Here is a 115343-nt window from a genome sequence, read left to right as displayed (position 1 = left end):
GGGGCATGTACAAAACCCAGCGCGCAACCAACGCATAGTTTAATGAAGGAATACCAAACACTCTCCTTTGTAACCATGCCCATAAATCCATTATCAAAGTGGCACCAATCCCTATTAGCACCGCTTGCAATCCCATTAAAAGCAGCATTTTTCTCTCCTCATGTTTTTGATTTGTTAAGGTCTTAGTTGCATGCTACAACTTAAAGCCAACTTGAAGTCAATGGGGAATAATATGGATATTGCAGAAGTGGTTAGAAAATCAGGATTGCCGACTTCAACGCTCAGGTACTACGAACAGCTGGGGTTAATTCGCTCGATAGGAAGGAATGGATTGAGACGCCAATATTCACCAGAGGTACTCAATACACTCAATTTAATTAGTTTGGGGCGTATCGCTGGAATATCGCTTAACGAAATGGCAGAAATGTTGAATCAATCAGAAGTTTCAAAGCCATATATCGATCGTGACTTACTAACGAAAAAGGCACTTGAGATTGATGAGCAAATAAAACGTTTGAAAGCGGTGCGAGACAACCTCAACCATGTCGCCACCTGCCCTCATGAGTCACATATGGACTGTTCTTCATTTCAGAAGCTTATGAAGGTCGTAAAGCGTTATGTCCCCCAAAAGCAGAGATAAACCGCTCTCCCTACCGTCCTATTCTTGATTTACACGGAAGTAACTCGCGGTTGTGAGTTACTTCCTTTCATATTACTTAGCTTGCGATTTTACGTACTTCTTCACTTTTTTCATCGCCATTTTTTGCTTTAACGGTGAAAGGTAATCAATGAACAAGTTACCAGATAGGTGATCAATTTCGTGCTGCATCACAATCGCCAAGAACTCATCGCTCTCGATTGTAATCGGGTTGCCATCACGGTCTAGTGCAGAAACAGCAACTGACGTGTAACGCTCTACATCTGCGTAGTACTCAGGAACAGATAGGCACCCTTCTTGACCAAGTGCTTTGTTTTCTCCGCTCACCACTTCTGGGTTAACCAAGATTAAAGGATCATTGCGTTCGTCAGAGATATCGATGACAACAACCGCCTCTTTTCTGCCCACTTGGGTTGAAGCTAAACCGATACCATTGCCCGTTGCGTAAAGTGTTTCTAGCATATCGTCTATCAGCGTTTGTATTGTCGATACATCAGTGACTTTTTCTGCTTTTACTTTAAGCCTTGGATCAGGAATTGAGAGAATTTCGAGGACTGCCATACTTACCTTTCATATCTATAAATCGTAATTCGTGGCGAATTATACACACGTTTCTCGATACATAAACCTGCTAAGCTATCTTGCGCACAAGGCATAAACCATTAACTCAAACGACAACACAATAAATGGGTTTGCCTTTTAGACAAAAAATCCTACAAACAGGAAACTAAAACGCCAGCACATTATGGCTGACGTCTTGTCATGATCCTAATTGAATCGTTTGTTGTATTTTATCTACTGACTTTCCTTGGCTTTGAGTAATACTCTAATCGCCATTTTCTCACCACTTTTTAAAATTAAGTAGGCGATGCCAATCGTTATTAGCATTATGATAGCAATAAAAATACTTACCCCACCGAGCTCAGATAATAAATAAAACGGAGAAATATCTAACGACATTAAGATAAGAGAGAACACTACCAAACTTGCTAAAGTCCACAGTAAAACAGCATACCATCTTGTTTTTGATGGCATTACATCTCCAGTCTTGTAGCCGAAGTAATAACCAACACTCATGGCTGGGATTAACGTGCTAAGAAAGCCTGTACCACTCATTTCTATCCCAACAATATATTCAATGGCCAACAGCAATGCTGCCCAACAAAGGGACGCCAGACACAACAGAGACGTAACAAGAAGTACCGATGGTGGCTGGTTTATTTCTGATTCTGAATAGTTATTTTTTAATTCCACTTTCATTTCCCTCCATTTATTTGAATAAAATAAGCGTTTTAGATCATGCTTCCGCTTGGACAACCTAGAGAAACAACACCGCCATAACTCGTTGTTGGCGTAACTACCATGACTAAATCAACAGGAAGAAACACAACGTCCGTTGCTAACGACAAAGGAATGTCAATCAATGAAAGTGGGTATAACGCGATAGAAGTAATATCAGATCTTAAATAGCAAGGTTGTCGCGCAACTGATAACGCGGTGCCTGAAAACGGCTTTCCGTATCCGCCACCAGCATGCGCATCTATAGACGAACACCCCACCATTAAAGATGCTGACACCACAAGAAATACAACTTGTAGCTTTTTAAATAGTTTTATTTTCATTTAACCTAGATTCCAACTAACTATTATTTTTACAACTAAACCCTCTCTCAAATTGTATGTTCAATGAATTTACTCATATGGGCCAAGTGCAACCATGTTAATACGCTCTATGTATTAGAAACAATTCATTTATTTCCAATGACACTAGTGAGACTATGCGACGTGATTGGAATCTCACTTAAGTTTTCATGGACCTATCGCGCTGAAAATTGAATCCTCTACCTGTCATAGAATAAAAAGCCGTCAAAACCAGTGGTTCTGACGGCTTTTTATAAGCGCCCAGGGGTCATTACCTACACAATTACTGCTTGAAGCTTATCTAGTGACAGACCTAGATAGCTAATAGTCATCCTTGCTATCGGAGGACTTTATTGGCTTTTACGCGGACTTTAACTAACACATCACCATCGACCAACCTAAGGTCGAATATTGGTGAATGTCGCGGTGGCGACTCCATCACTTTGTGACGACAACGATTTTACGTCTGCGCTAAAGTAATACGGATTAAGTGGCATTTTATTCTCTGCTGGTCGCGTGTAGTAAAGCTTGGCGGGCTGTTTTGCCATTTGTTGCGCGTACAAATACCCGACCAACGCATGTTCAAACTGGTGGTAACCATTTCCCCAATGGAACGCTTTGGTTGATTTAGGACTCAGACCGACTCCTCCATATTGATGATCCACCCATACGTCCATAAAAGTGGGTAACGTGTATTGAAGCGTTTCTTTCATCGAACCATCGACAAGAGAAACTGTCATCGCCGCTTGATCGAGTTCTGCCCATTCCCAAGACGAACTGTAATGCTTGTGCGGTCTTGATTGCCAAGCAGGAATGCTATCTTGTGTCCATTTACTCTGCCATTCTGGTGAGAAGAGCGCTTTGACTTGCTCAAAGTTTTGCTGGTATTGCGCTTGTTTAAGTGTATGTTTCATTCCTTTGAAGCCAAACTCTGTCCAATTGGAATTCTCCAACAACTGACCAGTGAGATACGTCATCCAATACGCTTTGATGGTGTGTCCAAAATCATTGTGTTTCACATCTGGCATCATTACCGCTTTGTGGTGTATCGCGCCATAAAAACGCTGCTCTTTGACGGAATGGTAGTTATCTAGCATCACTTGCGTCAGCCATTGCAGATCTTGCTTCCACTTGGCTTGCGTTGGCGCTGGTAAAAGTGGCGCCGTTAACAACAGATAGCCATTGATCTGGTCAAGTTGAGCGACTAGCTCTTGCTGCTTCGCACTTTCCCCATCACCGTCTTTCAAAACCCACGCCAGACCGCGATCATCGCTTCGTCGGTATTGTTTAAATATAAACGCTTGCTGGTCGATAAGCGCTTGTTCGACCTTTGGATCTTGCGTTAAGTAGTAGTACATCGCCAACCCCACCAAGGCGTAAGCTTGGTCTTGAGAAGTTCGTTGTTGCCACTCCATCCCCGGTTTTCCACTACGCGTAAAGCTCACGAAGCCGCCGTTTTTCTCATCTTGTAGGTGATCAATCAGGTAATAAGCACCTTTCTTTGCCAGCTCTAATGCTTGCTTGTCACCCGTAAGATGAAAAAGCACGCCATAAGCGTAAGTTTGGCGCGATTTCATGCGGGTGTATTCGCGATCGAAGTGCGGGCTAATCCACCCTTTGTTTAATTCATCACACGGCTTTTGTGGGTCGAGAATGACACCGTTATCACAACGAAATGTCGGAAAATTCCCCGCAGGTTGGGCATGCGCGCTTTCCATCATCCAATATGGGGCTAGGCCATTCGTCACATGGTTTAACCAATCATCCCCCGAAGGCAGGCCTACATCAGCAAAGCTGTTTATGCTCGTCGTTGCGAGGAATAAGGTAAGATATTTAAAAGACATAATGCTCAATTAAGTTATTGAATTTTATCCAGTATAAATAACTCCCTTTACGCATATTGTTGTCGTGCTCACAATCGCCTTACGCATTTGTTTGCATCAATCATCTTTCAGCCTTGTTCGATGACTGAGCCGAGAATAAACGCTACTCTGTCTTCGACTGACATTTTGGGCACTTCGATCAATTGATAACCAAATTTGTGATAAGCGCTGGCCATCTGTTGATACGTAGCCACCGCTTCAGAAAAATCTTGCTTTCGCTCTTCGTCGTTGCTGAATATCGATGCCCAAGGTGGAAAAATGAATACTTGAGATTGATAACGAAGCGTCTGGCAATGCGTGATGAGCTCATGCGAGATTGGCAGTTGTTCCAACTTACTGTAGCCATATACGTCCACAATACTGCGATCAAAAAACACGTCCCCTTGGTGAGCATTGAAAGCTCGGTAATTGCTCACTTCTGCCTTCATCATTTCGTCTCGAAAAGCTTGTTTGTCATTCCAAGGTAATGCTGAACCGTGATTGGCAACCTGCGTTTGTATTATTTGACGGCCGGTTTCTGGCGCGCAGATAAAGCCTTGTGTTTTTAGTTGTTCGATAACCGAGGTTTTTCCTGCACCGGGACCACCAGTGAATACGATGAGTTTGTTCAAAATCTTTTCCTTATTTTTTTGTTTGAGTGAAGTAATGAGTGTACAGCCAAGAAAATTGGCATCATTTGGCGTTTGAAATTGGCATGGCATTTGGCACGCCAGCGTTAAGCGAGATCGTTAGTGGAAAGTTTTGGGGTAGAAATGAGCAGTGGAAAATATTGATGAAATGAAAGCTTAAACGGCGTGTTCATCGGTTATGGAAAACGGAGGAATGCTGAGCGAAGCAAGCTCGCCCAAAATACTCGGTTGGGAAGTGGTGCGATTGGTTCTGATGGTTAACACGTCAATTGGCTTTCTATATCAAGAAAATGGCACCTAAGCCTAAGAACGCAAAGAAACCGACGACATCGGTAACGGTTGTTAATACTACCGAGCCAGCCACGGCGGGGTCAATGTTAAACTTCTTCAACGTGAATGGTATCAACGTACCCGATGCCGCGGCCGCCAAACTATTGAGGAAAATTGCACAACAGATAATAAGCGCCAATGGCCAAGAGTCAAACACCATGTAGACGACACCCGCGATGACTAATCCCATGATCAAGCCATTAATGGTGGCGATTTTTAATTCCTTATTCACCAATAGCTTCAAGTTACTTTGGTGCAAGTGGTTCAATGCGATACCCCGAATGGCCACCGCTAAGGTTTGGCTACCTGCGATGCCGCCCATACTCGCCACAACGGGCATTAAGATAGCAAGCGCAACGACTTGCTCGACCACATTATCAAAAAGCCCAATGATGGCGGAGGCTACGAAAGCGGTCAGCAAGTTAATCACCAACCAAAGTGCTCTTAGCCTTGTAGCCACGCTTAATGGTGTAAACAAATCTTCTTCGCTTCGTACGTTTTCTGCCACTACAGCTTGTAGGCTGAGTTCACGCAAGGTAATCGCGATGGTCGCCATCGACAAGACGCCCATAATTTTGCCACCAGCCATGATAGGAAACCAATGTGCTCCACCATCAATCGAGACTTGTTTGCTGACGCTTTGAATCGTTTGAATATCTTCTAGAATTGGCGTAACTACGGTCAAGTCGGTAAGTTTGATATGATTTTCGTGCAGCAACAGGGTTTGCGGCTCTATCGTACCAATCACACCACTTGCATCACGCACAATAATCAACCGCACTGGACTTTGCCCACGTTTTAGCAGCTCGGTTTTGATGCCTCCTACGCTGTTTTTAGGGTTTGCGACCAGAAAGTGAGGCTCGGCATAACGTCCAACTTTGTTGTCTTCATACGACAATGCTTGTTGGATATGCGCGACAGACTCTTCACTTTGATCAATAAGGTATTCATCTACAAATTCGGTCGGTAGAAAGTCCGCAAAGATGATCAGTTCTGAATCCGTTATGTACGTCAAGCGTTCATGTTGTAAGTCTTTATTGAGTGATTGATGAATGTGCTTGGCGGTGTCGTATCGGAGCAAATTTAATACCGTCCAATACTTCTCAGGCGGCACTGCTTCTATGACACGTTTACGGTAAGCAATGTTGACCGATTCCAAAATGTTCGCAATCTGTGCTTCTTGATAGTCTTTCAAAAAGCTCAAGTCTTCGGTCGATTCTATCGCTTTAATGATCTCAGCAAGCAAATGTGGCACTTTGCGGTTAATTTGCAATTGGTTGGAATCTATCATTACTTTTACCTATAGCTTTCACTACCACATTCGCCGCATTGACGATATGTGCTATCCGAAGGCATGAATTCTTGATGTTAAAATTCTAGGCGATAGTTGACTTAATTGCGGAATTTATATTTCGCTCGCAGAAACAAAACGCCTCTGCATCAGTTCATGGTATAGACTTGAATGTGTGTCAGGCTCATTCGCCTTGTTTGATAATGGAGTAATCAATGGCACCTGTATTTTTTCTGACTCAGCAGGCCGCCTTACCAAGTCGTAAGGTTCTTCGTAAAGTGATTCAATTTTCGACAGCGTTGGCTCAGCCTATTGTGGTTTTAGTGGAAGACCATCGCCGAAGTGAAGATCACGCATTCGCTCATTTTCTCAGTTTCAACTCTGACCATATAAAAAAAAGACAAGCTGAGTTTGAAGCTTGGACCTTAAAGTTCAACGCATTAGTTGTCGAACTTTGTGAAGAAGAAGAGCTTGAAACACCAACGCTCTCTTACGAGCATTTCAAAGGGAGCCATTGGGTTGAGCAAGTTGCGAAACGACTTGTTGACCACACTGACTTACTGCTCGTGGGACACTTTAACAAACACGAGATTCAAACGATGCTCACAGAACTAGCACAACAAGATTGCGACTTGTTGCTACTGAGTGAGCGTTCATGGCCTTCTCACGCCAACATGCTTTGTGCAATCGACCCACTTCATCGAGGGGATGAAAAGTCGATAGTAGATAAAGCCATCGTCTCGCGAGGCTCAAAATTAGAACAAACCTTAAGCGGGAAAATGACGCTCGTTTACTGCCGATACGTCGCGCCATACCTCTCTCGCTATCGTGCAGAGATATTAAGCAATCAAAAAGCAGGCATTACAGATTTTATTAGTGCGCAAAAGTTAACGCGAGTTCCATTACTATTACCGGAAGGAAACCCTGAAACGGCGTTACCAAAAGCAGTTAAGCAATCACAAGCAGCGATTTTGATTATGGGGGCATGTAAACGAAGCATGTCATCTCAATTTTGGTCTGGCAGCACTGTAGACACGTTACTTGACCAACCACCTTGTGACCTACTGTTGGTCAACAGCTCCAAGGGCTGACTAGGTATTCCCTATTAACCTATCCTTTCAATACCAAGCGCAGTTATTGGCTCTTTACATCTTCTAACTGCGCGGCTTCATGCTCTGCGTTCAAGGCTTGTTTCTGCTGCTGTTTTATCTCATCCCAACTGCGTCCCGACTCAATCGCAGATACACGCTGATCGTATTTGTTGCAGGCTCTTTCGAGTACTTTCTCAGGATCTATACCCTTTTCTCTTTCCAGCGCTTTTAATACGTTAAGATAGTTCCACAACACATCGCCTAACTCGTCTTCCAAATGACAAAGGCGATCCTCACGAATCTCTTCGCGGACTTCATCAACTTCTTTGCCAATGGCCTCCAGATAAGTCTCTACGCCTTTAAACCAAGTATTGGTTTGGTCATATTGAGATTTTCTCGTCGCAATTGCATACAGCTCATCAAATTTCTTCATTGCCTCTCCGTAGAACACGTTTTTATTTATGCCTTTTTAGGACGAATAAACTTCCCTTTAGCCGTCACTCTAACTTCGCTATTGACCCGTAATTGAGCCACCAGTTGATATATACCGCGTCGTTCACCTTCACAGTGTGCAGTAATCGTGACTCGATCATCTAACTGAATAGGTGCATGGTAGCGCACATCCAACTGCGCCGTAAGGGCTTGAATGTCTCTAGATAACAAACAATGCGTCATTGCACCATCGAGAAGCGAACTGGCAATACCACCATGTAACAGGTCTGTGTAACCTTGATGACGCGGTAAAACGTGAAACTCTCCGACAACAGAGTCATCGGCTAGGTATTGGTAGTTCACGGCCAAAGAGTTCGGATTCACATTAATTGAAGAACAAACCGCACATTGATGATGAGATTCGTGAGTGTAATGACAGTAGCTGTTTGTGGACATGATAGTTACTCGGTTTCTCAAAAGAGTAATTAGCATATGCCAACAATTAAAAAGAAACGGCGAGTAATCTTTGTTTGCATGTTGCAGGGCCAGCAACCTCGCTTTTCATAACACTAAATAATCATTTTAATAATTAACGATAATTTCCAGTTTATTTAGAGTGGCGATATGGTTTGCATAGTGATTACGCAACGTTATGAAAAGGCGACTTATGAAGTTTCTCCACACGATGATCCGTGTAGCTGACCTAGACAAATCTATCGAATTTTATACAAAAGTTCTGGGAATGAGTGTTTTGGATCGTTTTGAAAACCAAGAATACCGTTACTCACTGGTGTTTGTTGGTAACCCTGATCAACCAGATGGCGCGACCATCGAGCTAACTTATAACTGGGATACCGACAGTTACGACTTGGGTAACGCATTCGGACACATGGCACTGGGGTCTGAAGATATTTACGCCGCTTGCGAAAAAATTAAAGCGCTTGGTGGCAACGTTACTCGCGAGCCAGGTCCAATGAAAGGCGGAGAAACTCACATCGCGTTCATTAAAGATCCCGATGGTTACCAAATCGAACTCATCCAAACTCACAAATAACGAGGTTTCCTATGACAGACGCATTATTTCAACCCATTCAACTTGGCTCTCTCTCATTAAAAAACCGTATCGTTATGCCTTCGATGACGCGCTCTCGTGCTTCTCAACCAGGTAATATCGCTAACTACATTATGGCGACATACTATGCTCAACGTGCTGAAGCGGGCCTAATCGTTGCTGAAGGCACACAAATTTCGCCAATGGGTCAAGGCTATGCATGGACACCAGGCATTTACAGCCCAGAGCAAATAGCTGGCTGGAAAAAGGTAACTAATGCGGTGCACGAGAAAGGCGGCGTTATCTTCGCGCAATTGTGGCACGTTGGACGTGTGACTCACCCTGATAACATTGGCGGTGAGCAACCTATTTCTTCTTCTGCGCTAAAAGCAGAAAACGTGAAAGTATTTGTCGATAACGGCACAGACGAACCGGGTTTTGTCGACGTGGTTGTGCCACGTGAAATGACCAAACAAGACATCAAGAACGTTATTGAAGAGTACCGCCAAGCCGCACTAAACGCGATAGAAGCCGGATTCGATGGTATCGAGCTTCATGCAGCGAATGGCTACTTGGTTAACCAGTTTATCGATTCTGAAGCGAATAACCGCACCGATGAATACGGTGGCTCTATTGAAAACCGTCTGCGTTTTCTTGGTGAAGTGATAGAAGCGATGACGCAAGCTATTGGCGCTGAGCGTGTTGGTGTTCGTCTTGCACCATTCACTTCGTTAAATGGCACCGTTGATAGTACGCCAGTCGAAACCTACACCGCCGCTGCAGCGCTGCTTGATAAACTCAATGTGGTTTACATTCACATTGCTGAAGTGGATTGGGACGACGCGCCAGACACTCCGCACGACTTTAAAACCGCAGTTCGTGAGGCGTATAAAGGTACACTGATTTATGCCGGTCGTTATAACGATGAAAAGGCGCAACACGCGATCGAAAGTGGTTTAGCTGACATGATTGGCTTTGGCCGTCCGTTTGTTGCAAACCCAGACTTACCAAGCCGCATCAAGCATGGCTATCCACTGGCAGAACATGACCCTGCCACATTGTTCGGCGGCGGTGAAAAAGGCTTAGTGGACTACCCTGCGTACCACGCGGGTTAATTCATCTACGTAAAGCTGATTCGCAACTCGCGACAAACCAATAGCGAAACCAAAAGAACCTTGCTCTTCCCCCTGTAACGCCAAGATGCAGGGTTCTTTTTAGGCAAGCCACCAGAATTAACGTCTTTGACAAGATGTACAACCTCGACACGCAGAGCGCGTCTTTTTACTGAGCAAACTGCGTTGTACTTTACAGTAGGCGTTTTTCAGTGCGCGGCGGCCTGAAAACCAATCATCCGGTTTAGTGAGGATTAAGTAGCCGTTAAACCTCTTAACCAACTCGGTTCGATTGTTTTCGATAAATCTGCTATCAAACTCGATGTCGAAGTAATCCAAAGCCTCTTCGATACAAGTAAAGCTGGCAATTTTTTCCTGAATCGTATTCTCTGTCATCGTTTCTTTAGCGTAATCATTTTCAATGAAGTCTAAGTGCCTCGCGCTTTACGTTCTTTGATTTAGCGCTTCTTAAGATCATTCTTTATGGGGTTTCCATATTGAAATTCAATTTGGGAATTCGTTAACCCACCTAGCATTTTTATTTTGACAATCAATTTAAGGTACTGATTTAAAGCAATATTATTTCTGGTTCATATTTTGCTCTACTTCGTTAAACGGAATGTTGGAGGGACACAATATGACTTACAGAGCGGAAGTAGACGGATTAAGGGCGATTGCTGTCACGTTAGTGATTTTGTTTCATTCAGGAGTTGAGCAATTCGCTGGTGGCTTTATTGGCGTCGACGTGTTTTTTGTTATCAGCGGCTATTTGATCACCACCATCGTGATTAACGATTTGGAAAACCAGAAGTTCAGCCTCGGTGATTTTTATGAGCGACGCATTCGCCGCATACTTCCCCTGCTACTGGTGGTGATTGCCGTCAGCTATTTGATGTCTTGGTGGCTATTTTTGCCACAAGCACACAAAGACGTTGGTCAGTTCGCAGTGTCTTCTATTCTTTCTTCATCCAACATTCTTCTGTATTTAAAAGGCCACAATTACTTCGGTTTAGAAGATCAAGCCAATCCGCTATTTCACACCTGGAGCTTGGGCGTTGAAGAACAATACTACATTGTCATTCCTTTGCTACTCATGCTACTCGCTCGTGGCAAAAACGCGTTTTACCTGACTTTTTTCATCGCGGTATTTGCGCTGAGTTTGATGACTATTGTTTATTCGAGCAACGATCCTGATTTCGCCTTCTACATGATCTTCTCTCGTGCTTGGGAGCTGGCAACCGGTTCATTACTCGCATTGGTAATGAGAAAAGCCCAAGTTCAATCCAACGATACGCTGGCAACCATTGGCATCGTTTTGATATTGGCCTCTGCACTTTTGTTTGAAAAATCGCAAGATGGCGCGGGTATCACTTTGTTGGTGCCGGTCATCGGTAGCGCGTTAGTGATTTTGTTTGCCTCTAAAGACAATGTCTGCGGTAAATTGCTGAGCCTAAAATGGGTCGTGTTCGTCGGCTTAATCAGCTACAGCTTATACTTGTGGCACATTCCATTATTTGTCTTTTACCGCTACATGTTGGACACAACACAAGACGTCAATATCCCGCTTTACGTTATCGCTCTTTTTGTACTGTCTTACTTCACTTGGCGCTTTATTGAAAAGCCGTTCCGTAGCCGAAAAGCCATGAGCATGCGCACTGTGTCCGCGGTTATTGTGTTGTTGACGTTGCCCTTGCTAACGCTCGGCGTTATCGGTCATCAGAACGGTGGTTTTCCAGAAAGAAGCGCATTTTTCGAGGCCATGCGCGTTAACAACGGTTATGGTTTAGATTGCAACGGCAACACCAACGTTAACGATGTGTGCTCGTCTGCGCCGCAGCCCGCCATCGCTGTGTTAGGCAATAGTCACAGCATGGTTTACGTGAAGCGTCTATCCGAAGTAACACCAACTGGCGTGGTGCAACTTACTCAAGATTCCTGTGCGGTCGGTTATGTCGACACCATCAAAGGTGCTGGCTCAGTTCCTTGCCGACAGTTCTTTAATGAGGCTGTCGATACCATTCTAAGTACCCCTTCCATTCGTCGCGTTGTTATCTCTTCTAACTTCAATAAAGAGCTTTCACAAGCCGATTATGAAGCATCATTAACCAAATTATTGAATGAACTGAAAGGAAAGGAAGTGGTCGTTTTCGGTCCAACCCCTTCTGCACCGTTTGCGGTAGGAGAATGCCTTTGGAAAGCGCGTTTGTTTGGCGAGACAGAAGAGTCTGCCTGCGACTTTTCTCCCAAACAACATCACCCTCGAAACGTGGCGAAGTTAGTGAACTACTTTGAGCAATTTGAGCACGTTGAGTTTGTCGACTTGACCGATGCCATTTGCAGGAATGGCGTATGTCGAATGAAAGTTGGTACAAACAATGCGATGTATACGGATGACAGCCATTTATCTTACAAAGGTGCTGAGTTAGTGCTTGGGCATTACCACAACAGTACAAATGAAGCGCAACAGTTCACTTACGACCGACAATAACCAAGGAAATAAACTTTTATGCTTCAGCGCTTATCTCAGGTAAGCGCTGAATGCTTTAAAGCAAGACAAAGCTAGGCGTCTATTTGAAAATGCGCGGATCAAACGCGAAATCGAGCTTTTCGGCTTTCTTGATGATCTCTTTCATTTTGGGATGATTTGGATTCACCACGTAGTTTTTATCACGAGGTGAAATCGTTGAAGGCACTTGCAGCGCGGCAAACTCTGGATGAGGATCATTGAGAAACTGATCACCAATGTACTGCGTAGACTCGCTCGCCGGTATTGCTCGCCACGTCACAGGGAGATCTTCTTCATCTAAGGTGGCGATGAGGTATTCTGGCATTTCAATACGATATAAATCGTAAAGTTTGGTGATAGCAGGATCGTTGTTTACGTGCACAAACACTTCCAACGAGCAAAGGGATTCCGATTCAGAGAAGTAGAGGGCTTCGGTTCCTTTTGAGTTCCATCGCCCTCCAAATAACTTTGCGCCAACGGGGCTGAATGGCGTGTCAGCAAATTTCTTTTGTGTGAGACGATAGAGCTTCATATTACGAGAATACCCCGTGCTCTAAACGGCCGATCAAATCTTTTACGATTTCAAAATCCACCGTGGTCGAGACCATATCAAGTGGACGTTTTCCACCTAAGCCATACACATTCTCTCTCATCCATTTTAACGCGCGCTCTTCGTCGTCAAACAGTTCTGTCGCGAGTTTCAATAACATCGCTAATCGATAGATTGCATCACTTTCTTGCGTATTGAAGCGCTCATCGTTTTTTAGACGACGCTTGATCGTGCTAACAGGTATCAATGTGACGTTTTGAAACTCACTCTGAGAAAGCTTCACACGCTCAACAATATTGCGATACACCTTTGGCTCAAAGCCTTTGTGAACCGCATCAGTGCGACCTGTTTCAGCGTCTTCAATACCCAACATAAACCAGAAATTGGCTTTATGAGGTTGTTTCGGTTTGAAGCTTTTTAATGCTGCAGTTGCCATATCAAGCTCCTATGGTTCATATGGTCCAGTTATTATGGTTCAAATGAGCTTAACTTTCAATCAAAGTAACAATCAAAGTAAAAAGATAGGTAAAGAAAAAGGCGAGCTTTTCGCCCGCCTCTCTTACTTATTCATCAACCCATCTACCGACGGGCATCGTTTCACTTATTGCAAGTCAAAACGATCCGCGTTCATGACTTTCGTCCATGCGGCGATGAAGTCATGGATGAATTTTTCCTGATTATCATCTTGCGCATACACTTCCGCATACGAACGCAGGATCGAGTTTGAACCAAAGACAAGATCCACTCGAGTAGCCGTCCACTTCACAGCGTCGGTTTTACGATCACGGATTTCATATTGATTAGCACTCACTGGTTTCCACGTATATGCCATGTCAGTAAGGTTCACGAAGAAATCATTCGACAAAGTGCCGACTCGGTCAGTAAATACGCCCTCTTTTCCACCGCCGTAGTTACTGCCTAGAACGCGCATACCACCGATAAGTACCGTCATTTCTGGCGCCGTTAGTCCCATAAGCTGAGCACGATCTAATAAAAGCTCTTCTGGCTTAACCGCGTAGTCTTTCTTCAACCAATTCCGGAAACCGTCAGCAACAGGCTCAAGTACTTCGAATGATTCAACATCCGTCATCTCTTGGGTGGCATCACCTCGGCCTGGCGCGAATGGCACAGATACATCATGACCTGCGGCACGCGCAGCCAGTTCAATACCTACGTTACCAGCAAGCACGATAGCATCTGCAACACTACAGCCCTCTTCTGCTGCTATTTTTTCTAACACCGCAAGAACACGTCTTAGACGTTCAGGTTCGTTCCCTTGCCAATCTTTTTGCGGAGCCAAGCGAATTCTCGCGCCATTTGCACCGCCTCGGCGGTCAGAGCCACGGTAAGTACGCGCACTATCCCACGCCGTACTTACTAACTCACTAATGGATAGGCCACTTGCTTCGATTTTTGTTTTTACTAAATCAACATCGTAGTCTGTCTTACCTACGGGCGTTGGGTCTTGCCAAATAAGATCTTCGCTTGGCACATCAGGGCCGAAATAACATGATTTTGGTCCTAGATCGCGGTGTGTCAACTTAAACCAGGCACGAGCAAAAACGTCATCAAAGTACGCAGGGTCATTTTGGAACTTTTCTGCAATCTTACGATATTCAGGGTCCATTTTGAGCGCCATATCGGCGTCGGTCATGATTGGATTGTAGCGCTTAGAACCGTCTTCAACATCGACAGGCTTGTCTTGTTCTTCAATGTCGATTGGCTCCCATTGCCATGCACCTGCTGGGCTCTTTTTCAGTTCCCAGTCATACTTAAATAGTAGGTGGAAGTATCCGTAGTCCCATTGTGTAGGGTGTGTTGTCCAAGCACCTTCAATGCCACTCGTTACCGTGTCACGGCCAATACCACGTGTTTTGTGGTTAATCCAGCCAAGACCTTGCTCATGAACGTCTGCTGCTTCGGGCTCTGGGCCAAGGTTTGCGGCATCACCATTACCATGACACTTACCCACCGTGTGACCACCAGCTGTGAGCGCGACGGTTTCTTCATCGTTCATTGCCATTCGCGCAAAGGTCACTCGCATGTCATGTGCTGTTTTGAGAGGATCTGGGTTACCGTCTACCCCTTCAGGGTTCACATAGATAAGACCCATCATTACCGCAGCAAGCGGGTTTTCTAAATCTCGCTCACCAGAGTAGCGGCTGTTATCAGCGTCACTTGTGGCTAACCATTCTTGCTCAGAGCCCCAGTAAGTGTCTTTTTCTGGGTGCCAAATGTCCTCTCGTCCAAACGCAAAGCCAAAGGTCTTAAAACCCATGGATTCGTACGCCATGTTACCGGCAAGGACAATCAGGTCTGCCCAACTTAGTTTGTTGCCATATTTTTTCTTGATTGGCCATAAAAGGCGTCGAGCCTTATCCAGGTTGGCGTTATCTGGCCAAGAGTTGAGAGGAGCAAAGCGTTGGTTGCCTGTAGCAGCACCGCCACGGCCATCCGCAATACGATAACTGCCCGCTGCATGCCATGCCATTCGGATCATTAAACCACCGTAGTGTCCCCAGTCGGCAGGCCACCAGTCTTGGCTATCAGTCATTAAATCTTTTAAATCTTTTTTAAGTGCTTCGACATCTAGCTTTTTCAGTTCTTCTTTGTAATTAAAGTCCTGACCAAATGGGTTGGTTTTGGAGTCGTGTTGATGCAGGATGTCTAAGTTCAAGGCATTCGGCCACCAATCCATCACCGACTTATCTGTAGATGTTTGCCCACCATGCATAACTGGACATTTACCTACCGAACCGCCGTTTGCTTTGCTCATATAATGCTCCTTCGTGTCGTGGTTGTGGTAACCACTCTTTGTTATTCAATAAATCGAATATCCACCTCAAACAGCGTAGTTCATACACTGTTTTTTTAGTTAACGCCAAGTCAAAATTTCAAACATTTCAGCGAATAAATAATTGTTATCAAACATGTACCTATATGCAGAAAATATGGATAGAGATCAGTTTAAGTCCATACCTGAATACTTAATCCCAGACAGCCTCGCCATGTTGTGATCCCAGGTCGCTAAATCATGATGACTAAATTCATTCAGAGCGTGATGACCACACGCCCTCGCCATGACTTTCATGAGCTCGACCGAGGATTCGAAGAAATTTTTCAGTTGCTGGGATGACTTTTCAACGTCGAGACGCTGCCTCAAATCGGCATTTTGTGTCGCAATGCCTGCCGGGCAATTATTGGTGTTGCAGATGCGAGCCGCGACACAACCGACCGATTGCATCGCACTGTTTGCTATCGCTACTCCGTCTGCTCCAAGTGCCAACGCTTTGACAAAATCCGTAGGAACTCGCAACCCACCGGTGATGATTAATGTGACGCGGTCACTTACGCCTTTTTCATCTAAGTACTTACGTGCACGAGCTAATGCAGGGATGGTGGGAACACTAATATGATCACGGAACATAGTTGGCGCCGCACCCGTGCCACCACCGCGACCATCTAAGATGATATAATCAGCCCCAGCATCAAGCGCAAACTGAATGTCTTGCTCAATATGGTTGGCACTGAGTTTAAATCCAATTGGAATACCGCCTGTGATGCCACGAACTCTGTCAGCAAACTTTCTGAAATCGTGAGTAGTGTGAAGATCTTTGAACGTTGGTGGTGATATCGCTGGTTGTCCTTCGGGGATGCCTCTCACCTGAGAGATCTTACCTACATTTTTATTTGCAGGCAGATGACCACCCGTGCCCGTTTTTGCTCCTTGCCCACCTTTAAAGTGAAACGCCTGAACATTAAGAAGCTTAGATTCGTCGTAGCCAAATTGAGCACTAGCAAGCTCATAGAAATACCGTGAATTAGCGGCTTGTTCTTCCGGTAACATGCCACCCTCACCAGAGCAAATCCCAGTCCCTGCCAACTCTGCACCTTTTGCTAGTGCAATTTTCGCCTCTTCAGAAAGTGCGCCAAAACTCATGTCCGACACCAACAAAGGAATGGCGAGTCTGAGCGGCTTACGCGCGTTTGGTCCCACAATCAACTCGGTAGACACAGGAACGTCTTCCAACAACGGTTGTGTCGCCATTTGCGCCACCATAATTTGTATAGCATCCCAATGTGGTAGCAAATGCCTAGGAACCCCCATTGCAGCCATCGGACCATGATGACCGAGTTTAGAGAGTCCTTCTCTCGCTAATTGGTGGATAAACTCGAGGGTTGGTTCTTCTTGAGTAGCAGACGCCGTTGGTTTGTCTCTTTTCTCTCGCTTTTGTTCCGGTCCCTCTTTACCGACTTGCTCTGCGGTAAATCGCTTGTGTGTACCATCACAAAAAGGAGCATTGGCGGTATGCTTACATTGGCAGAGATAGGCATCTTCGTCTTTTTCCGCACTAAAGCTCATTGGCTTTAAGCCGGTTCCCGAATGAGACCCATCGCAGTAAGGTTGTTTTTTAGAACGCCCACATCGGCAGAAGTAATATTCTTGCCCTGCTTTCAACTCTACTTTGATCGGCTTGTTATCAGCGATGATTGGCTTGCTCATGTTGCCCCCTATTTATTATTGTTAACCATGCTTTCTCGCTGGCTTGCAATAAGCGTAGAACAGGAGCGTAAAGAGCGTCAGTGTCGCCGAGTAAAATGCGCGATTGTCGCCCGACTAACCTATACTTTTTATGGGTCTCATACACGTGGAGGCTATATGACGATTGCAACCCGATTAGATGAATATTTGACTGAGCATAACATTCACTTTCAAACCGTGAATCACAGCCACAGTCATAGCTCGCTACAAAGTGGTGTTGCAGCAGGTGTGCCTTTAATGAATATCGCAAAAGGTGTGATTCTAGAGGATCATGAAGGGCGTCATATGATGGCGGTCTTACCTGCCAACAACAAAATCAGTTTGTCGAGATTAAACGACGAATTTAATGCCACCTTCCACTTGGTGAAAGAGCGTATGGTTTACCGACTCTTCACCGATTGTGAACACGGCGCTATTCCACCGATTGGTAGCCCTTACCACATGTCGACAGTTTGCGATGAAAGGTTAGCAAATTTGGAACATGTCTATCTCGAAGCCGGCGATCATGAAACTCTGATTAAGCTGGATAGAAAGGCATTTAAAGATTTGATGAACGACTGCAAATACTTAAGATTCAGCAGTGAAGTTCTGCATTAAACTTGCCAAAGTATGTCGACATTTCGTGAAAAAGGCTCTTTCAACAAGAGCCTTTCTTTGTGCTTTATCTCAAACACTTAGCTTTCTGAGACTAACTTATTGCGATAAACCCGAGTCGGTCGCCCTACTTTCCCGTGTTCTAAAAATGCCACCAACTCACCGTGTCCAACGGCTTTATCCAAATAACGACGCGCCGTGCTCTTACTGATGGTTAAGCTTTCCGACACACTCAATGCGGTGTGCTCGACATGCACGTGCGTAAACAGATCCACCACCTGACGGAACATAAAAGGATCTAAACCAGCCAAATCCGTTGGCGTGCCTTTTCCAAGATGGAACAAATCATCAAGCTGCGACTGTCGAAAACTCTCTTGGCTACGCATATGGCTTTTAACCTTTGCGAAACGAAGCAAGCTTTCGGTTAGTCTTGAGTAATCAACGGGCTTGACTAAGTAATCAAATGCACCGAAACGATGGGCTTTTTGAACCGTAGATGCGTCATTGGCCGCCGTGACCAAAATGCATTCTGGTTTCTGGTCGCTCTCTAACCATTGATAAACCAGCTCGACACCTTGCCCGTCTGGCAAGTAGTTGTCGACGATGACCAAATCCGGCTTAGTATGCGTCACTAGCTGCTGGGCAATGTGAATACTACCAGCAATACCGACGACTTGATATTGTTCCACTTGCTCAATGAAATGGTGATGAAGCTCTGCAATGTTGGGATCATCTTCCACTATGACTACTTTTATCATCCTAACTCCTTGGGGAAATAGATCGTAAACGCGGTTTCTTGCTCGTCACTGTCCAACTCCATATGCCCATTGCCTTGCTCAACGATGGAACGTACAAGGTACATGCCTACTCCATGATCGGCTTTGTTTTGCTTAGTGGTAAAGCCCAATTCGCACAACGCATCAAATTCACTCTCGATCAGCGGGCCATTGTTCGAAACCTGAATGGTGTACTCGCAGGCCGATTCTGAAATACCGATGTGTACATGACCGTTCTCTTGTCCTTTCACCGCTTCCAAAGCGTTTTGAGCTAAATTGCCAATCAACCCACACAATTGTTCTTCTGACAAACGGCGAGACAGCGCGCTCAAATCACTTTGGCAGTCAATGCTCAGTGCCACACCCAGTTCGTTGGCTTTGCTCGCCTTTGCCAAAATCAAGGCTGACAAGGCCGGTCTGCTATTCAGCGCATGTAGCGAATCCAGTTGTGATTGACTGGCTTTCGCTTGCGACAAACAAACTGAAAGCGCTTTATCGTAAGCCCCCATTTGTAAGAGGCCCGAGATAGTCGAAAGCTTATTTTGATACTCGTGACGCGCAACGCGCATGTTCTCCATGTACTGCGTCACCTGACTGATTTTCTCCGAGAGTACGTGCATCTCATTTTGGTCACGCAAGCTAAACACTGCGCCATAAGGCTCACCTGTCGACGTACGAAGCGTAACTCGGTTCATCACCAAGTTTTTGCCATTCACGCGAATCAATCCATTAATGTAATCGTCACCTTTCAGCGAAAAACTTTCTGGGTTATCTATCCCATAGGTAAATACGTTACCAAGCTCTTGATGATAGTTGAGCATAGCGCGAGCGGAATCATTAATAAGATACAAACTTCCCTCGGAGTTTATCGCGACCAATCCTTCATACGTCGCTTGCAGCACGCCTTGATGCGTTTTTAATGCCTGCTTAAGCTGCCAAGGTTCTAACTCTTGCATTTGAGTTCGAACATAGCGAGAAAACTTCCAAGACAACCAAATACAAATACCGACGGCAATGATTCCGAACGATATCAAGGGCAATAACCGTTCGCTTGTCCAGAGATCCAAAGTATCAATCAAATAGCCAACTTTGATCATGCCAATCACATCGCCTTCATTGGAAAAAATGGGAGATATGTAACGAACCGATGGCCCTAAAGATCCCACGCCATAAGAAAGGTAGGACTCGCCGTTTTCCAGCGCTCTTTCAATGTCACCTCCCAGCACAGGCAAACCAACGCGTTCAGCGACAGGATGTGCCAGCCGAATTCCTGCGCGATCACTCACGGTGATAAAGTCCGCATCACTCACCGCCTGAACCGCATTGATGATTTCTGACGTTTTGCTTGCGCTACCAGCCCCAACAGCGGCGATAAGGCTGGACAATTGCGAGAGCTGCTGCGACTGAACTTGAGCACGCAGGCTGATTTGATGAGTGAGGATGTCGTCCAACTGATGAGCACTGTAACTCCACCAACTCAACATGCCCAATAGCATTACACCACTGAGCAATACCGCCAGTTGTTTAGTAAAAGAAAAGGAAGCAAACGGCACGATAGGATTCCAAGAAATGACTTGCCCTAAGCTTACCGCAATTCCTTATTCGACTTAGGGCCTCTCACCATGAATTTTGACGCGGATCTCAGTGGTAATTTTTATGACTTTTATTAATTTAATGCGTTTATTCTCAATTATTTTTCAAACAGATTTTGTCGTGACATGCAAATTGATAAAGAGCTCAAGTACGTCGTTGATGAAATTGATTTCTCTCAGTTTTTTGCCATTTCCAAACCCTATGATGAAGAAAAATAACTTGGAGATGGATGTATGAATAGTTCCCAAATAAAAATGCTCCTACTGGTCGCGATAGGCTGCATCTTATGGTTTATCCCAACCCCGGAAGGACTCACCGATCAAGCTTGGCAAATGATGGCGATTTTCGTCACCACCGTACTAAGCTTGATCCTCGCCCCACTTCCTCTTGGCGCGATGGCCTTGATGGGTTTGACGCTCGCGACACTGCTTGGCGTACTACCAATCAAAACCGCACTGACTGGCTTCGCTCACCCAACGATTTGGATGATTGCAGCTGCGTTCTTTATCTCTCGCGGTTTTATTACCACCGGCTTTGGTCGACGCGTCGGATACTGGTTTATCTCTAAACTTGGTCACAACTCATTAGGCCTTGCTTACGGCTTAGTGTTGACTGATTTGCTGTTTGCACCTGCAACCCCAAGTACCACAGCACGTTGTGGCGGTATTATTTCTCCGCTATTTCGCTCGGTTGCGAGTGCTTATGATTCCGACCCAGAAAAAGGTACTGAGAACCGAATCGGCGCATTTTTGGTGCAATGTATCTTCCAATGTAACGCGATTACTTGTGCGATGTTCCTAACCTCTATGGCAGGTAACCCACTCGCCGCTAACTTCGCAAAAGAACAAGGCGTTGAAATCACATGGGCTGGCTGGGCAACCGCGGCGATCGTCCCTGGTTTGTTGTGTTTGTTCCTCATCCCACTCGTGATGTACATGGTGTTTCCACCAGAGCTAAAAAAGACGCCAGAAATGCGTGAAATTGCGCGTCAAAAGCTGGCTGAAATGGGCCAAATGACGCGTGACGAGCTGATGGTTTGTATCACTTTTATCGGTATGGTTTCACTTTGGGTATTGGGCCCAACATTAGGCATTCATGCAACGGTTACGGCTTTACTTGGGTTAGTTTTCTTGCTTCTCACTCACACCATCACATGGGACGCCGTTCTTGGCGAAAAAGAAGCATGGCACACCATAACTTGGTTCGCTGTATTGGTAATGATGGCTGCGCAACTTAACAAACTCGGATTCATCAGCTGGTTCAGCGAGTCTATGGCCGAGTCACTGTCCGGCTTTGGCTGGGTGACAACCATCGTCGTGCTTCTTTTGGTTTACTACTACAGCCACTATTTGATGGCGAGTGCAATGGCACACATCAGTGCGATGTACTCCGCGTTCCTGGCAATTGCGATCTCTGCTGGCGCGCCTCCGATGCTTGCTGCGATTGTTCTTGGTATTTTCAGCAACTTGTATATGTCAACCACGCATTACTCGTCTGGCCCTGCGCCAATCTTGTTTGGTGCTGGTTTCCACACTCTGCAAAACTGGTGGAAAATCGGGTTTATCTTCTCACTCATCGTCATTCCAATCTTTGTTTTTGTTGGCGGTGCGTGGTGGAAGCTTCTCGGCCTTTGGTAATCCGCAATTTAGAACGCATAGAAACCAAAAAACCGCCCGTTTGGGCGGTTTTTTATCAATCCAATCACTATCGAACAAAAATCTTTTGAATCGCTTTTATCGCCATTGCTCTGCGACGCATTAAAGCCCCCGTCCTTGGCAGCCATTTCGGCGTGTGGAGTACGGTTTTCGCATGGCTAAAGGTTCTGAATCCTTCCACTCCGTGATAATGACCAATGCCCGATTGACCAATGCCACCGAAAGGCGCATCTTCAGCGCCAACGTGTAATACCGTGTCGTTAATGCCGACGCCGCCACTGTGTGTGTTGCGCACGATCTGTTTGATGGTCGATTTGTCGTCCGACATAACATACAGCGCAAGTGGTCTTTGGCGCTGATTAATGTAATCAATCGCTTCATCAACCGCATTGTAGGGCTTAACAGGTAGAAATGGCCCGAAGATCTCCTCTTGCATGATTCGCATATTCGGCGACACATCCGTGACCAAATGAGGATACAGAAGTCGTTCCTCTTGGGGCGACGCTTCAACAGTGTGAAGGTTAGCACCTTGCGCTTTTGCATCCTCAAGTAGCGCAGTCAAACGATCATATTGTCGTTGGTTGACAATATGGGTCAGCTTTTGATTCTTGTTGGATTTTAAATAGAGCTTTTCAAAACGTTTTAAGAATAGCGAAATGAACTCTTCGACACGTTCTTGCGGTACAAATGCGTAGTCAGGCGCGACACAAATCTGGCCTGCATTAATGCATTTACCAAACAAGATAGCATCAACGGCTTTCTTCATGTCTGCATCTTTTGCAATGATCACCGGGGACTTTCCACCCAACTCTAACGTCACCGGGGTAAGGTTTTCCGCTGCCGCTTTTGCCACTGCGCGACCAACACTCGTAGAACCCGTGAACAAAAGGTGATCGAATGGCAGTTGGCTGAATGCTTGTGCGACGTCTGCTTCACCCTCAAAAACTTCGACATACTCAGACAACCCACGGCAAACATCGACGATGACTTTATTGGTTTTTGGCGTAAATTCGCTGAGCTTCATCATCACGCGGTTGCCAGCAGCCAATGCTGTCACTAAAGGCGCAAGGCTCAAAATCACAGGAAAGTTCCACGGTGAAATGATCCCGACGACACCTAACGGTTGATACTGAACGGTGACTTTAGAAGGTGCGAGCAATAAGCCGGATTCGCGCTTGCTGGGTTTGCACCATTTTTTTAGTCGCTTGAGGGTATAATTAATATGCGAGACCGTTGGCAAAACGTCGGTCATAGCGGTATCAAATTCTGAGCGATAGCCAAAATCGTCACTTAACGCGTCAACCAGAGCTTGTTTGTTCTCAAGCAGCGATTTTTTTAACAAAACGAGGCGCTGTTTACGTTCATCCAAACTAGGATAAGGCTCGGCTGCATATGCCGCTTTTAAGCGTTCGAGGCTTTGCTGTAACAAGTTATCTACTTCAACCTCTGTGATTGCGTTCATGATGCTTCTCCTAGCCTAGTTTCTACCAATGACGCCCCAAGTTAACACGAGCGCAACAATGTTACTATTGTAGCGCTCGTGAAGTTAGAGTTCGAACTCTGATTAAAATATCTCTAGGGTGGATACTACGTCAAACGTAGTTCATAAATGCCTAGTCGTTGAGAGCGGTCAAGCATATCGAACTCATGATCAACGTATTCTTTTAATGTGGCGCCTGCACGCTCAGCAATATTGATGCTAGCGATGTTATCTTCCATACAATGGAACTGAATGAATTGTGCGTGCCCTTTCTTCTTCAAGAAAGGGATCAATACTGCGAGTACTTGATCAATCACACGATGGCCTCGCCCATTGTTAGCAAGCCAGTAGCCAATTTCAGTAACACGTGTATGTGAATCCACACCTTTAATGCCAATAACACCCGTAAGTTGCTCATCAAAATAAATTGCACACCAGTGGGAATCCAGCGCGTTACTGTTCACTCGCTGGGAAATGTAGTTAACGGCCTCTCTATGATTCGTGACAGAATCCGTCCAAGGTAGATAGCCCTCAAGGCTCTTTCGGTGAGTGTTCACAACCTCTAGTAAAGCGGACGCGTGTTTCGTGTTGAGCGGCTCAATTGAGACCCTTTGCGAGACGGAAAAACGCTTCTGTAAGTGATTTCCTTGATACGTCTCTTGGCATGTGACTTCATCCATAGATGTTATTCCTTTTTATTGTGAACGCTCAGCGCAAATCCTAACGCTTCATTTTATGAGAACAAACCTCTCTATAAAAACTAATCAAAGCCGTTGCCGTTCATTTAGCCCTTTTGATCGATCAGCGTAAATGGCGTTAGTGATGCCACATCTACATAATGTTTCCATACATGTTCATAGAGGTGATGCTGATTGGCAAACGGAGCCAGCTGCTTAGCTTCTTCAAGCGTACACCAGCGATACTCTGTATGCTCTTCGTTAAGAACAACTGATTGGTTAGGCGGACAAAATAGCACAAAACATGGGATAACCATGATACGGTTATTTTTTGCTTCGTAGAACTGCTCTAGAAAGTCTGCTGTATGTAACTCAACTTGGTCAATTAGTGTCTCTTCTTTTAACTCTCTTAAAATGGTTTGCCACCCGGCTTCACCCGCTTCGATACCACCTGCAACATGGCACCAATAGCCACCTTTTACGCGTTTGAGTAACAGCATTTTTTCTATGCCATCAATTTTTGAAATGACAACGCCTGAAACATGCGTTGCTTTTATCGGGATCATGTAAGCTCCTTAAATATCGGGTTTTTATTGTTACGCTGAAGAGAGGCAGATTAATTGCTACGTATTCTACTGTTTATTCATCTTGTCGACAGAAGTGTTTGAGTTGAGAGGATTTAATCGCTAACTAAGTATGATAAAGTGAGATCTGTCGCAACAAATGAGCAGTAAAATGTCCAATTCATTCAACACTATGATTCCCATCGGTGTGCGCTTTATGGTGCTTTCCGCGTTCGGCTTTGCTCTGATGTCGGCTACAGTAAAGCACGTCGGCAACTACGGTATCCCCGTTTTTGAAATCGTTGCAGCAAGAGCGCTCGTTTCACTTATCATTAGTTATTTCGATGTAAAGCGAAAACGAATTTCTGTATGGGGCAATAATAAGCCATTACTATTTGCACGCGGTGCTGTGGGCACGATGGCTCTGATGTGTGTATATTATTCAGTGACCACCTTACCTTTGGCAGAAGCGACGATATTCCAATATATTCATCCGGTATTTACTGCACTACTCGCCGTATTTTTCTTGAAAGAGCGCATCCAGCCGTCAACTTTCCTTTGTATTGCGTTGTGCTTACTCGGCATCTATATCATGGTAAGCCCAGAAACGGGGCAAGGCTCAGATAGCGCTTTACCAATGTTTAGCGTCATGATTGCGATCTTAGGCGCATTTGGTAGCTCAATTGCCTACGTCATTGTCAGAAAACTGAGTCAGACAGAAGACAGCTCAGTGATCATTTTCTATTTCCCGTTGGTTGCTCTCCCCGCTTCACTCTTACTGATTGGCGACGATTTTGTAATGCCCGATCTATATCTGACTTTCATGTTGGTTCTAGTTGGTGTCTTTACCCAAATTGGACAATTGGGGTTAACCAAAGCGATGCAAACTCAACAAGCGGGTAAAGCCTCCGCTTATTCGTATATCCAGATCGTATTTTCTGTGTTGTTAGGCATCATTTTCTTTGGCGAGGTTCCGATCATTTGGACGTACGTCGGTGGCGGTCTGATTGTTACAGGCGCATTAATTAATGCGTTTGGTCATCACTTACGGTTACCTTTTATTAAGCGCAACGCTTGATATACCTACCCAGAACCGTAAACACGACATTTAGAAAAACAGCCAGAGTGACTCTGGCTGTTTTGTGTTTAGCCTAACGTTAAGCTGATATTTTTAACCCTGCGATACCAGCGACAATCATTAGCAAGCTTAAGGCTTTGATAAGTGTTGCTGGCTCATTGAACAGATAAATACTCACGACTGCCGTGCCTATTGCGCCAATCCCTACCCATACGCCATAAGCAATGCCTAAAGGCAAGGTTCTTAACGCAATGCCAAGTAACCAAAAGCTCAATAACATAAAGACAATAGTGAATGCCGAAGCACCGAATTTGGTAAACCCTTGTGAATATTTAAGACCGACAGCCCATGCGATTTCACACAAGCCCGCAATGAAGAGAATTCCCCAAGCCATGTCACATTTCCCAACGAGATGGGGTCGTCCCCGAGAAAAGATAGAGCGGTGAGGTCGTCCTCACTTCTGATTGACTGCTTATTATATACAGAAATTTAAACATAAAAAATAAAACACGGCGATAAGCATACAACTCAAACATCTCATGCACGCTTAAATTCTACGCTTTTCTTTTTAACGGTGGCGGACTCTCTATTTCGCATCAATAACGACACCGTTTTTTAACAATTTACATATAACCTTCTGGTGTTGAAAGTGTTGCATTTATTGCACAAATCACACAAAAACTAATTGAAAATGTAAATATGAAAACGTTTGTGTGACTAATATCGCTTAAAACAATGACTGATGACTTTAATATTCAGCCGAATTAATTATAAGGTATGACGTACCCATGAAAGCAATCAAAACCTCTATCGCTGTCCTTGTTGGCGCCGCTCTACTATCTGGATGTAATGACGATACTGAATACGTCAATGTTCAGCCTAAAGAGGTAAAAATAGCGACTTACAACCTCTCTTTTGACCGCGCTACCTTCGAAACTTTGGTAGATGAAATGCAAATTGAACCAACGCAGCAAACTGCGTTGGTCACCTCTTATTTAGACGGTTCAATCGCAGCCGAAGACAAAACCACTGCGGAAAAAGTCATTCAAATTCGTAACGTTGCAGCAATCATTCAAAAGAATCGTCCTGATGTTCTTATGATGGCGGAATACAACAACGACGGAACAGGCGAAAACAAAGCAGCCATTGAAGGATTCCAGAAGAACTACTTGTCTGTCGCGCAAAGCATCAATGGCGCGGGCGGTGAAGCAAACCTTGAGCCTATTGAATACCCTTATGCTGAATCTTACTCAACTAATACAGGGTTGTTGAGTGAGTTTGATCTCGACAACAACGGAACCGCAGGTCAAATGCCAGGTGATGCATGGGGCTTTGGCATGTACCATGGTCAATATGCATTTGCCCTTATGTCTAAGTATAAAATTGACACGGCAAACACACGTACATTCCAAGCATTTAAATGGAAAGATATGGAAGGTGCGAAAATTCCAACCATTACTATCTGTGACGGTTCGCAAAAGATTCCAGACGGCATGAAGTGTGGTGATGAATGGTACTCAGCGGAAGAGTGGGATCAAGTGCGTCTATCTTCGAAAAATCACGTCGACGCGCCAATCATCATTCCAACACGCAATGGCGAGGAAGTTGTACACTTGTTGATGTCTCATCCTACTCCACCAGTATTCGACACCGGTAAAAACAAAGCGCAAAACGCAGCAGAAGTGGAGTTTTGGCATCATTACATTCAAGGCAAAGACTATTTTTACGACGATGCGGGTAAAACAGGTGGCTTAACGAACGGCGCTAAATTCGTAATGATGGGTGATCAAAACCTTGATCCAGTGGCTGGTGACGGTATTAGCTCTGTAATGCAAGAGCTGCACAACGATCCATTGGTTAACCAAACCGTGATGAATGGTGAGCTTTACCCAACAAGCTTTGGTGCAGCTGAACACGCTGTTGACCGCAGTTCAACTCACCCATATCCGAATCGCATCACTTCAACGTTTGGCTTAGGGGTAGACTATGCCTTGCCTTCAGCAAATTTGAATGTAATAGACTCTGGTGTGTACTGGTCAGCGTCTTATGAAGAGGGCCGTAAACTATTTAACGATGCACGTATCGGTAAGTATGGTGATGGTAAGGATGTATCTTCCGACCATCGCATGATCTGGATTAAAGCACAGTTCTAGACTGCATAAAAAAAGCCAACCACAAGGAGTCGTGATTGGCTGTATATATTTGTGAACAAGATGGTTCACTAACAACGTCAGTTGGCTAGGTGACCCTCGGCTTAGAAAGGGTCACTAATACTAAAGCATGAGGCGTGCCAACTTTTCAGCGCACAAAAACAGGTTGTTATTTAATCACTTTCATTAAAACTTAACCAATAGCTACTGTTTGCTCACAGAATAAATTGCAATTTGCAAACTACCATTGGCATTTCGCAATAAACCTGATCTTTAGCTCTTGCTTTTATTGCTTCCTAGCTAAGTCGCGTGCAAGGATTAACGCAAGTCCGAATACTTGCAAGAAGAGTCCGATATTCTTGTACCAAGCGATCTTTTCATCCTGCTTTGCCATTACCTCATTGAGCCCTACATTCTCAATGTAGTAATTATCGATGCGGTCTCTATACGAAGCTTGTGCCTGATTTATCTTTGACATTAGTTGCGGAAGTTGATCAATTTGTATTTCATCCGACTCGTTGTGAACCCAAGAAGATAAATGCCCTGCTAATACCTCTTCTAGCTCTAAAGGTATCGCTACGCTCTGACTTATGTGCACATGCAGCAGTAAAGCTTCTCTTTTCCTTTCTAGGGTTTCCACACTGTTCCATGCGAGTTGGATGGAATACAAGTTTTCTGCTGTTTGCTCTGCGAGCTGCGAGTGCTGTTTACCCAACTTATCAAGGACCAAGCTAGTAACGATGATCGCGCCAATATTCAGTACTAATCCAATCAGAACGAGTACCCAAGGTGGTGGAATGTAACGTCGCAGACTTACCATAACTTATCGTATGGCAGGTAAATCATATTTAACACAACCAATGAAAGTATCACCAGAAATGTCACCTGCATCCCTCTAATGCGCTTTTTCAAGTCTTTTTTCAATATGCCTTTAGCATGAATAACTCGACCAATTACAAAAATAATACCGGTGAGATGCATCCATGTTGGGTAAGCACTATTGAATTCTAAAAGTGCCATTAAAATCAGGGTGATGGGGATATATTCTGTCGCATTGCTCTGGGCACTACGAGCAACTTGTAGAGCCTCTACCCCACCATCGGCATAAGCAATTTGATTTAAGCGACGTTGCTTAATTACTTGAACAGCCAACCAAATAATGAGTATTGCGAGAATGTTGGCATACAGAGCTGTGATCATATGTCGTCCTTCTTGATCTGGTTTTCACTTATATAAGCGTGTCACTTGGCTATAACTATAGCGGTATCATTATGATAATGCGTCAAATAATCTCAAGTTATGATTTCTATTCGGGCAAAAAACGAAAGCCAATGCTTCATGACATTAAAAATGCCCTCGAATGGAGGGCATAAGAATAAAGAAGCTAATATGTGAGAATATTGAAACCACTACAAGGGGTGTTTGACCAGCTTTTTGCGCCGATGCCCTTTGATAATACTTTCAAAAATTGTGAACAACAGCCCTACCCAAATAAATGCAAAGGTCACCGCTTTCACTTCGTCAAACAACTCGCCAAAAAACATAACTGCCAACACAAACTGCAAGCTTGGCTCGATGTATTGCATTAGACCGACGGTTGATAAATTAGTTATACGTATTGCGATAGAATAAAATACGAGTGGTAAAAGTGTGATAGGTGCACTGCCAAAATACAAAAGCAATGTTGTGGTATCTTTGCCCGAAGCCAGTTCACCAGTTGCCCATTGTTTATAGAGCAAATATGCGAGTGCAACTGGAGTCAGTAACAACGCCTCAACAAACAAGGTTGTACTCCAGTCATAATTTATCTTCTTCTTGTACAGCCCATACAAAGCAAAGAACAACCCCATCGTTAGTGCGATAACGGGTAGCTGACCATAGTGAATCACTTGATACATAACACCAATTGTTGCCAGCACGATTGCAATAAGTTTGCCTTTTGAGAGCTTATCCCCAAGAATAAATACGCCCAGCGCAACAGATACTAATGGTCCAATAAAGAAGCCTAAGCTGGCATCGATGACCCGATGATGGGTCAAAGCCCAAGTGAACGCACTCCAAGAAATACACATCAAACTGCTCGCCACAAACGTGTACCACAAGGATTTTTTATCAAGCCAGATTTCTTTCCAATTCAGCCCTCGACGGGTTATCCCAAGTACAATTAGAAACCCGACAGGTACAGACCCAATGATTCGCCATGCTAGCAACTCATCCATAGAAGCATTTGGTAAATAACGATAATAAATTGGTAGCAATCCCCAGATCACAAAGGAGAATGCTGCCATAAAAGTGCCATAACGAGTGTTATTCATAAAACTATCGCCCATCTAAACGACCAATTTGGCGTAAGTAAACAAGTCCGCCTTACATAAAAAGGAATGCAATCCCGCAGTGACTTTATGATGCAGATGGCATTATTGGCTCAACGCTTGTACGACGGCAGTAAAGCCACTCACAAAACACAACACAAGTGCCCCAAACCGAATCTTTTCTTTTGGTAACGACTGGGTAGTTTTCATTGCTAGCCAGTAACCAAGCGCCGCAGCAGGTAATAGAGGAATAGTAATGACCAAATGATGCAATGTGAAGAAGCCCACTGGGATTTGTACTATTAGTGAAATAATCGAACTGAAAACAAAAAAAGCCGATAAATTACCGCGTAACTGATTCGCTTCTTGATGCTGCAACAATAACGCCATCGGAGGGCCTCCAATCGCAGAACTGGTACCAAACAACCCAGAAAAGAAACCAGCACATGTCATACGCGAAGGCGTAGGCTCAACCCGAAACGGTAAAACACTCACCAAGACTGCAAACAGCACCAACAAACCAATCCAAAGCGTGAGAGTTTGTGTAGATACAAAAAAGAGTAGCAAGCCACCAGCAATTGATCCCGGCACTCGCCCAATCAACGCCATCTTTAAGCCGCCGATTTCAACACTACTGCGGTGCTTCATCGCATTCATCAACGAAATAAATAACGCGACTAAACAGATTGGCGCAGGAACATATTCTGGCGCCCAAAGAATCAGTAAAGGTGCGGCAACAATAGCCAAGCCAAAACCGATTGCGGTCTGGACATAAGAGCCAAGAAATATCAAACCTATTGCAAGGAAGTTTATCGAATCGAATTCCATTTAGATTATTCTTATATTTGAAAAATAAACACAAAACCAAAGCACATTCACATGACGAATACCTCAGGCATACTGCGATATGAATTCCGCGTAGCATTCATCAAAGTGAATAAAAAGACAATCCATTTGTGCGGTTCGCCCTCATTTGCATTTTGTATTTCATTCCGCTGATGTACATGTTTGCTTACATCGAAGAGGATTCATGCTCGCCTGTTCACGCAGCATTTCTTCAGCGGAATTAATGACCTCTTAAAATCTAGCAGAATTAGACCCGTGAATTCTCCATTGCATTTAATGGATTCAGTCAATTAGTGCGGCGTCGGTATAGCACTTTACAACTCACCTCTTTATACTATTGATCGATTTATCATTACCGTGCTTATTTACACAATAAACAAGTGTACGGTCAGTGTTTTTCTACCTTTAACTTGCTGTGAAAATAATATGAAAAAACAAACGGGATTTACTCTAATAGAGTTAGTCGTAGTTATTGTCGTGCTCGGTATTCTTGCTGTCACTGCCGCGCCACGCTTTTTAAACCTTCAAAGTGATGCACGTGAAGCACGTTTGGAAGGAATGAAAGGCGCTATTGCGTCAGCATTAGGCGTGGGTTATGGGAAAATGGCGATTGCGGGATTGGAAAGCAAGCCTTACGTTTCAAACTTCGTAGACAGTGCTTTAATGGCAGATTTACCATTTGACGGCTGTAATATTGGTGGTTCAAAGCGCTGTGTTTTTTTATATGGATATCCTGATTCTGATAGCGAATCGATGAAGTTACTCGTGCAAGGACTGAACGAAGAAGACTCGGATTGGAAAACATTTCATCACCCGGCTGGTTCAACAACTCGCGAAATGGTCATTGCTGCAGCCGACGAAAAAAGAGCTAGCCTTACACAATGCGGAATTTTATATGGGCCACAGCAGACTCCAAACGAGAGTTACACCTTAGATATTCTTCCCTGCCCTCAATAAAAATAAGGCTGCCAATCGGCAGCCTTATTTGTTTCATCTGATCGGTTTTTTACGCAAAGTTAAACACGTATTTATCCATCATATTCACCATGCGGCCAATCTCTGGCTTGGTAATCGTATCATTTGCGCCAAGAGATAGTGCTTTCGCTCGGTTATCCTCACTCATCAATGACGAGAACATAATGATCGGCATTTCATGAAACGCTTCGGTATCGCGTAGTCTCTTCACTAAGTGCATACCATCCATTCGAGGCATTTCTACGTCCGTAACCACCGCATCTAATAGCTCTTTAACTGGCAAGTTTTCTTCTTTCGCGACCTCGATCAAGCTCATCAACTTCTCATGCGCCTCACCACCGTCTTTACATGTGATCACATTGTAACCTGAAGAAGCTAATGTATCTTGGATCAAAGAGCGAATAAATGCTGAGTCATCCACCACCATGATCGTTTTAGCATTACGCTTACCAACCATTCTCTGGTTGAGATCCACCGACTTGTCCCCTTTCACATCGTATTTTTCCATACTCAGTTCTGGGTTGATGTCTGCGATGATTTTTTCAAAGTCGAGAATCATGATCAGGTTGCCTTCTTTACGGACAACGGCTACTACACAATCTTGTTCGCCCGCTTCCAAAAACTGACTTGGTGATTCCACATCATTCCAAGAGATACGATGAATGCGAGAAATGCTGTCAATTAAGAAGCCATTGGTCATTCTGTTGAAATCCGTAACGATTACAAACTTGCGCTCCAGATCTTGTCGTGTTGGCACACCTAACCAACCAGCTAAATCCACTAAAGGCGTCAGTACATCTCTGGATGAGAACACACCAATCATATGAGGTTGTGCGTTTGGATAATCGGTTGTTTCTGGAACGCGAATCACTTCTCGTACTTTCGCAACGTTAATGCCGTAATAACAAGTTTTTGTGCTGCCATCTGGCAATGTTTTTTCTAAATGAAACTCGATGATTTCAAGCTCATTGGTACCACTTTCTGTCAAAATGGTGCTGGTTACGTTACTCATAAAGCCAATTATCCAACCAAAAATACGCATCAGAAAAAGTTTGATGCAAACGCCATGAGAAGCCATTCTCTGGCTAAAAATCCAAAAGTCCTTTTTAGTCGTTACAACAAAATTTGTAAACCATCAAAAGGACGGCTAACGCACATTTCCATACCAAACCATGTAAAATTGTCTCATTTTTGAACACGACATTATGAGTGGCCAAAGTGCGAATTAACACCTCCACTTTTAGCGGCCGAGTCAATGAAAAGTTTAGAAATAATTTGAAGTGATGTTCAGCGTCAATAGCCAAACCTATCCAACAGATATCAGTGCAAAGTTGGCTAGCGTGCTCATGCCTGGTGTAGAACAAGCTCTCTTCAAGTGGCATGGTATAAAACTGCGCTTGTGAACAAGGGTTTAAATCGAAGCGCTAGAGGCATCGCAAGAAAATCTGAAGGCATAGAACACTGAAAGAACACTTTCAGTTTGTTAGTTTTCTGTCAGCGTAAGTTTTAAGCAATCATCCTATCACTAGGTATTTCAATACCTGACATCGCTATTCCCATAATCAAGACACTGATTTTCACTTTTGGAAAGAGTCATTTTCCTTCCTCTTAGCAAGGTTTTTCCTACAATCCTATTCATCCAATTGCGCTGTCGCCTGACAGCACACTAGTTGATGTATTAGGTGAGGTTCACTTTGAATAATGTTCTTATTATCGACGCTCAACCATTGTATAGCGAAGCACTTGCTTCTCTAGTTGAATCTGTAATCAACGCAGCTGAAGTGATTCAAACCACTGACAGTGCGGAAGTGATGGATCTTGTCCGAGGCCAAAAGATTGATTTGATTATTTTAGACGTAGTGCTTGGCGACCGCGATGGTATGCGTTTAGCCAAAAACATTTTAGCGACGGGATATCGTGGCCGACTGTTATTTGTTTCTTCACGCGACTACTCGAGTCTTTCTAAAGCAGCGTACGAAATGGGCGCAAACGGCTTCTTAAGCAAGCATGAAACAAGAGAGACCATTATCGACGCAATTGTGAGTGTTTCACGCGGTTACTCAATGTTTAAGTCGACTCACACACCATCGTCGGGTAACGTAACACTTTCAAATCGCGAAGCCATGGTGTTCCATTATCTTGTACAAGGCTACTCTAATAAGAAGATTTCTGAACAACTTTCACTCAGCGCTAAAACAATCAGCACCTACAAAACGCGTATTCTGAAAAAGTACCATGCGGACACGTTGATTGAACTTCTGCATACTATTCCTCAGTCAGAAAACATTGAGTTTTACCGCTAAGCGCTCATGTATTTTGCAATAGCACCGATTAACAACTGGTGCATTGCATCATGTCTTAAGCTTTGCTTCACCTGTACAACCACTTTTGGCCAGCCATCTGGGTAAAAATGCTCTGGCACTCTTATAAATTTATATCCATCAATTGGCGCCTGATATTCAAGTAATACGGTTGCGGCGCTTTTTTGCTTAATTAGCTTCAATACGCTGCTTACGTTGTCTAGAGCCGCAATACGGTTGATGACCATACCGTGGCTTTCCATTGCACGCTTAACGAGCTGCTCTTTCTCTTTCCAACCGATAATCTCTAACATGATAAAGGGAAGTTTGGCTGCTTCTTCCAGGGTGGTAATTCCCAGCTCTTCAGGGACAACTACCACAGCAGGCGCATAGCCGATGAACTTCTGATAAACAGATTTCGGAACATCCTCGTTGAAGTAATGTAACTGCGCATCCACTTTGCCTAGGATTATCTCTTCTATCGTATACTCTGTAATCGTTGCTATCGAAATGTGCGCCTTGGGAAACAGCGCCATTAAATCCATTGCAAGTAAATGCCCAAATGAGTATTGAGCGGTTTGCGGCAAACAAATGGTGATGTCTTTTTCGTAATTTTCCGGTTCAAACTCATCTCTAATTAGACAAGTTTCAAGCTTCTCGAGTGCATCGGAAATTTTAGGTAATTGACGTTTTAAATAGTCCGTCGGTTCCATGTGGTGAGGATGCCGAATAAACAATTCATCGTTTAGCTGGAGTCGCAATCGGGCAAGGTATTTGCTAATTGACGCTTCGCTCTTCCCCATCGCTTTCGCAACGGGCTTGAGCTGACGGTGCTTATCCAGTAAGACAAGTATTTTAAGTAAGTTTAAGTCGAGATCTTTGTTCACGTGCGACACCAGATGTAAGGTCGAGAATAAATAGAGCAATCACTATTTGTTGACTGCTCTAATATAAAAGACCACTCATTCTGTTTGGTCAAATTAATCAAACAGTTATGTCATGGTTATGTTCCGTAACTTTGCATTTAGTCAATACCAGACCTGCTTAATGGGACTTTTGTCTGTGTTTTTTCATCTCATAGAGATCTTCATCTGCACGTACAATAACGTCCTGAAGCGTTTCGTGTAACTCATTCGCCGCGATACCAGTACTCACACTAACTTCGATATCCAAGGTCTTTAGTCGGTTATCTTTAACGACACTACGAAGCTTCTTCGCCAATATTGAAGATTGGCTGATACTGCAACCTGGCAGAATCGCAACAAACTCATCACCACCAGTTCGAACTAGATAATCACTATTTCGAAACACTTTAGACATAGCATCAGCAATAATCCCAATAACTTCGTCCCCTACATGGTGACCGTAATGGTCATTGATTCGCTTGATCCTATCGCCATCTATTGCAATGACGGAATATGGCGCGGTTTCCAAACGACGTTTGAATTCGCTATCTTGAAAGACTCTGCGGTTAAACAATCCCGTTAAATCATCTTTCGTCACGTTCGTCAGTGCTTTCGCGAGGCGAAGTTTGCTCTCTTTAGATTCATAAGCTTTGTTGTAATACGCTAAAGTTACGAAAAAGAAGATGATAAACAAGAACACGTAATCCAGTACAATTTTACTGAATGGGTACATGTAAACAATGAGATTGTTGTTGTCTGCGACATATGATTGGGTGTACGCGAATGATGGAAAGGGGTAGCCAGCGAAGTAAATCACCATTTGCTTGTTCCCATTCGCAATTTGAACATCCACCGCTTTCCCATCATTATAAAGCGGCGAGAGGTACAATTGTTCCGAAAACTCTCCCACTAACTCACCTTGAAAGTAAACCGGACTCATGATGCTTATCGCCATGTCATCGGAGTATGTCGTTTTAAATGGTAGGGAAAACAATACCCGGTCCGTTAGTTGCTCTTTCCACGCGGCTAACACACAAGAATAGTTACTTTTACACCAATCAACATCAAATGTGGCTTTCACTCCCTCTAGCGCTTCAATCGGTCTCTCTAAGATGAGTTTGTTTCCAGTATAAGAACGAAAATACATAACGGCATTTTGTCGATTGAACGCATTTGATAAATACGCTTCAGCCTGATGAAGCGATTTCCGTGCAACAGCTTCAACGTAATTAAGTTTTTCATAACGTGACAGGGAGTAAATCGCATCTTGAAAGCTCAGCTCTGTTTGCGCTTCTACTTCACTCACGCTCATGCCTTTGTATTGCTCGAGCTGCGCTTCCGTCAATAGCCCCATGAGAATTACTTTTTGTTTTATTTTGGCTAAATTATTCGCGTAAGTGTTGAACTGCTTTACTTCATAAGAAATTAACACCGCACCAATCATTGTGACAGAAGTGACGAATAGTAATGTTGCGATGAAAAGAGACAACGCGATACTTTTAAGTGTCATGATGCGGTCTTACGCCCCCGCCACTCTTGTTAGCTCAACAATGTTCTTTACGTTAAATTTATCCAATAGACGACGTTTGTATGTGCTGACTGTTTTGTCACTTATTGATAGCACTGAAGCGATTTCTCGATTGGACTTTCCTTGTAATAAATACTTCATTACTGCGCTTTCTCTGCTTGAAAGTTGTGGCATTTCTCGAACGCTATTAACAACTTGCTTAAATTTGAAGAAGGTATACCCCTTCTCTACCGCTTCTATCGCGTCTTTAAGAATGTCGTGATTTTCCGATTTACACACATAGCCATCAGCGCCAGAACGAAAAGCCATTTGGCTGTACATTTGGCTAGTTTCAGCGGAGAAGAAAATGACTTTGCCTTCATAACCATGGGATTTGATACGTTTGTAGAAATCAAACCCATCGCAATCTGCCAAGTTCACATCTAAGATCAACAGTTGAATTTCTTCCTTTTTCAATATTTGTAATGCCATCTTCGCTGATGTTGCAGTAAATACCCCATTTGTTTTACCTAACTCTTCCAGCAACGACTTGATTGCAACACAAACGAGAGGATGATCGTCAAAGATCAAGTAATTCAATTTATTCATATCTTTCATTTAGTATGGTTATGGCTTCTAGTGGCATGGGTTTATCAATGTAGAAGCCTTGGCAAAGATCAATGCCATACTCACGTATCGCTTGCAGTGTGACTTCGTCTTCAATACCTTCCGCGACCAGTCGTATATTCAAACTTTTCGCTAACGCGCAAATAGCAACAACGATGTTGCGTTTTTTGATGTCGCATTCGACACCTTGTACAAACGAACGATCGATTTTTAACTCGTTGAATGGCAGTTGAGCCAGTTTTTCAAACGTCGATGACCCCGTGCCAAAATCATCTATTGAGACAGTGACACCGTTCATCCTCAACTTGAGTAAATTCTTGTACAGGGACGCGCTAGTCTGAAATGTATCTCGCTCTGTAATTTCAATGGTGATTTGTGATGGGTCAATCTCGCTCTCTAAACATTGCTGTAAAAAGTAATGAGAGAACGCCGTATCTTCTAAGTTTTCATGGTCTACATTGATGGATACGTTTTGCGTCAATCCGCGGTGTTTCATGTCATAGATAACATTACTCAATACAGCTTGAAACAACTCTCCAGAAAGGCGGCAACGCTCTACAATTGGCAAAAAATAATGAGGGGGTAACACACCATAAATAGGATGATTCCAACGCGCGAGCGCTTCATACCCAAGCACTTCCCCACTTTGCACATCGACTAAAGGCTGGTAATAATTTTTCACTCGCCCTTCAGCCAGAGCAAACAGGAATTCTTGATCTTCCACTTCAATAGGTTGAGCAAAGCTGACTTGTTTCGCTTTTTCATCTTTTATTTTACCCAACAAATCAACGACTTCATTTTCATCGTATGGCTTAGGCAGCTTCCCTAATACTTCAAAGCTAAATCCCTCGCACATGGCTCTTACCGCAGAAATAATGGTCAATTCCATTGCACTGACCAGTACAACTTGCCCCTGGTACTGGACTTTATCGAGCATTTCCATCATATCGATGCCGTCTTTTCCGGGCATTTGGATATCACAAAAAATTACGTCAAAATGTTGTTCCTGCACACTCTGAATAGCGGCATCCACACAGTTAAAAGGGATGACTTGCGCGCAATAGCGATCCAATATTTGCGTAAGTATTGTGGTTTGTAGCGGATGGTCATCAATCACCATCACATTAAATTGTGTATTCATTTGTCTCTACCCAATAGTTTATGTTTTCGATCTCCTGCTCGATTCGTAAAATTAGCTCCGCTGTTCGCCTGTCAAACTCCGCAGCAGTAACTCGTTCTGCCTCAATACAAAGCTCAGTCAGCATGCTTACCCCTATCGCCCCAACCGCTCCTTTGATGCCATGAATGACCCGTTTTTTGTCTCGCTCAGTCGATGCGGCGTTTAAGTTTTTTATATCTGTAGACATTGATTGACTAAACACGCGCGCAATCTCTTTTGCGTCCTGTGCTTTGAACCGTTTAATCCAGCCGGGCAGCCTACCCCTCTCTTTTTCGCCAATAAATGGAATCAAAACGGTTTTTAATTGATTAAGGTCATAGGGCTTGTAGAGCACATCATCAATGCCGATATCCTGTGTGCGCTCAATGGCAAGACGAGCATCTTCTGCTGTCACACCGATGATTGGAATTGCTTTAAATTCGGAGTTTTTCACGTGCCTAACAAGCTCATAGCCATCCATTTCTGGCATATGAAAATCGGTCAGCAGCAACACAACGTTTTCATCTTGGTTGATGTATTCCCATGCTTCGCGGCCGTTATTCACAATGACAGGTTCGATTCCAAGTTCATGAAGCTGCATTGCTATCACACTTTGGTTAATGGGATTATCTTCTGCGACCAGTACCGTGCCGAGAACCCAAGAAACCACTTCTTGATTTACGTCACTAAGCTTGGTTTCTTGCTGCGTTTGGCTGAGCAAATTGAACAATGTATCTGGATATTGAATCTCTCTTAGCGTAAGACTGCCAAGTACCCTTTGTTCGTCACGCAGCATTAGGCCATTAAAACTGGCATCGCTGTCGTGTATAGGGTGAAGGTTCGCCACCATTGTTTTTAACGTCGCTGGACGCATTTTCCACGCGTCACACCACTGGCGAATATTAAGTGGTAAGCTCTCGCTATACGTCCAGTTCAAACAAACGTCTGGCTCAGAGTCGCAATGCTCAATTGGCAGTCTGACAGTAATCGTCGTGCCCAAGCCAAATTGTGAATCGATGTAGAGCACGCCGCCCATGCAGTCGATCAATCGGTCAACAATGCTTAGCCCCAATCCAGTACCGCCATATTTACGCGTAATAGTGTCATCCGCTTGAACAAAAGGATTGAGAATGCCTTCGAGTTGGTCATCCGTCATGCCGATACCTGAATCCGCCACTTTCAAAATAAGCTGCTTTTCATGAAGAATGACACTGATTCCAACTTCTCCTTCGGCAGTGAATTTCATCGCATTGGAGAGTAGATTGGTGGTAATTTGCACCAATCGCAGCGCGTCGATTTCAATGAAAGCATTCGAAAATGGTTTGATTGTCACTTTGTAATCCAAACCTTTCGCAAGCGCTCGTGGTTCAAAGCTTCGAAACACATCGCACAAGGTTTTAAGCAAGTCGGTCTTAACTGGGGCGACGGTTAAGTGCCCTGCCTCTAACTTTGAATAATCCAGTACTTCGTCTACTAGCGTATTCAAATGATTGAGCGAGCGTATGGCTTGGGCAATTAACTCGCGATTTGAATCTGCCGTCACTTGGCGATTTAGCAAATCGAGGATGCCGTGTGCTGCCGACAATGGCGTTCTTAATTCGTGACTCATGGTTGCCAAAAAGTTTTCGCGCGCACGTACCGCGGTTTGCGCTTCTTTTTGCGCATCGATTAACGCCTGCTCACGTTCTTTTTGCTGGGTAATATCTTGAATAACAGTCAGTACAAACTTGTTCTTACCGCTAGGAGAAGCGATGACTTTGCGTTCTCGATATACATGTTTAATATCAAGTTCACAGCCCGACGAGGCAACCTCTTCTGAAATACGCTTTCCAGCGATAACAGTGGTTAGTTCATCAAAATTATTCACCAGAGGAGCGTGCGCAGAATCACTTTTCAACTTACATTGTTGGCACTGTTTACTGTTGTAGTTGGCACAATTGCTCATCTCCATATGGTTATTTTCACTATGGATAAAAACCAAGCTATTGATCTCTTTGATGATGTCCATCAGCCATTGCTTTTCCGCTTCCTCATTGTCAGCATTAAATTCGGCTAACCTCACTTTAAGTCGCATGTGAGATAAGATGAAATACGCCGCAATTAACATGAGACAGAATATGAATGAACCAGCAACAACAAATGTAGCGATCTGCTCCGCGTCATAGCCATAAGTCAGTTTGAAGCTTCGGTGAGAACGCAGCAGTTTTTCGATCTCGTTAGAATCAATGGTTTCGATGATGCTGTTCAACATGTGTTGAAGTTGTGTATTGTGGTTTGCAACCGCAAATGCATTAGAGAACGTCAAAACGTCCTCCGCATTGATCACCAAGCCATCGACTTGATCTTGTGCAATCATGTTGTGAACGATGTCGTCAGGAATATAAGCCACATCCAAAACGCCCGATTTCAAATCGGTAAGCAGCTTTTTCAAATCATCATAATGATCAACTTGGCCTTGCTGCCAAGTGCCCAAATGAACTAACCCTTGCTTTTTCAAAGTGAGCAGAATACCCGCTTCTTTCAGTGCAGATTTATCGCGCTTACTCTGCTCCGCTTGGATAGCCACGTAATTACTGTGCATGAATGGTTTAGTGAACAACCAATCTGACTTAGGTAGCTCACCCACATAAGAGATGGGGACTATATCGGCATCAAATGCCGTTAATCCATTAGAAAGGCTCGACGTCGGCTTCACATACTTAAAGCTCAAGCCAGTACGAGACTGCAATAAGTCGACAAAATCTGGAAAGAAGCCATCTAACTCGCCCGTTTGCGAATCTCGGTAGAGAAACGGATAAGCTTCGTCACTGCTGCTGTAAGTTATCACTAGTTTGTTTTGATGATTACGTCGGTAATCTACCAATAACTTATCACTGATATGGTAAGGATTTTTCGAGGCGACGGAGCGAATATTTTTTCCATTTTGCTCCCACTGAAGGATTTTGTTGATGTCATCGATCAGACTCTGTTTGTCCAACGAAGCGATAAAACTCACCTCTTCGTTTTTCAACCAACTGGGAATATCGACAACCCCTTTTACAATGTCATTCAAATCCAAATATTGGGTAATACCAACATAAGTGTAAATAAGCGCGTTCGCTTTACCTCGCTTAACTTCATTAAACGCCTCTAAACGTGTTTTAACGTAATGTATCTTATCGATACCGCGTTCAGTGAGGTTGTCACAATATACACTGCCCTCAACACACACCCATTTAAGATCACGCGCATCACTATCTCGGTAAGTGGCATTCCGATACCAAACAGCGATAGTGCTCGAAAAAAAAGGCATCGAAAACAAGAAACGCTTTTCTCTTGCTGCTGTTTTACTAAATCCAACCGCACCATCAATCTTCTTGCTTTCGACATCCGCAAGTAAAGACGGAATATGCTTGTAAGTCCGAAGTTCTAACTCATAATCCAAAGCTTTAGTAATGTTAGACAAATACTCAAGACTAATTCCGTACGAAGGACCAACGCTACCGTCAAACGAGTCTTTAGCTTCGTCTTGCGCAATAACACCAACGATGACCTTCGGTTTAGGACTCTGTTTGGCAGTTGAGCAAAAAGAACTCGCTAAAAAAATTAAGGCGACGGACGATACCGTAATACTTCTAAGAATACTGAGCATGACTGCTTCCTCTGAATGGAAGCTCAGACTAGTTTTTGTCAGATAAAAGTCAAACTTCGCTCAATAGCGAAATAAAAATAAAGCTTTGATATAAAACCAAAAAACCAAAATTCGTCAGAACAATCTGACAACACAATCCACCTTTGACTACACAGTGTTTGCGTTCGGTCTCTCACCCAGACGGATATTCACTGCGAGTCGGTATACATAAGGGATGTGTGCTTTTAGGTTTGCACGCCATAGCTTTTTACTTTCATCTTGAATGATTCATCATCATTCCATGATAAACTGGCGTATTAACATGAAAGAAAGCTCAACTCCGCGGTTTCGAGCAGCTTGAAGTAAACACAGTTTTAGAAAATGCGTTCTAGTATTGTGTCACTCAAGATTCACATTGCTACTTTTACAACCGCTGGAGCATTAGAAAAATTAAGGTATTAAATTCAAATGGTTAATAACTCAATCCAGTGGTTTCCTGGACACCCGCATTAAAATCTCACAACTTACCAGAACATCTAATTTATCATTTAATATCAATAACTTAACCAGAACCTCAATTCCAGAACGTCCCACCAGATATCACTACAAATCATCATTTTGGTACCCCACCTGGTACCCCACCAAATCAATTTACTATACAATGGTCTTCAAATAATCACTTCAAAGATCATTCGCTATGGCAAAACGAATCACTGATACCACAATCAAAGCTCTCGTCATCAAAGACAAGGAATATACATATACTGTTGAAGAGGGTTTACAGCTTCGTATTCGACCTAAGCGCTCTGATAAGGGGACAGGCACTAAGGCTTGGCAATTCAAATACCGTCACCCTGTAACGCGAAAAATAACCAAAATTCCAATGGGCACCTACCCTTCACTGCGACTTGCAGCTGCAAAACTCGAAGCCGCCGAATATCGGAAACAAATCGCTGAAGGTATCGATCCAAAACGATTCAAAGAACATAAACGAATCGAAGAATTACGTAAGCACAATGATAGCTTTCTTGAAGTTTCAACTATGTGGTTTGATAGGAAGCGTAAGTCTGTCAGCTCATTTCATGCAGAGCGAATCTGGAGAACACTAGAAAAGTACGTATTTGATAGCTTAGGTGGGCTTCCAGTAAGTAACATTACTCGGCGTGATGCAATTGAAATGCTACGCCCTCTCGAAAAAGACGGAAAACTATCCACCATCAAAAGAATTTGTCAGAGCTTAAATCAAATTATGGAGTATGCGGTAGCAAGTGATGTGATTAACGCTAACCCATTAACCAAGATGATCAATTCATTTGAGAAACATAAAGTAGAAAACATGCCTACCATACGCCCTGAGTTGCTAGGTGAGTTTATGACTCGTTTGTCGCACAACGAAAACATTCAAGACAAGACTAAACTACTTTTGCTGTGGCAACTACACACGATTTCCCGCCCAAAAGAAGCTGCTAGAACACGCTGGAAAGACATTGATTTCAATAATCAATGCTGGACTATACCTGCCGAAGAAATGAAGCGAAGAAGAGAGCACAGAGTTCCTCTGACCAAACAAGCAATCAATATCCTTGAAAAGATCAAAGCCCAAAGCGGCGGCAAAGAGTTCGTGTTCCCCAGTGGACGGAATCCTGATAGCCATGTAAGCGTCTATACAGCTAATGCTGCTTTAAAACGTAGTTTAGGATTTAAAGATGAACTCGTTGCTCATGGTTTAAGAGCTATTGCATCGACCGCTCTGCACGAACAGGGCTTTGATACACTTCATATAGAAGCTTGTTTATCACATATGGATAAGAATGTGACAAGAGCGAGCTACAACCGCTCTGACTTCTTCGAGCAACGGAAAGAAATCATGCGCTGGTGGAGTGAGTTTATAACGAAAGCAAATAGCGGCGATTAAACAGCGCGAGTGAGGGCAATCCCTTGCTAAAATACATAGTCAAGAAGGGGACAACGTCTAGCCAAGTTTTAGCGACGGGACATGCCTCCTTTTACCTCTACTGATATAGCGAATCAACAATGGTGATGCAAAAAACCATAGTAGCCTGACGAGTAAGCCAATTGCTTTCGAAGTAATCAAATTAATCATCTCTTGTTATCACACTCATCAAATGCCTTACTACCCCTCCAGCTTCATTAAAACTGAGGGGTTTTACTCCCATTAGCTCAAAGCATCCATCGCCTCGTAGAACAATCTTTTGCTGTGTTTGCTCCTTATGCGGATAGCGCCAAACACTCAGCTCAAAGCCATCAGCGATATCCTCTCTACACACGGTGAACACTTGGCTATCCAACATTGCAACCAGTTGGTTGTATTCTTTAACCAATTGCTCTGGATAGCCCAAGCCCATTTGCCAAATCGACTCGATGGGACTAGGCTCACTTCCCTGACTCTGGATATCCTTAACCACTACCTGAATTAATGATGCGAGCTGAGCGCACTCCTGTTTTGATTTATTATTTCCTAAAGCGGTATTTTGAAATAGGTAAAGGTAAACATCTAAATCATGAGCCTTACGCGACTCGTAAGCGGTGCCTATTAGCAGGCGAGAGATGTCTTGAACCAATAATTCAAACAACTCCTGTTCACCTGGAGTAGAAGCATTTACCGATGAATCCCAAAAACCAGTCAGTCGACTTTTTATTTGCCTTACTATCTCAACGTTGATATTGCTTTCTGCAACGACTGATTTAGATATCGACAGCATTTGAAAAAGCTGATGGTTAAGATTGCTCTCCAATGCGTAATGTCTACTACGATCGCGAATAAAAGTTCCCGACGAATTAAAACCATAGCTATAATCACCTGTTTCAGCCTGAATCGTATCTAGTACAGTGAGATTTAGGTCAATCCAATCAATGGCGCGAGCATGCTCTATTCCCTCATACCACTGCTCAAACGATTCGACTAACTCTTGCTGACGCTGTCGCCCTTTACTGCCAATGATAGAACTGTGGCTAACAAGGTGCTGATAAACCGCTAAATGCACAAATATGGGACTGATACGATTAACGAACACCGGATACTTTTTGGTGTAGCTATCCCACAGCCCATCACAAAACTGGCTCGCAAGACACGCTGTTAAATTTTCGTTCGTCATCGTATTTTCCCCAAAACTATCGGATTGATTCATTTCACCTCGCCAATAAAAAACAATTTATAGGCTATCGCTAACCAACTTAAAGGCTTCTTCAGTTTTATAGCCCTCAAGGATAAGATTGATGATATCGTCTCTATGTTGGGAAATGGCTTTCGGAAGACTTGCTCTGTTGGCTTTAAAAAAGTCCAGCGTCATAGCCATTGCATCAGCACGTGAAAGCCTAACGGGAGGGGTAGCCTTCTGTTCCGCCGTTTCAATGTACATATCAAAATCGTCAGAGACCGAAGACCAATCATACGCAAACACTTCATCTCTTAATTTCACGGGGTCGAAGTACTCAGTAACGCCATTACCGCATTCGCCCGCAGTCTTATTGATAATAAGAGATGTCACATCAGGTAAGCCTCGTTCAGAGGTAAACAATCGGACAACGTCAAGCTTACGACCAGCCGATACGGGTATCGCACGTTGGACGTATTCAATATCAGGATGTGACTCTTTGGCTCGCTTAACCAACTCACCATAAGTCAGACAATGCTTATGACGAGCAAGTTCCACTAAGATCGGATAGTATACAGCCGCCAACTGAACATCGTTTAACGTGATATTGGCATACAAACTTTGAACCTGTTGTTCCATTTTAACCTCAAAAATTATCATTATTATTTGCGAATTGTGACATTCGCCCTAGCCAGACGTGTAGGGAACCATCTTCTACAAATTTTTGCCATAAGCCCTCATTAAATCTGTCGCCTCTAATGATGGCTGTGATCACCTGAAAGCCCTCTACATAACTCATACGCTCGAGAAACTGACGTTTTGGATGGTTTCCATCGTCAGCAGGAACCCTGAGATCGGTAGCGATCAACGCTCGATTGGGAAAATCCATCCAATGGTAATCAGCCAAGATACAGCCATGGTCATACAATAACAGATAGGTTGCCTCACTCCATGAGCTTTCAGGCATACTCGCTATTTGGCTTAACATCGAGCTAAGACGCTCAAGCGTAGGAATTATCATAAGCAGCGTAGCTTGCTCTTTGATATGGTTTTGCCACGCGAGCTTTTCGAGCCACGACCTTGGCAATTGACTGTATCCATAAAACGCGCCAGCAAGTTGTCCATAAATAACTGCGGTTGTCTCGGCATCCTCACCCAAGTTTGCAGCCAGCAAGACCCCATCTTTAAAATTATCACTATGAGCAAAAGACCATAACGCGGCTTCTAGGGACTGAACAACAAAGCCTGTTCCTCGTATGTTCTTTCTCGATTTGGTTAAGAACGACCCTTGAACGACCGCAGCCAAATCATCATGAATATCCGCTTTACCCCAGTAGTTTAACAACCGTTTAAACAGCGTAGCTTTAGTCAGGGTCGAATCAACATCATCGAGTATTTGATAGATTAGCCAAGCCATAATTTGACACGCTTCCACAGCCCTTTGCTCAGCATGGGTCGTTATTGAACTCAATCTAGCCGCTTTCACCACGTCCTCTTGCGATGCATACCGAAACGAAGAATAGAAAATGGGAATCGGAGCTAGTCGCATTAAACTGCCGTTTCCAGCACTTTGCTCATCGCTAGAACCTGCATTTGCCTCATTGATTGCTTTATAAAGTTCTAGTGCTGCCGAAACTGTATTACCTATATCAAAACAACGACCTGTTACCGAATTGTGCCCTTCTTGCCACCATGCAATATAACGGTTAATCTGATCTCGTGCTTCGTGTTTACCTAATGCCAACATGCTATCTGCTAAACACAACATCATTGAGGTGTCGTCCGTCCATTGACCAGGTTTCAAGTGAAATGGGCCGCCGCCAACGATATCTTGCAATGGTGTATAACTGTCTTTGGGGCAAAACTCCAAACTAGTGCCTAACGCATCTCCCAGCGCCAGCCCAACAATTGCGCCCTGCGCTTTATCCAACATCAAACGTTTGTTATCTTTGTTATTTGGCGTGTTGTTCAAATGAGCTCCCTCTAGTTGCCGGTTCTTTAGTATCCTAATCAAACCCAAGCCGCAGCGTAAGTGTCGATTTTTGGTACATGCTCAGTATTACGAAACCAAATTCGTGTTTATTGATCCACCTCTTAACACCACTTACTCATTTTGTTGCATTCTGGGATATTAACTATATACGCATTATCAAGGGACTGGCATGCACTACGAAAGGCTAAAAACGAAACATAGAGAAGTGAGAGACCAACACCCAAGATCTTTGGCGATACGTGTACATCGAGCACTGAGTTGGCTCAATAAAGCCGAACAATCTGATGATTTGGACAGCCAGTTTATCTTTTACTGGATCGCCTTCAACGCCGCTTACGCTCAGCACATTGACCGTCCAATATTGATGTCAGAACGCGGTAAGTTTCAGCAATTCCTGTCAAAACTCGTCTCACTCGATGATGGGAACCAACTGGCAGGATTTGTGTGGCAAGAGTATGCCAACACCATACGTGTCGTTCTCAATAACGAGTTTATCTTTGAGTCCTATTGGGATGCCCAAAACGACGCCATAACTCAAGATGAATGGAAGCAGCTACGCACAAAATCCATTCATGCCAGCCATCAAGCGCTCTCGAGTGAGCAAACCGACGTTGTGCTGTCGATTGTTTTTAGTCGCTTATACACGTTAAGAAACCAGCTTCTACACGGTGGCGCCACCTGGAACGGAAAAGTAAACCGTCAGCAGGTCGCTGACTGCACTGCCATTATGGCAAAAGTCATCCCACTTGTGATTGAAGTGATGATGGGTCATCCTGATGAGCTCTGGGGAGATTCTATTTATCCAGTCATCAACTAACCAGCTAACCTTTTCAATTTGAGCATTTTAATGATTGAGCAGAAACAAGTTCCGAATAGAAAGATCAATAAAAAAACACGATTACGTTACCAAGTCATCGAAATCATCGCCTACTGGGAAGGTCGAGTCACCACTAAACACTTGTGCAATTGTTTCGATATTGGACGGCAACAAGCCTCCAGAGAAATCAACACCTATTTGAAAGAGCATGCGCCCGATAACCTAGAATACGACATGCAGATCGCCGGTTATTCAGCATCAAAAACCTTTGATCCCATCTTTACTCGGGGGAGTATCGACGAATACCTAAACCTGCTAGCCCTTAACGAACGACTTGTAACTAAAAACAATCAGTCTGTACTTGGGTTTAGTGAAGTCACGTCTGTCATGCCTCCTACTAGGGCCATTGACCCCGTCGTAATGCGAGCACTGGTAAGAGCGATTGGCAAAGGTCGACGTTTAGAAATTGAATATTTATCGATGAGTTCACCATATCCCGAAGCTCGGATTATTGCACCACACTCATTGGTAGAAACCCCTTTGCGCTGGCATGTTCGAGCATATTGTGAAAAAAACAGAGCTTATCGCGATTTCGTGTTAAGTCGATTTATTGGCGAACCCGAAGTACTCGACGCCTCCCGCAACCCCATTGAGGAAGACACTGACTGGAACACTCCTATCTCCCTTGTACTGCAAGCAGACCCTCGGCTTAATCACCATCAAGCATCACTCATTGAAAGAGACTATGGCATGAGCGACGGGGAACTTGTTATACCAAGTCGGTTATCACATATAAACTACCTTATCGATGGTTTGGGGCTAAGCCTTAATCACGAGCAAACCGAGCCTGTCTACCAGCAAGTTTGTATTAAAAACCAAGAACAGCTGGTCAGTTTGCTTGGTGAGCGAGGGCTTATCAAACGCTAGTAAGACTCCATCAAAATGAAGCATGTACCAAAATTCGACACTTACGCACCAGAGTTAAAACAAGTACGGTAAGTACACAGCTCGATAACAGGTACGAATCATGAACATAGAAACTAGTGAACCAACAGGTCAGTACTTACCCGATCAAATCGTCTTATTGGGTGATTCGATTTTTGACAATGCGCCCTATGTAAATACGGGAGAATCGGTTTCCGAGCAATTGACAGGTTTAATCCAAACGGAGGCAATGAAAACCGTTTCTGGTGCTAACTCCACCACAACACACGTCGAATTGCTTGCTATTGATGGACACGTTATGGCCAACCTTCCCGGCCAAATAGCACGGGCTCGTTCAAAGACACATTTCAATATGCAATGTGCGTATCTCTCTTGTGGCGGCAATGATTTGCTCGGCTATGCCGCTTCAGGTCTACTCGATATTGAGGCCAACAACATCGGTGATGCATTGAGTTCACTTCATCAGGTTCGGGAGTGCTTCCGTAAGGAATACCGACACGTTTTAGCGGTTGCGCTTAGAAAGTTTCCTAAACTCACGGTTTGTACTATTTACGATGCGGTACCCACATTATCTAAAGCAGAAATCATCGCTTTAGGGCTATTCAACGAGGTGATTTTAAAAGAAGCGGCTGAGCACCGGGTGCCCGTACTCGATTTACGCATCCTTTGTAATGAGCCAGATGATTACGCTCCGATATCGCCTATCGAGCCTTCAAACCAAGGTGCTGGAAAAATTGCACAGGCAATTTTTAACCAATATAAACGACGCAAATATAACTTCCACGGAGTATAAGGAATGAGCCTCAACAAAGAATGGTTTGACCAACGCGACCAATTTATCGCTCAGCAAAAAGAGCAAGGGTGCTTTACGCTAGAACAAGCACTTGAAGAGCTCGATGCCACTCTTCCCTATTTTTTTGATCTTGGAATTTTAACGCAACGTGAACTTTCAAATAATATCAATAATTTCAACCAACTAACCGAACTTGGTGGGCTATTTTTCGTCGAGCAATATCAGCAGATCTTCATTACACCTGCCAATCTGAATAGGCTGAAACTGGCGCTGGAAAGCTGGGATCACTTCACTATAGATTACCCTATTTATCAGTCTGACATTTTGGGCAAGATTGCAGTTAGAAACCAAACACACGTTAAATTTAGAGTGAATGCCAGGCGCTTTAAACACAAAATGACGTTTCAAATTAAGGAGTCACGCAGCGAAATAGCCACTTTCCTGAATAGTGAAGAAGCTGACCAACTGTTGAATGTTTGGAATGACTTTAGCCAGTGTGTTGCCTTGATTGAAAATGAAGATAAGTCGCCAACCAACAGAGAAATCGCCACCGACAGTGATGCCATTGAAACACTGTGTGCACCCTGGCACCCTCTCGTCCAACGCTATTTTCGTAGTAAAATGCATGAATTAGGTTTTGAACATAACCTAAACGTTCTAAAGCAAGAGATTGAATCCAAGTACTCCATGGCGAGCTCGGAATGGAGCGACATTGATAGCATTTTTGACGTGGTGAGACCGGCTCGACAAGGCCAAGCTGAAGAGCTACCGCCTAACTCGTCAGAAGAGGTTGAGGTTCAACTTATCACGCCTAAATCTTTCAATAAATTTGGTCTAGTTGAACTGGAGCGCATTGAAGCAACATACCGAAATGCACAACAAGTTCAACGTTATAGCCCAGTTAATCCAGGCGATGTATTGCTGTACAAAAGTGCAGACCGAAAAACCGTCAAGGTCGCCTACTATTCCATTGAAGATCAACGCACGTATTTATGCTCCGAGCTGTTTGCCGTGTTACGTGCCAAAGACAATGAACATTGGGACGGCAGACGACTGTTTCTTTTCCTGACCTCACGCGCAGGGCAAAGGCTGCTTGAGTACACATTTCGTGACTTCTCTGTCAACGAACAGGCCCAGATTCGCCTCAGCCCTCGACAGCTCAGCAAACTCCAGATCCCGCAGCTTGACTCGCAAAGTGCAAGTGAGCTTGACGATAAATACAGCCAACTCACCAATTTACTGCAACTGAAAGCTGATATTGAACAGCAAATTGCCGCTTTGATGCAGTGAAACCAAAGCAACCAGAACTCGATTTAAAAAAAGGAACAGTATGAGTTACCCAGAACAACAGGCAACACAGGAAGAGCTCAACATCTTAAAAAAGTTGGACAATATGAATAAAGAAGCAAAGCCGATGTACATCAAGATTGTACCTACATCACCTGTATTACCTCAAACACTGGATGATGACTTATCAGAAGAGCAAAAGAAACGGCTACTAGAAAAATGCCCTAGGATTCACTTATCTTCAGCCACCAGTCATGAACAAATCACGACGTTTTTAATTGAGCTATTCGCCTATTATTTCGAACTTCCTCAAGTGAAGATCAAACCTGGCAGTGACTTAGCCGATGATATCGAGCGTATGGTATGGGCACGGGAACTCGGTGTGTCTTTTAAGGACGTCACCTACGGTCGGATATTTTGTGGTCAAGACGAAGATGGTAATGCCGTCGGTGGTATGGAAGATAAAGGTATCATGATAGCAATGATGTTCATGACGGATTTTTCCGACCTTGTAGGCATTAAAGAAGTGGACAATGCAGCCGACGCGACATTTGAGGCAATGGATGATGAGTTTGGCAGCTATTACGACTGCAAAACGATTGCTGACTTGGCAGATTTGATTTTCACCGTTTGTGAAAAGCTCAGTCAAATAAGATAACAGTGAAGAACTGACAGCCAATACCGTTTGAATTGAATATTTGGCTGTCAGTTTTTGTTGTCTTATTACCTCAAGTACTCACTCTGCACTCCATAAGAGCTAATAAAGAGCTGTGTAATCGCACGAGTAGCTGCTACATGAAGTAATGCCCGTTCATTGAAGTCATGATCTTTTTTCTCAATTGGATCATCTGAATCGAGGATATTAAGCGGTATAACCCCTGAGTTGGCAGAAACAATGAACAGATATCTAAACTCTAATCCTTTAACACGATGCATTGTAGCTAGACGGACCCCCTCTTGATTGGCATCAACCGTATTTGGATTAATTTCAAACACAGGGAGGTCGCAGTTGGATATCGATTCCGCAAAGTCATTTTTTATATTGTTAGTTCTTGCTACAACACAAATATCTTTGAATTCAACACCATTGCTAGACAAGGATTTGATTTGGGCAACGATGTAATCTAGCTCAGCTTGTTTATTCTCAAAATGCTCAATGATTGGCTTTTCACCATGGAAAAGTGACAAGTAGTCTGAGGACTTATCTGCTTCCCCATCTAAATCATCCACTTGGACGTTGTTTAAGATACTCACCGCAAAACGCTTCGTTTCTTCTGTTGTACGGTAGTTAATTTTAAGCTTTTGAGACCGGCGCCCACGAACATTAATTCCACACTGTGACAGTACCACTTTGTTTTTATAAATACGTTGGTGTCCGTCACCAACGATAAACAAGTCATCAGCCTGCTCAGGAACTAATTGACGTAAAAACATGTAGGCTTGATGACTCATATCTTGAGCTTCATCCACGACTACATGTTGATATGATGCCTTGAACTGATTATCCATCAGTATCTGCGTAGCATCAGACATCGCATCTTTTACATCTTTTATGCGATTCTGCATCATCTGTAATCTCAGCTCTTCAAGCACTGGCCAAATTTTAGCTCGCTTTGCCCGATTTAATGTGACTCCACGCCCTATCCGCTTCACCTTAAAGTACTCCGCCTTAGTGGTAACATTTAATTTTTGCACGACATGAAGCCATTCTTCCTTATAGAAGCTATCAGGTAACCCAAGTGCACCGTCACTTAATGCTAATGCGCTGTCCCAACATTTTTGGAGATCGGAATCATTATCAAATACGACTTTAAAGTCATAATTTTGATGTTGTAGGAACTGCCGGACAAACCCATCAATATTGACAACATCGATACGTTCAAGCTCTTCCGTAGTAGCAATCTTTTTAAGGTTTTGCTCAATATCTTTAGCCAGATTTTTTGTAAACGTGGTAAACAGGATTTTCCCTTTGCCACTTTTCACTAAGCCTTTAGCTAAATGAACAGCACGATGCATCGCAACGACTGTTTTACCTGTGCCTGCGCCACCTAACACTCGTACTGGACCATTATTTTGCTTCGCAACGAGTTTTCGCTGAGACGGGTGTAAGAATACTCGCCACATCTCTAGGGGCGCATTAAGCATGTTTTGCAGCTCTAAGTCATCAGTGATGATCGCAAAGCTTCGCTGAGTAACGGTGCGTTTCAATGCTGCGTCAAAGTCATTTGTATCGACATCACCACCTTCACCAGAGTACTCCAAGTACACAGAATCATAGCTTTCTCCAGCAGCCAACAGATATAGGGCCTCGTAAGCTTCTACTGGTAATCGCTTCTCTAAACTTTCTAGCTCTTTTTCATCAACCACATTAGCAACGCGTGCCGCCATTGATTCTGGAACCCCAATAGCAAGAAGTTGGCGCTCTCGGAGCTCTTTGAACAAACGCTCTTCAATTGGTTTCTCTGTTGCGGGTACCTCAGCATCTGACAATATACTTGTTGGAACAATCTGAATTGAACCTGTCGAAGGGTGAATCTTACAAGTATGACGAGATGCCCATTCGTACGCATCATCATGATGGTCTACCCATAACATCACATAAGTGTTACCTGATTCAGGCTTCAATAGAATGCAGCGGTACGCTTGGTCGATTCGCACAGAACGCATGTTGTTATCGCCTGCGTTATTGATCTTCTCGTAATTAATTCCAGAACTGGTTGGATTCTTGTGAAACTTACTTATGAAATCATTTACTTTTTTCTGTTGCCTTGGCGGAATATTCACCAAAGACTTAACAAAGTCTTGCCCGAAGGCAATATCAGGTTTGTGCTGTGCTGTCATTACGATTCACCTGTTAATTCTTTAAGGGCAGTTAGGGATTCTTTGCAAATATCACCAATCACGAAACGAATTCCTTGCTTGTTCAATAGCGTCTCAAGTTCAGTATTTTTCTCAAGAAGGAACGCGATTTTTAATTCAGGCCAATACAGTTCCACTTCTCCAATAGGCTCCAAAGACTCACCTGCAAACTCCTCACCCACAACTGGTGCATCAAAGCCCATTTCTTGCATCAAACGAACATCCGCATCTTCTAAAAGTTCATCATTTAAAATATCGTCCCAAGCCTCACTATCGATTGGGCTTACATGTTCATCAGTGGCTTTCTCATCGCTAGTTTGAGCTGAGGCATAGAAGCTGTAATCTTGAAGCGCAGCACGAGAACTGAAGGTAAAATCAGGTAGATATTGACCGATGTTGACCATACGCCAAAATCCGAACAAGGCTTTTTTGCGATCCGCTTCATTTTTCCCTTCATGTGCAAGCCCAAGAGGACGATCATCAAAGCAAAGGTGCGTTTTAAGGTTTGACGCCAAAAACTCACTCGGTGTTTGTCCTGAAATACGCTTCTGAGCTAATGCTCCAAATACAGAAAAAGGAAGAGTTGTCGACACTTCGACAAACTGGTCATCCCTTTCAGTATTTAAGCTATCTAACCTACCACCAAAGACATATTTACCATCACACAGCTCTGCCACACGATCAAAAGAAGCATTCTCTCGCATCTCGTATTCAAAACTCTGTTTTACTGCACTATTCCCCATGAACTGTGGTTCAAGCATTCCAGCAAAGTAAGCAAGGCCTGCTTGTTGGTAGAATTTCTCATGCTCAGCAGGATTATTGAGCAATTGCGTTAATAGCTGCCAAGAGTGCTTATCCTGAATTTTTCCTGTGATCGTTGGTAACGTATGCTGCAACGCATCTAGTCCACTCAGTAGCTTTCTACCGTTATTTGATAAAATGAAATATTCACTAAAGAATGCTTTACTTGCGCTAGCGTCAAGCTCACCGACTAAGTCATCCCACACCAACGTCCATACGTAGTACTTGTTTGAATTCAGGATGCTGGTGCGTTTTTTAACGTCTTCATCAACAATACTTTCGTGGTAACGATAACCATCCAAGAATATGGCTATTTTCTTGGTATTCATACTTTGGCGAGCAGGCTCTAATACAAAATCTGGCTCTGACCAAGTATCAACACCTTCCACCTCGCCAATTCTTACATGTTGATGCATTACCCATGAATTCTGTGGGTTTTGCTTAGAGTTAACCAACCACACTTTTTTGGCGCTGATGTAGTTTTCAGTCACATTGAAGTCTTTCTGATTTTTCATCACATCGATAAAGAGATTCTCGAGCTCAGAATCAGACACTGTTTCAAGTGAAATATCCGACAACGACTTAATGCGTTTTAAGCTATTTCCTTCATCTAAAATATTACCCAGCATCGATAGCGCTCTAGCTTTTGATATGTGTTTCATTCGCCCGCGATCGCGGTAAGCATACACACACTTATAACAGCCATCTTTACCGTGTTCATGACAGTCGCACTCCATCATTGCTTCTTGAGCAAGTGATAGAAGCTTGAGCAAGTTCTCAGGACTCTGCATCAAGTCCTTAAGCGAACCAGTGCCTCCTGGCACCGTGTCATAGATCACCAAGAAATAACGGTAAGAGTCGCCAGAGTCTTCCGGCTCTTTATAGATACAGCCCTTTAAGTGGTCGACAGAGCCTTTAAAGTAACGCTTCATACCGAGTTGCAACGCAGCCGCTAGCGATGCTTCTGAAACCTTTCCTGTCACTTGGTTGGTTACTGGCAATAGAATGCGGAGCGCCTCTGACTCTAAGTTACGATAGAGGTACAGGAAGTCTTCAAACTCAGCTTCCATCGGCTTAGCAAAATACTTACAGTTATAGTCGTGCTTAACATCACCACGTCCCAAATCTACTTTGCCGCAGTCTTTACAAACCTTAAAACCTGATTTTCGGTGCACATCACCAGCAGCCGAAAACTCTTCGGCATCATTTTTATTCTGTCCAAAGTTAATATCTTTAAGACTTACTTTGTTCAAATATTCAAAGCCAAATGGCAGGTCGTCATTTTCTACTTGATAGGCAAAGTTCACATCGGCTTTATCGAAAGTGACCAACATATGACGCTGAAAGAACGTTGGTGTTCGCGTATCTGAGTCATCAGAGATCTTTGCTTCTTTCGCACTACTTCTTGCATACACCTGTCGAAGTTTAAGCATTTGCACCGACTGTTGAATGTCACCCCACTTATCGTGGCCACATTTCGGGCATTGCGCGGTAGTATTCGCTTCAATCTCCTGAACACTGTGGTTACAATGCGGGCAAAGCCTCCAGGTCTCGATTTCCGAAACCCTCATATCGATTTGCTCAATGGTGACCTTTGAACCACTCGCGTAAAAATTGCTCGAAGGTGCAAACTCAGACAACGCCGAGCTCGCAGGACGCTCGTATTCATACGTCGTAGTAACGTATTTCTTCCCTTCGTGATTTTCAGCTTGTTCGTTTAAACGCCACAATACCGAGCGAAGCGTCACTCCCCCCTCTGGGAAGGCATAGTTTGGCAATAACCCTTCGTCGGTCATAAAGTTCAATGTGCGCTTGTTGTTCATGCTGCGCATCAACGCCAGTAACGCCTGCCGCTCTCGAGTGAGCTCTTCGATTGTCTCGGCATGATTTTGAGGCTTGTCTGGGCGCTGATTTTCAGCATCGATGGTACGCTTTAATTTATCTGAGCGTGCCTTCAACGATTTTCTGTCTTTAACCAACAGTCCAAGAGCGCGAGAAATTCTGCCAAACAAGCTCATCTCATTGTCTTTATGTTTAAGAAATGCTTCGAGCTTCTGGGTAGAAGAATCTGAAAGTGTGTCAAATACCATAGTAAACTGAGCGAACAACGACTCTTCATTACTGCGCACGTAGGTCAAAAAGTTATACGGATAAACATCAGGCGCAGTGCCATTGGCAGAATAGGCCTCCGTTGCATCCAACATCTCCTTGACGTTTTTACCTAACGCTTGTGGTTCAACACCCGTCTTTATCCAGCGATCCATACAAAACGCGCAGAGCTGTCTCTCAAGCACTGCAGATGCATCCAAGAAAACACCAGGAGGGCTTACTGCCCCGGCCATCATGTCTTGTGGTTCTTGGTAGAAATAAAGATCATGGGGGTCAGCAGCCGCTACCGTCATGTTAAACGCATTACCATCTTGACGCCCTGCACGACCGATACGCTGCAGATAATTAGCCTGCGCTGGTGGCACCGAGCACAACAGCACTGAAGAAAGACCGCCAATATCGATACCCATTTCTAGTGTCGGGGTCGCCGATAGTAAATTGACGGATAATGCAGACTTCCCATCAATAAATGAGTTTTCCGTTTGCTCACGTACTTCACGCTCTAACAAACCTGTATGCTCATGGGCATTAACGCGGTGCATCTCGGCACTCTGCCAACTTTTTTCTTGAGGTTGGATTTCTCTGTTTAAATGCCCCAAGCAGCCGGAACGAGTGCACGGCATATCGACATACAGTGGCAGATCTTTTCTGGCAATAACTTTGGTTGACACACACTCTGAACAACCCAGTACCGCGACATCGGTGTTTATAGTCAATGCCGCATTATCAAGACCCCAAGCCTTTTCTCCATCGTACTTCGCCCCCTCTAAGGTGTAGTCTGTCACAACGAATTGACGAGACAGTTCAGAGAGAAGTCTTTGATATATCAGTGGAGTATGATGTGAGAAAAGCAGATCTTGGTTGTGACCCAGGCATCGTATCATCCAGTTTTGGTGCCAAGATGGTGTTGTTTTTGAACCTAGAATTGGATCAAAATTCTTAATGGAGGTCAGAGTCAAGAACTGCGGCACCTTAGTATATTGAGACCAAGGCGGCATAAAAAACTGACTGGCGCTATTTTTGAACGCATGCCAATTTGCCACTAGCTCTACGTACCGCTTTAGAAAAGGGTGATGAATAGCGCCGTTTTCACGCATTCGTTCCAGCACACCGATTGCAAAGTGGGCAATGTTATCTTGGGTGACATGCAAGAAATCGTCGCCTAACTCTTCACGTAAGGCGTTAAAAACATTTTCAATGGCCACATTAAAGCCATCATCAACAAACGAAATCGATGCATCGTGGGTGCGAATAAGGTTTCGACCAAACGAAGACCTGAGACCAAACTCACTGTAAACCGCCCATTCCAAGCGTTTCTTAACGTTGTCTAAAAGCAAACTGCCCGGTTTTAATGCTCCAGTCTGTGTAAACTCAATGTAGTCATTCTGCCACTCCATATCAGGAGCTATAAAATTGGCGACAAAGTCTTCTTGAGTTTGGCTGTATTCCATACCCTTAGTCACAACATCATGAGCAAACTCATCCAGCGTTCTACCGCTATTTTGAGTCGCCACTTTACCGATGTGACCTCGAACCATTAACGGCCAGGTACGGGCGTCAAAAAAGCCAGCACGATGAGCGGCATCTTGAACCGAGTCAGAGAACGTAATCAGCTTTTTGTTCTCATTGAACCGGCTTGCATAGATTTGATTAATAGCGATGGATGAAAGCGTTGCTGACTGAGCACCAATGATGTTTAAACCATTTTTGGCTTTACATACTGGACATTCATTTTTGAACTTAGGTGCACTAGATTGGCCTGAAGTCACTAGCTGTGGCTTAAATACACGAACTAAACCTTCACCATCTAAGTCATTGTCGCAATTTTGGCAGCTTGTCGCCTCCAATGGGCTTTCATTCAAGCAATGTTTACAGATTTTTTGAATTCGGCCTGCACCAACATTTTTTGGTGGTTCTTGCCCTTCCATCAATGGGAACAGCACTCGAACACTAGGAGACTGACTAAAGAAATGTTGGTAGAACTCATTGAGATCGTTTTGAATCTCTTCACGAGCATCTTCGATCACACCAAAGCCAGTGCTATGACAGTCACGGCAATTGATAACCGGGAAATGGTGTTCAAGCGAGTCGTTATCAAACGCTAAGTCATCGGCGAAAGTCAGCGTTGGCGACTTTTCAAAACGCGCCACTAATCTTCGCAGTTCACGTAACCATAACTGCTGACGAACATTCAATAGCGGTAATACCATTCGAGGTTTACCGCTCTGTTCACGTGCAATTCTATCTTCTTCAGACTCCACAATGGGCGCACGAGCAAAAGCAATAAGGCTAATAAAACTCTCAAGCGTACTTTTAGCTTGATCTTCATTGAGTAGAAACGCCGGCGCAATCTGCTGCGCAAGTGAGCCCAATGGTTTTATCTGACCGTTCAGCAGTTTGAGTAGCGTCGTAAAAAACTGGTGAGATTTAATTTTCAGCCCCAGCTCAATGCGCTTAGATCTTGCTGAGTCAGACTCACCATCCGTGCCATCCAGTTTTTCATCAATAAGGATCTTATCCAGCTCTGACTTTGGCAAATCCGCGAACCATAGCGAAATCTGCTCATTAAGATAGTCAATCTGGCTCTGTTCACTGACTGGAATCAGTTGATGCGCATTTACAGCGCTTGGGTAATCGAAGTGCTCTACGACGGAATCTTGCAAGTACTCTTGGTAAGCAAGTCGGTCTTCTTTAATCACTGAAGATTCATCAAATGGCGCATCAAAAATATTGCTCGCGTAATCGATCAATGGCGCCAACGCATCCCCTACTGTTGCAGAGGTACCCACACAGGCAAAATCTTGGTCATTGGCGTTAAGGTGATATTTAAGTCGGCGAATTAGACACGCCAAATCAGAACCTTGGGCGCCATCAAAGGTATGTAGCTCATCCACCACCAAGTATTTTAGGGTACCCTCGGTGTTATGTTCCCACAGTGACTGATCTTGTGGGCGCATCAGCAAGTAATCGAGCATCTTATAGTTGGTGAGCAAAATATCGGGCGGATCGGCACGCAGAGTTTCTTTACACGTAATGACCGACTGCGAAGACATTCGCTTTTGTACGCTGTCTTTATCGCCACCACCTACAAACAACCCAACTCGGACATCTTGCAAGCCTTCGTTTTTAGCGCACTCTTTGGCAAAACGCTTGGCTTGGTCGGTTGCTAGGGCATTCATCGGATAGATGATGATTGCTTTTACGCCCTTGTTTCCTTGCTTAGTTTCACTGGCACAGTGGTTAAGCACTGGGTACAGGAAACACTCGGTTTTACCCGAGCCCGTTCCTGTCGCCACCAGCGTCGATTGCGGTGGGCTTTGCGTTAAGCGATTGTAAGCAATAGATTGGTGCGCATACGGGCTAAACGGCAGCGTAAAATGCGGGAAAAAGTCCAGCGGTGTATTGGATACCCGAAAAGGCAAGGCAATCGACACGTACGGGCCTTTAATCAGGTTGTCCTCTTGCGCCAAAAACTCATCAATGGTGTTTTCAAACCCAGCTGAATTTAGCGTAAACGCCGAGCGCACATAATTTTGCAGCCCTTTAACAACCTGGGTAGATAATATACTTGGTAGCATGGTTTAGCCTTTCAGTTCTTTTTCAAAAAATGCCCACACTTCTTTGTAGTCATCTTCTCGGTTACAACGGGTGAATGGTGCGACGTACTCTACGGTACGCTGAACCACTTGGTTATAACTGCCGTTTTCATCGGGCTCATCAGCAGGGATGGTTTCGTCATCAAAGATCTTGATAACTGTGCCAGATTTCAGGTTCTGCACATCTTTCCAACCAAGGTTCATCGCCATATCTGTCAATGGTGATTCTTCAGAGCCTTCACCTACATCTTTGCCTTCAAACACACCATTAATCAGGCCTGTTTGGAAGCTATTGCGTTTAAATGAGCGATCTAAACCGACGCCCGTTAAACTTTTCGATTTGGTAAACACAATGCGCCCATTTTGATCGTACCAAGTATCTGTTTCGTTATCATGCATAACAGGAAATTGAATGCGGTAAATGGAACAAAGCTCTTCGAGAGTCATACCTAATTCCATTGCAACTAGCACATCTATCTCAACTAAAGCTTGACGACGGGCAAAGTCGCTTCGTAATGCACAATTACGATTCCACTCTGGGGTAAGTTCATTAAAGAAACCGTTTGATAAACGAGGGTCTAATTTTGCCCAGGTTTGTTTATTTAACGACTCCTTGTAACACTCTTTCCAAAGATCGGCATAATGACTTGTCAAACTAACCAGTAAAAGAGCTCTTTGAGCTATGCGTGTGTTTTCAAAATACGGGAACTTTGCCATGTCTGCTGCATAAAGGTCAGTTTTGCCAGTTGATCTTAAGAAGTAATCATAAACAACGGAAAAACTAGCTCCTGCAAAAGACATTAATTTTTTGTTTTCCCTAAACGCCGTGGAAATAACTGTGTTTATATGAGCCACACCTTTCGGCACAACTGCAGATATAAAGGATCTTTCGGAAGAAGCACCAAACATTCGACGATGAACAAATCGGTAATACTCCGTTACTGGTTTAGGGGCGCTTTCGCCTTGTTCGGTCCAAGGTACTTTTGGTATTCGAGAAAAATAATCAACATCTGAACATGCAGGAACATAGTTTGTACGTGGCAAAAAGGAATCAGGAATAACAGTTAGATCGTTGCAATCATAATGCCCTTTCTCTGTACAAACCGCTCTTGGAGTTTTACAAAATGGCAAACCAATTTGAAAGTGAGGTCCTTGTATGACCCAATTCTTTGTCAGTTTTGGAAAATGAGTGCCCTCTTGAATAGTACCATCATCCTGTGAGTTAGTTTGATGCCACATTTCTAACGAATAATATTGTCCACCAAAATCACCAAGCTTTAGTGACTGGCTCGCAAATTTTTCTAGAACAGAAACCAGTTCCTGCGAATGCAATGCAGGCAATCGCGCTTGTAATGCAGGAGTTCCATCAGCATCATAGAGTCTTGCAAATAGTTTCAATGTTTCTTCAGTAATTCTTACAACACGACTACGATGCCCTACTTCATTCCAATCACTGCCATCCTCTGTTTTAATTCCTCCAACAATACCTTCACCGCTGTGTTCTAAAGAATCTTGAATTGTTTTTGCTGAAAACAGGTTCGCAATATTATCAAAGCAAACTTGTTCATTTACCGAATTAGTCGAAATATTAATGCTAAATTTAACCCTATCTCCTATGGGGAATAAAATCCTTTGATTTTGGAATTGTGCATGCTGTTTCAAACGAGAATATATACCAGCTCGTAACGCACCACCTTTTGGATCGTCATAAACACCTTCCGGGTGCAGGAATCCATTAATTCCACCACCAGCACCAATTCGCCATGCTTGCGGTAAAAAGCACTTGTAGAGATTGGTTTGACTCCCCTTTAGTTCTGAGTAGTTACATATAGCATTTAAATACCCTTTCGTGCCTTCAAACTCTGAATATTCATTTAAATAGCTGCTTTCTAAGTTCGGATAATATTCAAATGCATTATCACGAAGTTGTGTCGCTTTAGGGGCACTTAGTTTTTTTACTACAAATAATGGGTCAGCATCACCCATAATGCCTTTTTCTTCCCACTGCACTTTAAGCCAAGGTGGGTTACCCAATATCAGGTCAAAACCTTTACGTTCGGTTGAATTATGAATACCAAACAGATCAGCAAACTCTAAGTCCCAATGGAAGAATTTTTGGCGTTTAGCTACCGCTTTGATTTCAGCTAAATTAGTAACATTGTCGAACTTACCATCAAGCATAACTTCAATGTGGACAATAAATTGCTCACGTGTTGGTAACTTGTCGGCTTTATCAATTGGCCAGAACCAAAGCGCACACCAATAGTCCATGATATTTTTTAAACTTTGGTAACTCGTGCTGCTCTCTTTTTTCGCCAGAATGCTCTTCTCATCGATTGGTTGGCGACTTGGGCGGCTCGTTTCTGGCCAAACTGGGTGCGCATCCGTTAGCTGAGAGCGTAAAGTTGCCAGCAGCGAAGCGACACTTTTCCACTTCTCATCGATTTTTTGCGATAGCTCACCGAGCTTATCAATATCGTTTTGAGTGAACTTCTTAGTAAACTCTTTTCGCCAGTCATTAATTGAACGAACCTCGTCGGGCTTCATTGTTTTAACAACTTTGTCTTTGTAATCCGCCATACCAGTATCAGGTAACAAGAAGTGCCAGATATGGTTATCTGCAAGTTTATGGGCCTCTTTTGGCGGGGTATTTAACCAGTTGGGAGACGTTTTACTGGTTTGGGTTAAATAGCCTGGCGCATGTGCCTGACGGCGAGCACCAATCAATGAGTTACCGGTATGCAGTTGCATGCCAAAGCGTGGGACAAAGCCTTCATCAGAAATAGCATTCAGCCATAGTGATACCTGAGCCAGTTCACCCGCAATTGGGTTCAAATCGACGCCGTAAATATTGTTATCAGCCAAACGCATTTTTACGCGCAGAAGCTCTTTAGGGTAGTCCTCTTGCGAGATACGTACATCGCAAGCAATTTGCTTCAACTCTAAATACTTTTCGGCCAACTGGTTAATCGCTTCATTCAAGAATGCCGCCGAACCCATTGCAGGCTCACATACTTTAAGCGTCAGGATTTTATCTGCTTTTGCGTGTAAATCTTCGATAGGGTCGAGCTGCGTTTTGTACAACTCTTTAAGAGCATATTTCACCAAGGACTTAGTCAGCACCTCTGGCGTGTAGTAGGAAGCCGATTTTTCACGGTCTCGACCTGCCATACGGTAAATAAAACTGCCCTGTGGATACTTAACCAGGTTACCTTCTTTATCGTAAGCCTTTTCGTCTTCGTGGTACTTTTCAAGTTCACTTACGGTAACAAAGTACCCCGTTTCGAGCTCATTAATTGTCTCGCCTTTTTTCTTTACTTCGAAAAGGTCTGTCTTAGCAAAAAAGCCACGGTAAGAAAGTAACGCTTCGTATACAGCGCCCAATTGGTTAATGCCCAATTGTGAATATGAGATGCGGCCACGGCGATTGTTGCGCCCTTTTGTCTCTTTCGACAGAGACATCAAGCGGATCACTTGTTGTAAAGTGCTGTTTTTAAAGGTGACCTTACTTAAATACTTAAGGTTTGCATCATCGAATAAATGGCTGTTCACTTTAGGTATGCTAAAGGTATCAACCAAGCCACCTACTTCACCTTCGAATAACTCATCTTGCTGCTGATTTTCGTTATAACCTTTCGCTACCAGACTAAACAGCATATTTAAGCTGTCATGAATGTAGGTACCGTTAAGTGACTCTTCCGTTGAAAGATCCATCATTTCAAGATCTCGCAAGCTTTCTAAGCTATAACCGTGCAAGTACGCTGGTGCATCTACTGGCGCATACTTGAGCTCAGGTCTTGCCTCAACATAGAACATAAACAGTAGGCGATACATATAACGTAAACATTCTGAAGAGAGCTGCTCTGCATCAAGTTGACGCTCACCCGTCATTGAAAGTCGAACACCATCTATCACAGCGCGGTTTTCATGCAGGTAGGCTGCTGCTTCATCACCAAGCAGTTCAATAGACTCTCGCAGTGCACTTTTCAGGTCTTCACTAACTGCAAATGCATGCTTGTGAGAAGACTCATCCAAGTTATCCAGCAATGAACTGCCTTCATGAGGACATAGCGAGTCTCGGTGTAATAGAGCTGCCATGGCTTTAAACGTATCCACTTCACGGCGACCAAAAATTTCATCTAAGTCAAAACGTAAGATACGGTTTTGCGCCCACTTGGTTCTATCCAGAAGCACTAGCTGGCGGTTACCAAGTAAGACGACAAAGCGTGGTGGCTCCGCTTGGTTAAAGATGTATTTTGAGCCGATATCTTGCCAGGTAACCTCTTCACCTTTATCGTTAACTTGAAGCGCCTTTCTAGCTTTTTCATCCAGCTCTTCGCCAACGAGTTGCTCTTTAAGCAAACCTAACGCCAATGGGTCAAGGCAGCGGTCAGACTCCAAATCATGCGCCTCAACGACCCACAATAGCGGTGTTCCATCGCTGTGATTAATCTGCTTGAGCACAGGCAGATAACCGTTTTCAAGTACGGCAAACTGCGCTTCAAACATTTCCCCTGTAGACTCGTTCTCAAAACCTAATGCCTCAAAAATAGGCGTAAAGCGAGTACGTTGATTAAATAAACGTTTCTCCGCTTTGGTTTCATGCTGAGCTGCATTTAACTCGCTAAAGTACTTGCCAGCATAGCTTTGCAGCCTGGTATAAGGCGCTCTGTAACCGGCCTCTGGCTTTTCACCTTTTTCGCGCGCGATTTTCTCCGCTTCACGAGCGGCTTTTTCTGCACTATCCCAGTTACCAAGAACATCACGTAAATCGTTAACAAATAGCTCAGTTAAGTAATGATGTGAGTAGAAATCATTTTCACTATTAATGCCAATAAGTGCCATCTGTTAACCCCTTGCTCCGGTTAGTACCGCGATTAGCTGAATATACGGTGTATCTTGTGTTTCTAATGTTTCTTTAATCCACGTCTGATGCGCTTCAAAAAGCTTATTTACTTGACGTGTTTTGGTATCACGCTCATTTTGTGCACGAGTTGCATGTAATTTACTTTCACCAAAGTCAAACTCGATTTGCTCTAAGTGCTTAGATTTGAGCGCTTCAAGGCCTGCCGTTTGCGCTTGAAGTTTATCTGAGAGTGTTTTAGCAATTTCTAGGCGACGAGCCTCCATATGTGGCTTAGCTGCGTCGATTGCCAAAGGCAGTAAGCTCTGCTGATAGCTCGCATCACGCAGACCACCTTGGTTTGATAAGTCAGCTTCATGCAAGCGAGAACTATCAATGAAATCTTGAAATCGCTCAATTCCTGTTAGCAATCCTTTGTTAAACTTGACAACAATCCAAGGGTTAGCCACTGGATACGAGCGTCGGTTTGGATACATTCCCGATAAAATGAAATAGTCTTCTTGTGGATCAAGTTTTCCGGCCAATCGAAGAACGGGAGCTTCATGACGGCCGAAAGCATTTTGCACCTTGTCGTTGAGCCAATTCGACACTGGATGCACCGGCCATAGGTAAGATACTTTTGGCCAAGCAACACTGTCTGACTGAGCTCTCTTGATCTCTCTGTTGATTAAGCTTTTGTCTTGGCTTAAGTGCAGTTGATAATGAGTATCTTTAGATGGGCGAACTTCTTTTGGCAAAAACTCAAACCGGCGACGTAAATCCTCGGGCGCATAAAGTGAAATCAGTTGTTGATCTACTGTGAATGAAAGCTTTGAATTCTTCGTCTTTAAGAAAGTTAAACATGCTTTTGCATAATCGTGATCATCTTTGAAGAATGAGACGTCTGAGACTGCAATTTGGCTTTGTGACTGAGCATCATCACCTTCATTAAAGTCCATACCTGCCAAAAAGGCTGTCATATCGAACTCGTCTTCATCATACTCTTCTGCTTGCTGGCGGCTCTCTTCAAACTGTGCATTCAAAGTTTCCGTTCCACCAGCGGTTAGCATAACGCTGCTGACTTGCGCCTCTTCTTCTTCACTATTGTATGACTTAGTAAATTCTGCACTGTCACCAATGTTTTCAACCGTTTGTTGATCTTTTTCGATCAAGAGCTCGAGCGTGCGCGTATCCCCTTTAATTTGAGGGTTATCGGAATCTGTGAGTAGGTATCGGATCTGTGGCTGTTTTGTTTGACCATAACGGTTGATACGACCATTACGCTGTTGGAACGTCATCAACGACCATGGCACATCAAAGTGAATCATCTTATGGCTTTGATGATGTAAGTTGATACCTTCTGACGCTACGTCAGAACAAACTAGCACGCGAATTGGGGCGCTTTCCTGGCCGAACTCTTCAACCACTTGCATGATGTCTGTATCCGCCATGCTACCGTGCATTTTTTTGATTTGCTTGTCGTTAAGCTTCAGATCTTGCTTGAGGTTTTCAAACAAATAATCCAATGTCTTAATACTTTCTGTGAAAATAACGAGCCTATCATCAGATGGCCCATTCTTCTTCCAAGACAAGTCATCCTTAATGGTCTCAAGCAGGTTATTGTATTTACTAAATGCTGATTGGGTGCGAATGATATTCTCAAGACTGAGTTTGAATGACTCCAACTCATTTATATCCTCTATAAACTCACTCGCATTTCGACGATTTGATAGGTTGTTGATTCGATTTTGAACCACTGACAAACATGCATGCGGGCTAGAAAACAGCGCCTTCTCTAAGCTTACTTTAAACAAGTGGCTCGATTTTCGTCCGTTATCTGAGCACTCTAACTTGAGGTCAACTAGGCGGGCAAACGCGGCTTCTTCTTCTGGTGATGCTGTTTTACTTAGACTTTTTATCACTCGCGGCGGAAACTCACCGGCGATTTCTTCACGAACATCTTTTTGAAAACGACGAACTATTAAGTTTTTATCTTTGAAGTCTTCATGAGTGTAATGACTCGGGTTCGCAATGGCGGTCGCATCCAACATATTCATTAGTGAAGCGAAGGACTCCGCTTTACCATCGTGAGGGGTGGCTGAAAGCATAATCAGCGCATCTGAACGTGTTGACAGTAGCTTCGCCAATTTTGAACGCGCCGAGTGCGACTGTTGAGAGCCTCCACGTTCGGCTACGTTGTGAGCTTCATCGATGATGATGATGTCCCAATAAGCCTTTTCTAAATAGTGCGAGTACTCTTGGCTTTGCTTTAACGTATCAATGGAAACAATGGACTTGTCGAAGTAATTGAACGGGTTATGGTTGGTCGGTATTTTAGATCTAACCTGAGCCAACCCTGTAGAGTCAAGTCGTGTTAGTGGGATAGAGAAACGACTCCAAAATTCTTTTTGAAACTGTGTCAGCATCGATTTAACGGTAAGCACTAAAATTCGCTTACCTTTGCCTCGGCGCATCAACTCAGAGACCAGGATACCGGCTTCCAATGTTTTACCAAGGCCCACGGCATCGGCAATCAAAATACGAGGACGCGGCTGCTTTAATGCCATTTTGGTTGGTAGAAGCTGAAAGTTCATGCTGTCCATCGCTGCTTTGTCACCAAGATGAATATTTTCATCTACAGGAACACGAGCACGAATCTTACTTTCGATATACAAACGCGAGTTTAGAAAGCCAGGAGAATCATCTTCAACCAGTTTGGTTTTTTTCGGGTCAAGTACTTCAATACCTCGACCGTACTGATTTTCAAGCGTATCTAAAAACTGTGCTTCTTTGTCACGGACCAGCTCAGAAATACCAACACATGACAGTAAAACTCCACCGCCCTGAGCATTATCGGCTTTTCTTACCATCCACTCTGCGTCACGCACAACGATACGCATGCCCGGTGCAAACTTTTGACTTTCAACTGCCATTTCTACATCCAAATTTCTTTTACAGATCTGCGTATTATACGTTGAGCTCGTGATAAATCCTGTGATTTATTAGACGGTTGGTACAATTCGCGACCAAATAAGTTTCATATGCACAAAATATCACCCATTCAAAGGGGCAAGGTCGATGATCAACGAGTCCTTCACTCGATTAAATTCTTCACTTTCTATATCGCAGGCTGTGAAGCTTTCCAAGAGCTCTTGCTGTCTCGGTTGTCCAAACGCTAAGCGATAGAGCACCAGTATCTTTTTTACTTCCGAATATTTTGCAACTTCTTTACTCATTGGGTAAGTCGGCACAATTCGTTCAATTTGAGCCTTCCCATTAGGAGTAAACCAGAACGGCTCTAAGTCACTCGTTTTATTCGCATCATCATTGGCTGCTTGTGCGAATAGCTGCTCCCAAACATCCGCTTTGTTGCCAAAATCTGGAGTGTGGTTTTCTGCTATTCGCTGACGAACGACAAGCGACTTATACCTGTTCACCCGCCCTTCTCGTTGCTCAATATCGATGGGGTTGTTGGGTAAGTTCCAATGAACGACTCGACGGCAATACCAATGAAAATCGAGCCCTTCTTGACCTATTGATGTCGAACTCAACACAAATGGTCGGAATGGGGAGTTAAACGCGTCACGTACGCTCACTACTCGTTTCAAGCCACTATCATCATTGAGTTTTTGATTACCGAGCGGAACAGCAAAATGACAACGCATTGTTGTCCTTTTATCTTTTGGACTATTTTTCCTATCTTCCCAGAAATGAACATTCTGACTTGAGCTTTGGATCCCCATAGCGTGCTCAAGCTTACTAGTTGCTGTACCAATATCACTGCCTGATGTAGCTAGTAAGTGACAGTATTCATCTAGCATTGATTGGTAATTACCATGTGTGCAATAGACCAAGACCTTATACCAAGCAGGAGAATCCGTTCGGCCAGATATTAGAGTGTCTTTAATACTGCGTTTAACTATTGGAATGGCGTATTCATGATTAAACAGTCTGGTTGTAAGCTCCGCAAACTGAACAGAGTAACTAATCGAGTCGAGTTCAGAGAGTTCTTCTGACCATAGAGTTTGAATGGTCCTCATTGCGCAGGTAGCAGGATTAGCTAGGCTTGAATAAGCCAGCACTTTGGCTAAGTCATCAGGCATTTTACCTAGAGAGAGTGACTCACTCCCCTCAAAGTACTGCTTAATTTTAGCAAAATGCTTAATACGGCCTTCTTTGCTCAAGCGAGACTCAATCACCTCTAACCACTGCTCGAAGTGACTTGTATTCCCGGCTAGTCTATCCAACAACATAGGAGCGAGTACGTACCAGTCGCTATTGGTCTTATCTTCACTTTCATATTGCTTTAAACAGGCCAATTTACTCTGAATTAACATGGTTTGTTGAGCCAAAACCTCATCTAGGCTCCCATCCAAATACGACACTTCCGCTAGCGACTTACATGGATAAAGTAAATGCCATACGTTAAGAGTCGATTGGCCTTCAAATCGAAGTAAAGGTGAAGCGTTTTTACCACTATGGTACTGCGGTCTTTTACCCTTCCCCTTTAGTACTCGACGTTCTGCCTCATAAGACCATAGGCAACTTAAAGCCTTTGGCACAAGCGCCCAAGATGAAAATAACAATGTCTTGGTAAAAGAGTCATTCCCTTTAAATACACCGTCAAATTGGTAATAAGGTTTGCAAGGTGGGGACCAAAGCAAGTTCTCCGGCGAACCTTCGAAAATGACTTTACTTAACGCTTTGATCTTTGCGTTCGGGGCACTTTGTTCAACGTTTAATTTATAGTTTTGAACATTGTTACGAGATAACCAAGCGTGAATCTGCTCGCTACTTTGGGACTTATCTACCAGCTTTTTTACTTCAGGGTTATTGATATTCCGGCGGTACCGTTCTTTAAAAACATAGCCATTGAGGAAAGACATCGCCCAAGGTGCTGACTTAGCAAACTCGATAAGAGATACACCTCCATGCCCTTTAGGCAGCACTGCGTTTAACGCTTCGATCGCTCGGTAACCTTGGACTTCTTCAACACTAAAGTCGGAACCACAACATAGTTCAGTGGAATGAATAAGCTGCTCAAAGCCTTTGCTAATTTGGCTCCGCTCAGTTCTGGCAATATACTCTCGCAGTAACTTTTCGACTGAACGCGCATTCGTATCGCTGATAGACTCAAAATCTGCATTGCCGGACGACAGGGTTAACATATCCCCATGAAGCAGATTACGATTCATTTCGTATTGAGAAACAAAATCCACATCATTGTGCGATAAAAAGTAGAGCAACTTATGCAGTTGTTCATGATGACTGCTTTCATCGTCCTCATCGTTAATTGTCGTCATCGCTTTAAAAGGCGTTGCCGACAACAAAAGTACTTTGGGTTTTGCTTTTTTGGCTTTGCCCTTATCACTAAATACCTGACTAGCAATTAACGACTCTTCGGAATCAGAGCTTTGATCTGTTAAAGACTGAAAGCGTTGGAACTCGTCTAGGATGAACAAGTCTGCTTGCAAGCTTCCAGCACAACAGCGCGCCACCAGTCGACGAATCTCCACTCTAAAATGGTAAAATAGATGGCTATTTTCATCGGTTTCGCCTGAGTCTTTGTTCCAACAATTAGCTAGGTAGAGCGCTGCATCTTGAAGCGATGAAAAGTGTTCTCTTAACACTGTAGATTCGCAAGGCTTGCTCAAGCTGCTTTCAAGCTCTAATAACACCGACGGTTCAGTGTCAAAATCCTTATCCAGTTCCCCCAATTCTTTTTCCCATCGGCCCTCTTTGGTAATCTGGTTGGTTTTGAATAGCTGACGAATTGGTTCCACAACTTCACATAAGTTCGTCGTTTGAGACAATAGAACCGCTAAGATCGCTCTTTCCCGGCAGTTACCCGATCCAGCAGTCAACGTAAAAGAAGTCGAAGGGGTTAACGTACAAACTTCAATGACATGCTCATCGTTTAATTCAGATTTTTTCGGTTGTAAAGCCAGTTCAACCAAACGCCCAAATGTTGATGGTTTAACCCATCGCTTTGCATCTTCACCATTAAAGAGCGCCAGCTTTTGGCGATTTTCATCTGCCAATGCAAGGTTGGAACAGATATAGATGACACGCATCGGTGTAGCCGTGTTGGTCCCTACATGTCTTTTCAGTAATTGAGCGATGACACCTTTCGCGACGATAGTTTTTCCTAACCCCACTTCATCAGCAACCAGTATTCTGTGGCTATGTTCGGGTATTTGATACTTATCTATAACTAGGTCTACCGTTGCCTTTTGAAAATCTTTAAGGCCAGTCAATACACCGTTTAGTTGCTCTAGGATCGCTTGTGTCATTACTTCGTGTTCTTATAATTCTTAAAACTATTTATTAACTACTACTTGGATGGTACAAATGACGAGAAGACGCCCCATAACGTCTTGAATTCATCTGGAATGATCTTTTCATCGACTTGCGCTTGTAAACGATCAATTCTTTCTAACAAATCCGGACTTAACGCAGCCGCTCGCATCAACTTTTCGTAGATCACACTATCTTTGGTAAAGAACACGCCACCCGCCCCCTCACCGTCTCCCTTGCCCTCACTGTTCATCAAATCTTGCTTACTTGGGTCGATATGTAAAAGCATCGCGATATAACTCATAAACTGTGAGCGGTTTTCGAGCAATTCATTAGTAATTGCCTTGCCTCGATCCAATTCAAAATCATTCGTTATTTCAGCTTTAACTACTAAATTCTTAACCACTGAATCATTTTCTGATATTTCGAGGTGAACTAGTGCACTAATCTGGGAGAGTTTAAGGCTATCCCAAATAACCTCTCGAGCTAGGGCTCGAGGCTGTGACGCACTCAATGTCGAAACCTTAACGTCAAAACTCGACGGGATTTCAACCAAAGCCCCATTCAAGGTCAGCTGATATTCGTCATCACCACATAAATCAACGTTGAGCTTCCAATCTGCATTAATTAGGCTGAATTCTAAAAGACGAAGTGCTCGATCAGAGTCTTCACCTTCAGTTTCTTCTAATTCGCTGAACTCATGTTTTGTAAATAAGCCTGTGCCATGCTCATTAACCCATTGCTTGATCAGTGAATGAACACCAATTTGATCTTTGGCGCCCGTTAAACGAAGCATGAATTCACTGTTTCTCGGGCTATCAGAAGCACCTCCCATCGCTGCTTGAGTTGTATTCGCAGAACCAAGATGCCAGCTGGAAGTGGAATCAGTTTCGTCGACAACTAATAACTTTGCATGCAAGTTGAGGTCGTTTTCTACAAATGGGGACTGGTCCATTTCCTCATTTTCTTCCGCATCGATAAGGTGTTCGTTAAGTGCATAGCAGTGCCAACCGTCCAACGCTTTCTCGCCCGCCATATCAAGCTCTTCTTTACGGCTAAATAAGTAACGTTGGTGATCAGGAGCAAAGGTACTAAGCCAATCTAAAGTACCTACTTTGCCACCACCTCGAATAAAAGGTGATACAGCAAGCATGGCTTGATTACCATGCTCTAAACGAATTGGACGCTGTCGTTTATTGCCATCATCAAAAACAGTAGAGAGAAAACCAAGTTCAGTGATGTTATCTGGTTTATCCCAATGCACCCTCACTAGCTCTTCTGGATCAATTACTTCATCAAATGATTGCGTTGATGAACCACGGTAAACCTCATCAAAAAAGTCCATCAATGGACGATTGGCTGGCTTGCGCTTCCCTCTTGATTCTCCGTTAATGACAGCGCTGAGATCCCAGCTGCGGTCAAACGTTAAGTTACGTGACAACACTATCAAGCGGTATTTCACATTTTTAGTTCCATCTGGGCTTTCGAATCGAAGTAACCACAATTTCGGGTGAAACGACGAAAACGCTGAATTTGACTCTCCTGCGTTTGGAACTAAAGGCACGAGGCTGTCTTCCAACAATCCAAATAAGCTGTTGTACTTATCTGGCAACTTAATATTGCCTTGTTGGTAGAAAACCGTGAGTTTATCTCCCAACATTCCTAAAGCTTCCAATAGCGCTATTCTCATGTGTTCAACCGAGCCTTCTAAGGTATGACCAAAACACATGGCAATTGGCACCGTCAACAAGGTATTTAGGTCCAAGCTATAAGTCGTGGCGATAGCATGAGTAAGCTCATAACCTTCGGGAGCGATAAGCTGTTCGCCATAATCTAAGCGATTCTTATCCGGCACTAACATCTAGCCCCTCCTGGATATCTTGTAAAATGACTCTGGCAGAAGGCCAACGAAATTCTAGCTGGCGCATTCCAACCCACTTTTGGTTTTCACTGAGGGCCTTTTTCAGCAAACACCGAGCGCCTTTATTTGCTATCGCTTGGTGCTTAACACATTCATCCAACTTATCTACAGGGGCATTCTCGCGAATCAAGCTACACCAGTTTTCGATAAACTGACGTGTACGATTGTTTGCGCTTTTATGTGGTCCGAAAGCAAACTCGTACCAGTTATCGATGCTCTGCTGTTCAAAGCTCTTGGGCTGTTTATGAGCTTGTTTCAACCAAACATCAAACTCTTCATTCAACTGTTCAATCTGTTCGATATTCTTGGCACGTTGGGCTATGAGGATGTTGTAACGAATATGCGCGCCTTCAAGAACAAAACTAAATTCCAGCGCGTTTTCAAAACATGTTTTCGTTTGCTCGGCAATAGGAGAGTCTTTTAGCTTTTCATAAAGGGCTTCGGCCTGCCATCCATTATGGACAACCATATCAGCCACTTGCAAAGCTTCACCAACAAGGTTGTGCTTGAATAACTGAGCGGGGACACTATGTTCAATCTTACTCGATAGCTGTAGTTTATTTTTGAGGTAATCAGCTTCTTTACGTGTAAGTTTTATTGATACTTGGTTTAACCAAAATTCACTGTAACCATCGGGTTTAGTCATCAGTTGCGCAATATCAGAATGCGGCCCATCGTCATCAATATGGGCTTCGCTCTTATTGTTTGCTAGCTCTTGGTACTGATTAACAAACTCTCTTAACGACAGTTCTGTTTTAGCGATGGATAACTGGCGTAGTCCATTCCAGTAGACTGAAGAAGGCTTACGAGCTACCCCCTTTTCTAAGCTATCTTTTCCAATGATCCCATAGGGCATGTCATGTTGATGGTTTTCGACTAAACGCTTGGCCAGTTTATCTTCTTGCTGGCTAATGTATTCAGCAAGAGGGGGCCTCTCATAGGGCTCTAACTTACGGTAGTCGTGAAAGATATATGGGATAGTGACAAAGTACTTAGCGCGGGTTTGGATAGTAGAAAAACCCGGAAAAAGCTGATCCGCAAAAGCATCCCTAATTTGTCCTATACCCAACTCATCAAGTGTACCTTTCTCTTGTAACATGGATAACACTTGAGATACACGCTCTCGCTCTGTAGATGAAAAATCTATCCAGCCAATTAGACTTTTTTGTCGGCTCACTACTCACTCACATCTTTATATTAATTTTTTATATAGCAACAGCCACTTAAAGCTCCTGCATACCACATTGTTTCAGGTATTCGAACGTTTCCTGGTCATCACACTTTATGACCAAACCACTACGCCCACGACTGAGCAATACTCTATAACTACCCTCTGTGTAATGTTCGTACTGGCGCCGGTCTTCAACCACCAGCTTTCCGTTGCGATAGACCATATCCTGCCCCCAGTTAAACAAAGCAAGTGATAGTTCTAAACCTTGACAACTAAACTCAGTACAAGCCGCTTCAAATTGACAACATGAATTTTCAGAACTTGGTGGCTCAACGTACCAAGGGCCAATATGTTTACCTGGTTTGCATTTATCTTTCTGTACTTCCTCAATAAACTTGCCACCTTGGCTGGACATCAACCAGCCTGTTCTAAAGGCATCTTGAAGCTTGTTTCCTTCGTGCATAGTTTGTTGTACACCCAGAGCATAAGTTTCTGCAGTTTGCCGGTTTTGAGTCAGTCGCAATGGGTAGTAAGCCTGAATATCCAAAGCGACTTTTTGAGCTAGGTCAGAATTGTTAGACAGAACCGCTTCAATCCACTTGTCTAAACTCTCTGTATAGGCCTGCCGAATGGGCGTTTTAAGGTTATACACGTCTTTCTTAATTGGCGTAACGAGTTGCATTTTACTGGCGTGCAGCGATGGCATAATAGGGATGACTTTGCCGTTTTGCGCTCTTATTGCTGCATCTAGGTCTGCTAGCATCTGATCTAACTGCATCTCATTGCGATGGATCGCTTGACCATCTCCTACCAAAAGCACCAACACTCCAAACGGTTGACAAACAAGCCAGTTACAAAACAACATTAACTCAGACGGTGATTGTAATTCTCTAGGGCTTGCTTTGTCCCACGCTCGTTGTGCTTCATCAAATACGACAAAAGTCTCTCTGCGTGATGTTAGTGAGCGCTTCAGATCCTTCTTGAACGGGAGCAGATCTTGGATCATCACTCGACCATCAATGACCTTATCTCCTGTTCGGCCAACTGACTGCTTACCACTATAATCTAACGTATGTTGTAGCACCTGAACGAGAGGTCCATTGCCAGAAAGAAAAATAGGTTCACTCTGCTTTGCGCTCTCACTACGTGCAATTTCCGCAACAGAACTAATGCCCAGTAGAGTCTTACCGGCACCAGGGCGCCCATGAACGACAACAACATATCTTTGCTGCTTATCCCTAGCATGCTGATAAAGCTTTAAAAGTGCCGTACGTGCCTGGTCAATATTTTCACCGGCTGAGGTTTTTAGCGTAGGTATTTTAGCGTCGAAAAAGACCTGAGCAGTGCCATGCAATATGCTTGGCTGGCGATAAAACTCACCTTTTGCCCACTGGAGTACACTATAGTAACTAGGTTTACTTAATGACGTTATAAGCTGTGAAGCGAACTGGGGAGCCAGCCCATCATCTGCGATGTCACACACAAGGTTTGGGTGTTGGAACGGCTTAGCACCAGGTTTGGTGAGAACAACAAAACCATGACCGACTAGGTCGATAGATTCACTGTGATAACGTCGCATTGTTTGCAAATCAGAGTTTGCTCGAAGAATCTCGTATTCAGAGGCTTCTTGCTTATGTTTGAACTCGACTACAAACAATTCGCCAGCTGGAGTAACTAGGTTAACATCCGCCGCTCGTTTTCCGCCTTCACCAATCAATTCTTGTTCAAAGGCTATCCAGCACTTCTCTGGTTCCACTTGAGTTTCTGTAATAACGTGATTAAGGGTAGACGTCATTACATCGTATTCAGTTTCCCAAGCGAAGCGTTGCGCAGGATCGAGATCTTGCGTCCAACTCAAACTAGAATGGAAAGATACTAACGACTCTAGAAAACTAGCTTTGTCTGTAGAAAGAAAGTCTTGCCAAGTCCCATCCCAGCCTGCTTTTAAGTCCATCTTAGTTATCCCTCATAACGTAGACTGGAGCTTTTCAACGGCCGGTATATCAGCCGCAGCCCAATCAACATCCCAAAGTTGGTCTTTGGATAACCAACGAGAGTCAATATGCTCTGTAAGCTCAAGTTCGCGCGTTGGTACCTCAATAACAAAACAATGCATGGTGAAATCAAAATCAGGGTAGCTATGCTCAATCGTCAACAAAAACTGTGGTTCAGTAACGGCAATTCTTAACTCTTCATCTAGCTCCCTGGTAATAGCTGCAACAAGCGTTTCGCCTGCTTCTACTTTCCCTCCTGGGAACTCCCATTTCTCGCTAACATAATCTAGCTTTGATGGCGCTCTTTGTACGGCTAGGAATTCGCCTTCATTTTTCAGTACAGCCGCAACAACTTCAATGCGTTTCTTACTCATTGATTTAGCTCTTCTAACAATTTATTGCTACGAGATTTTAAAACCTCAACATCCTTTGCGTCATCTACGATGTGCATTTTCTTGTGGCAATTGGGGCACAATGCGACTGTGTTTTCAGCCGTATCGTCTCCACCTTTGGAGAGCCAAACGATATGGTGTGTCTCGAGATAAGGCTCGCCTTTCGCATTTTTAAATGGCGCAGGTTGTAGACAAAGTTGGCACTGACCTTTAGCTAGGCGTTTAGCCAGTTCTGCTACCCAAACATTTCGTTCATAGCTGGTGGATTGCTGTTGGTATCGAGTAGCGGTTGTTCCACCTTTGGCCGCCAAAGACTGAAGCTCATCAAGCGTCAACCTCTTGGCCTTGCGAACTCGGACGCTCTCAACGTTATCTCGATCTTCTTTTCTAACCTGGCGCTCACCCGTTACAAGCTTTAGAGGGAATATATATGCCTTTCTTGGATTACCCTGTTCATCATCTTGCGTTTCTGAATACGGCTCACCGTCGAGAACGACTTTGCCAACATAGGTGTATTCTTGGTCCTTAAATACCTCAAATAAGTGAACAGCGACACCATTGGTTCTCGATTCGGCTAGCGTCCTATTCTGCTGAAACGTTAGGCTTTGATCGCCTTTAGAGCCCATGCCTGTATAGTGGAGAACGTCACCTACCCACCGGTCATCATAAATAGACTTTATGTGGTTCGATACAATGACCAATTTATTGGTTTTATGCGAGCGGCGCATGCCGCCTTGTGGGCTACAACCGAAGAGTTCACATAGGTCTGTGTTGTTAAGTTTTGCGCCTATTACAGGTAGTGAGGTAGTATTCATAACTGATTATTATCCTTTTTATTGCTCGCTAACAACTGTGACATTAGAAATCCATCATTTCACAGTTGCTCCCAGCCAAACGCTCTCTTGTTCAAGAGCTAAGCCATGTTTCTTCATTTCCGTCATGAGTCCTCGTAACGCTGGAGACTGCTCCAAAAGTCTTTGACTGTTTTGTTCAAAAGATTCAAATTCGCGTGCAGTATCATTCCAAAGCTGGTTTTGCCCGTATCGGTTCAGAAGCTCCTTCCAATTCGGCATCATCCAAAATTCTGCTCTTTCTTCTAGCTTCTCTTTTAGGCGACGGTAGTTATTTAGTCCTACTCCATCATAGTCGGCAAAAAAGTAGACCATCGGCGCCCTTTCTTGCACCGATAGCCAGTCAATCAGTTTGTTGTGTAGCTGCCCTCGGTACCAAATAATAGTAGTGGGTTCGTTAATGGGCAACCAATCTAGTCTGTCAAATAGTGCTTGGTTCTCTACCAACCAAATAGAATGATGACTGTGAAGTTTTTTATTTCTTTCCCCACCCACTTCAAGCGAAAAAGCGCCAAACTCTTCTGTCGCTACATTTAAGTGATCAGTTAGTACTCCAGAAACCTCCCATAATGGGTTGGCAACCGTTTTAGCCAGCACGTAGGTTACTTCGTCCTTGTTTGCTACTGCGTATGGAGGCTATGTTTGCCGCGCGTTGCGGCATAGTTGGTGACAAGTCTTGGTTTGGTGCCAACTGCTCCAGTGTGACTTTAACGACATCCATATTTTGAATGCAGTAGACAACTCCACGGCCTTTAGGAGTAACTTGTACACACTGTGTTTTGCGGATGAACTCTTCAAGCTGCTTCTTCTGAGATGGCGTCAATATGCTTCCGGCGATGGAAGCAGGGTAAACCTCGACTAATCGCGTTAATGCTTTAGTCAATGCCTGGCTCATAGTGATGGTTCCACTTGTGACTGCGGCAGTTCTTGGCTCTCTATTGGTTCGAAAATCTGCCAGCTAGCTCGGCTAATATGGTTCTTGCCATTCGCTTGGTGGATTGGAACACAATAACGAGCGGTAGTTAATGGTGCTGGTGAAGCAAATATCAACGCAAAACCGAATTGATCAGCAATCTCTATCAAGTTAGCTTGGTTCTTGGTATCCAATGCTAAAGCCTCATCCAAATAACATACTGCTTTCATTTGGTGACGTTTATCTTGCATTAGATACAACATTGCTAGGCCAGTCACAAGTTTGGCCATCAACACTGTTCCGTTAGAAGCCGCACTATCGATATCTTCAAATGACTCTTCTTTCTGATCTGTCTTGGCAACAACGAATTCAAGTCTAAACAAGTCTGCTACTCTCAGACCTTGGCGAACATTACCTTCTTCAATCAGCAGGCTCTTCGCTCGATCTAACTCCGCATCATCAAGAATACTGCCTTAATCAAACAGCTCGAAACTCTGACCACTTTCGGTTTGCTCTGCTTGCTGTATCAGTACATTCATCGCATCGACAAGCTGATTCTCCTCAACGGGTTCAATTTTGAAGATTTTAAGGTCAGACAACTGCCTGTGACTGATTAGTCATAATAAGTAAGGGGGAGAGATGACCCTCCCCCTCACTCCCGTTACTTACTGTTTTTTGCAGCCGCAGATTGTGCTCTTGTGGCGAAACTTCCCTTGGCGATTTGACCACCATTAGCTTTTGCTTGAGCACTTTGAATACGTGATGCTGCCGACGGCGTCATTGGTGTTGGTTTTGCTTTTGACATGTTCATTTCTCCTTGTGTGTTTGAACACAGACAAGTTATCAACAACATCAAAAGTACACATCTGGGTAAGTGGAGAGTTTTTTTTATTAATTACCTTGTACGCGCTAAACAGACACTAATTTTAGATTCGGCTATGTAAAACTTTTTCCATCCACTCTTCTACTTCACTGTCAATCCAAGCAACGGCCCTATCACCCAAACTTACAGTTTGTGGAAAGCTTCCTTCATCCATCTTCCTGTATATCGCTGAACGGCTTAGTGCAGTCTTTTCGATTACTTCTTTTAACTTTAGAAATCTCATGGGACGTCCTCCTATACTGTGTGTTCCCATGGGATTGACTGGCACGTAGAAAAATACTGTTTTTTGCCCCCAGAGCTTTGTCTGCAAAGCTATAAAATTCGATAACAACAAAAAAGAATCACTTGCTGGAACTACCAGCAAGTGATTCATTATCATTACAACTGACGCTTCGTCGCCAGGAGAGCGTATCTATAAGCTGCATCTTTTCCTGCTGAACAGGCAGCGACTTTTCTCACCTCAACACTCTTCTCCGCGCTTCTTTCATCCACCAGTCGCCAGAGCTCTGCATTAGCTATCGATTCTTTATTTGCTTTACGCCAATCTCGTCGCTTCCAGCCATCTAACCACTCATTAAAGCCCTTGACGCAATAATCGTTGCTTGAATAAATAATATCGCCATCTCTCGCACGCTTTAATCCAAAAGCAAGCGCCGATAGGTCTAGATAAGCTTGGTCTGTGACATAGCCAACAGGCTCCCAATCTTCATCATCAATACATCCATCAGCATCGAGTGCTATGTACGCAATACCACCAACAAGACGACCTCTTTGCTTTCTCACCATGGCCGCTTCTACATAAATTTCTGTCTTCATTGTCATACTCTCCAGAGACTAATAAGCCGATACATTCTTTGATTTGGCTTGATTGTTAATAACTTGCTTTACAGCGATTCCTACATAACAACGGCAAGTCAGTTATTTTTTACCTGTCTCTGGGCACGCTTGCTTTCTATCCTCCAATTCCTAACAAGCCTGATTTAAAACCCTTTCAGATATATTTCATCAGTACGCATAACCAAACAGATAGTCTAAGGAGCCCTTATGCGTACCCCAAATACTGACCATGACTACCCCTTTGAGACTTCAGAACTCAATGAGCTGCTAGAGCGTGCAGCCGAAGCTCTAGCTACGAAATACAAACGTGAAGGCACGTTCACTAATCCAGCCAATGTTAAAGAGTATTTAAAGCTCAAATTAGGAGCACATGAGCGTGAAGTGTTTGCCGTGATGTTTCTTGATAACCAACATCAATTGATCAGTTTTGAAGAGTTGTTCTTTGGCACGATTGACGCCGCTTCGATTTATCCACGTGAAGTATTGAAGACAGCACTAAACCACAACGCTGCCGCGGTGATTTTTGCCCACAACCATCCTTCCGGCATTGCTGAGCCTAGCCAAGCCGACAAACGCATTACTCAGCGACTTATCGACGCTCTAAAGCTCGTGGATATCCGTGTCTTAGACCACATCGTGGTTGGTGAAGACTGTGTCTCATTTGCTGAGAAGGGATTGATATGAGTGAGTTTATTGTTCCCGGACTTAGTGATGAGCTCGTTACTCCAATGCATTGCTTTCTTAATGCCCTCCTATTGGACAGCACCATTCCTAATACAGCTGAGCGTTTGGCGTTAAACATTCGTTCTCAAGAGACTGACCAACGATTTCAGCCCATTGAAATTCAACTAGAACGCACATCCAGTGATTCGCCCTGGCAGCTTCGCTTTATCGCAACCTTTGATGTTGTCATCACAGGCTCGCCACAAAAAGAGTTATCGCTGTATTTCAACTTCGCAGGGTGTTGGTTCTATCACCCTGAAATTAAGCAGTGCAGCTTACAACGGCCAGAAGTACAAACCTTACTCGCCAGTTGGCTTAAAGCAGTCACTCGCTCGCTCATCGCACACTCTGCAATCTCAATCGACATTACCTCCATTCGCTAATCTCCATTTCCCTCAAAGAGGTCACTATGAATCAAGCTGCTAACCTGGCTATGTTCGCATGCAAGCGAGCCAAGCCTTCACACCAACTCAAAGACTTAATCAAACGTTCTATTCATGATGTTAATTACCGAGGACGGCTAACTATCCGATTTAAGGACACCAGTTACCACCCGAAAGATGGAGGGTTTCATCCTGTCTCTATCACTATCGATATTAAAGACAGCCATATTGCCATTAGTGAGATAACGGACCGCGTTTATGTGGGCGACGAAATACCGGAACTGGTTCCCGACCTTACTTTTGATTTTGCTAACAACGTCGCTTTCGCGCGCTTTAGCGGCTGGCTGGGCATGCACCTACAAGAAACCACGGAGCTGTATGAAATGTGGGAGTGTAACTTTCTAGCTTATGTAGCAATGGACGCTTACAACCAAATTCAGATTAAGTGTGGCTAACAACCAAAGCCAATCCACTTACTACCCCAGAACACTCCCCTTCCCTTACCAAACATTCAATAAAACCACCCGCATAGAGCTAAGCCGATGTCTGCTTCCCATATTGTTAAAACGGGAAGCTTCAATCCCTTATTGCACAAGGGTTTCTTGATATCGTCGGCTCTGTGCTTCTCAAAACATCCTTCTACAGACAAAAAAGGAAGCAGATTATGGCTGAGGTCCAAGCAATAAAAGACGATGACACCATACGCCTGGTTGGTCATCTATTGAGTATTCGTTGTCATCCACAAATGGCCGATGTGTGGCATATCGGATTAAACCTCGCACTGAGGATTTCTGATTTGCTATCGATCCGCTTTGAAGACATTCATGATGACCGACTCATTATCCGTGAAAGCAAAACCGGCAAACTGGCAAACATTCAGCTCAATACCAAAGCGCAGCAGCATATTGCTAGATTAAGGGAGCAGCACCCCGACCACATCTACTTATTTCAATCCCACCGATGCCAACAGTTGAAAAACAAACCACCGCAGCCAATCACGCGACGTGCTGTGTCCATGGCATTTCAACAAGTAGGCCAAGAGCTAAATATTGCGTTAGGTACTCACTCAATGAGAAAGACGCGAGGCTACTTTCTTTACCAATCTACAAAGGATATAGGCCGTGTCATGAAAATGCTTCGTCACACATCTGAGGGCGTCACGCTTCGCTATATCGGTATCACTCAAGATGAAGTCGATAAAGACTTTGTTTCTCTTGAACTTTAAACCGGGTCATTTAGTGAGGGGGCGGGACCGTCAATCCCTTATAAACATTAGGCTCAGAGCCTTTTTGAGTTTCGCAATTATTACATTTGAGAGCAAATAACATGAACCCATATCACGCAATAGGCAGCTTTGTTGTAGGCAGCTTATCGAAAAGTTTAATCCAAAACTTATTCTGGAAAACCAATCAACCAATCAGAGGCAGCATTGTGTATTGCGATCTCGCATTTGGATATGCTGAACATTCAGGTGTCTACGTGGGAGATGATCGTATCATCCATCGTAATGGCAAAGGTCTTATCGAAGCCGTATCAATTCATCAATTCCTAGCAGATACCACAGCCCTTTCCATTTACGTGAGTTGTAATGCGCAAGGTAGAGCCATTGGCAATGAGTTTACCGCTCAAATTGCAGAAGCCATGCTTGGCATACAGACAGACTATTCCCTGTTAAATGAAAACTGCCATCAGTTCTGTAGCTACTGTCTAAGTGGTGACATCTTCTCAAACACCTTCACATTGACTCAGCTTAAACGTGACGCTCGTACGCACATTCAAGCGAGTCAGTGGCGCGTATGGGACTTAAGGTATCGTCACAAAGGATAAGGGGAAACGAATCCCCTTTTTTTGTTTAAAAACGAGGAAGTAAACTTTCTTGCAACAACTCCCTAAAGAACTGATTATCTATTTCTTTTTGGGTGCGACGACTAGTGCCGAATGTCCTACCACGCCCGAACGCTCTTGTTCTCAACTTGGTTAAATATACGGCACGGTTAAACAACTCATTGAACATTTTATCAAAACTGCCCCCCTCATAGTCTTCATCATCATAATCATCAAAAGGGTGACGTTCTATTACGTAGTAAATTGGGTTCTCGGGGACATGTACTGCCCCATACGCTGCTTCCAAGTCAATATTAAGCGCCCGCGCCCATGCACACACCGCCATTTGATAGAGCGTTTTACACTTATCAACACTCTCCAGGAAGCTAAAGTCATTGTAGTTCCCTAAGCACCGAAAGTTATCCTTGTTCAAAATAATCACAATGTGGAAGTGAGGATACGGTGACGAGTAGATCTCTTTACACCAGATAAAGCGTAAGCGCTCTCGGCTTACTGATGATTTTCGCCTTTTTCGTCGTTTGAGCTCCTCTTTGATTTGACTATTTAATGAACGGAAAAAGTAGGTAATTGCATTGGGAACTTCATCGCCATCATATGAATCAGGGTATCGAAGATCGAGCCTGATGGCCGTTATTCGTGAGAACTCCTCGACCGCATCCGTCAGTACGTCATGGACCTGAACTAGGTTTTTATACACCAAAGGGAACTGTCTTGTTCTTAGCTCTATTCCTTTGAATATATTCGCGTTGGTTGTTCGTGGTTTACGTCTTGTCATGATACTACTCCTTAGTTTAAGAACATATGAGTAGTAGCCATGTAAAAACTAACTGTATCAGTAGTGCTCTACCTACTGATTAGTAATAGGTAATATATTAAACATTTCCGACACCAAAAACGCCCGCCACAATAGATACTGATTGGGCTAGAGGACAGGATTCAACTCGACATTTAGTTACATTAATTATCGCACCCAATCATGCTTAACCTGACCAAACTACTTAAAGAGGGACAAGGTTGTTGATTCATCACAAAATGATACCACCATATGATTTGTACTTAAAAGTTCATGCACATCATCTGTATTACTGAGGTAAGATAGTAGACGCTCAAAGCTCACTTCTGCAGCTCTAATAATGACTCGATAGCTCCAAAGTCTAGACATTGTTATATTTTTTTTCGAAAACATTGAAAACAACAGATCATTCAAGACTTCTTCTCTTACAATTGTATGGTTATCTGGTTTAATCACTTTGCCATCCTTAATATATGACAATTCAAAAATTCTAGACAAGACAACCTCAATAACCTTGAGATAAAAATCATATTTCTGGGGGTTAATGTCATAATGAATAGCATCCCAAACTTTTATTTCCCTCTTAGTAAGCTTTTTGCTCAACCATGTAGGGAGAGTGCTATTTCCTTGAAAAAAAGGGAGATTTCTCATCACTTCTTCTCTTTTAAAGCAATTTAAACCTAACAATACTGGGTTTATTCTACAAATAGAACAAAACGTACCATAATCGTTTTTTACTCCAGGAGAGTAATACACAATCAACATTTCATCGTCCAAAAACTTTAACATTTTATAATTTAGTGATTTAAAAATTCTTTTGGCTGTTTGAGTACTTTTAGATATCACGGTGGACATGACTTTTAAAGACACCCCACAAACCCAAAAATTATCGTTCATATTATTAAACAAATAAAAAACTAATAAAAACTCTTGAATAGATAGGAAGTCCTGATTTACAACTTGATGTCCATTATTGCCCTTGACAATTTTTCTTTTTCTCAACTTACCGTCTGAGATAATTTCTTTTATCACCTTGTTCAAATTTTCATCGGGCAATGAATAAAAACTTCTCTGAAAATCCAACTCTAAATAACCATTTTCATCCAATGTCCAAGATATAAGCTTTTTTTTACTCAAAGATCTCAGGGACGTAGAAACCATCGTTTTTGACGTACCGATCCTATCAGCAAGTTTCTCGATAGTTGCTCTGTAGCTTTGATCTTGCTCTTCCATAAGATAAGACAGCACGATAAATAAATACTTGCTCTCAGCACTCATCTCGTTGTCCAGCAACAGTTCATTCATACCAACCACATAAATTCACGTTTTGATACCTATCATAACATATTAAATCAAACATCATTGAATCATTGTTCAAAGTTTGAGTAGCTGCACATTCCGAATTAATAGTTCTTCTTAAGTTTCACAGCTTGCAACATAGACACCCAACTCTTACACTATCACTAAGTGATATAACAAAGCATGAGTTATGAAGTTTGATATAGAGCATCTAGTAGAAAATGGGATACACGATAAAAACTGGGTGATAAATTATTTATCTAATAAGGTGGGTTACAAGAAAAAAATTAGGTTAGAGAATAGAAGAAACATTTTAGAAATAAACAAAATAGTGAACAGGAATTATAATGATGATGAAATAAAGCTTCTTTGCAAGAAAATTCGAGGAGCTTGGTCATCAAAAATCCATCGAGAAAATAAAAAACACCAAAGACCAAACCAAATAAATATATCGATTTCAGATAAAAGTAAGAAAAAACTAGACAGGTTGACTAATAATCTTGAAACTAGTCAGGATGATATAATCGAGAGAGCAATAGCTATTATGTTTGATAACTTACTGCCTAGTAGAATCATTAATAAAAGTATACCATATGTAAATCGAGATATAATTCAGCTACTAAATAATCAAATTAAAGAAAAAGATAAGATTATTAAAAAACTAAAGAGATTTAATGAAGATGGATAATTTATCTTAGTTAAGATTCTGATTATATTAATTTATATACTGTTTCTCGAGAACAACGATACTAACTTGAAACCTATTTACAAAGAAGTTTCATCTACCCAAAATTAAAGGTGAATCATAGAGAAACCAGTCAAAGAAATGAGACGAAAACAAATACAATTATAGTGGGCCTAACGATGGTACACACTTAGCCAACATCTTAATAAAACTGTATCTAGATTAACGTCTAAGTCGAATTTTTTGAAAACTTCCGATAAAATACAAATTCCATAGTTCATTTTATGAGCGCTACATTTGTTGATTTCGGATTGATACTGAAGTGGAGTTCTAAAAAGATTAGGTGTCACTCAAATCGCTACACCGTTATAAACTGTTTTAGAAATTACGTCTGAATTGCCGTTGATATGCAAAAGGCAGATCATCACTTCCAGTCGTGAAAACATTGACTTAAGCGGTAGCTATTAATAGACCCTCTTTGAACGCTGACAACTCTATAACGTTACATAAGCTAAGAACAACCCTTCAACCCCAGACTTAAGAGAAGCATTGGTATAAATAATCACTTAAGAGCTGAACTTACGTTAGCGTACCGAGATAGACAGATTAAGCCAGAAAAATAAATCTCACTAATCGACTTGTTAAATTTTTAAAGTGACGAAGATTTTCGTCCTAACCGTTAAAGTGTTAAAATGATCACAACATTGCTGTCGTGGCTTCAGGTGACATTTAAAGTACTTCTAGTACCCCACTATCTGATTTTTTCTTTTGGTACCCCACTTGATACCCCACCGGCTTAACCATAAAAACAAAAGGCATATTTTTCAAATGGTTAACAACAATATTCAATGGTTTCCTGGCCACATGCACAAAGCACGTAAAGAGATCGAAGAAGCAATCCCTCAAGTGGATGTGATCATCGAAGTACTGGATGCTCGTATTCCTTTCAGTAGTGAAAACCCTTTGATTTCTCAAATCCGTGGTGACAAACCTGTCGTTAAAGTTTTGAACAAACGTGATTTGGCCGATCCAGAGTTAACTCAACTGTGGATTGAGCACTTGGAGCAAGAGCAACATGTAAAAGCAATGGCGATCACGACTTCTGAACCACAAGAAGTGCATCGAATCATGGAGCTTTGTCGCAAACTTGCCCCACACCGAGAAGAAATTGGTAAAAACATTCGCACCATGATCATGGGCATCCCAAACGTTGGAAAGTCGACGATCATTAACACCCTCGCAGGTCGAACAATCGCTGTAACAGGTAACCAACCCGCGGTTACACGTCGTCAACAACGTATCAACCTGCAAAATGGCATCGTATTATCTGATACTCCAGGGATTTTATGGCCAAAAGTGGAAAATCCACACAGTGGCTTCCGCCTTGCGGCTACTGGCGCGGTAAAAGATACAGCGATGGAATATGACGAAGTCGCATTCTATACCATTGAATACCTAGCAGCTCATTATGCAGATAAGCTTAAAGAGCGTTATCAAATTGAAGAGCTTCCAGAATCAGATATCGAGATCATGGAAGAAATTGGTCGTCGCCGCGGTGCACTACGTGCAGGTGGACGTGTTGACTTGCACAAAGTATCAGAGATCTTATTGCACGAACTTCGCCAAGGCACTTTGGGCCAAATTACATTAGAACGCCCAGAAATGATCACTCAAGAACTGATTGAAGTCGAGATTGAGACCGCCCGTAAAGAAGAAGAAAAAGCGAAGCGTAAAGAAGAGCGTCGTAAGCGCTATTTACGTAATAAGCGATAAGCTTGTCTTTTATCTACTCATGTTTCAAGGCGCGATTTTCGCGCCTTTTTTGTTATCTAATGCGCCCATTTTTTTCACTTTTCAAACTTTATATTCCTCATCCAAAATCCCAGATATGAAGCACGAAAAAACACCGCAAAATCGCCGTATAAACTTTAAGCACAAACTAGTTTAGACCCCGGGCCCCTATAGAGTTACAGCCACCATCCAACCCTCAAATGTCGAGTTTGCAAGGGTCTGCAAACTTATGCAACCTGGTTAGTGACACTCTCCCCAAAATCCGCAATATGAATAAGTGTCAGCGCTGGCGTTTTTCCATATGAAGAAGAGATTTATTATGAGTGAAACTATACAAAGCAAACCACTTCCCTCCTTTATCGAGGAACGCCTAGATTTTTATATTCAAGATCTAATCGAACCGAATGAGAACAAAAAACACCTTGTTCTTGGTAAACGCCCACCGTGTAATGCCGTTGTCCTGCAAAGCAATGATTACCTTGCACTGTCTCATAATAAGGAGATTCAAAACGCGCATCGTGATGCGATTTCCCAGCACGATGACAACGTCGTGATGTCCGCGATTTTCTTACAAGACGATGAATCGAAACCTGTATTTGAAACGCAACTAGCCAGTTTCGTTGGTATGCCTAGTTGTCTACTTTCTCAATCTGGTTGGGCTGCGAATGTCGGTTTATTGCAGACTATTTGTGCACCGAACATACCTGTGTACATTGATTTCTTTGCACATATGTCTTTGTGGGAAGGCGCACGTATTGCCGGAGCACAAATTCATCCGTTCATGCATAACAACACCAGTCACCTAAGAAAACAGATTTCACGTCACGGTTCAGGGATCATTGTTGTGGATTCGGTTTACAGCACTATCGGGACCATCGCTCCTCTACGTGATATCTACGAAATAGCACAGGAGTTTGACTGCGGCCTGGTTGTAGATGAATCACACTCTTTAGGTACACACGGTCCACAAGGTGCGGGGATACTGCAGGGTCTTGGCTTAACTCATAAGGTAGATTTTATTACCGTTAGTCTTGCCAAGACATTTGCTTATCGTGCTGGCGCGATTTTAGGCCCAGAAAAACTGGCGAAGACGCTTCCATTTGTGGCGTACCCTGCAATATTTAGTTCTACCGTATTACCGCAAGAGATCATTCGGCTAGAGAAAACACTGGATGTCATAAGAAAATCAGATGATAAGCGAGATATTCTGTTTGAAAGAGCCAAGTCTTTAGCCGTTGGTTTAAAACGCATTGGATTTACTATTCGCAGTGAATCACAAATTATCGCATTAGAATGTGGTAACGAGAGAAACACTGAGCGAGTCCGCGACTTTCTCGAAGAGCGAAATGTTTACGGCGCAGTGTTTTGCCGCCCTGCAACTGGAAGGAACAAAAACATCATCCGTTTTTCAGTCAATGCAGACATGACAGCTGCTGAAGTTGATCATGTACTCACTGTCTGCCAACAAGCATTTGCACACCCTGACTTAGAGTTTGTGTAAGTTAGTGTGTAGATAAAACTAAAGAGCTCAACAGTTTTGCTGAGCTCTTTATTCGTGTTATTCGTTGTGAGCAACTCGCCTCAAGAAAACAAGTCGCGAATGATTAGATCCAGTTTGCGATTTTATCGAACAAACGATTTTTATCCGCCGGTTTTACGATGAAGTCAGACATACCCGAAGACCCAATTTTGTCCAACGTGACAGGTGAACTATCCCCTGTATGCGCAATAATAGGTACCGACGCATAGTTTTTATCCGAGCTTCGAATTCGCCTAGACGCTTCTACACCATCCATAATTGGCATTTCGATATCCATCAGAATGAGATCAACATCTTCTTGCTCTAGTGTATCCAGAGCCTGCTGCCCGTCTTCTTTCTGAATCACTTCAAAGCCTTGCTTTTCAAGTAACATTGCCGTGAATTTACGCAAAGATTCATTATCATCCACGACCATAATTGTGCGCTTATTTGAATTATCTAACGTCACCGAGGCCGTTGGTGTCGATACATAGCTTGAATCATATAAGAGACGCTCAATAGTTGGTTTAGTATTCAATAACCAGGCTTGCGTTTCGATCCAAATAGGTTCATATGCAGCCTTACGTGCTCTCTGAGTCGGATGATGCTCAAAAAGATAAACTATGCGTGCTTCAGTGAAAGACAAGAGAGATTCTAATCTATCCAATTGGTTTGCTCTTGGATCTAAGCTCTCAAGATCGATAAAAATCAGATCGAATTCGAACTCGTACTCTTTCTTTTTGAGTACTTGGTTGGCATCTAAAATCGTCGAGTCAAAGCCCATAAAACGGCTAATATCTGTTACTTTAGACACCAAGATATCTTGGCTAGTCACCGTTAGAATGGTTTTGAGTTTAGTCAGATCGTTTTTGATTTCAGTAACGGTATCAGATGTCGTTAGTGGGAAAGTTAACGTAAATTGAGACCACTCCCCTAACTGAGATTGACACTCAATGTTCCCCCCAAATGAACGCATGACTTTTTTACAAAACGGTAGACCCAAACCATAACTTCCTGATTTGCCAGTGGTGTAAAAGTCTTGAAAGATATTGCGTAGAACATCAGGAGCAATGCCAGCACCATTATCGGTTACAACAATTTGATTAAAGCGTTCTGAACTTATCATGGATACATGTATGTGAAAATCTTCAGATTTACGGTGATGGAAGGCATTCTTGAAGAGGTTATACATAACGTATTTAAGTAATGTATCACTACCTAGAAACTCAAACTCACTTCTCGCATCCAGCGATATGGCAAATCGATCAGTGGCACGTTTATAACTGAAGCTTTCAATTGCCCGTTCAACGACCGAGTGAACTGAATATTTTTTGAAGCTAGAACGAGAAACTCGATTTTCATCAATCGAAGTTAGCAATAAATCGATGGTTTCATTACCCGATTGGATAATGTTCATTGCATCCTGACTCACTTCACGTAATAAGGTGACATCCTCTACACTCATGACGTACTGCTCTTTTCCTGCCTCTTTCATGTTGGGCAAGATCGACTGGATAATATCTATTGAAGTGCAAAGCCCACTCAACGGGTTACGCATTTCATGTGCGATCCCTGCCCCGAATGATTTTGCCAGCGAGACTTTCGCTTCATGTTCAACTTGGTTACGAAAATAGAACAAATTACCGAAGACATAAATAAACAGAAAGATTGGCACATGAGTCCAATCCATGGTCAAGTCAAGATGGAACCCTTTTGCAACCCAAGCGAAGAATGTTGCTAAACCTATCCCAGCAAAGGTTTGAGCAAACATGACCCTAGTAACATGAACCAGTAAAATGTGTAAGAAAATTGCAGACATAAACGACATAACCCATACATTGGACCAGTCATTCATCAGTAACATATAAAAAAAGAAAAACGGTAAGCACAGCGTTATCGTCACTTGGTAGTAAATAGGAACATAATCTCTCCAAGTCGATGATAAGCGGTTTCTAAAAATGATGCCGAAAAACAATAACGAGCAAAACAATCTAAGAGGTAAATTTTCATAAGCCTGTGGAAAGGCAAACTCCCAGACAAAGTAGTACAGCGGAAAGCCAAGAAACCCCATCCAGCCAACGAGAGTTAGGTTTGGTTCTGCATATTGATAAACCTTACGTATCGAGTCCATATAATCTGTTTTGCTTACTCCGCCTGACGCACAATAGTGTGATTTTGATTCACTTTTATCGTTTTATTATTAACTAATTATATATTAATCATCATTTATAAGCAGCGCGAAATGACGTAAACAGCTCGCAATACTTATCTTTAGTTTCAATCTTTTAAGACAGCTACACTTGATTTACAACCAAATAAACAAAGTTGCATATAGTTTAGTGCAATTTTGCGATAATCGCTCTGTATCCAATTGGATGTTAATCTCATTTTGTGTAAGAAACTTAAGTCGCGCCTTTGGCACGACTTTCCAACGATTCAAAAACAGCACTCACCGCATATAGCGTGGTGAAGAACAATTGGCTTGGGGTGTGTTATGAATTCTGTCCAGATAAAAAATGTCATTTTTGATGTAGGTAATGTGTTGGTACGCTGGTCTCCAGTAGAAATCGTTCGCTTAACATTTGGTGGTTCCGTAGAATCAGAGAAAATGGCTCAGATGCTATTTTCATCACAAATCTGGAAAGATTTAAATAAAGGGACGATCTCCGAAAGGGAAGCAAAACAGCGTTATCAACGTGAACACCAAGTAACGACGGAAGAAATGGACCGCTTCTTTTATTATGTAAAACACACTCAAATATTACTTTACGGCAGTATAGAGCTGTTAAAACGAGTAAAAAGAGCCGGATATGGCGTATATGCGCTCACAGACAACATCAACGAAATTGTGGAACATCTTCGTACTACCTATGAGTTTTGGCCACTGTTTGATGGAGCAATCATCTCTTCCGAAGTTCAATTACTAAAACCACAAGCGGAGATCTACCAAACTCTACTTTCAAAGTATCAGCTTAACCCCGAAGAGACAGTATTTCTTGATGACATGCCTTACAATGTTGAAGGTGCCCAAGCAGTTGGCATGGCTGCTATTCAGTTTGAAAATGCTCAGCAATGTGAGCTCGAACTAAAAGCCATGGGGGTTAACTTCTAGAAAGCTTTCAATAAAACATAACGTTAGGGTGCATAAACAAAAAAGAGCAGTGTTGAGACTGCTCTTATCTAATGTTTTAGAACGCTAGGTTAGGAGTAAATCACGTTTTCCTCAATCCCACTAACTAATGACTGGGCGTTCTTCCAACGGAATACTTTTTCTAACACCTCTTTGCCATCAGGTGCGCGCCAAGTTCGCTCTTGATCCTCTTGACCACCAATGTGGCGATAGAATTCAATCGCAGAAATGTTTTGCGACACAACTTCTAAATAAAGACCTGTGTCTTTAAAGTACTGCTGTTGCCATTCTGCGACAGCAAGTAATAGCTGCTTACCAATACCACGACCACGGTAACTGTCATCAACATGCAATGCGTCAATAAAGGTTCCACGCTCGAAATCATGGTTGCCGAACACACAAACAAAGCCAAGTAGCAAACCTCCCTCCTCCGCCAAGACAATGTGCTGATTGAATGGTGGGTTGGTCAAACGGGTTTGCCAAATCAGTAGTTTGTCGTCAATCGCTTCTTTCTCAAGATAGTTATCACTAAGAATGCCACGGTAATGACGCTTCCAGCTATCCGCATGAAGATGCGCAATGCGCTCGTAGTCCTTATATTCCGCTAATCGTAAATCCATTACGTATTCCTATTTTCTTACATTTTTGCTTCTTTATAGAGTCTCGGTATATTCCACCTTTATAACACTTGTTTCTTGGCAGATTTTATACACCTTAAGCCAGAGCTCATTTTTTAATACTACTCATTATTCAATTAAAAGCAAAATATCCCATCAAGTTCCTTAATCTACACCCAAAGGAATAGTCACATTTGTCTAACTTTAATTTGACTTACATGTGTACGCTGATATTCTGGCGAACAGTTGTTAGCTCAAAGTTAGGGATACACCTGTGACTCAAAACAAACCACCTGTTATCTGGTTGAATACATTGATATTTTCTGCCAGTTTTGTTCTGACTTTTATTGTAATGCCTTGGTATGCATATCATTTTGGACTGGGTTGGGAACATCTAATTTGGGGAGTGATTGCATTTAGTTTTACTAACCTTTCTATTACAGCAGGCTATCATCGTCTCTGGAGCCACAAAACGTACGAAGCTCATCCTATTTTGCGCGCCATTTTTGCGATTGGAGGAGCATTTTCTTTGCAAAATAGTGCATTACATTGGTCTTCTGATCATCGTGTGCATCACAAACATGTCGACAATAACGATAAAGATCCGTACTCAGCCAAGCGGGGTTTTTGGTATTCTCACATTGGGTGGATGTTACGTGATTACAATAAATCAAAGGAAAACGAATATACAAACTGCCGTGACCTAAAGCGCGACAAAATCGTCATGTGGCAGCATAAGTATTATGTTCCACTTGCCCTACTGACTAATATTGGTTTCCCAGTCATGCTCGGACTGATCTACGGTGATATCTGGGGGATGTTATTGGTCGTTGGTGCGGCTCGACTCTTTATGAGTCACCATACGACTTTTTTCATTAACTCCCTCGCACATATTTGGGGTAAGCAAACTTTCACAGACAAAAACACTGCTCGCGATAATGGTGTACTCGCCTTTTTCACATTTGGAGAGGGTTACCATAATTTCCATCATATTTTCGAGAATGACTATCGCAATGGCGTGTATTGGTGGCATTACGACCCAACGAAGTGGTTGATAAAGTCATGTTCTTGGCTAGGACTCACATCTAAGTTGCGCACAACGCCTACATTTAGAATTGAAAAGGCCCGTGCGAGTCAACTTTTGAAGAAAGCAAGAGAAAAGCTAGAATCGAAACCGAACACGCAAACGATCCTCGATCAGCTACAGCACGAGTTTGATACTCTAGTTCATCACATGCAGGAATACTACGAGATGCGCAAAGAAGTACTCGGTGCCAAAACTGCCAGTGTGGTAAAGAAATACGAATGTTCTGTAACGAAAATGAAGTACCAGCAAATTAAAGCAGAGTTCGAACGGCAGCAACGTAGTTGGAACCTTATGGTTCGTCGATACGCATAGTTTATCCTCATTCTTACGATTACTTAGCTTCGCTTCGGCGAAGCTTTTTTGTTGTGAAGAGTGTTTTCCAATAATTGCTTACTGAGTAAAGTCTTTTTCCTATTGTGAATCAATTCACTCTTTATTCATTCACTTTCCTAGTCATATTTTCCTTCCTATAAATAGCTTCAAACCAGCACATAACACTTAGAAAACCAAATTCCAACAATACAATCTAACGAAATTATTTATTAAATTATTATTTGTCTCAGATCATGCAAGCCCCATATTTGTCTCGTGCCACAGCTAAGAATTCTGTAAATTCCTTGTCATAAACTGAAACAGTTTCTTTCTTTTTTACATAACATTCGGAGATCCCTATGTTAGAGCTCTTAATTGGCTTAGTGGTTACCATTGCGGTGGGTTACTTTATTGTCAAAGGCTATAAAGCTGCGGGCGTGTTACTGACAGCTGGTATTGCTTTACTTCTTATGACTGGCGTTTTGGGGCACGACGTGCTGCCGTCAAAAATCACCTCAACTGGTAACATGGTGACAGATGCGCTTGAATACGTGAAATACATGCTTCAATACCGCGGTGGCGGTCTTGGTATGCAAATCATGCTGCTTTGTGGTTTTGCGTCATACATGACTCATATCGGCGCGAACAACGTGGTAGTGAAACAGTTCTCTAAACCGCTTTCTGTCATCAAGTCTCCTTACGTCCTTTTGGTAGCGGCTTACATTGTGGCGTGTTTAATGTCTCTTGCGGTAAGTTCTGCAACAGGCCTTGGCGTACTATTAATGGCGACACTATTCCCTATGATGGTCGCGATGGGCATTTCTCGTCCAGCAGCCGTTGCAGTGTGTGCCTCTCCAGCGGCAATCATTCTTTCTCCTACTTCTGGTGATGTTGTTATCGCAGCAGAAAAGTCTGGTTTAGAGCTTGATGTGTTTGCGGTACAAACTGTGTTGCCTGTTTCTATTTGCGCAATCATCGTCATGGCAGCGGCAGCGTTCTTCTGGAACAAATACTTAGATAAGAAAGAAAATACACCAATGGAAAAAATTGATGTATCAGAGATCAAAGCTGACGCACCAGCGTTTTATGCAGCTCTTCCATTTCTACCTATCATCGGCGTTTTCCTATTCAACGGTCGTACCATTCCAGGACTTAGTCTAGACATCTACACTATTGTGGTTGGTTCGATTTTCCTTGGAGCTCTGATCCATTATGTTGTAAATAAGTTCGATGGTAAGAAATCACTAGAAGATTTAGATTCTTGCTACGCAGGCATGGCTGACGCGTTCAAAGGCGTTGTGATGCTTTTGGTTGCCGCTGGGGTTTTTGCACAAGGTCTGATGTCTATCGGTGCTATCGATAACCTACTTCATCTAGCAGATAATGCTGGTGCAGGCGGCGTTGCTTTAATGCTTATTCTAACTGCATTGACAGTTGCAGCAGCAATTGCAACGGGTTCGGGTAACGCGCCTTTCTATGCGTTCGTGGAGTTAGCACCATCTTTAGCTGCTAAAATGGGATTAAACCCTGCGTTCCTAATTATCCCGATGCTTCAAGCATCAAACCTAGGCCGTACTATCTCACCAGTATCTGGCGTAATCGTTGCGACATCAGGTATGGCAAACATCAGCCCGTTTGAGGTTGTAAAACGCACATCCGTTCCAGTTCTAGCAGGCCTTATCACGGTGATTATTGGTACTATTGTGCTTGTTCCAATGAGTGCCTAACGGTATTGCCACGATCAAACTAAAAGCAATATCCGAACAAAATTACGTTTAATTAAAAACGCCAGCAAATGTGCTGGCGTTTTTTTATTCTAATGTGATGATTTACGCTGACTTAAATCGGTCAGGAATCTTAGTGATGCTCTCTCTGTAGCTAAACCATAAGTAGGTAACGGCAAGCGAAAAGAATAAATATGAAAGTGCGAATACGATTGGAGACGTGATTAATTCCGCGGACATTCCCCACATCACACCGACTACGGTTATCGTCAACTTAGAAAGCATACCGCAAATGAGTAGGAATAAAGCAAGCTGTGGAAAGCGCGAGCTGCGAAATGCGAAGAAATAACAGCTACCTACAGCTAAAGAAGCAATAGATAAGCCCAACATAAATGAATGGATGTGGTCTGCTGATGCGATACCAGCGGATACCGAAGCCATGAGTAATAGGAACAGTTTCATAAGTCACCTCACAACAAATCTAAAAAGCATCCCTTCATAAATGAAAACTCATTTTTCACTATATTCTGCGCCTAAAATCAGCAATTACAAGTTACTTTTTTGCTCACTTAATGTACATAAAAGCTAATCAGCTTCAATTATTACAAAAGGTTAACAATTAAGAATTAAGAAACCCTTTGCATCTGATACTTACGACAGTCAGATGATAAGTTCGCCATTTTTGTTACAGATGGTTAACATGGAAACATTTAGAAATTTTTTATTTGAAATGTGAACTGTGCACTCAACAGCGTAAAACCTCTCTCTCTTGACTCATCATTCGTTATTAGTGAACAAAAAAATGTCACTTTTTTACAACGTTCTTACTACATACAAAACCATGAATTCACATCCACTTTTAATGTTGCAAATTATTTTATCAGTAACCGTAAAAAGAGATTCCAATCACATATTTATTGGTTATAATCCGCGCTCATTGCGTTAAACGTTGAAAAACGCAAACTAATTTTGAGAAAAAACATCTTTAAACCAACCTTCTTTGCGGCATTGCCAATAAGAGGAAAAACTGAGAATAAAAATGAGCAAGATTGATAAAGCTATGCGCATCCTGTTAGCAGGGTTCTGTATCAACCTTTGTCTTGGCATCCTGTATGCTTGGAGTGTATTCAACAAGGCACTGGTAACTGAATCAGGCTGGAGTGCTGCAGAAGCTTCTGCACCTTACGCAACTGCAACCATCACTTTCTCTATCTGTCTTCTTATTGCAGGTATTCTCCAAGACCGTATGGGCCCTCGAATGATCCTTATCCTAGGTACTGTTCTTACAGGTCTGGGCATGATCGCGTCTGGCTTTGTTGACACTCCACTCATGCTGAACATTACCTTCGGTGTGATCACAGGTGCAGGTATCGGTTTTGGTTACGCATGCCTATCACCTTCTGCGATGAAGTGGTTCCACGCTTCGAAGAAAGGTATGGTTAACGGCATTATTGCGGCAGGTTTTGGTCTAGCGGCTATTTACCTTGCGCCAGTAACTTCTGCGCTAATAGACAGCATGGGCATTCAAACTAGCTTTATGGTTCTTGGTGTTGGTATCCTAGCGATTGCGGTTCCTCTTGCAGCAACCATCAACAACCCACCAGCAGACTACACACCTGCGGAGCCTAAAGTAAAAGAAGGCCAAGCACCTAAAGCGGTGAAAAAGTCAGATGACTTAACTTGGAAAGCAATGTTGAAAACGCCACAGTTCTACTCTCTATGGATCATGTACGCGTTTGCAGCTTCTGTTGGTCTAATGATCATCGGTAACATCACGACAATCGCAAGCGTTCAAGCAAACTTGCCAAACGCGGTTTACCTAGCGTCTATTCTTGCTGTATTTAACTCTGGCGGTCGTGTTGCCGCGGGTATGCTTGCAGATAAAATCGGCGGTGTTCGTACGCTTCTACTCGCGTTCGTTCTACAAGGCGTAAACATGGTGCTGTTCGCGACGTTCGACTCTGAGTTTACACTGATCATCGGTACAGCAATCGCAGCGGTAGGTTACGGCACACTTCTAGCGGTATTCCCTACTCTAACGGCTGAGTTCTACGGTCTGAAAAACTACGGCACTAACTACGGCGTGCTTTACACAGCATGGGGTATCGGTGGTGCAATCGGCGCAGCGGTTGTTGGTTTCTCGATGACAAATGGCGACGGCTACACCTTGGCTTACACAATTTCTTCAGCAATGATGGCAGTATGTATCGTACTTGCGTTCATCACTAAGCCATTGTCTGAAGCGAAAGTAGCACAGCTAAAAAACGCATAATTGCGAATTGATTTGATAGCAAAAAGGCTTAACCTATGAGTTAAGCCTTTTTTGTTATCGGTCGTTTATGGAAAGCCCTATCGAACTTGCACCAGACTACTATCTAGAGAACTTCTTTAAGCTGACTCATCACGCAATAACTTGGTACAGCGATTTACTGACCAAGGAAGAACACGCATGGTTTTGCTCGTTTGATTCTTTGAGCAAACACGCCCAGTGCCTTTTAGTGCGTTTATACAGCCGAAAGGGGTGTTGGTTTCGAAGTGATAAGCTGAGTTATCCAGAAATACCTTCTATCAATGAAGCACTGGCAGAATTGAGTCAGCATCAGTTTGTAGCCCTTTCCCCACCCCTTTCTCATCAAGAGTTAGCGGCCAATTTACTGACCAAACCAGAAATCTCTGCGCTTTATCCCGAACTCCCGAAATCACTCAAGAAAGACGCCCTTGTCGAACGTTTGAGTAATGCGGAATTTGATCGTATAGAGAAGCTTGAGTTTACGATCGTCAAACTCAATTCAGCTCATATGATCGACGTGTTGCTCACTCTGTTTTTTGCCAACACCCATCAAGACTTAAGTCAGTTTGTGCTTGATGACTTAGGTTTGCATCAGTTCGAGCAATATCAATTGAGTAAAGTGCGCCGTTTCTTTGATTCACGTGAGCAAATAGACCGTTTAATTGAACTGAGCCAGTTGGCCAACCTGTACTGGCAATTTGACCGAAAAGACAAAGCCAATCTCGACTTATTAATTGAGGCAATGCCTCAGCCCGTTAAACACCGTTACGTAGATCGTAAACGCGAGCACATGTTGAATGACATAGCACGTGATTACGAACGGCTTAATGATCTAGAGACCGCCCTATCTCTATTTGGGCAAACTCAACTCACACCGAGCCGAGAACGACGCGCACGTATCTATGACAAATTAAACCATGATGATTTATTTGGTGACATTGTCACAGATATGCTTAACTCACCGATCGATGTGTCTGAGCTCGAAGTTGCACAAAAACTTGAGCAACGGTTAAAACGAAAACAAGGCGAGAAAGTACCAAGAATGACGAAGCCAACCTGTTCGGAATACCGCCTTGAACTGGATTTATCTCAACAGAGAGTCGAACTTGCCAGCAAAGCGTATTTTGAGTCTTTAGGCTGGACCGTATTCTACGCCGAAAATGCACTGCTTAATGCATTACTTGGTCTCACTTTTTGGGATGCGATTTTCGCTCCCATCGAAGGCGCATTCATCAATGCCTATCAACATCGTCCTCTGGATTTGTACCATTCTGATTTTGTTACCAAGCGCCAAGCTTTGATAGGTGCGGCATTTGACGAATTGGAAACGGGTAGCACTCATACGTTATTGACAAAGTACGATGAGAAGTTTGGTATCAGCAATCCATTTGTGCATTGGAGCTTAATAAGTAAAGAACTACTCGAAACAGCACTCGATACAATCCCAACTAACATGTTGATGGCGCTATTTAAAATACAATTGAGTGACCTAAAGCTTTACCGCAATGGGATGCCTGATCTGATTGCTTTTAAAGGAAACGAGTTCGAATGGATTGAAGTAAAAGGGCCGGGCGATAAACTCCAAGACAACCAATGGCGTTGGATTAAAGAGTTTACTCGCCTTAATGTCCCGTTTGCGGTGTGTTACGTCGCAGCAACTTAACTTACTCTATATAAAGAGCTTGGTGTTTGTTCACTCAAACCGCCCCTCGGTTATCGCACCTTGCTCTTTTTCTAAAATATTTTTGTTTCTTCACGATCACTTCACGCTTCATCACACACAATGCGCTTCTACTCATTAAGTTGATTTGAAGAGGCAAAATAAAATGAACAAAACCATTCTTGCGTTACTCGTTACCTGCTCAGTTTCGGTATCTGCGGCTCCTTATGTAGGTCTGGAATATGGACTAGGCACCACTGACCATGACTTGGAACCTCACTTTTCAGCTGAAAATGTAACACTTAACCCAGAACTTGAGGATGGTATTTTCTCAGGATTTATCGGTTACTCGTTTAATGACAATTGGGCAATTGAGCTAGGTTACAGCCAGTTTGACCTTGATGACGGCCGTTCTAAGGACCTTGGTATCAAGACAATTGATGGCAAAGATTACCATCATGAAATGGATTGGGATGCGTCAATCAAAGCCAAGCAAGTGTCGTTGGCTCCTGTGTTTAACTATGCATTAAATGATAAATGGACAACAAAATTCAAAGCGGGTCTAACGTACACGGAATACAACGCCAAGGTTTCTAAACATCAAGAATACGAACTTGTCACGAACGACGATGTGGAAATGACCAACACGCTTTTCCATAGCGCGGAGAAAAACAACGAGCTAGGCGCAATGTTCTCAGTGGGTGCGGAATACAGAATTTTCCCGCAGCTCACCATAGGTGTAAACGCAAAATATCAACTAGACCGATACGCGAACACTGCATCCTTTAACGTAGGCACAACTTATTACTTCTAATATAAGGAGATGATAATGAAAAGAGTATTGTTAACATCCATGCTTGCCCTACTTTCAAGCTCGGTTTTCGCCGCGTTTAATGGTCCAGAAGTCAGTGCAATCAATACGGTGAAAGAGGCGCGCAACGCAACCGACGACAGCGCTGTAGTGCTAACCGGGCATATTGTTCAATCATTTGGTAACGAGACTTACTTGTTCAAAGACAACACTGGTGAGATCGAAGTAGAGATCGACAACGAAGATTGGATGGGTCAAGAAGTGACACCAAAAGATACCGTAATGATTCGAGGAGAGGTTGACGCAGATTGGACAACTACGCAAATAGACGTTGAGACCATTCAAAAACGTTAAGAATTTGACTAATACCTCAACACAAACAACACAGCCACATTTTAGTGGCTGTGTTACGCAATAATCATGGAAAACGCTCGTTTAGCTAGTCAAGCAAGGGCAATCTTGCGGTACGACTAATCGTATACTCTTAGGCTGAACATCAAATCTAATGGTTCTCGAATGATAAGGTTCTCCATCTAAATTAAGAGGCAATGGATTCGGAAAATCTATCTCCAACCAGCTTGCTTTAGTGTACTTCACAAACTCTCCTTTCTCACTCGGGTTATTGATCTCGTCGATTACTTTAGGCAGCTCATGAGGTAAAAATGGGCGCACCAATGTTAGATCCATCATCCCATCATTAATCATCGCTTTTGGAGCTAACTCTTGCCCACCTCCAGCAAGGCGCCCATTACAAAACGCACCGAGCAACATTTCTCCCTGATACGCGCCACCTTCAATCGTTATTGTTCCGTCATATGGTTTAAAGCCAAGTGCTTTTACAACACCAGTTAGCGTGTAAGCTCCGCCGCCAAGAAAGTTTTTGAGTTCAACAGGCGTTTCTGCTGTAACTTCTGCGCCAAACCCTGCTGTTGCCACGTTAATAAAGCAGCGATCGTTCGCTTTGACGCAATCGACCAAAGCGGACTGCCCCTCAACAGCAAGAGATAAAGACGCCTTAATGGAATTAGGTACTTGAATAGCGGTAGCAAAGTCATTGGCAGTACCAAGGGGAATAATGGCTAACTCAGGGCGTTTTACTTCGTCAATTTGAATAATCGCAGAAGCCGCCTCATTGACAGTCCCATCGCCACCAGCGACAACAATACGTTCAATGCCTTCAGCAACCGCTTCTTTCACTAGCCGCGGCATGTCTTGAGATTCCCACGTCACACGCACCTGTACGTCGATGCCTTTTTCTCTCATTTTCATGATTGCATCTCTTAACTCTGGATTCCCAGCTTTTTTTCCGTTAAGGATGGCACGTATTGTCTTTTTCATTGCACTTCCTATTGGTTGATGACTTTTCCTGCTTGCTTAATCTGTGAACGCAACCATTGATGGGCGCTGTCGTTTGTGCGACTAGGATGCCAGATTGTGCAAAGCTCATACATTTGTTCATCAAATGGCATTGATAAAGATTTAACATGATAGGTGTTATTGAACAAGTTGATCATCGACTCTGGCATTAAACCAATGTATTCACTACCACAAATAATTGGGAGCATTTCTAGTACGCCTGAGGCTCGATACTTAATCTTTCTCTTATCCAAGTCGACAATGTCATCGGCGTTTAACAAGCTCTTACGACTCTGCCACTGCGAAACCACTACGTGTTCTTCTTCAAAAAATTGTTCAGCCGTAATCTCGTCATTCAGGCGTGGATGCGCTTCGCTACATACCACCACCAAACGCTCCGTAAGTACAGTTTCCAGTTTTAGCACCGTTCTTGCTCTTGGTGTGATATCAATGATCAAATCGTATCGTTGTAACCGCAGATCACTTTCAAAATCTTCCGTAAAAAGCGGATGCACTTCTAATGCAACATTTGGCGCCGACACACGGATTTGTTTCATGACTTGAGGTAGCAACTCAAAACTTGCAACGGACACACAGGCAATAGAAAACACTCTATTCGACACTTTAGGGTCAAACTCACTAGAGGCCGATAATGTCGAAGTGAAATTTTGTACTGAAGCAAGAAGAGCAGGATAAATATCCATCGCAAACGAGGTAGGCTCGACACCTTTAACGCAACGATGAAACAATGGATCATCGTAGATATCACGTAGCCTTGCTAGCGCTTTACTCACCGCAGGCTGGGTGATGTTTAAACGCGCCGCCGCCCGAGACAAGTTACGCTCTTCATAGATGGCAGTGAAAATGGGAATAAGATTAAGGTCGGTCGGTTTCATGCTATTAAATTTTTCAAAAGTCACTTTCTCTATTTTAATCTAACAGCATGATCCTTCACGTAGCCAAGTGCAATAAATGGGCGGTATCGCCTGTTTTAATGAGTTTTAACTCAATTTTGACGCACTTCATTCACCACATAAACTGGCACCGTAGTGCAACGTAAAGCTTGGATTAGGCTTTGCCTAAGTAAGGGGTAAGAAACTCGCTGACTTCCTCGCCGCACAAACCCGTTTCTACCTCTATACCTGCTTGTTTTAGAATCTCGATACCTCGACCACTGTTGCGCGGGTCGGGGTCCAATATGGCTACGACGACTTTGCTTATGCCGGATTTGACTAATGTCACCGCGCAAGCTGGCGTGCGACCAACAAACGAACACGGTTCCAGCGTAACGTATGCCGTCACCGATTCTAACGAGCCTTGATACGCATTCAGCGCTTCCACTTCCGCGTGATTGCCACCAATCGCTTGAGTATGACCTTCAGAAACGATTTGATTGTCTTTCACTAACACGCAGCCAACCGGCGGGTTGGGTTGACATTCAGGAAGCGCATTTTTGGACACTTCCAATGCGCGGCGCATAAACTCTTGGCTCATTTGAACTCTATTCTCTAATAAAAACGAGGCGCTATATTAGCGCCCCGTTTTATTCATTGCCATCTCTTCCAATGACTTTGTCCAGTTCTGGTAACGCTCGCGGAATACGGAATTTAAAGCGTTTTTGTTTGGTCTGGACTTTGCGCCACATCGACTTCAGTAAATGAGCGCTATTTTCACCATTTTGCATTCGCGACGCACTTTTTTGCCACGATTCACTCGTATCGGCTTTGTTCATTTCCAGCTCTGCCGTATTTAAACGCAATTGTTTGTACAATATGGTCCTTGCTTCAGACCAACGTTTAGCCTTTAACAAACGGTGGAACGTCAGCCATGCTGGTGTCGGTCTGTTGCGGTAGTAACGTTTAATGGCTACCAATGAAATAATCACAAAACCCAGCAACACAAGCGTGGAAACAATCCATGCAAAGTATGTTCTGATAAAGGACTTCAACGTGTGCTTCGCGGCAAAAGTTTTGCCCTCTAACATCACCGTTTCCACTTGCTGAGTCTTACTGTTCCACCAACGGAACTCATAATCCGGCAGGGTTAATTCACCACCTTGTTGAATCACGTACACGCTCTCTTCTGCGCGTGTTGACTGGTAATCACCACGTGTTTGCGTATCTGTCAAACGGTGGGGTTGAGGATACGCTTGATAACGGGTTGTTGATTCTCCTTTCAACAAGTCTGGTAGCAATACAGATAGTGAATCTTGAGCAGAAATGGTGATTTTACGCGTGATTGCATCCCCAACTTTGAGTGACTCAGTGGAGGTATCCCAATCTTGCTTTACCTCTACATCTGTTGCCGCAAACCAAGGTGTCTCACCACTCAGCAGGCCCGATGGCAATACGGTTTTGAACTTAATCGGCTGCGTGTAAAGTGTGCCTGACACCTTCTCGCCGTCCGGCGCAGACACCTGAACGCCCACTGCGACAGGTGGAATCACAAAATCACCAGAAGCTTGAGGATACAAAGTCACTTCCCATCGTTGACGCGACCAAGTTTGTCCCTCTTTTTGCTCAGTAAAGTTGGTTGCTAGTTGATTACGCTGTTTGGCGATAACATTGGGCATTTCAATATTGCCAATTCTCGTACCACCCGTAAACCAACGCGGCGTTGCCACTTCGATGGTTAAAATAACTTGCTCATTGACGCTAAAGCTTGGTGTTTTACGCTTCTCTCCAGCCGTTGGTTGTTGACCAACCCACGCTTGTAACTCTACACCATGCTCTCGTTGAACGTCACGAATATCTTGAGCTAACACACTACTGCTCAGGAGGAAACCGAAACAGATAACTACCCACAAGGGTAAAGCAAAGGGCGTAAAACGGTGGCTTTTCATCATTGCACCGCCTCCTCTGTATTTTCGCTCGCAGTAGAGGTTGATTCTCCGGTTTCTATTGAACGCAATTGAATCTGAAACTTCGCATTTAAGAAGTATTTAGGATCCGCTTCGACTCGCTTTAACCATTTGTCGGCTAATTCTTGGCTACCTATGATGTCGTCTGCATTTAACGTCTCTTTAATCATCAACTCCGCTGACGTTTTTTCATCCGCCCCTTCTGCGGTTTGAGGGTTATCGCCTAGCTCGGTTGATGCTTCTTGCTCTGTTCCTGCCTGACTCTCACTCATCCGGTTGATGTCCTCTACAATACCACCAATCACTTTCAAGTTATGCTCAACATCCGGTCTTAGCCTCTCGCTCAACGTTGGCTTGTTGGCTAGGGATTTTAACAAGTCACGTGCAGCCAAATATTCACGCTGACGCGCCAATGCACTCGCCGCATTATAAAGACCGTAATCTCGAACCTCTTCGGACGGGTCGTTTTGCATTTCCAAAAACGCACTGTGGGCGAGTTCAAACTCGCTAGCGTAGTAGTACGCCGTGCCTTTGCGTAATGGATTGACAAAGTGTTTCGCGGCTTCTAAATACGCTTGTTTGTTAAACAAACGCTGTCCTTGTTGGTCTGGCGTTAGCCACAAATCCCACCACCATTGCGCTACCTTGTCGAAAGCCGTCACTTTTTGCACAACTTGTGGCTGCTCGGCTTTAACAGAAATGTTCTCCGCCAACGCACTGGTTGGCATCAATAACGTGCCGCTCACCATTACAATCACGCACCACTGCACTAACCACCCTTTTCTAAACCACAGCATCATGATCAGCGCGATTGGGAACAGAAGCTGATATCCCATGTCTTTCCAAGGCATTGAAGATTCGCCATTAAGCTGCATATTGCGCTCAACGTATCGGTTCAGTTGCTCGATATCACTATTATCGACGGTCACTTCCACCAATCGACCGTTAGTCTGACTAGCCAGTTTTTGTAGAGAATCCAAATCCATTGGGTTGTTACTCACAATGTCAGCATTCCCTGCCGCAAGAATTAACAGTTGATAAGGTTTGCCCGAGAAATACGCTTGGTATTGCTCAATCGTGGCTGGATTAACGCCATCACTCACCAACAGAACAGTGGAGCCTGGTTGACCTTGCAATTGTTGGTCAATTAACGGCAATGCTTTTTCGGCAAGCTTACCTTGCACGGGCATAATTTCTGGCGTAATGGCCGCCAAAAACGGGTCAAATACTTTGCTGTCTTGAGTTATAGGCATCGCGACATGAGCACTGCCCGCGAACACGACTAAACCCGTTTTTCCGCCTTTTCGCGCGACTAGCAAATCGCGTATTTTCTGTTTGGAACGCTCAAGGCGGCTTGGTGGGAGATCTTTTTGCAGCATCGAGTCGCTGTTATCAAGCACCACAAGCATAGAGGCTTTATCTTCGCCAAAGGGAGAAGACTCTCGTTGCCACGTTGGGCCTGCACAAATCACAATGGCGATGAACACAATCAGCATCAAGAGCTTAAGCGGCAGTTGCTTACGCCAGCCTCGCTCACCTATCGTCAAAGCATTGCGTAAATGTTCGGGCAGAATATCCTTCCAGCTTGGCTTGCTTTCTTCTCGCCAGCGTAACCACACCAAGAAAAACATGGGGACCAAAGCCAGTAACCACAGTGGTCGAATAAAATGAAACTGCGTAAAGAATTGCGTCCAACTAAGAGAATCAAACATCGCTCTCTCCTAATGATGATCGTGTTGCAGCCCTTCTTTTGAGTGTTGCGACGCTGAACGCGAGCAAATGCATGATGACCACTAACGCCATCAAGTAATGGTGAAGGCTTTGTTTTGGGCGGTATGTGGTGCTTTCGTAAAGTTGAGGTTCCAGTTTGCCAATTTCGTCGTAGGCAGCCGATAGTTCATCACGGTTGAGTGCTTCAAACGCTTCACCGCCGGATTCTTTCGCAATGCGATGAATCGTGTCCATATCCAACGCGGTTTCACCTATCGTTTCCGGATCACCCATCGCAATCACGTGCACTCTCACGCCTTTGGCTTTCGCAACTTTCGCCGCATCAATCGGTTCAACAAAACTGCCCGTGTCGTTACCATCGGTTAATACAATCGCGACTTTTTCACGGTTTTGATCTTGTTCTAAAGCACCACGCGACTTATCGCTTTGCTCAAAAACTTTAATCGCTAAGCCAATCGCATCACCAAGATGGGTACTCTGCCCTGCCATTGCCACATCGGTTTGGTTAAGCAGTTCGAGCCACACTTTTTGGTCTGCGGTAAATGGCGTTTGTACGAAAGCAGCATCACCAAAAAGCACCAAGCCTAATCGGTCACCTTTACGAGACTGAACAAACTCCGACAGCACTTCTTTTGCCGCATCAAGACGAGAAATTTTTTCGCCTGTACGTGAGGTGAAATCTGGCTCGGCCATGGAACCCGAAAGATCCACCACCACCATCACATCGCGACCTAAACTCTCGCGAACTTGAGGCTCGCCTAACACGGTGGGTTTTGCCATCGCACACACCACCAAAAGCCATGAGAGAATTAACGTTGCTCGTTGCCACCAACTCGGGGTCAACTGGCTTGCACCTTCTGATGGCGTCTCGCCAATCGCTTCCACCAGCTGACTAAAAAACGGCACTTTGATCGCCATTTGCTTAGTGCGATATGCAGGCACCAAGTAGTACACCACCAACGGCAAGGGCAAAACCAGAAACCACATTGGGTGAGCAAATTCAAAACCAGACAAACCAGTTATCGATGCAAGAAGATCATTCATGTTGACCTCCCTGATGTGATTTGCGTTTCAATCGTGGTGATTTCTTTGCCGCGCTTTTTTGAGCATCACCACGGTGTTCACTCACCCAGTTTTTCGCACGAGCAATTAGCGTTACACGATCTTCGTTGGTTAGCATAACGCTTGGGTCGACAATACTTTGTAGCCAGCGCTTTGAAAGCTCATCGTTAAAGACCACAAGCGAGTTTGCTTGAGAATCTTCGGTTTGCGGATACAGCGCATCGAGCTTGCGCAGAAAGGCGGTATCAAACAATTTCGCGTTGCGGCTATCAATATGAATCAGCACTACTTTAAGCACAGAGAACAATACTTTTGGCATGTCTTTGTCGCTCGATTTGATTTGCGAAATCGCCAGTAGAGCTTCTTTTCGGTAACGATTATGCCACCATTGCCGAGCCAATCGATATACGACATACACCAATGCAATGAGCACAACCGCCGCTAAAATTTTCCAGCCAATAGTTTGCGGGTACCAACTCACGCTGGGTGGTACAGCCACATCATGCAGCTCTCTGAGTATGTAGGTACTCGGAGGCGTAGGAAGATCACTCATTTAACGCCCTCCTACCAGTTTTTGGAATTGTTTAATGTGCTCACCTGTCGTATCGAGTTCGATGTGCGGAAGGTGTTTCATCGCCATAAGTTGAGAGAGTGATTGACGCTGTAAGCTAGTTCGAGCCTCAAGCTTTGCGCTCGCAGCTTCTACCTTTGCTTTGCTGTCTAAATTGAGTTGATACTGCCCATCACCAACCACCCATTTCGATTTTGCCAAATCGTCTGGTAGCGCTTGTTCTAATGGGTCACTGACCATCACTGCAAGAACATCGTTGTGCTGTTGTAGCTGTTTAAGGTGATCAAGATGGTGCTCCTCGCAGTCGCTCCAGTCGCTGATAAAAATCAAAGTGGATTGCTTGAGCTTCATGCGTTTAATGAGCTCAATCCATTGACTGAACGTTACTTTTTCGGAGTTGCGGGAGTCCACATTAAGCGATTGATTGGCTTTAGCGAGACGTTTAAGTTGCGCCAGAAGATCGTTTTGCGAACGCTGTGCCTTGCTGTGAAACAACGCCTGCGGGGATGCGATGACAAAACCGACTCGGTCGCCATCTTTTAATACTCGCCACCCACACATCGCTGCGATCTCTGCCGCGACAACCGATTTCATTACTTGCGTCGAAGCAAAAAACATTGTGCTTCTCTGGTCGACACACACGATTACGTTGCGATCTTTTTCTTCTGTATAGCTGCGCACGTGCGGCTTACCTGTACGCATCGTAACTTTCCAATCAAGGTTACGAATATCGTCACCCAATTGGTAATGGCGCAGCTCTTCGAAGTTCAATCCACGACCGCGAAACAACGAATTGTGTCGGCCAGAGAGTACGCTACCCGCTTTTAGATGAGGAAGTAAACTGAACGATTCTGCTTGTGCTTGCAGACATACTAAACGAGCATAATCGCAGTACAAACGGGGATCCATCCCCTGTGATGTTGGCGCAAGAGTTGGCTTAGCCATAATGCCTCCCACTTACCCAATTTCTACACAATCTAGCAGCTCTTGTACGACTCGTTGATGATCGACCCCATCTGCCAGTGCATCGTAGGTCAAAGAAAAACGGTGGCCCAATACAGACGGAACCATGGCACGCACATCGTCAGGAGTAACGTGGTCACGTCCTTGCATCCACGCATACGCACGAGCGCATTTGTCGAGTGCGATGGAAGCACGAGGACTAGAGCCAATCTCAATCCATTTTGCTAAGTTTGAATCGGCATAACGCTCTGGCTTACGAGTCGCCATCACTAACGCAACGATGTAGTTTTCCACTAGGTCTGATACCACGATGTTTGGTAACTGACGACGCGCTTCTAGCACCACGTCTGGCTCGATGTGTTTTGGCGTAATAATTTCGCTGCTGGTTTCCGCCCCCAATTCTTCACTGCGCACCAAACGAATGATGTCACGTTCGGCGTCATCTTCTGGATAATCGACGGTAACCTTCATGATAAAGCGGTCCATTTGCGCTTCTGGCAGCGGGTACGTGCCCTCTTGCTCTACAGGGTTTTGCGTTGCAAGCACCATAAATAAGTCTGGCAATACGTGAGTTTTATCGCCTACCGTGATTGTGCCTTCGGCCATGGCTTCAAGCAGTGCCGCTTGTACTTTGGCTGGTGCACGGTTGACCTCATCAGCAAGTACAATGCTGTTAAAAATTGGCCCTGGCTGAAAGTGTAGTTGCGGCTTGCCATCCAGCTCTTGATAAACCTCAGTGCCCGTCACATCAGATGGTAAAAGATCCGGCGTAAACTGGATTCGACCAAAACTGGTGTTTAACAAGTTCGCCAACGATTTTACGGAACGTGTTTTTGCCGTTCCCGGTAAACCTTCTAGCAGAATATGCCCATTTGTTAATAACCCGATGACTAAAGCTCGAACCACGTGGCTTTGTCCAATGACGCTTTTTTCTGTTTGTTCGATGAGTTCTTTTATCGCTTGTTGTGCGTGGTTCATAGGATACCTTTTCAATGGTTTAAGCCGTCTTTTCGATAGTTAAGTATAAGAACAAATGAAATAACTTAAGGTTATATTCACTATGTTATCTTTGCGGTTCTTGAGATTGGAGAAGTTGTGCAAGACCAACCAACATCGGTAACGCATAATCAAAGAACATTTTGACTCCCGAACACAAATAGTTTAGACCACTCTCACCATTCGGCGTTTTGATCAAACGGTTTTTTGGGCACTCACCCCAACAATAAGGCAAGTAAGGGCATTGCTTACAATACGTCGGCAATGAATCGCGTTTTGCCATGCCAAAAGTATATTGTCTTGTAGAGAAGGCCATTTCATTCAGTGAGTGTTCATGAATGTTGGCGAGTTTGTATTCTGGATACACATAGTGGTCGCAACTGAACACGTCGCCATTGTGCTCAATCGCCAACCCTTTGCCACAAAACTCCGCCGTCACGCAAAGCTGAGACGGTTTCCCCATTACTTGCGCCACCGCGGTTTCAAACAGATTAACCAGCACACGGCCAAGATCGTTATTCACCCACTCTTCAAAGGTCGCCATTAAAAAGCGTCCCCAGTCTTCAGGATCGACTGACCAATCCGTTACAATCGACATTGGATGCCCCGGTTTAGCCAGATCACTGCCTTTGGTTGGGATCATCTGTTCGTTCCAAAACTGCGGCGCGGTTGTTTGGAAGTTGTTGGCTTCTACCACCGGCGCAAACTGAATATAAGTCACACCCAATTCTTGGGTTAAAAATCGATATACTTCGAGCGGGTATTTCGCATTGTGACGATTCACCGTGACCAACGCGTTGAATTTCACGCCATGCGCTTTGAGCTTATCTACCGCTTTCATCACGAGATCAAACGTTGGCTTACCGCTGCGGGTTTTGCGATATTTGTCGTGCAGCTCTCGTGGTCCATCAATCGACAAGCCAACTAGGAAGTTGTGCTCTTTTAAAAACGCACACCACTCATCGTTTAGCAAAATGCCGTTGGTCTGAAGGTCGTTTTCAATGCGAACGCCTTTCGGCTGATATTTCTTTTGCAAAGCTACGACATTGCGGAAATAGTCCAACCCAAGCAGCGTCGGCTCCCCGCCCTGCCATGAGAATACAATTTCTTCGCCATCCTGACTTTCGATATAGCTTTTCACGAACGCTTCCAGTGTTGCGTCGTCCATTTTTGGCTGCTTTTCTTGGTGCAGTAGATTTTCTTTATGCAGATAAAAGCAGTACTGACAATCGATGTTGCACTTTGCTCCACCTGGCTTTGCCATCACATGGAATCGACGGTCATACGCGCCCAGAACAGGCGCTTTAGACGCCGTTTTAAGAGGAACAATAGGCATAGTAGTAGAATGGCGAGGGGAAATCTTACTCATACGTTTCTCACTATTACATATACCCAAATAACCTCGTGAGCGCTGTACAGCAAAAGTGAAGCTATTTGGGTATATAGCGCTCCAAAAAGCGCTATATAATCTTAATTTACTTAGAAGACTTAGGTACGAACGAACCTGCTTCCATACGAGGCGGGAATTCTTTGAATGTACCCATCACCTCTTTCACTGTATCCATTGCTGGCATCATTAAGAATGAACGCTCGTACATCCAACGAGAATAACCCATGCCTTGATCGCCTCGTTCAAATGGATCAATGCTCAAGTCAAAGATCAGTGGCACACGAAGTTTAGTGAACGGCTTACGCCATACATCCATACCCGTTTCATTCTCTTGAATCATAAAGTGGAACTTGTACTTTCCTTGGCGCAATGCCACAAGATCGCCGTCGTCGCTCCAGTAAACGAACTCATTTCGTGCGGATTTGTCTGACTTACCCGTTAAATATGGCAGTTGGTTGTAACCGTCTAGGTGAACTTTGTAGTCCATATCGCCAACTTTTTTGCCTTTTAGCAGTTCGTCTTTAACTTTGGTATCACCTGCCGCAGCAACTAGTGTCGGGAAAAAGTCCTCTAATGACATCATGCCGTTGAATGTTTTACCTGCCTCAATTTTTCCAGGCCATTTAATCAACATTGGCACACGGAAACTCCCTTCCCAGCCAGTGTTTTTCTCTGAGCGGAACGGTGTCATCCCTGCATCCGGCCACAAATCAACCATAGGGCCGTTGTCAGTGGTGTAAACAATGATTGTATTGTCATCCACACCTAACTCTTTGATCTTGTTAAGTAGCTGACCGATTTGGTCATCGTGCTGCTTAACACCATCCGCGTAGAAACCGGCACCTGTTTTACCTTGGTATTCTTCAGGAACATGTGTGAAGTTGTGCATGCGAGTGGTGTTAAACCAAGTAAAGAACGGCTTGTCCGCTTTTACTTGCTTTTCTATGAAGCTCTCTGCGGCATCAAGAAACTCACCATCAACATTTTCCATACGCTTACGCGTTAGTGGACCGGTATCTTCGATTTTGCCGTCAGCGTAAGAATGGATAACGCCACGAGGGCCAAATTTCTTCTTGAACTCCGGATCTTTAGGGTAATCCACGTTCTCTGGCTCTTCTTCTGCGTTCAAGTGGTATAGGTTGCCGAAGAATTCATCAAAACCGTGGTTGGTAGGAAGATGCTCGTCTCGGTCACCTAAATGGTTCTTACCAAATTGTCCGGTTGCGTAACCCATTTGTTTAAGCACGGTTGCAATCGTCGGATCTTTTTCCGAGATACCTTCCGGAGCGCCTGGTAAGCCCACTTTTGATAGACCTGTACGTTTTGGCATTTGACCAGTGATGAATGCAGAACGGCCTGCTGTCGAGCTTTGCTGTGCGTAGAAGTTAGTGAACTTCGCACCTTCTTTAGCAATGCTATCGATGTTTGGCGTGTTGTACGCCATCATGCCTTGGTTATAGGTACTAAGGTTCCAGTAACCAACATCATCACCAAAGATGACAAGAATGTTGGGTTTGTCCGCTGCATGTGCAACTGCAGATGCAGCGCCCAAAGCTAACGTACATGCGTTAAGTACGAGTTTTTTACTGCTCGTTTTGGTCGCATTTTTCATATTATCTCCAAGAGTTCGCTAGTGCGTAAAAAACGGTATTCGCTTTTCAATACCATTGTTGATATAAGATAAAGCACTAATTTCAGGCGATAAATGCAGTCAAAATTAGTTAACCTATAAATTAAATTTATGAGTGACGTTATGGACTTGAATTTGATCCAAACTTTTCTTGTTGTTGCGGAGTTTCAATCTTATACAAAAGCCGCGGAACAATTAGGGCTTACACAACCTGCTGTGAGCGCTGCAATAAAGCGTTTAGAGCAAGTCGTAGATAAGCAATTATTCGTTAAAAAAGGACGAGGTATCGCACTAACCTCCACCGCTTATCAATTACTGCCGCAATTCCAGCAAGCGGTTAGTATTATTGACAATGCGATATCTGATAGAAATCATTTTGAAGTGTGTTGTTCGGAAATTTTGTTGCACATTATGGACCCGATAAAGAACACTATTTTTTATGAATCACCACCCGAAAAATTCCTATTATTTGAGCTGTTAAGACAACAAAAAGTCGATCTAGTAATCGATACGGTGATCACGAAAGATGCAGCGTTTATTATTGAAGATGCCTATGAGGAAGAAGCCGTGGTTATCTGTCGTGAGAACCATCCCCGTGTACACGGCACGCTCACAAAAGAGCAATTTTATGAGGAAACTCACTGTTTATTTTCAGGAAAATGGAACAACATGTCGGGGTTCGAGCAACTAGCAAAGGAAACAATTCAAGAAAGAAAAGTCGACTTGATCACATCTTCGCTAGCGGGCATGGCGCTGTATGTCGCCCAAAGAGACAGTTTAGGGATCGTGTCTCAATCTTTTGCAAACAAGTGGAGCAAAGCGCTCAAACTTCAAATTTTGCCCTGCCCCATTTCGATACGCTCTATCCCTTACAAGTTCGTTTACCATAAGCGAGAGGTAAACAACCCAGCCCACATCGCTCTACGTGAAAAAATCAAAGCCAACTTAACGGCAGCCCACTACGAACCAATTTGTTTATAAATCTTGTCAATTGAAGCGTTAGGCGTTTTCGTCATCAAGCTTTCTACAAACCTTAATAGATAGAATTTTACAGATAAAAAAAGAGGCTCACGTTAATGAGCCTCTTTCTAGATGTGTGTGCCGTCCTAAATAAGGTTGACACTTTCCACCCCCAAAATTGGAGAGTGTTATGAAATCAACAACTAAAAGAACT

99 protein-coding genes (1 of these 99 running past the window's edge) are annotated in these 115343 nt (G+C 43.6%); 33 read left to right on the top strand and 66 right to left on the bottom strand.

Annotated features, from left to right (window positions below):
- Positions 1-148, bottom strand: partial view of a DUF2938 domain-containing protein gene (locus R7Q39_RS04920; protein ID WP_318075830.1) — the beginning only. Its footprint begins 356 nt before the window's first position; 148 of the gene's 504 nt are visible here — the first part of the coding sequence; the start codon lies at positions 146-148; its stop codon lies off the left edge, out of view.
- Positions 149-190: 42 nt separating this feature from the next.
- On the opposite strand from R7Q39_RS04920, the gene R7Q39_RS04915 reads away from it, so the two are divergent.
- Complete coding sequence (locus R7Q39_RS04915) at positions 191-640, top strand: helix-turn-helix domain-containing protein (protein WP_411979163.1); 450 nt, start codon at positions 191-193, stop codon at positions 638-640.
- A 72-nt stretch (positions 641-712) separates the two neighbouring features.
- Here the strand turns inward: R7Q39_RS04915 and def are convergent, their stop codons facing one another.
- The 6 genes from def to R7Q39_RS04885 form a co-directional block, all read right to left on the bottom strand.
- A complete protein-coding gene (gene def / locus R7Q39_RS04910; protein WP_262602352.1) occupies positions 713-1219 on the bottom strand; it encodes a peptide deformylase in 507 nt (168 codons plus the stop codon).
- A gap of 234 nt (positions 1220-1453) precedes the next feature.
- Positions 1454-1918, bottom strand: coding sequence for an ABZJ_00895 family protein (locus R7Q39_RS04905; protein WP_318075829.1), 465 nt, complete (start codon positions 1916-1918; stop codon positions 1454-1456).
- Positions 1919-1950: 32 nt separating this feature from the next.
- Complete coding sequence (locus R7Q39_RS04900; protein WP_005376478.1) at positions 1951-2280, bottom strand: YceK/YidQ family lipoprotein; 330 nt, start codon at positions 2278-2280, stop codon at positions 1951-1953.
- Positions 2281-2696: 416 nt separating this feature from the next.
- Positions 2697-4142, bottom strand: coding sequence for an AGE family epimerase/isomerase (locus tag R7Q39_RS04895; protein ID WP_318075828.1), 1446 nt, complete (start codon positions 4140-4142; stop codon positions 2697-2699).
- 107 nt (positions 4143-4249) lie between these two features.
- Positions 4250-4792, bottom strand: a complete 543-nt coding sequence (locus R7Q39_RS04890) for an AAA family ATPase (protein WP_130545342.1) — start codon at positions 4790-4792, stop codon at positions 4250-4252.
- A 295-nt stretch (positions 4793-5087) separates the two neighbouring features.
- Positions 5088-6431, bottom strand: a complete 1344-nt coding sequence (locus R7Q39_RS04885) for a magnesium transporter (RefSeq protein ID WP_186585352.1) — start codon at positions 6429-6431, stop codon at positions 5088-5090.
- Between the two features lie 215 nt (positions 6432-6646).
- Between R7Q39_RS04885 and R7Q39_RS04880 the strand changes: the two genes are divergently transcribed.
- Positions 6647-7522, top strand: a complete 876-nt coding sequence (locus R7Q39_RS04880; RefSeq protein ID WP_213877285.1) for a universal stress protein — start codon at positions 6647-6649, stop codon at positions 7520-7522.
- A gap of 43 nt (positions 7523-7565) precedes the next feature.
- Here R7Q39_RS04880 and R7Q39_RS04875 read toward each other — a convergent pair whose 3' ends face one another.
- Positions 7566-7955 (bottom strand): MazG nucleotide pyrophosphohydrolase domain-containing protein, encoded by a 390-nt coding sequence (locus tag R7Q39_RS04875; protein ID WP_005376487.1) that lies wholly within the window; start codon positions 7953-7955, stop codon positions 7566-7568.
- Positions 7956-7981: 26 nt separating this feature from the next.
- Positions 7982-8410 carry a PaaI family thioesterase gene (locus R7Q39_RS04870; RefSeq protein ID WP_104976129.1) on the bottom strand — a complete coding sequence of 143 codons (429 nt, stop codon included), beginning with the start codon at positions 8408-8410 and terminating at the stop codon, positions 7982-7984.
- 211 nt (positions 8411-8621) lie between these two features.
- Here R7Q39_RS04870 and gloA point away from each other — a divergent pair, with 211 nt between their 5' ends.
- Together gloA and R7Q39_RS04860 are read left to right on the top strand one after the other, a co-directional pair.
- Positions 8622-9008 (top strand): lactoylglutathione lyase, encoded by a 387-nt coding sequence (gloA, locus tag R7Q39_RS04865; RefSeq protein WP_053303545.1) that lies wholly within the window; start codon positions 8622-8624, stop codon positions 9006-9008.
- A gap of 11 nt (positions 9009-9019) precedes the next feature.
- Positions 9020-10120: an alkene reductase gene (locus R7Q39_RS04860; RefSeq protein ID WP_318075827.1), complete on the top strand. Its 1101-nt coding sequence runs from the start codon at positions 9020-9022 to the stop codon at positions 10118-10120.
- Positions 10121-10237: 117 nt separating this feature from the next.
- Here the strand turns inward: R7Q39_RS04860 and R7Q39_RS04855 are convergent, their stop codons facing one another.
- Positions 10238-10513: a nitrogenase-stabilizing/protective protein NifW gene (locus tag R7Q39_RS04855; protein ID WP_005376494.1), complete on the bottom strand. Its 276-nt coding sequence runs from the start codon at positions 10511-10513 to the stop codon at positions 10238-10240.
- Between the two features lie 241 nt (positions 10514-10754).
- Between R7Q39_RS04855 and R7Q39_RS04850 the strand changes: the two genes are divergently transcribed.
- A complete protein-coding gene (locus tag R7Q39_RS04850; protein WP_318075826.1) occupies positions 10755-12605 on the top strand; it encodes an acyltransferase family protein in 1851 nt (616 codons plus the stop codon).
- Between the two features lie 79 nt (positions 12606-12684).
- Here R7Q39_RS04850 and R7Q39_RS04845 read toward each other — a convergent pair whose 3' ends face one another.
- The 4 genes from R7Q39_RS04845 to R7Q39_RS04830 form a co-directional block, all read right to left on the bottom strand.
- Positions 12685-13155, bottom strand: a complete 471-nt coding sequence (locus tag R7Q39_RS04845) for an RES family NAD+ phosphorylase (RefSeq protein ID WP_005376497.1) — start codon at positions 13153-13155, stop codon at positions 12685-12687.
- Between the two features lies 1 nt (position 13156).
- Positions 13157-13609 carry an antitoxin Xre/MbcA/ParS toxin-binding domain-containing protein gene (locus R7Q39_RS04840; protein ID WP_017820987.1) on the bottom strand — a complete coding sequence of 151 codons (453 nt, stop codon included), beginning with the start codon at positions 13607-13609 and terminating at the stop codon, positions 13157-13159.
- A gap of 165 nt (positions 13610-13774) precedes the next feature.
- The gene (gene katG, locus R7Q39_RS04835) at positions 13775-15949 is read right to left on the bottom strand and encodes a catalase/peroxidase HPI (protein WP_318075825.1); all 2175 of its coding nucleotides are present in this window, start codon (positions 15947-15949) and stop codon (positions 13775-13777) included.
- Positions 15950-16135: 186 nt separating this feature from the next.
- Positions 16136-17677 (bottom strand): glutamate synthase-related protein, encoded by a 1542-nt coding sequence (locus R7Q39_RS04830; protein WP_318075824.1) that lies wholly within the window; start codon positions 17675-17677, stop codon positions 16136-16138.
- Positions 17678-17833: 156 nt separating this feature from the next.
- On the opposite strand from R7Q39_RS04830, the gene R7Q39_RS04825 reads away from it, so the two are divergent.
- A complete protein-coding gene (locus R7Q39_RS04825; RefSeq protein WP_005486498.1) occupies positions 17834-18313 on the top strand; it encodes an aminoacyl-tRNA deacylase in 480 nt (159 codons plus the stop codon).
- Positions 18314-18390: 77 nt separating this feature from the next.
- Here R7Q39_RS04825 and R7Q39_RS04820 read toward each other — a convergent pair whose 3' ends face one another.
- Together R7Q39_RS04820 and R7Q39_RS04815 are read right to left on the bottom strand one after the other, a co-directional pair.
- Complete coding sequence (locus R7Q39_RS04820) at positions 18391-19068, bottom strand: response regulator (protein WP_130545335.1); 678 nt, start codon at positions 19066-19068, stop codon at positions 18391-18393.
- The gene (locus R7Q39_RS04815; RefSeq protein ID WP_318075822.1) at positions 19065-20639 is read right to left on the bottom strand and encodes a sensor histidine kinase; all 1575 of its coding nucleotides are present in this window, start codon (positions 20637-20639) and stop codon (positions 19065-19067) included. The genes R7Q39_RS04820 and R7Q39_RS04815 overlap by 4 nt, the downstream gene beginning before the upstream one ends.
- 273 nt (positions 20640-20912) lie before the next feature.
- Here R7Q39_RS04815 and R7Q39_RS04810 point away from each other — a divergent pair, with 273 nt between their 5' ends.
- A complete protein-coding gene (locus tag R7Q39_RS04810; protein ID WP_237306301.1) occupies positions 20913-22316 on the top strand; it encodes an anion permease in 1404 nt (467 codons plus the stop codon).
- 67 nt (positions 22317-22383) lie between these two features.
- Here the strand turns inward: R7Q39_RS04810 and R7Q39_RS04805 are convergent, their stop codons facing one another.
- The 3 genes from R7Q39_RS04805 to R7Q39_RS04795 form a co-directional block, all read right to left on the bottom strand.
- Entirely contained in the window at positions 22384-23796 is a 1413-nt protein-coding gene (locus R7Q39_RS04805) for a coniferyl aldehyde dehydrogenase (RefSeq protein ID WP_318058257.1), read from the bottom strand.
- Positions 23797-23921: 125 nt separating this feature from the next.
- Positions 23922-24494, bottom strand: coding sequence for a GNAT family N-acetyltransferase (locus R7Q39_RS04800; protein ID WP_318075820.1), 573 nt, complete (start codon positions 24492-24494; stop codon positions 23922-23924).
- 104 nt (positions 24495-24598) lie between these two features.
- Complete coding sequence (locus R7Q39_RS04795) at positions 24599-25057, bottom strand: NUDIX hydrolase (RefSeq protein WP_005376504.1); 459 nt, start codon at positions 25055-25057, stop codon at positions 24599-24601.
- Positions 25058-25226: 169 nt separating this feature from the next.
- Here R7Q39_RS04795 and R7Q39_RS04790 point away from each other — a divergent pair, with 169 nt between their 5' ends.
- Complete coding sequence (locus R7Q39_RS04790; RefSeq protein ID WP_005376505.1) at positions 25227-26132, top strand: DMT family transporter; 906 nt, start codon at positions 25227-25229, stop codon at positions 26130-26132.
- Between the two features lie 79 nt (positions 26133-26211).
- On the opposite strand, the gene R7Q39_RS04785 is transcribed toward R7Q39_RS04790, so the two are convergent.
- Positions 26212-26526 carry a DMT family transporter gene (locus tag R7Q39_RS04785; protein ID WP_005376506.1) on the bottom strand — a complete coding sequence of 105 codons (315 nt, stop codon included), beginning with the start codon at positions 26524-26526 and terminating at the stop codon, positions 26212-26214.
- Between the two features lie 394 nt (positions 26527-26920).
- On the opposite strand from R7Q39_RS04785, the gene R7Q39_RS04780 reads away from it, so the two are divergent.
- On the top strand, positions 26921-28285 hold the full coding sequence (locus tag R7Q39_RS04780; RefSeq protein ID WP_017820992.1) for an endonuclease/exonuclease/phosphatase family protein: 1365 nt from the start codon (positions 26921-26923) through the stop codon (positions 28283-28285).
- A 283-nt stretch (positions 28286-28568) separates the two neighbouring features.
- Here R7Q39_RS04780 and R7Q39_RS04775 read toward each other — a convergent pair whose 3' ends face one another.
- From R7Q39_RS04775 to R7Q39_RS04760, 4 genes are all read right to left on the bottom strand, one after another.
- Entirely contained in the window at positions 28569-29102 is a 534-nt protein-coding gene (locus R7Q39_RS04775; RefSeq protein WP_064369285.1) for a hypothetical protein, read from the bottom strand.
- Positions 29096-29482, bottom strand: a complete 387-nt coding sequence (locus tag R7Q39_RS04770; protein WP_318075819.1) for an MAPEG family protein — start codon at positions 29480-29482, stop codon at positions 29096-29098. The genes R7Q39_RS04775 and R7Q39_RS04770 overlap by 7 nt, the downstream gene beginning before the upstream one ends.
- A 209-nt stretch (positions 29483-29691) precedes the next feature.
- Positions 29692-30597 carry an EamA family transporter RarD gene (gene rarD / locus R7Q39_RS04765; protein WP_318075919.1) on the bottom strand — a complete coding sequence of 302 codons (906 nt, stop codon included), beginning with the start codon at positions 30595-30597 and terminating at the stop codon, positions 29692-29694.
- A gap of 102 nt (positions 30598-30699) precedes the next feature.
- Positions 30700-31422, bottom strand: a complete 723-nt coding sequence (locus R7Q39_RS04760) for a sulfite exporter TauE/SafE family protein (RefSeq protein ID WP_047101431.1) — start codon at positions 31420-31422, stop codon at positions 30700-30702.
- 444 nt (positions 31423-31866) lie between these two features.
- Between R7Q39_RS04760 and R7Q39_RS04755 the strand changes: the two genes are divergently transcribed.
- Positions 31867-32397, top strand: a complete 531-nt coding sequence (locus R7Q39_RS04755; protein ID WP_318075818.1) for a prepilin-type N-terminal cleavage/methylation domain-containing protein — start codon at positions 31867-31869, stop codon at positions 32395-32397.
- A gap of 49 nt (positions 32398-32446) precedes the next feature.
- Here the strand turns inward: R7Q39_RS04755 and R7Q39_RS04750 are convergent, their stop codons facing one another.
- Positions 32447-33427: a chemotaxis protein gene (locus R7Q39_RS04750; protein ID WP_318075816.1), complete on the bottom strand. Its 981-nt coding sequence runs from the start codon at positions 33425-33427 to the stop codon at positions 32447-32449.
- Positions 33428-34109: 682 nt separating this feature from the next.
- On the opposite strand from R7Q39_RS04750, the gene R7Q39_RS04745 reads away from it, so the two are divergent.
- Complete coding sequence (locus R7Q39_RS04745; RefSeq protein ID WP_318075815.1) at positions 34110-34718, top strand: response regulator transcription factor; 609 nt, start codon at positions 34110-34112, stop codon at positions 34716-34718.
- Here the strand turns inward: R7Q39_RS04745 and R7Q39_RS04740 are convergent.
- The 5 genes from R7Q39_RS04740 to R7Q39_RS04720 form a co-directional block, all read right to left on the bottom strand.
- Positions 34715-35602 carry a LysR family transcriptional regulator gene (locus R7Q39_RS04740; protein WP_017635345.1) on the bottom strand — a complete coding sequence of 296 codons (888 nt, stop codon included), beginning with the start codon at positions 35600-35602 and terminating at the stop codon, positions 34715-34717. The genes R7Q39_RS04745 and R7Q39_RS04740 overlap by 4 nt on opposite strands.
- Before the next feature lie 157 nt (positions 35603-35759).
- Positions 35760-37130, bottom strand: coding sequence for a GGDEF domain-containing protein (locus R7Q39_RS04735; protein WP_017635346.1), 1371 nt, complete (start codon positions 37128-37130; stop codon positions 35760-35762).
- 9 nt (positions 37131-37139) lie between these two features.
- A complete protein-coding gene (locus R7Q39_RS04730) occupies positions 37140-37736 on the bottom strand; it encodes a response regulator transcription factor (RefSeq protein WP_017635347.1) in 597 nt (198 codons plus the stop codon).
- The gene (locus tag R7Q39_RS04725) at positions 37729-38895 is read right to left on the bottom strand and encodes an EAL domain-containing protein (RefSeq protein ID WP_017821555.1); all 1167 of its coding nucleotides are present in this window, start codon (positions 38893-38895) and stop codon (positions 37729-37731) included. The genes R7Q39_RS04730 and R7Q39_RS04725 overlap by 8 nt, the downstream gene beginning before the upstream one ends.
- Complete coding sequence (locus tag R7Q39_RS04720; protein ID WP_318075814.1) at positions 38879-42544, bottom strand: ATP-binding protein; 3666 nt, start codon at positions 42542-42544, stop codon at positions 38879-38881. Before R7Q39_RS04720 ends, R7Q39_RS04725 begins: the two co-directional genes overlap by 17 nt.
- Positions 42545-43220: 676 nt before the next feature.
- Here R7Q39_RS04720 and R7Q39_RS04715 point away from each other — a divergent pair.
- A complete protein-coding gene (locus R7Q39_RS04715) occupies positions 43221-44438 on the top strand; it encodes a tyrosine-type recombinase/integrase (protein WP_213963388.1) in 1218 nt (405 codons plus the stop codon).
- A 181-nt stretch (positions 44439-44619) separates the two neighbouring features.
- On the opposite strand, the gene R7Q39_RS04710 is transcribed toward R7Q39_RS04715, so the two are convergent.
- The 3 genes from R7Q39_RS04710 to R7Q39_RS04700 are packed head-to-tail and all read right to left on the bottom strand — an operon-like array spanning position 44620 to position 47611.
- Positions 44620-45639 (bottom strand): hypothetical protein, encoded by a 1020-nt coding sequence (locus R7Q39_RS04710; protein WP_213963389.1) that lies wholly within the window; start codon positions 45637-45639, stop codon positions 44620-44622.
- Positions 45640-45696: 57 nt separating this feature from the next.
- Positions 45697-46278, bottom strand: coding sequence for a hypothetical protein (locus tag R7Q39_RS04705; RefSeq protein ID WP_213961358.1), 582 nt, complete (start codon positions 46276-46278; stop codon positions 45697-45699).
- A gap of 7 nt (positions 46279-46285) precedes the next feature.
- The gene (locus R7Q39_RS04700; protein WP_213963390.1) at positions 46286-47611 is read right to left on the bottom strand and encodes an ADP-ribosylglycohydrolase family protein; all 1326 of its coding nucleotides are present in this window, start codon (positions 47609-47611) and stop codon (positions 46286-46288) included.
- 190 nt (positions 47612-47801) lie between these two features.
- Between R7Q39_RS04700 and R7Q39_RS04695 the strand changes: the two genes are divergently transcribed.
- The 5 genes from R7Q39_RS04695 (at position 47802) to R7Q39_RS04675 (ending at position 52132) form a co-directional block, all read left to right on the top strand.
- Positions 47802-48449 (top strand): HEPN domain-containing protein, encoded by a 648-nt coding sequence (locus R7Q39_RS04695; protein ID WP_213961356.1) that lies wholly within the window; start codon positions 47802-47804, stop codon positions 48447-48449.
- A 30-nt stretch (positions 48450-48479) separates the two neighbouring features.
- Positions 48480-49376 carry a WYL domain-containing protein gene (locus R7Q39_RS04690; RefSeq protein ID WP_213961355.1) on the top strand — a complete coding sequence of 299 codons (897 nt, stop codon included), beginning with the start codon at positions 48480-48482 and terminating at the stop codon, positions 49374-49376.
- A gap of 100 nt (positions 49377-49476) precedes the next feature.
- Positions 49477-50187 carry an SGNH/GDSL hydrolase family protein gene (locus R7Q39_RS04685; RefSeq protein ID WP_213961354.1) on the top strand — a complete coding sequence of 237 codons (711 nt, stop codon included), beginning with the start codon at positions 49477-49479 and terminating at the stop codon, positions 50185-50187.
- Positions 50188-50190: 3 nt separating this feature from the next.
- Positions 50191-51477, top strand: a complete 1287-nt coding sequence (locus R7Q39_RS04680) for a hypothetical protein (protein ID WP_213963391.1) — start codon at positions 50191-50193, stop codon at positions 51475-51477.
- 40 nt (positions 51478-51517) lie between these two features.
- Positions 51518-52132 carry a hypothetical protein gene (locus R7Q39_RS04675; RefSeq protein WP_213963392.1) on the top strand — a complete coding sequence of 205 codons (615 nt, stop codon included), beginning with the start codon at positions 51518-51520 and terminating at the stop codon, positions 52130-52132.
- Positions 52133-52197: 65 nt separating this feature from the next.
- Here the strand turns inward: R7Q39_RS04675 and R7Q39_RS04670 are convergent, their stop codons facing one another.
- The 17 genes from R7Q39_RS04670 to R7Q39_RS04590 all read right to left on the bottom strand — a co-directional run bounded on the left by R7Q39_RS04670 (position 52198) and on the right by R7Q39_RS04590 (position 80920).
- Complete coding sequence (locus R7Q39_RS04670; RefSeq protein WP_213961351.1) at positions 52198-54315, bottom strand: UvrD-helicase domain-containing protein; 2118 nt, start codon at positions 54313-54315, stop codon at positions 52198-52200.
- Complete coding sequence (locus tag R7Q39_RS04665; RefSeq protein ID WP_213963393.1) at positions 54315-60821, bottom strand: DEAD/DEAH box helicase; 6507 nt, start codon at positions 60819-60821, stop codon at positions 54315-54317. The genes R7Q39_RS04670 and R7Q39_RS04665 overlap by 1 nt, the downstream gene beginning before the upstream one ends.
- A 3-nt stretch (positions 60822-60824) precedes the next feature.
- The gene (locus R7Q39_RS04660) at positions 60825-65684 is read right to left on the bottom strand and encodes a hypothetical protein (protein ID WP_213963394.1); all 4860 of its coding nucleotides are present in this window, start codon (positions 65682-65684) and stop codon (positions 60825-60827) included.
- A 3-nt stretch (positions 65685-65687) separates the two neighbouring features.
- On the bottom strand, positions 65688-68615 hold the full coding sequence (locus R7Q39_RS04655; protein WP_250157973.1) for a DEAD/DEAH box helicase: 2928 nt from the start codon (positions 68613-68615) through the stop codon (positions 65688-65690).
- Positions 68616-68735: 120 nt separating this feature from the next.
- The gene (locus R7Q39_RS04650; RefSeq protein ID WP_213963395.1) at positions 68736-71975 is read right to left on the bottom strand and encodes a DEAD/DEAH box helicase; all 3240 of its coding nucleotides are present in this window, start codon (positions 71973-71975) and stop codon (positions 68736-68738) included.
- Positions 71976-72016: 41 nt separating this feature from the next.
- Positions 72017-73840 carry a phospholipase D family protein gene (locus R7Q39_RS04645; RefSeq protein WP_213963396.1) on the bottom strand — a complete coding sequence of 608 codons (1824 nt, stop codon included), beginning with the start codon at positions 73838-73840 and terminating at the stop codon, positions 72017-72019.
- Positions 73824-75077, bottom strand: coding sequence for a DUF6361 family protein (locus tag R7Q39_RS04640; protein WP_213963397.1), 1254 nt, complete (start codon positions 75075-75077; stop codon positions 73824-73826). The genes R7Q39_RS04645 and R7Q39_RS04640 overlap by 17 nt, the downstream gene beginning before the upstream one ends.
- 46 nt (positions 75078-75123) lie before the next feature.
- Positions 75124-77025, bottom strand: a complete 1902-nt coding sequence (locus R7Q39_RS04635; RefSeq protein WP_213963398.1) for a DNA/RNA helicase domain-containing protein — start codon at positions 77023-77025, stop codon at positions 75124-75126.
- Between the two features lie 12 nt (positions 77026-77037).
- Positions 77038-77439 carry a (deoxy)nucleoside triphosphate pyrophosphohydrolase gene (locus tag R7Q39_RS04630; protein WP_213963399.1) on the bottom strand — a complete coding sequence of 134 codons (402 nt, stop codon included), beginning with the start codon at positions 77437-77439 and terminating at the stop codon, positions 77038-77040.
- Entirely contained in the window at positions 77436-78272 is an 837-nt protein-coding gene (locus tag R7Q39_RS04625) for an HNH endonuclease (protein ID WP_213963400.1), read from the bottom strand. Before R7Q39_RS04625 ends, R7Q39_RS04630 begins: the two co-directional genes overlap by 4 nt.
- Positions 78273-78326: 54 nt before the next feature.
- Positions 78327-78905: a Wadjet anti-phage system protein JetD domain-containing protein gene (locus R7Q39_RS04620; protein WP_318075811.1), complete on the bottom strand. Its 579-nt coding sequence runs from the start codon at positions 78903-78905 to the stop codon at positions 78327-78329.
- Complete coding sequence (locus R7Q39_RS04615) at positions 78895-79203, bottom strand: hypothetical protein (protein WP_250157974.1); 309 nt, start codon at positions 79201-79203, stop codon at positions 78895-78897. Before R7Q39_RS04615 ends, R7Q39_RS04620 begins: the two co-directional genes overlap by 11 nt.
- On the bottom strand, positions 79200-79604 hold the full coding sequence (locus R7Q39_RS04610; RefSeq protein WP_250157975.1) for an SbcC/MukB-like Walker B domain-containing protein: 405 nt from the start codon (positions 79602-79604) through the stop codon (positions 79200-79202). The genes R7Q39_RS04615 and R7Q39_RS04610 overlap by 4 nt, the downstream gene beginning before the upstream one ends.
- Positions 79605-79694: 90 nt before the next feature.
- Positions 79695-79820 (bottom strand): hypothetical protein, encoded by a 126-nt coding sequence (locus R7Q39_RS04605; protein ID WP_284145061.1) that lies wholly within the window; start codon positions 79818-79820, stop codon positions 79695-79697.
- A 62-nt stretch (positions 79821-79882) separates the two neighbouring features.
- A complete protein-coding gene (locus R7Q39_RS04600; protein ID WP_213963401.1) occupies positions 79883-80026 on the bottom strand; it encodes a hypothetical protein in 144 nt (47 codons plus the stop codon).
- Between the two features lie 121 nt (positions 80027-80147).
- Positions 80148-80357, bottom strand: a complete 210-nt coding sequence (locus R7Q39_RS04595; protein WP_213963416.1) for an AlpA family transcriptional regulator — start codon at positions 80355-80357, stop codon at positions 80148-80150.
- A 125-nt stretch (positions 80358-80482) separates the two neighbouring features.
- Positions 80483-80920 (bottom strand): RNase H family protein, encoded by a 438-nt coding sequence (locus R7Q39_RS04590; protein ID WP_213963402.1) that lies wholly within the window; start codon positions 80918-80920, stop codon positions 80483-80485.
- Positions 80921-81148: 228 nt separating this feature from the next.
- Between R7Q39_RS04590 and radC the strand changes: the two genes are divergently transcribed.
- From radC to R7Q39_RS04565, 5 genes are all read left to right on the top strand, one after another.
- Positions 81149-81625, top strand: a complete 477-nt coding sequence (gene radC, locus R7Q39_RS04585) for a RadC family protein (protein WP_213963403.1) — start codon at positions 81149-81151, stop codon at positions 81623-81625.
- Positions 81622-82047, top strand: a complete 426-nt coding sequence (locus R7Q39_RS04580; RefSeq protein ID WP_213963404.1) for a DUF2787 family protein — start codon at positions 81622-81624, stop codon at positions 82045-82047. The genes radC and R7Q39_RS04580 overlap by 4 nt, the downstream gene beginning before the upstream one ends.
- Positions 82048-82073: 26 nt before the next feature.
- Positions 82074-82502 (top strand): DUF2787 family protein, encoded by a 429-nt coding sequence (locus R7Q39_RS04575; protein ID WP_213963405.1) that lies wholly within the window; start codon positions 82074-82076, stop codon positions 82500-82502.
- Between the two features lie 209 nt (positions 82503-82711).
- On the top strand, positions 82712-83272 hold the full coding sequence (locus R7Q39_RS04570) for a tyrosine-type recombinase/integrase (protein ID WP_213963406.1): 561 nt from the start codon (positions 82712-82714) through the stop codon (positions 83270-83272).
- A gap of 101 nt (positions 83273-83373) precedes the next feature.
- Entirely contained in the window at positions 83374-83874 is a 501-nt protein-coding gene (locus R7Q39_RS04565; protein WP_213963407.1) for a lecithin retinol acyltransferase family protein, read from the top strand.
- Between the two features lie 25 nt (positions 83875-83899).
- Here the strand turns inward: R7Q39_RS04565 and R7Q39_RS04560 are convergent, their stop codons facing one another.
- Positions 83900-84667, bottom strand: coding sequence for an inovirus Gp2 family protein (locus R7Q39_RS04560; protein ID WP_025508030.1), 768 nt, complete (start codon positions 84665-84667; stop codon positions 83900-83902).
- Positions 84668-84886: 219 nt separating this feature from the next.
- Entirely contained in the window at positions 84887-85990 is a 1104-nt protein-coding gene (locus R7Q39_RS04555; RefSeq protein ID WP_213963408.1) for an Rrf2 family transcriptional regulator, read from the bottom strand.
- Between the two features lie 184 nt (positions 85991-86174).
- Between R7Q39_RS04555 and R7Q39_RS04550 the strand changes: the two genes are divergently transcribed.
- From R7Q39_RS04550 to cqsA, 3 genes are all read left to right on the top strand, one after another.
- The gene (locus R7Q39_RS04550) at positions 86175-86672 is read left to right on the top strand and encodes a ribbon-helix-helix protein, CopG family (RefSeq protein ID WP_213963409.1); all 498 of its coding nucleotides are present in this window, start codon (positions 86175-86177) and stop codon (positions 86670-86672) included.
- 825 nt (positions 86673-87497) lie between these two features.
- The gene (gene ylqF, locus R7Q39_RS04545) at positions 87498-88442 is read left to right on the top strand and encodes a ribosome biogenesis GTPase YlqF (RefSeq protein ID WP_054866316.1); all 945 of its coding nucleotides are present in this window, start codon (positions 87498-87500) and stop codon (positions 88440-88442) included.
- A 337-nt stretch (positions 88443-88779) separates the two neighbouring features.
- Positions 88780-89961 (top strand): alpha-hydroxyketone-type quorum-sensing autoinducer synthase, encoded by a 1182-nt coding sequence (gene cqsA, locus R7Q39_RS04540; protein ID WP_017635350.1) that lies wholly within the window; start codon positions 88780-88782, stop codon positions 89959-89961.
- Positions 89962-90064: 103 nt separating this feature from the next.
- Here the strand turns inward: cqsA and R7Q39_RS04535 are convergent, their stop codons facing one another.
- Entirely contained in the window at positions 90065-92110 is a 2046-nt protein-coding gene (locus tag R7Q39_RS04535; protein WP_258664873.1) for a response regulator, read from the bottom strand.
- A 363-nt stretch (positions 92111-92473) separates the two neighbouring features.
- On the opposite strand from R7Q39_RS04535, the gene R7Q39_RS04530 reads away from it, so the two are divergent.
- The gene (locus R7Q39_RS04530) at positions 92474-93091 is read left to right on the top strand and encodes an HAD family hydrolase (RefSeq protein ID WP_215810359.1); all 618 of its coding nucleotides are present in this window, start codon (positions 92474-92476) and stop codon (positions 93089-93091) included.
- An 89-nt stretch (positions 93092-93180) separates the two neighbouring features.
- On the opposite strand, the gene R7Q39_RS04525 is transcribed toward R7Q39_RS04530, so the two are convergent.
- On the bottom strand, positions 93181-93729 hold the full coding sequence (locus tag R7Q39_RS04525) for a GNAT family N-acetyltransferase (protein WP_005376525.1): 549 nt from the start codon (positions 93727-93729) through the stop codon (positions 93181-93183).
- 271 nt (positions 93730-94000) lie between these two features.
- On the opposite strand from R7Q39_RS04525, the gene R7Q39_RS04520 reads away from it, so the two are divergent.
- Entirely contained in the window at positions 94001-95125 is a 1125-nt protein-coding gene (locus tag R7Q39_RS04520; RefSeq protein WP_017821552.1) for an acyl-CoA desaturase, read from the top strand.
- Positions 95126-95484: 359 nt separating this feature from the next.
- Entirely contained in the window at positions 95485-96852 is a 1368-nt protein-coding gene (dcuC, locus tag R7Q39_RS04515) for an anaerobic C4-dicarboxylate transporter DcuC (RefSeq protein ID WP_053349164.1), read from the top strand.
- A 102-nt stretch (positions 96853-96954) separates the two neighbouring features.
- On the opposite strand, the gene R7Q39_RS04510 is transcribed toward dcuC, so the two are convergent.
- Positions 96955-97311, bottom strand: coding sequence for a hypothetical protein (locus R7Q39_RS04510; RefSeq protein ID WP_005376535.1), 357 nt, complete (start codon positions 97309-97311; stop codon positions 96955-96957).
- Between the two features lie 577 nt (positions 97312-97888).
- On the opposite strand from R7Q39_RS04510, the gene R7Q39_RS04505 reads away from it, so the two are divergent.
- The 4 genes from R7Q39_RS04505 to R7Q39_RS04490 all read left to right on the top strand — a co-directional run bounded on the left by R7Q39_RS04505 (position 97889) and on the right by R7Q39_RS04490 (position 101964).
- On the top strand, positions 97889-99121 hold the full coding sequence (locus tag R7Q39_RS04505; RefSeq protein WP_017635352.1) for an OFA family MFS transporter: 1233 nt from the start codon (positions 97889-97891) through the stop codon (positions 99119-99121).
- Positions 99122-99188: 67 nt separating this feature from the next.
- Positions 99189-100802, top strand: a complete 1614-nt coding sequence (locus R7Q39_RS04500) for a VRR-NUC domain-containing protein (protein WP_318075810.1) — start codon at positions 99189-99191, stop codon at positions 100800-100802.
- A gap of 163 nt (positions 100803-100965) precedes the next feature.
- Positions 100966-101613 carry an AcfA family outer membrane beta-barrel protein gene (locus R7Q39_RS04495; protein ID WP_318075809.1) on the top strand — a complete coding sequence of 216 codons (648 nt, stop codon included), beginning with the start codon at positions 100966-100968 and terminating at the stop codon, positions 101611-101613.
- A gap of 15 nt (positions 101614-101628) precedes the next feature.
- Positions 101629-101964, top strand: coding sequence for a YgiW/YdeI family stress tolerance OB fold protein (locus R7Q39_RS04490; RefSeq protein ID WP_042520734.1), 336 nt, complete (start codon positions 101629-101631; stop codon positions 101962-101964).
- Positions 101965-102045: 81 nt separating this feature from the next.
- On the opposite strand, the gene yegS is transcribed toward R7Q39_RS04490, so the two are convergent.
- The 11 genes from yegS to R7Q39_RS04435 all read right to left on the bottom strand — a co-directional run bounded on the left by yegS (position 102046) and on the right by R7Q39_RS04435 (position 114151).
- Positions 102046-102948 (bottom strand): lipid kinase YegS, encoded by a 903-nt coding sequence (gene yegS, locus R7Q39_RS04485; protein ID WP_151515638.1) that lies wholly within the window; start codon positions 102946-102948, stop codon positions 102046-102048.
- 8 nt (positions 102949-102956) lie between these two features.
- Complete coding sequence (locus R7Q39_RS04480; RefSeq protein ID WP_005376541.1) at positions 102957-103862, bottom strand: LysR family transcriptional regulator; 906 nt, start codon at positions 103860-103862, stop codon at positions 102957-102959.
- A gap of 172 nt (positions 103863-104034) precedes the next feature.
- Positions 104035-104460 (bottom strand): bifunctional diaminohydroxyphosphoribosylaminopyrimidine deaminase/5-amino-6-(5-phosphoribosylamino)uracil reductase RibD, encoded by a 426-nt coding sequence (locus R7Q39_RS04475; protein ID WP_005376542.1) that lies wholly within the window; start codon positions 104458-104460, stop codon positions 104035-104037.
- A gap of 49 nt (positions 104461-104509) precedes the next feature.
- Positions 104510-105811, bottom strand: a complete 1302-nt coding sequence (locus tag R7Q39_RS04470; protein ID WP_104980603.1) for a BatD family protein — start codon at positions 105809-105811, stop codon at positions 104510-104512.
- The gene (locus tag R7Q39_RS04465) at positions 105808-107538 is read right to left on the bottom strand and encodes a VWA domain-containing protein (RefSeq protein WP_171342902.1); all 1731 of its coding nucleotides are present in this window, start codon (positions 107536-107538) and stop codon (positions 105808-105810) included. The genes R7Q39_RS04470 and R7Q39_RS04465 overlap by 4 nt, the downstream gene beginning before the upstream one ends.
- The gene (locus R7Q39_RS04460; RefSeq protein WP_115386603.1) at positions 107531-108601 is read right to left on the bottom strand and encodes a vWA domain-containing protein; all 1071 of its coding nucleotides are present in this window, start codon (positions 108599-108601) and stop codon (positions 107531-107533) included. The genes R7Q39_RS04465 and R7Q39_RS04460 overlap by 8 nt, the downstream gene beginning before the upstream one ends.
- Positions 108594-109172 carry a DUF4381 domain-containing protein gene (locus R7Q39_RS04455; protein WP_025767856.1) on the bottom strand — a complete coding sequence of 193 codons (579 nt, stop codon included), beginning with the start codon at positions 109170-109172 and terminating at the stop codon, positions 108594-108596. Before R7Q39_RS04455 ends, R7Q39_RS04460 begins: the two co-directional genes overlap by 8 nt.
- Entirely contained in the window at positions 109173-110135 is a 963-nt protein-coding gene (locus tag R7Q39_RS04450; RefSeq protein WP_064354725.1) for a DUF58 domain-containing protein, read from the bottom strand. It abuts the gene before it with no gap.
- A gap of 12 nt (positions 110136-110147) precedes the next feature.
- Positions 110148-111131, bottom strand: coding sequence for an AAA family ATPase (locus R7Q39_RS04445; protein WP_005376549.1), 984 nt, complete (start codon positions 111129-111131; stop codon positions 110148-110150).
- 85 nt (positions 111132-111216) lie between these two features.
- Complete coding sequence (locus R7Q39_RS04440; protein ID WP_025767858.1) at positions 111217-112518, bottom strand: anaerobic sulfatase maturase; 1302 nt, start codon at positions 112516-112518, stop codon at positions 111217-111219.
- Positions 112519-112624: 106 nt separating this feature from the next.
- Positions 112625-114151, bottom strand: a complete 1527-nt coding sequence (locus tag R7Q39_RS04435) for an arylsulfatase (RefSeq protein ID WP_017635363.1) — start codon at positions 114149-114151, stop codon at positions 112625-112627.
- 129 nt (positions 114152-114280) lie between these two features.
- On the opposite strand from R7Q39_RS04435, the gene R7Q39_RS04430 reads away from it, so the two are divergent.
- The gene (locus R7Q39_RS04430; RefSeq protein ID WP_031777146.1) at positions 114281-115150 is read left to right on the top strand and encodes a LysR family transcriptional regulator; all 870 of its coding nucleotides are present in this window, start codon (positions 114281-114283) and stop codon (positions 115148-115150) included.
- The last annotated feature ends 193 nt before the right edge of the window (positions 115151-115343 follow it).

Origin of the sequence: Vibrio sp. 947, from assembly GCF_033339115.1 — a bacterium.
GTDB classification, from domain to species: Bacteria; Pseudomonadota; Gammaproteobacteria; order Enterobacterales; family Vibrionaceae; genus Vibrio; species Vibrio alginolyticus.
The sequence above is the reverse complement of the archived record's forward strand: the minus strand, read 5'-3'. Positions and strand labels throughout refer to the sequence as shown.

Coding starts and splice junctions, on each gene's coding strand:
- R7Q39_RS04775 (WP_064369285.1), bottom strand. CDS start 29,102: ATGGTAAGTCTGCGACGTTACATTCCACCACCTTGGGTACTCGTTCTG.
- R7Q39_RS04685 (WP_213961354.1), top strand. CDS start 49,477: ATGAACATAGAAACTAGTGAACCAACAGGTCAGTACTTACCCGATCAA.
- R7Q39_RS04720 (WP_318075814.1), bottom strand. CDS start 42,544: ATGCTCAGTATTCTTAGAAGTATTACGGTATCGTCCGTCGCCTTAATT.
- R7Q39_RS04805 (WP_318058257.1), bottom strand. CDS start 23,796: ATGAACGCAATCACAGAGGTTGAAGTAGATAACTTGTTACAGCAAAGC.
- R7Q39_RS04660 (WP_213963394.1), bottom strand. CDS start 65,684: ATGGCACTTATTGGCATTAATAGTGAAAATGATTTCTACTCACATCAT.
- R7Q39_RS04900 (WP_005376478.1), bottom strand. CDS start 2,280: ATGAAAATAAAACTATTTAAAAAGCTACAAGTTGTATTTCTTGTGGTG.
- R7Q39_RS04635 (WP_213963398.1), bottom strand. CDS start 77,025: ATGGACTTAAAAGCAGGCTGGGATGGGACTTGGCAAGACTTTCTTTCT.
- R7Q39_RS04855 (WP_005376494.1), bottom strand. CDS start 10,513: ATGACAGAGAATACGATTCAGGAAAAAATTGCCAGCTTTACTTGTATC.
- gloA (WP_053303545.1), top strand. CDS start 8,622: ATGAAGTTTCTCCACACGATGATCCGTGTAGCTGACCTAGACAAATCT.
- R7Q39_RS04480 (WP_005376541.1), bottom strand. CDS start 103,862: ATGAAACCGACCGACCTTAATCTTATTCCCATTTTCACTGCCATCTAT.
- R7Q39_RS04830 (WP_318075824.1), bottom strand. CDS start 17,677: ATGAGCAAGCCAATCATCGCTGATAACAAGCCGATCAAAGTAGAGTTG.
- R7Q39_RS04645 (WP_213963396.1), bottom strand. CDS start 73,840: ATGTTAGTGCCGGATAAGAATCGCTTAGATTATGGCGAACAGCTTATC.
- R7Q39_RS04435 (WP_017635363.1), bottom strand. CDS start 114,151: ATGAAAAATGCGACCAAAACGAGCAGTAAAAAACTCGTACTTAACGCA.
- R7Q39_RS04535 (WP_258664873.1), bottom strand. CDS start 92,110: ATGGACTCGATACGTAAGGTTTATCAATATGCAGAACCAAACCTAACT.
- R7Q39_RS04755 (WP_318075818.1), top strand. CDS start 31,867: ATGAAAAAACAAACGGGATTTACTCTAATAGAGTTAGTCGTAGTTATT.
- R7Q39_RS04785 (WP_005376506.1), bottom strand. CDS start 26,526: ATGGCTTGGGGAATTCTCTTCATTGCGGGCTTGTGTGAAATCGCATGG.
- R7Q39_RS04455 (WP_025767856.1), bottom strand. CDS start 109,172: ATGAGTGATCTTCCTACGCCTCCGAGTACCTACATACTCAGAGAGCTG.
- R7Q39_RS04915 (WP_411979163.1), top strand. CDS start 191: ATGCTACAACTTAAAGCCAACTTGAAGTCAATGGGGAATAATATGGAT.
- katG (WP_318075825.1), bottom strand. CDS start 15,949: ATGAGCAAAGCAAACGGCGGTTCGGTAGGTAAATGTCCAGTTATGCAT.
- R7Q39_RS04905 (WP_318075829.1), bottom strand. CDS start 1,918: ATGAAAGTGGAATTAAAAAATAACTATTCAGAATCAGAAATAAACCAG.
- R7Q39_RS04450 (WP_064354725.1), bottom strand. CDS start 110,135: ATGGCTAAGCCAACTCTTGCGCCAACATCACAGGGGATGGATCCCCGT.
- R7Q39_RS04725 (WP_017821555.1), bottom strand. CDS start 38,895: ATGAATACACAATTTAATGTGATGGTGATTGATGACCATCCGCTACAA.
- R7Q39_RS04475 (WP_005376542.1), bottom strand. CDS start 104,460: ATGAGCCAAGAGTTTATGCGCCGCGCATTGGAAGTGTCCAAAAATGCG.
- R7Q39_RS04460 (WP_115386603.1), bottom strand. CDS start 108,601: ATGAATGATCTTCTTGCATCGATAACTGGTTTGTCTGGTTTTGAATTT.
- R7Q39_RS04465 (WP_171342902.1), bottom strand. CDS start 107,538: ATGTTTGATTCTCTTAGTTGGACGCAATTCTTTACGCAGTTTCATTTT.
- R7Q39_RS04525 (WP_005376525.1), bottom strand. CDS start 93,729: ATGGATTTACGATTAGCGGAATATAAGGACTACGAGCGCATTGCGCAT.
- R7Q39_RS04715 (WP_213963388.1), top strand. CDS start 43,221: ATGGCAAAACGAATCACTGATACCACAATCAAAGCTCTCGTCATCAAA.
- R7Q39_RS04575 (WP_213963405.1), top strand. CDS start 82,074: ATGAATCAAGCTGCTAACCTGGCTATGTTCGCATGCAAGCGAGCCAAG.
- R7Q39_RS04665 (WP_213963393.1), bottom strand. CDS start 60,821: ATGCTACCAAGTATATTATCTACCCAGGTTGTTAAAGGGCTGCAAAAT.
- R7Q39_RS04570 (WP_213963406.1), top strand. CDS start 82,712: ATGGCTGAGGTCCAAGCAATAAAAGACGATGACACCATACGCCTGGTT.
- R7Q39_RS04510 (WP_005376535.1), bottom strand. CDS start 97,311: ATGAAACTGTTCCTATTACTCATGGCTTCGGTATCCGCTGGTATCGCA.
- R7Q39_RS04710 (WP_213963389.1), bottom strand. CDS start 45,639: ATGACGAACGAAAATTTAACAGCGTGTCTTGCGAGCCAGTTTTGTGAT.
- R7Q39_RS04650 (WP_213963395.1), bottom strand. CDS start 71,975: ATGACACAAGCGATCCTAGAGCAACTAAACGGTGTATTGACTGGCCTT.
- R7Q39_RS04495 (WP_318075809.1), top strand. CDS start 100,966: ATGAACAAAACCATTCTTGCGTTACTCGTTACCTGCTCAGTTTCGGTA.
- R7Q39_RS04750 (WP_318075816.1), bottom strand. CDS start 33,427: ATGAGTAACGTAACCAGCACCATTTTGACAGAAAGTGGTACCAATGAG.
- R7Q39_RS04530 (WP_215810359.1), top strand. CDS start 92,474: ATGAATTCTGTCCAGATAAAAAATGTCATTTTTGATGTAGGTAATGTG.
- R7Q39_RS04440 (WP_025767858.1), bottom strand. CDS start 112,518: ATGAGTAAGATTTCCCCTCGCCATTCTACTACTATGCCTATTGTTCCT.
- R7Q39_RS04670 (WP_213961351.1), bottom strand. CDS start 54,315: ATGACAGCACAGCACAAACCTGATATTGCCTTCGGGCAAGACTTTGTT.
- R7Q39_RS04730 (WP_017635347.1), bottom strand. CDS start 37,736: ATGAATAAATTGAATTACTTGATCTTTGACGATCATCCTCTCGTTTGT.
- R7Q39_RS04770 (WP_318075819.1), bottom strand. CDS start 29,482: ATGATCACAGCTCTGTATGCCAACATTCTCGCAATACTCATTATTTGG.
- R7Q39_RS04675 (WP_213963392.1), top strand. CDS start 51,518: ATGAGTTACCCAGAACAACAGGCAACACAGGAAGAGCTCAACATCTTA.
- R7Q39_RS04840 (WP_017820987.1), bottom strand. CDS start 13,609: ATGGCAACTGCAGCATTAAAAAGCTTCAAACCGAAACAACCTCATAAA.
- R7Q39_RS04800 (WP_318075820.1), bottom strand. CDS start 24,494: ATGGATGAAGTCACATGCCAAGAGACGTATCAAGGAAATCACTTACAG.
- R7Q39_RS04590 (WP_213963402.1), bottom strand. CDS start 80,920: ATGAAGACAGAAATTTATGTAGAAGCGGCCATGGTGAGAAAGCAAAGA.
- def (WP_262602352.1), bottom strand. CDS start 1,219: ATGGCAGTCCTCGAAATTCTCTCAATTCCTGATCCAAGGCTTAAAGTA.
- R7Q39_RS04780 (WP_017820992.1), top strand. CDS start 26,921: ATGAAAGCAATCAAAACCTCTATCGCTGTCCTTGTTGGCGCCGCTCTA.
- yegS (WP_151515638.1), bottom strand. CDS start 102,948: ATGAAAAAGACAATACGTGCCATCCTTAACGGAAAAAAAGCTGGGAAT.
- R7Q39_RS04870 (WP_104976129.1), bottom strand. CDS start 8,410: ATGTCCACAAACAGCTACTGTCATTACACTCACGAATCTCATCATCAA.
- cqsA (WP_017635350.1), top strand. CDS start 88,780: ATGAGTGAAACTATACAAAGCAAACCACTTCCCTCCTTTATCGAGGAA.
- R7Q39_RS04875 (WP_005376487.1), bottom strand. CDS start 7,955: ATGAAGAAATTTGATGAGCTGTATGCAATTGCGACGAGAAAATCTCAA.
- R7Q39_RS04825 (WP_005486498.1), top strand. CDS start 17,834: ATGACGATTGCAACCCGATTAGATGAATATTTGACTGAGCATAACATT.
- rarD (WP_318075919.1), bottom strand. CDS start 30,597: ATGAATAACACTCGTTATGGCACTTTTATGGCAGCATTCTCCTTTGTG.
- R7Q39_RS04760 (WP_047101431.1), bottom strand. CDS start 31,422: ATGGAATTCGATTCGATAAACTTCCTTGCAATAGGTTTGATATTTCTT.
- R7Q39_RS04430 (WP_031777146.1), top strand. CDS start 114,281: ATGAGTGACGTTATGGACTTGAATTTGATCCAAACTTTTCTTGTTGTT.
- R7Q39_RS04735 (WP_017635346.1), bottom strand. CDS start 37,130: ATGACACTTAAAAGTATCGCGTTGTCTCTTTTCATCGCAACATTACTA.
- R7Q39_RS04560 (WP_025508030.1), bottom strand. CDS start 84,667: ATGACAAGACGTAAACCACGAACAACCAACGCGAATATATTCAAAGGA.
- dcuC (WP_053349164.1), top strand. CDS start 95,485: ATGTTAGAGCTCTTAATTGGCTTAGTGGTTACCATTGCGGTGGGTTAC.
- R7Q39_RS04850 (WP_318075826.1), top strand. CDS start 10,755: ATGACTTACAGAGCGGAAGTAGACGGATTAAGGGCGATTGCTGTCACG.
- R7Q39_RS04790 (WP_005376505.1), top strand. CDS start 25,227: ATGTCCAATTCATTCAACACTATGATTCCCATCGGTGTGCGCTTTATG.
- R7Q39_RS04445 (WP_005376549.1), bottom strand. CDS start 111,131: ATGAACCACGCACAACAAGCGATAAAAGAACTCATCGAACAAACAGAA.
- R7Q39_RS04630 (WP_213963399.1), bottom strand. CDS start 77,439: ATGAGTAAGAAACGCATTGAAGTTGTTGCGGCTGTACTGAAAAATGAA.
- R7Q39_RS04690 (WP_213961355.1), top strand. CDS start 48,480: ATGATTGAGCAGAAACAAGTTCCGAATAGAAAGATCAATAAAAAAACA.
- R7Q39_RS04555 (WP_213963408.1), bottom strand. CDS start 85,990: ATGAATGAACTGTTGCTGGACAACGAGATGAGTGCTGAGAGCAAGTAT.
- R7Q39_RS04895 (WP_318075828.1), bottom strand. CDS start 4,142: ATGTCTTTTAAATATCTTACCTTATTCCTCGCAACGACGAGCATAAAC.
- R7Q39_RS04550 (WP_213963409.1), top strand. CDS start 86,175: ATGAAGTTTGATATAGAGCATCTAGTAGAAAATGGGATACACGATAAA.
- R7Q39_RS04505 (WP_017635352.1), top strand. CDS start 97,889: ATGAGCAAGATTGATAAAGCTATGCGCATCCTGTTAGCAGGGTTCTGT.
- R7Q39_RS04580 (WP_213963404.1), top strand. CDS start 81,622: ATGAGTGAGTTTATTGTTCCCGGACTTAGTGATGAGCTCGTTACTCCA.
- ylqF (WP_054866316.1), top strand. CDS start 87,498: ATGGTTAACAACAATATTCAATGGTTTCCTGGCCACATGCACAAAGCA.
- R7Q39_RS04595 (WP_213963416.1), bottom strand. CDS start 80,357: ATGGGAACACACAGTATAGGAGGACGTCCCATGAGATTTCTAAAGTTA.
- R7Q39_RS04810 (WP_237306301.1), top strand. CDS start 20,913: ATGAATAGTTCCCAAATAAAAATGCTCCTACTGGTCGCGATAGGCTGC.
- R7Q39_RS04470 (WP_104980603.1), bottom strand. CDS start 105,811: ATGATGAAAAGCCACCGTTTTACGCCCTTTGCTTTACCCTTGTGGGTA.
- R7Q39_RS04695 (WP_213961356.1), top strand. CDS start 47,802: ATGCACTACGAAAGGCTAAAAACGAAACATAGAGAAGTGAGAGACCAA.
- R7Q39_RS04680 (WP_213963391.1), top strand. CDS start 50,191: ATGAGCCTCAACAAAGAATGGTTTGACCAACGCGACCAATTTATCGCT.
- R7Q39_RS04795 (WP_005376504.1), bottom strand. CDS start 25,057: ATGATCCCGATAAAAGCAACGCATGTTTCAGGCGTTGTCATTTCAAAA.
- R7Q39_RS04655 (WP_250157973.1), bottom strand. CDS start 68,615: ATGGCAGTTGAAAGTCAAAAGTTTGCACCGGGCATGCGTATCGTTGTG.
- R7Q39_RS04860 (WP_318075827.1), top strand. CDS start 9,020: ATGACAGACGCATTATTTCAACCCATTCAACTTGGCTCTCTCTCATTA.
- R7Q39_RS04820 (WP_130545335.1), bottom strand. CDS start 19,068: ATGATAAAAGTAGTCATAGTGGAAGATGATCCCAACATTGCAGAGCTT.
- R7Q39_RS04615 (WP_250157974.1), bottom strand. CDS start 79,203: ATGAGCCAGGCATTGACTAAAGCATTAACGCGATTAGTCGAGGTTTAC.
- radC (WP_213963403.1), top strand. CDS start 81,149: ATGCGTACCCCAAATACTGACCATGACTACCCCTTTGAGACTTCAGAA.
- R7Q39_RS04500 (WP_318075810.1), top strand. CDS start 99,189: ATGGAAAGCCCTATCGAACTTGCACCAGACTACTATCTAGAGAACTTC.
- R7Q39_RS04880 (WP_213877285.1), top strand. CDS start 6,647: ATGGCACCTGTATTTTTTCTGACTCAGCAGGCCGCCTTACCAAGTCGT.
- R7Q39_RS04565 (WP_213963407.1), top strand. CDS start 83,374: ATGAACCCATATCACGCAATAGGCAGCTTTGTTGTAGGCAGCTTATCG.
- R7Q39_RS04625 (WP_213963400.1), bottom strand. CDS start 78,272: ATGAATACTACCTCACTACCTGTAATAGGCGCAAAACTTAACAACACA.
- R7Q39_RS04600 (WP_213963401.1), bottom strand. CDS start 80,026: ATGTCAAAAGCAAAACCAACACCAATGACGCCGTCGGCAGCATCACGT.
- R7Q39_RS04885 (WP_186585352.1), bottom strand. CDS start 6,431: ATGATAGATTCCAACCAATTGCAAATTAACCGCAAAGTGCCACATTTG.
- R7Q39_RS04490 (WP_042520734.1), top strand. CDS start 101,629: ATGAAAAGAGTATTGTTAACATCCATGCTTGCCCTACTTTCAAGCTCG.
- R7Q39_RS04705 (WP_213961358.1), bottom strand. CDS start 46,278: ATGGAACAACAGGTTCAAAGTTTGTATGCCAATATCACGTTAAACGAT.
- R7Q39_RS04845 (WP_005376497.1), bottom strand. CDS start 13,155: ATGAAGCTCTATCGTCTCACACAAAAGAAATTTGCTGACACGCCATTC.